73 protein-coding genes, 3 tRNA genes, 3 rRNA genes and 2 pseudogenes are annotated in these 89,059 nt (G+C 47.5%); 39 read left to right on the top strand and 42 right to left on the bottom strand.

Annotated features, from left to right (window positions below; genetic code table 11):
* Positions 1–568 precede the first annotated feature (568 nt).
* The 3 genes from IXB50_RS16665 to IXB50_RS16655 form a co-directional block, all read right to left on the bottom strand.
* Positions 569–1,168, bottom strand: a complete 600-nt coding sequence (locus tag IXB50_RS16665) for a hypothetical protein (protein WP_215610111.1) — start codon at positions 1,166–1,168, stop codon at positions 569–571.
* Between the two features lie 9 nt (positions 1,169–1,177).
* On the bottom strand, positions 1,178–2,110 hold the full coding sequence (era, locus tag IXB50_RS16660) for a GTPase Era (protein ID WP_215610110.1): 933 nt from the start codon (positions 2,108–2,110) through the stop codon (positions 1,178–1,180).
* Positions 2,111–2,194: 84 nt separating this feature from the next.
* Positions 2,195–2,632, bottom strand: coding sequence for a secondary thiamine-phosphate synthase enzyme YjbQ (locus IXB50_RS16655; protein WP_215610109.1), 438 nt, complete (start codon positions 2,630–2,632; stop codon positions 2,195–2,197).
* A 206-nt stretch (positions 2,633–2,838) separates the two neighbouring features.
* Between IXB50_RS16655 and IXB50_RS16650 the strand changes: the two genes are divergently transcribed.
* Positions 2,839–3,903, top strand: a complete 1,065-nt coding sequence (locus tag IXB50_RS16650; protein WP_215610108.1) for a pentapeptide repeat-containing protein — start codon at positions 2,839–2,841, stop codon at positions 3,901–3,903.
* 67 nt (positions 3,904–3,970) lie between these two features.
* Here IXB50_RS16650 and IXB50_RS16645 read toward each other — a convergent pair whose 3' ends face one another.
* From IXB50_RS16645 to gltX, 3 genes are all read right to left on the bottom strand, one after another.
* A complete protein-coding gene (locus IXB50_RS16645; RefSeq protein ID WP_215610107.1) occupies positions 3,971–5,044 on the bottom strand; it encodes a glycosyl transferase in 1,074 nt (357 codons plus the stop codon).
* Positions 5,045–5,240: 196 nt separating this feature from the next.
* A complete protein-coding gene (gene ftsH2, locus IXB50_RS16640; RefSeq protein WP_215610106.1) occupies positions 5,241–7,136 on the bottom strand; it encodes an ATP-dependent zinc metalloprotease FtsH in 1,896 nt (631 codons plus the stop codon).
* A gap of 296 nt (positions 7,137–7,432) precedes the next feature.
* Positions 7,433–8,881: a glutamate--tRNA ligase gene (gltX, locus tag IXB50_RS16635; RefSeq protein ID WP_215610105.1), complete on the bottom strand. Its 1,449-nt coding sequence runs from the start codon at positions 8,879–8,881 to the stop codon at positions 7,433–7,435.
* Between the two features lie 209 nt (positions 8,882–9,090).
* Between gltX and IXB50_RS16630 the strand changes: the two genes are divergently transcribed.
* On the top strand, positions 9,091–9,705 hold the full coding sequence (locus IXB50_RS16630; RefSeq protein ID WP_215610104.1) for a DUF1614 domain-containing protein: 615 nt from the start codon (positions 9,091–9,093) through the stop codon (positions 9,703–9,705).
* A gap of 115 nt (positions 9,706–9,820) precedes the next feature.
* Positions 9,821–10,255: a DUF6918 family protein gene (locus IXB50_RS16625; protein ID WP_215610103.1), complete on the top strand. Its 435-nt coding sequence runs from the start codon at positions 9,821–9,823 to the stop codon at positions 10,253–10,255.
* Positions 10,256–10,446: 191 nt separating this feature from the next.
* Here the strand turns inward: IXB50_RS16625 and IXB50_RS16620 are convergent, their stop codons facing one another.
* Both IXB50_RS16620 and IXB50_RS16615 read right to left on the bottom strand, forming a co-directional pair.
* Positions 10,447–12,474 carry an FAD-dependent oxidoreductase gene (locus IXB50_RS16620; RefSeq protein WP_215610150.1) on the bottom strand — a complete coding sequence of 676 codons (2,028 nt, stop codon included), beginning with the start codon at positions 12,472–12,474 and terminating at the stop codon, positions 10,447–10,449.
* Positions 12,475–12,572: 98 nt separating this feature from the next.
* Positions 12,573–12,959, bottom strand: coding sequence for a RidA family protein (locus tag IXB50_RS16615; protein WP_215610102.1), 387 nt, complete (start codon positions 12,957–12,959; stop codon positions 12,573–12,575).
* 357 nt (positions 12,960–13,316) lie between these two features.
* Here IXB50_RS16615 and IXB50_RS16610 point away from each other — a divergent pair, with 357 nt between their 5' ends.
* The 5 genes from IXB50_RS16610 to IXB50_RS16590 all read left to right on the top strand — a co-directional run bounded on the left by IXB50_RS16610 (position 13,317) and on the right by IXB50_RS16590 (position 17,354).
* Positions 13,317–14,237 carry a hypothetical protein gene (locus tag IXB50_RS16610; RefSeq protein WP_215610101.1) on the top strand — a complete coding sequence of 307 codons (921 nt, stop codon included), beginning with the start codon at positions 13,317–13,319 and terminating at the stop codon, positions 14,235–14,237.
* Between the two features lie 140 nt (positions 14,238–14,377).
* The gene (locus IXB50_RS16605; protein ID WP_215610100.1) at positions 14,378–14,800 is read left to right on the top strand and encodes a hypothetical protein; all 423 of its coding nucleotides are present in this window, start codon (positions 14,378–14,380) and stop codon (positions 14,798–14,800) included.
* Positions 14,766–15,332 (top strand): hypothetical protein, encoded by a 567-nt coding sequence (locus IXB50_RS16600; RefSeq protein ID WP_215610099.1) that lies wholly within the window; start codon positions 14,766–14,768, stop codon positions 15,330–15,332. Before IXB50_RS16605 ends, IXB50_RS16600 begins: the two co-directional genes overlap by 35 nt.
* A 60-nt stretch (positions 15,333–15,392) precedes the next feature.
* Positions 15,393–16,796, top strand: coding sequence for a hypothetical protein (locus IXB50_RS16595; protein WP_215610098.1), 1,404 nt, complete (start codon positions 15,393–15,395; stop codon positions 16,794–16,796).
* A gap of 132 nt (positions 16,797–16,928) precedes the next feature.
* Positions 16,929–17,354 (top strand): Fur family transcriptional regulator, encoded by a 426-nt coding sequence (locus IXB50_RS16590; RefSeq protein ID WP_215610097.1) that lies wholly within the window; start codon positions 16,929–16,931, stop codon positions 17,352–17,354.
* Positions 17,355–17,595: 241 nt separating this feature from the next.
* Here IXB50_RS16590 and dnaN read toward each other — a convergent pair whose 3' ends face one another.
* Both dnaN and dnaA read right to left on the bottom strand, forming a co-directional pair.
* The gene (dnaN, locus tag IXB50_RS16585) at positions 17,596–18,723 is read right to left on the bottom strand and encodes a DNA polymerase III subunit beta (protein WP_215610096.1); all 1,128 of its coding nucleotides are present in this window, start codon (positions 18,721–18,723) and stop codon (positions 17,596–17,598) included.
* A gap of 504 nt (positions 18,724–19,227) precedes the next feature.
* Positions 19,228–20,592 (bottom strand): chromosomal replication initiator protein DnaA, encoded by a 1,365-nt coding sequence (gene dnaA, locus IXB50_RS16580; protein ID WP_326520824.1) that lies wholly within the window; start codon positions 20,590–20,592, stop codon positions 19,228–19,230.
* Positions 20,593–21,502: 910 nt separating this feature from the next.
* On the opposite strand from dnaA, the gene IXB50_RS16575 reads away from it, so the two are divergent.
* Entirely contained in the window at positions 21,503–22,687 is a 1,185-nt protein-coding gene (locus IXB50_RS16575; protein WP_215610095.1) for an HhoA/HhoB/HtrA family serine endopeptidase, read from the top strand.
* 5 nt (positions 22,688–22,692) lie between these two features.
* Positions 22,693–23,217, top strand: a complete 525-nt coding sequence (def, locus tag IXB50_RS16570; protein ID WP_215610094.1) for a peptide deformylase — start codon at positions 22,693–22,695, stop codon at positions 23,215–23,217.
* A 15-nt stretch (positions 23,218–23,232) separates the two neighbouring features.
* Here def and IXB50_RS16565 read toward each other — a convergent pair whose 3' ends face one another.
* Complete coding sequence (locus tag IXB50_RS16565) at positions 23,233–24,936, bottom strand: DEAD/DEAH box helicase (RefSeq protein WP_407658813.1); 1,704 nt, start codon at positions 24,934–24,936, stop codon at positions 23,233–23,235.
* A 339-nt stretch (positions 24,937–25,275) separates the two neighbouring features.
* Between IXB50_RS16565 and IXB50_RS16560 the strand changes: the two genes are divergently transcribed.
* Together IXB50_RS16560 and IXB50_RS16555 are read left to right on the top strand one after the other, a co-directional pair.
* A complete protein-coding gene (locus tag IXB50_RS16560) occupies positions 25,276–27,768 on the top strand; it encodes a glycoside hydrolase family 9 protein (RefSeq protein ID WP_215610092.1) in 2,493 nt (830 codons plus the stop codon).
* 81 nt (positions 27,769–27,849) lie between these two features.
* Entirely contained in the window at positions 27,850–28,287 is a 438-nt protein-coding gene (locus IXB50_RS16555; RefSeq protein WP_215610091.1) for an ABA4-like family protein, read from the top strand.
* Between the two features lie 65 nt (positions 28,288–28,352).
* On the opposite strand, the gene IXB50_RS16550 is transcribed toward IXB50_RS16555, so the two are convergent.
* Positions 28,353–28,940, bottom strand: coding sequence for a DUF6940 family protein (locus IXB50_RS16550; protein WP_215610090.1), 588 nt, complete (start codon positions 28,938–28,940; stop codon positions 28,353–28,355).
* Positions 28,941–29,174: 234 nt separating this feature from the next.
* Between IXB50_RS16550 and IXB50_RS16545 the strand changes: the two genes are divergently transcribed.
* Positions 29,175–29,378 (top strand): hypothetical protein, encoded by a 204-nt coding sequence (locus IXB50_RS16545; RefSeq protein WP_215610089.1) that lies wholly within the window; start codon positions 29,175–29,177, stop codon positions 29,376–29,378.
* 124 nt (positions 29,379–29,502) lie between these two features.
* Here the strand turns inward: IXB50_RS16545 and mutS are convergent, their stop codons facing one another.
* Positions 29,503–32,205, bottom strand: coding sequence for a DNA mismatch repair protein MutS (mutS, locus tag IXB50_RS16540; protein ID WP_215610088.1), 2,703 nt, complete (start codon positions 32,203–32,205; stop codon positions 29,503–29,505).
* Positions 32,206–32,389: 184 nt separating this feature from the next.
* On the opposite strand from mutS, the gene IXB50_RS16535 reads away from it, so the two are divergent.
* The gene (locus IXB50_RS16535; protein ID WP_215610087.1) at positions 32,390–32,935 is read left to right on the top strand and encodes an EF-hand domain-containing protein; all 546 of its coding nucleotides are present in this window, start codon (positions 32,390–32,392) and stop codon (positions 32,933–32,935) included.
* 368 nt (positions 32,936–33,303) lie between these two features.
* Positions 33,304–35,301, top strand: a complete 1,998-nt coding sequence (locus IXB50_RS16530; protein WP_215610086.1) for an alpha/beta hydrolase — start codon at positions 33,304–33,306, stop codon at positions 35,299–35,301.
* A 218-nt stretch (positions 35,302–35,519) separates the two neighbouring features.
* Here the strand turns inward: IXB50_RS16530 and IXB50_RS16525 are convergent, their stop codons facing one another.
* Both IXB50_RS16525 and IXB50_RS16520 read right to left on the bottom strand, forming a co-directional pair.
* The gene (locus tag IXB50_RS16525; protein ID WP_215610085.1) at positions 35,520–36,074 is read right to left on the bottom strand and encodes an FKBP-type peptidyl-prolyl cis-trans isomerase; all 555 of its coding nucleotides are present in this window, start codon (positions 36,072–36,074) and stop codon (positions 35,520–35,522) included.
* Positions 36,075–36,324: 250 nt separating this feature from the next.
* Positions 36,325–36,648: a phasin family protein gene (locus IXB50_RS16520; RefSeq protein WP_215610084.1), complete on the bottom strand. Its 324-nt coding sequence runs from the start codon at positions 36,646–36,648 to the stop codon at positions 36,325–36,327.
* A gap of 154 nt (positions 36,649–36,802) precedes the next feature.
* Between IXB50_RS16520 and IXB50_RS16515 the strand changes: the two genes are divergently transcribed.
* Both IXB50_RS16515 and IXB50_RS16510 read left to right on the top strand, forming a co-directional pair.
* The gene (locus IXB50_RS16515) at positions 36,803–37,222 is read left to right on the top strand and encodes a TIGR03792 family protein (protein ID WP_246564598.1); all 420 of its coding nucleotides are present in this window, start codon (positions 36,803–36,805) and stop codon (positions 37,220–37,222) included.
* 23 nt (positions 37,223–37,245) lie between these two features.
* The gene (locus IXB50_RS16510) at positions 37,246–37,590 is read left to right on the top strand and encodes a zinc ribbon domain-containing protein (protein WP_215610083.1); all 345 of its coding nucleotides are present in this window, start codon (positions 37,246–37,248) and stop codon (positions 37,588–37,590) included.
* Between the two features lie 161 nt (positions 37,591–37,751).
* On the opposite strand, the gene IXB50_RS16505 is transcribed toward IXB50_RS16510, so the two are convergent.
* The 4 genes from IXB50_RS16505 to IXB50_RS16490 form a co-directional block, all read right to left on the bottom strand.
* Positions 37,752–37,825, bottom strand: a tRNA-Asp gene (locus IXB50_RS16505).
* Between the two features lie 172 nt (positions 37,826–37,997).
* Positions 37,998–39,590 (bottom strand): TM0106 family RecB-like putative nuclease, encoded by a 1,593-nt coding sequence (locus IXB50_RS16500; protein ID WP_326520823.1) that lies wholly within the window; start codon positions 39,588–39,590, stop codon positions 37,998–38,000.
* A 180-nt stretch (positions 39,591–39,770) separates the two neighbouring features.
* Complete coding sequence (locus IXB50_RS16495; RefSeq protein WP_407658815.1) at positions 39,771–40,895, bottom strand: geranylgeranyl reductase family protein; 1,125 nt, start codon at positions 40,893–40,895, stop codon at positions 39,771–39,773.
* A 114-nt stretch (positions 40,896–41,009) separates the two neighbouring features.
* Positions 41,010–42,188 (bottom strand): TetR/AcrR family transcriptional regulator, encoded by a 1,179-nt coding sequence (locus IXB50_RS16490; protein WP_215610081.1) that lies wholly within the window; start codon positions 42,186–42,188, stop codon positions 41,010–41,012.
* A gap of 159 nt (positions 42,189–42,347) precedes the next feature.
* Between IXB50_RS16490 and IXB50_RS16485 the strand changes: the two genes are divergently transcribed.
* Entirely contained in the window at positions 42,348–43,220 is an 873-nt protein-coding gene (locus tag IXB50_RS16485; RefSeq protein ID WP_215610080.1) for an acyl-CoA desaturase, read from the top strand.
* A 189-nt stretch (positions 43,221–43,409) separates the two neighbouring features.
* On the top strand, positions 43,410–44,711 hold the full coding sequence (locus IXB50_RS16480; protein WP_215610079.1) for a ribulose bisphosphate carboxylase small subunit: 1,302 nt from the start codon (positions 43,410–43,412) through the stop codon (positions 44,709–44,711).
* Positions 44,712–44,934: 223 nt separating this feature from the next.
* On the opposite strand, the gene IXB50_RS16475 is transcribed toward IXB50_RS16480, so the two are convergent.
* The 3 genes from IXB50_RS16475 to IXB50_RS16465 form a co-directional block, all read right to left on the bottom strand.
* On the bottom strand, positions 44,935–45,237 hold the full coding sequence (locus IXB50_RS16475) for a hypothetical protein (RefSeq protein ID WP_215610078.1): 303 nt from the start codon (positions 45,235–45,237) through the stop codon (positions 44,935–44,937).
* A gap of 177 nt (positions 45,238–45,414) precedes the next feature.
* Positions 45,415–46,203, bottom strand: coding sequence for an exodeoxyribonuclease III (xth, locus tag IXB50_RS16470; RefSeq protein WP_215610077.1), 789 nt, complete (start codon positions 46,201–46,203; stop codon positions 45,415–45,417).
* Positions 46,178–47,206: a cation diffusion facilitator family transporter gene (locus IXB50_RS16465; protein WP_215610076.1), complete on the bottom strand. Its 1,029-nt coding sequence runs from the start codon at positions 47,204–47,206 to the stop codon at positions 46,178–46,180. The genes xth and IXB50_RS16465 overlap by 26 nt, the downstream gene beginning before the upstream one ends.
* A gap of 152 nt (positions 47,207–47,358) precedes the next feature.
* Here IXB50_RS16465 and IXB50_RS16460 point away from each other — a divergent pair, with 152 nt between their 5' ends.
* Positions 47,359–47,631, top strand: a complete 273-nt coding sequence (locus tag IXB50_RS16460) for a Precorrin-3B methylase (protein ID WP_215610075.1) — start codon at positions 47,359–47,361, stop codon at positions 47,629–47,631.
* Positions 47,632–47,710: 79 nt separating this feature from the next.
* On the opposite strand, the gene IXB50_RS16455 is transcribed toward IXB50_RS16460, so the two are convergent.
* From IXB50_RS16455 to IXB50_RS16445, 3 genes are all read right to left on the bottom strand, one after another.
* Positions 47,711–48,415, bottom strand: coding sequence for an amino acid ABC transporter permease (locus IXB50_RS16455; RefSeq protein WP_215610074.1), 705 nt, complete (start codon positions 48,413–48,415; stop codon positions 47,711–47,713).
* A gap of 125 nt (positions 48,416–48,540) precedes the next feature.
* Positions 48,541–49,350, bottom strand: coding sequence for a basic amino acid ABC transporter substrate-binding protein (locus IXB50_RS16450; RefSeq protein WP_215610073.1), 810 nt, complete (start codon positions 49,348–49,350; stop codon positions 48,541–48,543).
* Between the two features lie 143 nt (positions 49,351–49,493).
* Positions 49,494–49,862 carry a TfoX/Sxy family protein gene (locus IXB50_RS16445; protein ID WP_215610072.1) on the bottom strand — a complete coding sequence of 123 codons (369 nt, stop codon included), beginning with the start codon at positions 49,860–49,862 and terminating at the stop codon, positions 49,494–49,496.
* Positions 49,863–50,020: 158 nt separating this feature from the next.
* Here IXB50_RS16445 and IXB50_RS16440 point away from each other — a divergent pair, with 158 nt between their 5' ends.
* Positions 50,021–50,776 carry an amino acid ABC transporter ATP-binding protein gene (locus IXB50_RS16440; protein WP_326520822.1) on the top strand — a complete coding sequence of 252 codons (756 nt, stop codon included), beginning with the start codon at positions 50,021–50,023 and terminating at the stop codon, positions 50,774–50,776.
* Here IXB50_RS16440 and IXB50_RS16435 read toward each other — a convergent pair.
* The 3 genes from IXB50_RS16435 to nadC all read right to left on the bottom strand — a co-directional run bounded on the left by IXB50_RS16435 (position 50,773) and on the right by nadC (position 53,750).
* Positions 50,773–52,245, bottom strand: coding sequence for a polysaccharide deacetylase family protein (locus IXB50_RS16435; protein ID WP_215610071.1), 1,473 nt, complete (start codon positions 52,243–52,245; stop codon positions 50,773–50,775). The genes IXB50_RS16440 and IXB50_RS16435 overlap by 4 nt on opposite strands.
* A 109-nt stretch (positions 52,246–52,354) precedes the next feature.
* A complete protein-coding gene (locus tag IXB50_RS16430; protein WP_326520821.1) occupies positions 52,355–52,735 on the bottom strand; it encodes a hypothetical protein in 381 nt (126 codons plus the stop codon).
* Positions 52,736–52,880: 145 nt separating this feature from the next.
* Positions 52,881–53,750 (bottom strand): carboxylating nicotinate-nucleotide diphosphorylase, encoded by an 870-nt coding sequence (nadC, locus tag IXB50_RS16425; RefSeq protein WP_215610070.1) that lies wholly within the window; start codon positions 53,748–53,750, stop codon positions 52,881–52,883.
* Positions 53,751–54,311: 561 nt separating this feature from the next.
* On the opposite strand from nadC, the gene IXB50_RS16420 reads away from it, so the two are divergent.
* From IXB50_RS16420 to IXB50_RS16395, 6 genes are all read left to right on the top strand, one after another.
* Positions 54,312–55,800: ribosomal RNA gene (locus IXB50_RS16420) — 16S ribosomal RNA — on the top strand.
* Positions 55,801–55,958: 158 nt separating this feature from the next.
* Positions 55,959–56,032 (top strand) — tRNA-Ile (locus IXB50_RS16415).
* A 7-nt stretch (positions 56,033–56,039) separates the two neighbouring features.
* A tRNA-Ala gene (locus IXB50_RS16410) sits at positions 56,040–56,115 on the top strand.
* A 152-nt stretch (positions 56,116–56,267) separates the two neighbouring features.
* Positions 56,268–59,087: ribosomal RNA gene (locus IXB50_RS16405) — 23S ribosomal RNA — on the top strand.
* Between the two features lie 103 nt (positions 59,088–59,190).
* Positions 59,191–59,307 (top strand): 5S ribosomal RNA (rrf, locus tag IXB50_RS16400).
* Together the 16S, 23S and 5S rRNA genes with 2 tRNA genes alongside form the textbook arrangement of a ribosomal RNA operon.
* Before the next feature lie 133 nt (positions 59,308–59,440).
* Positions 59,441–60,064 (top strand): hypothetical protein, encoded by a 624-nt coding sequence (locus IXB50_RS16395; protein ID WP_215610069.1) that lies wholly within the window; start codon positions 59,441–59,443, stop codon positions 60,062–60,064.
* 38 nt (positions 60,065–60,102) lie between these two features.
* Here IXB50_RS16395 and IXB50_RS16390 read toward each other — a convergent pair whose 3' ends face one another.
* The 3 genes from IXB50_RS16390 to IXB50_RS16380 all read right to left on the bottom strand — a co-directional run bounded on the left by IXB50_RS16390 (position 60,103) and on the right by IXB50_RS16380 (position 65,023).
* Positions 60,103–61,524, bottom strand: coding sequence for an isochorismate synthase (locus tag IXB50_RS16390; RefSeq protein WP_215610068.1), 1,422 nt, complete (start codon positions 61,522–61,524; stop codon positions 60,103–60,105).
* Positions 61,525–61,806: 282 nt separating this feature from the next.
* Complete coding sequence (locus tag IXB50_RS16385) at positions 61,807–62,823, bottom strand: AMP-binding protein (RefSeq protein ID WP_215610067.1); 1,017 nt, start codon at positions 62,821–62,823, stop codon at positions 61,807–61,809.
* 484 nt (positions 62,824–63,307) lie between these two features.
* Positions 63,308–65,023 carry a diflavin flavoprotein gene (locus tag IXB50_RS16380; RefSeq protein ID WP_215610066.1) on the bottom strand — a complete coding sequence of 572 codons (1,716 nt, stop codon included), beginning with the start codon at positions 65,021–65,023 and terminating at the stop codon, positions 63,308–63,310.
* A gap of 124 nt (positions 65,024–65,147) precedes the next feature.
* On the opposite strand from IXB50_RS16380, the gene IXB50_RS16375 reads away from it, so the two are divergent.
* Entirely contained in the window at positions 65,148–66,062 is a 915-nt protein-coding gene (locus IXB50_RS16375; protein WP_215610065.1) for an alpha/beta fold hydrolase, read from the top strand.
* On the opposite strand, the gene IXB50_RS16370 is transcribed toward IXB50_RS16375, so the two are convergent.
* From IXB50_RS16370 to IXB50_RS16360, 3 genes are all read right to left on the bottom strand, one after another.
* Positions 66,057–67,130, bottom strand: a complete 1,074-nt coding sequence (locus IXB50_RS16370; RefSeq protein WP_215610064.1) for a serine/threonine-protein kinase — start codon at positions 67,128–67,130, stop codon at positions 66,057–66,059. The two genes, IXB50_RS16375 and IXB50_RS16370, sit on opposite strands and share 6 nt — an antisense overlap.
* Before the next feature lie 199 nt (positions 67,131–67,329).
* On the bottom strand, positions 67,330–68,439 hold the full coding sequence (locus IXB50_RS16365; protein ID WP_215610063.1) for a sensor histidine kinase: 1,110 nt from the start codon (positions 68,437–68,439) through the stop codon (positions 67,330–67,332).
* A 30-nt stretch (positions 68,440–68,469) separates the two neighbouring features.
* The gene (locus IXB50_RS16360; protein WP_215610062.1) at positions 68,470–69,180 is read right to left on the bottom strand and encodes a response regulator transcription factor; all 711 of its coding nucleotides are present in this window, start codon (positions 69,178–69,180) and stop codon (positions 68,470–68,472) included.
* Between the two features lie 361 nt (positions 69,181–69,541).
* Between IXB50_RS16360 and IXB50_RS16355 the strand changes: the two genes are divergently transcribed.
* From IXB50_RS16355 to IXB50_RS16345, 3 genes and pseudogenes are all read left to right on the top strand, one after another.
* Positions 69,542–71,551, top strand: coding sequence for a hypothetical protein (locus IXB50_RS16355; RefSeq protein WP_215610061.1), 2,010 nt, complete (start codon positions 69,542–69,544; stop codon positions 71,549–71,551).
* Positions 71,552–71,628: 77 nt separating this feature from the next.
* Positions 71,629–72,153, top strand: a pseudogene (locus IXB50_RS16350) (Fic family protein); the annotation flags it as partial.
* 179 nt (positions 72,154–72,332) lie between these two features.
* Positions 72,333–72,539, top strand: a complete 207-nt coding sequence (locus tag IXB50_RS16345; protein WP_326520820.1) for a Uma2 family endonuclease — start codon at positions 72,333–72,335, stop codon at positions 72,537–72,539.
* Between the two features lie 71 nt (positions 72,540–72,610).
* Here IXB50_RS16345 and IXB50_RS16340 read toward each other — a convergent pair whose 3' ends face one another.
* Both IXB50_RS16340 and glgX read right to left on the bottom strand, forming a co-directional pair.
* Positions 72,611–72,961, bottom strand: coding sequence for an MGMT family protein (locus IXB50_RS16340; protein ID WP_215610059.1), 351 nt, complete (start codon positions 72,959–72,961; stop codon positions 72,611–72,613).
* A 1-nt stretch (position 72,962) separates the two neighbouring features.
* Positions 72,963–75,161, bottom strand: a complete 2,199-nt coding sequence (gene glgX / locus IXB50_RS16335) for a glycogen debranching protein GlgX (RefSeq protein ID WP_215610058.1) — start codon at positions 75,159–75,161, stop codon at positions 72,963–72,965.
* A 955-nt stretch (positions 75,162–76,116) separates the two neighbouring features.
* Between glgX and pip the strand changes: the two genes are divergently transcribed.
* On the top strand, positions 76,117–77,064 hold the full coding sequence (gene pip, locus IXB50_RS16330; RefSeq protein ID WP_215610057.1) for a prolyl aminopeptidase: 948 nt from the start codon (positions 76,117–76,119) through the stop codon (positions 77,062–77,064).
* Positions 77,065–77,070: 6 nt separating this feature from the next.
* Here pip and IXB50_RS16325 read toward each other — a convergent pair whose 3' ends face one another.
* The gene (locus IXB50_RS16325) at positions 77,071–77,550 is read right to left on the bottom strand and encodes a hypothetical protein (RefSeq protein ID WP_215610056.1); all 480 of its coding nucleotides are present in this window, start codon (positions 77,548–77,550) and stop codon (positions 77,071–77,073) included.
* A gap of 427 nt (positions 77,551–77,977) precedes the next feature.
* Between IXB50_RS16325 and IXB50_RS16320 the strand changes: the two genes are divergently transcribed.
* From IXB50_RS16320 to IXB50_RS16290, 7 genes and pseudogenes are all read left to right on the top strand, one after another.
* On the top strand, positions 77,978–79,108 hold the full coding sequence (locus tag IXB50_RS16320) for a tetratricopeptide repeat protein (protein WP_215610055.1): 1,131 nt from the start codon (positions 77,978–77,980) through the stop codon (positions 79,106–79,108).
* A 397-nt stretch (positions 79,109–79,505) separates the two neighbouring features.
* On the top strand, positions 79,506–79,712 hold the full coding sequence (locus IXB50_RS16315; protein WP_215610054.1) for a hypothetical protein: 207 nt from the start codon (positions 79,506–79,508) through the stop codon (positions 79,710–79,712).
* Positions 79,713–79,809: 97 nt separating this feature from the next.
* Positions 79,810–80,007 (top strand): annotated as a pseudogene (locus tag IXB50_RS16310) (HNH endonuclease); the annotation flags it as partial.
* Positions 80,008–80,147: 140 nt separating this feature from the next.
* Positions 80,148–80,513, top strand: coding sequence for an alr0857 family protein (locus IXB50_RS16305; RefSeq protein WP_215610052.1), 366 nt, complete (start codon positions 80,148–80,150; stop codon positions 80,511–80,513).
* Positions 80,514–80,691: 178 nt separating this feature from the next.
* Positions 80,692–81,201 carry an O-acetyl-ADP-ribose deacetylase gene (locus IXB50_RS16300; protein WP_215610051.1) on the top strand — a complete coding sequence of 170 codons (510 nt, stop codon included), beginning with the start codon at positions 80,692–80,694 and terminating at the stop codon, positions 81,199–81,201.
* Positions 81,202–81,248: 47 nt separating this feature from the next.
* Positions 81,249–81,698 carry an NADAR family protein gene (locus IXB50_RS16295; RefSeq protein WP_215610050.1) on the top strand — a complete coding sequence of 150 codons (450 nt, stop codon included), beginning with the start codon at positions 81,249–81,251 and terminating at the stop codon, positions 81,696–81,698.
* A 141-nt stretch (positions 81,699–81,839) separates the two neighbouring features.
* Positions 81,840–82,490 carry a hypothetical protein gene (locus IXB50_RS16290; RefSeq protein WP_215610049.1) on the top strand — a complete coding sequence of 217 codons (651 nt, stop codon included), beginning with the start codon at positions 81,840–81,842 and terminating at the stop codon, positions 82,488–82,490.
* Between the two features lie 407 nt (positions 82,491–82,897).
* Here the strand turns inward: IXB50_RS16290 and IXB50_RS16285 are convergent, their stop codons facing one another.
* The 5 genes from IXB50_RS16285 to IXB50_RS16265 all read right to left on the bottom strand — a co-directional run bounded on the left by IXB50_RS16285 (position 82,898) and on the right by IXB50_RS16265 (position 88,766).
* A complete protein-coding gene (locus tag IXB50_RS16285) occupies positions 82,898–84,199 on the bottom strand; it encodes a sensor histidine kinase (protein WP_215610048.1) in 1,302 nt (433 codons plus the stop codon).
* Positions 84,186–86,483, bottom strand: a complete 2,298-nt coding sequence (locus tag IXB50_RS16280; protein WP_407658814.1) for a hybrid sensor histidine kinase/response regulator — start codon at positions 86,481–86,483, stop codon at positions 84,186–84,188. Before IXB50_RS16280 ends, IXB50_RS16285 begins: the two co-directional genes overlap by 14 nt.
* A gap of 157 nt (positions 86,484–86,640) precedes the next feature.
* Positions 86,641–87,975, bottom strand: coding sequence for an ISNCY family transposase (locus IXB50_RS16275; RefSeq protein WP_215610046.1), 1,335 nt, complete (start codon positions 87,973–87,975; stop codon positions 86,641–86,643).
* A 5-nt stretch (positions 87,976–87,980) separates the two neighbouring features.
* Positions 87,981–88,508, bottom strand: coding sequence for a hypothetical protein (locus IXB50_RS16270; RefSeq protein ID WP_215610045.1), 528 nt, complete (start codon positions 88,506–88,508; stop codon positions 87,981–87,983).
* 102 nt (positions 88,509–88,610) lie between these two features.
* Positions 88,611–88,766, bottom strand: a complete 156-nt coding sequence (locus IXB50_RS16265) for a hypothetical protein (RefSeq protein WP_215610044.1) — start codon at positions 88,764–88,766, stop codon at positions 88,611–88,613.
* Positions 88,767–89,059 lie beyond the last annotated feature (293 nt).

Genomic DNA, 89,059 nt, shown 5'->3' with positions numbered 1-89,059 from the left:
AATCTCTCAAAGTAGAAGGTATCACACTGACTTCTCTAAGAGAGATGACGGTTTCTCATGAAAATTTAGACACCTACCTTTTTTCTTAGCTTAAAATGCCCGATAAACATCACAAACCCCTACTGAGTTTTCAAGATGTACACATCAGTCTGTGATTCTTCGTAGTATCAGCACTACAACACATCAGCAGATTACAATTCCATTACAGTAGGATTACCCCAGACTGCTGATTGCCCAGTCATCCCTGGTGGAAGCCAGTGCTCACCCAATGCTCCTATCCTTACTCAGCCTCAGCGATTATCTACCCGCCGCCGCAAAGTACTACAACCTTATAAGGAGTGACCTGGCCAGCAATACAATGCATTATCACCCTATCTATCGCTCCGTTGCCGACATGACGCATAACCTATCTGAAGGGAACCCTAGACACTAAGAACCACCTCTCCAGAGCATGAACGCCTCAAAAAACTCATTACTCAACTCATAAAAGCTATGATTAGTTCGCCCAATTAACCCCAAGCCATTAAAGCATTACGGACAAAATTTTCACAGCTAGTCATTGTGATCTCTACGGCTGAGCCATCCACACTAAAATCCCGAGTAACTGACTCAACGGATTCAATAACCGATCTTCCATATCAATCGTCACCACCTGACCTTCCAGCTGCAAAAACCGCCAGAGAATCCCACTACTCACACAGCCATAAACCTGCTTAGATGGCCGCTCCATGGCCTGATTAAACCGCTGGGCCGCAACCATTTCCGCCATGCATTGGCCCATACCCACATTCAGATCAGCCTTCTTAGCTTCCACCACCACAATGACAGGCGCTTCAATTTCAAGCTGTTCTGTCGATTGACTAATAACAAAATCACAGATGCCCGACAACCCCACTTGGGCATCCACCGTAAACTCTTCTCCAGAAAACAAACTCACCTGACGCTGGAGCAGTTTCCGTACCTCCAGTAGAACCGGGGCAATTAACAACTCGGACTTGGCTTTTTCACTTTTCAATAAGGATGCCAGGGGAAAGGCTTCTGCTAAAAAATCAGCCAGGGCCTGGGATGGATCCATTGGCGACAGCTCCGGCAGGAAACGTTGGCCTTCGATGGTTTCGAGGCCAAAGGCTTGTTTGACTTTACCGACGGTGAAATCACTGTACGCCATTGTCCCACCTTACTCTTCGACGCGATAACCCAATTCTGCTAGGTGCGATCGCGATTGTCGCCACCGTTCCTGAACTTTCACAAATACTTCCAAATACACCTTACCAGCAATAAGCTTCTGCATTTGCTCACGGGCTGCCGTATTGATGGCTTTCATCATGGAGCCTTTTTTACCAATTAGAATTCCTTTTTGCGACTTGCGTTCTACATAAACCGTAGCCAGCACATTAGTGATTTTTGGAGTTTCCTCCACTGCCTCTATCACCACAGCCACCGAATGGGGCACCTCTTCACGGGTGTGTAACAATACCTGCTCTCGGATCAGCTCGCCCATGATAAATCGCTCGGGCTGATCAGTCACTAAATCAGGTGGGTAGTAGTAAGGTCCCACCTCTAGCCGCTCAACCAATTGCCCCTTCAGCGAGTCCAGACCGGTCTCAGTCACAGCTGAAAACTTACACAGAGGCCAGCCATTTTCATCGGCTAACGCCTGATAGCTAATATCGATCATCTGCGCCTTGGGCTCAGGTTGTAGATCAGCCTTATTGATACCCAACACAATCGGCACTTCACTGCGCTTGAGGATATCTGCAATAAACAGATCGCCTCTCCCTAAGCCACTAGTACCATCCACCACAAAGAGCGTTACATCTACCGAATTAATCGCAATGCGCGCATTTTTTACCAGCACTTTGCCCAACTCATGATGAGGTTTATGGATACCAGGAGTATCCACAAAGATGACCTGAGCATCGGGAAGCGTCATCACTCCACGTAAACGATTGCGCGTGGTTTGGGCGATCGGTGAGGTAATAGCAATCTTCTGCCCAACCATCACATTCATTAATGTAGACTTGCCCACATTCGGACGTCCCACAATACCCACAAATCCTGAGCGGAAACCTTTTGGTGGTGTTGGGGTTCCCCCCAGATCGATGGTCATTGCTGTTGTATTCCTCACTACTCCCCATTCCCCGTTCCCTATTGTCCGATGGGCCATGCCCACTCTACCTGCATATTACGGTGGCTAAACACCCGTAATATGCACTACCACATCCCGGCGATATCCCCGACTGCGATGTTCCCATATATAAATTCCCTGCCAAGTGCCCAAAGCCAACCAGCCATTCATAATAGGAATCTGCTCGGAGGTATGGGTTAAGGCCGTTCTTATATGCGCAGGCATATCATCAGGGCCTTCGGCACTGTGGCGATAGTAATTACCTTCAGGAACTAGCTTCGCTAAAAACGTTTCCATATCTAAAAGGACATCAGGATCTGCATTTTCCTGAATGACCAGACTCGCTGAAGTATGGCGTAAAAATAGACAACACAGTCCCGTACTGACCCTAGATTCACGCACAGCGTCCTGAACCTCCATCGTAAATCGCTGTAAGGACTTGGCCCGCGTTTGCAGTGTTAGTACGGTTTGATAGTGAACAGAGAGTGAACTGGTAGAAGGCATGATGATGTCATCTAAAGTAGAGATGCATAATGCTTTTCAGCATAGAACAGGACTCTGCCAAGGGATGACAATGTTTGTTGCAATCTCCCTAACTTTTCCCATAGAAACGTTGTGTCAACAGCCCAACAGGGCATCTTGAACCTAGAACATACTATGTGTCTTTTTAGACCTGTATTGGGTCATCTACCACTGACTTTTGCATCTGCATGCTGCCTCCCAGTCCCATCATTGTCATCATGCAAGGCGTAGCTGCATGGAATCATTGGCGTCGCATGAATGCCGCGCCAGAAGATATACCTGAGCTACGAGAAGCGCTTTTGATCCGGGCAGAATTACCCAGAATTAATCTCAGCCATGTGGATAGCTGTATCAGTAACTTCTCGGGTGCCAATTTATTTCAAGCCAACCTGACACAGGCCATTTTCTACACAGCCAACTTGTCCCAGGTCAGACTGGATTGGGCGGAGCTTGAGGGTGTTGACATGCGCGAGGCCAACCTGAGGGAGGCCAGCCTCATTAGAGTCCAAGCCAAAAAAACGAATTTTGCCATGGCTGATTTACACGGTAGTAATCTGCGGGAAGCGATTTTTACTGATAGTAATTTTTGTGAGGCTTCTTTGTCTGGGGTCGATGGTTGCATGGCCCAGATGAATCATTGCAACCTCAGCTACGCAAACTTAGAAAATAGCCTTTTTTATACCGCTGATCTGAAACAGGCTAATTTTAGAAAGGCCAACCTGACATCGGCTGATTTTCGCGAAGCCAATCTTACGCAGGCCATTTTAGAAGATGCGAATGGCTTTCAGTCTAGTTTTGCGAGAGCAATTTTAGATCGAGCTATTCTGATAGGAGCTTTGCTGATCAAGGCCAATTTTACGATGGCTAACTTGAAACTCACAATTCTCAATCACGCAAACCTGAATAATGCCCTGATCAAAAATGCCATTCTCACCGGAGCAAGCCTGGTCAAAGCAACACTGTGTCAGGCACAGCTGCAAAACAGTTCCATGGATAAAACAGACTGTCGCAACACAGTATTTAGCGAAGCCAATCTCGAAAATGTCAATTTTCAAGGCGCTAACTTAAGTGGAGCCAACCTTAGCAAGGCATGCCTACAGGGTGCTTGTCTTGCAGATGCCAATCTCAGTCATGCCAATCTCAGTTACGTTGACCTTAGTCACACTGACCTTTCCGGTGCAGACTTAAGACATGCCATATTGAAGGGCACTAAACTTCCCACGTCCATAGATACCTTGGCAAACGCAGCTTAAACCACGTCCCAGTTGAAACCTGTAGTTTCTCCCACGGTAAAACGACCGTTCTGGACGTGGACAAGGTTTAATTCAAATACTGGCAAATAGCGACTGCGATTGTATCGTTGCCATTGTTGGCCAGTTTCTCATCAGTAGGCGCTTGGAGCGACTGTTCTAAAAACGACCAGTCTCCACTAAAGAAAGCGCGGCTCTCTAAAATTTGGTGGTAAGCATGTCGCTGAATTCCATCTAGGAGTAGTTGTGCTTCGGCAAACCCCTGACGGGGCAGGGTGATGATGCCACGATCGAGACGACAGGTCTCGGCAAAGGTGCTGTAGCCTGGTTTGGAGATAACGCGATCGCACATCACCATCATATCCACAGGTCGCAATGTCCGATCCTCCACCTTCAGTAAATTGGGTAGCTCCGGTGCTTGACGATCAAAGGTAATAAACTGCCAGTCGGGATAGTCATGTAGCGCTTTTACATAGGGAATTTGAGCCAAACCTAAGCCACCAAAGGTTAACAGTACAGTCTTCTCCTCTGGAGCAGTAAGATGATATCGATCCCTGAGGGCATCGGCGGTGAGTTTTGGCGTACCGCCAGTGAGCCCGACATCCGTGATCTGGGAAAACGCATCCATCGGATCATGGAAAGGAAGACGGAACATGCGATCGCAATCCCCAAAACAATCCGCAATCCAATCGGCAATAGCCTCAAACTCTCCCCCCCAGGGCCGATAGATATAATCCCAGCCAAAATTACTCATCATCCAGCATGGAATACCCACCGCTTTTGCTAGCTGGGTCACCAGGGGAGGAATATCACCAAAAATCAGGTCCACCCCTGTAGCTCGAATAAACTCGATTTCCGGTGCGAGAATCTCATCCTGATGGGCACAAATCCACTTGAGTTTCTCCAAAGTAGCAGCCTTATCCATGGTCAGGCTATCGCTCTGGAGCACCCCAATATCAAAACTCACCGGGCGATAGCTAACTCGCTCAGACGGCAAATATGATTGCAACAACCACTGAGGAGCTGTCGTTGCCAAGATAATATGCAAATCAGGATGACGCTGCAGTAGAGTTGCCGCCACTGACGCAGCACGCGTAGCATGACCAAAGCCATGGTTAGTAATCGCTAAATATAGAGTAGGCATAAAAAAATCTCAGGCTTGTCATCAAGTCAAGTAGCGAATACAGACACGCTATCTCACCCCGTACATTACATACTGCACTTGCTGAGAACAAAAAAATGGTGAAGCAGAAAATACTACCTCACCATTTTTAATTCTCAAGATAGTGATCGTTATAACCGATAAAACATATCAGTCAGAACATTACACCTCTGCTTATTTAAAGCACAGGGACAAATCTCTCTTTCTCAGGAACCGTCGTATATTCAGCCACAATCTCACGAAACTCCTCACCATCGAGGGTCTCTTTCTCAATGAGAATATCAACCACACGATCCACAGCTGCACGGTTGTCCTGAACCATCCGCTTAGCATCGACGTAGCACTGCTCAACAATGGCACGAACCTGCTCATCAATCCGCTGAGAAACCGTCTCGGAATACTCCGAACGACCACCCCAACTACCCCCTAGGAAAACTTCCCCTTGAGGATTCTCTAGGGCAAGCGCACCTAACTCAGAGGACATCCCAAAGCGAGTCACCATTTGACGGGCCATGGAGGTTACCTGCTGCAGGTCGTTACCTGCACCGGTAGTCACTTCAGCATCGCCGAAGATGACATCCTCAGCAGCACGACCACCTAGGGCACCGGTAATTCGAGCCAACAACTGCGCGCGAGAGATCAGCATCTGATCTTCACTAGGTGTGAACCACGTTAAACCCTGAGCTTGCCCACGAGGAATCAGAGTCACCTTCTGAACAGGGTCATGGGCTTTGACTAAGGTACCAATCAGAGCATGACCAACTTCGTGGTACGCAATCAGGCGCTTGCTCTTGCCATCCACCAAGGGGGTCCCTTCCATACCAGCGATAACGCGGTCTACCGCATCATCGATTTCCAGCATTGTGATAGCTTCTTTGCGACGACGGGCCGTCAGAATCGCGGCTTCATTCAGCAAGTTAGCGAGGTCAGCACCGGTAAAACCAGGTGTACGGCGTGCGATCGCATCCAAAGAAATCTCATCCGCCAGCTTCTTATTCCGGGCATGGACTTCAAGTACCTCAATACGCCCCTTAACATCAGGCGGATCAACCGATACCTGACGGTCAAAACGACCAGGACGTAACAGAGCAGAGTCCAGGACATCAACCCGGTTAGTTGCTGCAATTACAATGATGCCGCTATTGCCCTCAAAACCATCCATCTCAGTAAGCATCTGGTTAAGAGTCTGCTCACGCTCATCATTACCGCCACCGATACCGGAACCACGGGAACGACCCACTGCATCAATCTCATCAATAAAGATTATGCAAGGCGCATTTTCCTTCGCTTTCTTAAACAAGTCACGCACACGAGACGCACCCACACCCACAAACATCTCTACAAATTCAGAACCAGAGATGCTGAAGAAAGGGACACCAGCTTCACCCGCAATTGCCTTCGCTAAAAGCGTTTTACCCGTTCCAGGAGGACCAACCAGCAGCACACCTTTAGGAATTCGAGCACCGATAGCGGTAAAACGCTCAGGCTTTTTCAGAAAAGTAACCACTTCCTGAAGCTCTTCCTTCGCTTCATCAATACCAGCCACATCATCAAACATGATGCCCGTCTTAGCTTCCATCATGAAACGAGCTTTGGACTTACCAAAGTTCATGGCCTGGCCTGGGCCACCACCTACACCTCCATTGGAGCGACGGAATAAGAAGAAAAGTCCCGCAATCAATAGAAAAGGAAATAGCAAATTTCCTAAAATACCAACCACAGCACCATCATTACGAGGTGGATGGGAATCTAAACTAATGTCTGAATCACGGAGACGCTCAACTAGCTCAGGAGCACTACCGGGAAGATCAACACGCCAGCGCATTACTCGGTCATCTAGCTGTGGATCAACCGCTTCAACAATAGCTGTGCGACCACCATCATAAAGGTCAACCGCCGTCACTCGGCCAGCATCCAAATAACCTAAAAACCGGCCGTAGGTCATACGGGTACTTGCCGTATTATTACGACTCATGTTTGCGGGGTCTCCTCCCATGGAACCCTGCCAAAAGAAAAACCCAATCAAAAGGGCTGGCAATGTCCAAAGCAGAATGACTCTCCAAGAAAGCTTCATATCTCGGTGGCCTCGTTTAAGTAAAAGTCCTAACTACGTCTGCCTGTAGATGGCAAAGCATGTCTTACGTTTATCTTAGCTTTTTAGAATGTTTGTACTAAAACAGGGAATCAACAATTCATCCCATGCCTAGGTCAATCTAGTTCTATTAGCTACATTGTTTACTAAATGTAACGTAATTTCTCAGATAGGAGCAATCCTTTGCCAACCGACATATTCACATGCTGGGGAGCATTGATACATTAGCTCCCCGATCAAATCTGCTAATCATCAGCGTCTCAGGGTGCAATACATCCTTATCGCCCCAGAGATATGGCCCGTTCTAAACGCCCTTGATCAAAACCACGCTGATGCAAAATCAACCAAGAATCCACTAAGTCTGGTCCCTGCATGTCCGCCATCAGCGCGGCCCGCAAAGAACGCATAATTAGACCTTTTTTCACCCCCAGCGACTTGGTTACCTGATTAATCAGACCTTTAGCATCACTCGCTGCAGTGAGGCCCTCATGGGCTTTAAGCGCATCCAACACCGCCTGCATGGCATCAGCCACACCGTCCTTTTTCAGCTGCTCGACTGCTGCTGCTGAAAAGTCCATCGTCGGTGTAAAGAAAAAACGACTTAGCTCTACACAATCCTTCAGACGGGTCAGACTGGGACCAGCCAGAGCAGCTATTTTCAATAACCAATCGCGATCTGTAGCCCCATCAAACTCATATCCTGCTGCTTTGAGATAGGGTGCAATCAGCTCTAGTAGATCCTCTGGCGATTTTGCATGGAGATACTGACTGTTAATCCAGTCCAGCTTATCCCAGTCAAACTTAGCGCCTGCCTTATTGACCCGGTCAAAGCTAAACAATTTAGCCGCTTCGTCCAATGTAAAGAGCTCTTGGGCTTCGGGTGCAGACCAACCTAATAGAGTCATATAGTTGGCCAGCGCTTCTGCCGTAAAGCCCATGGCTTGAAAGTCTGAAATCGACGTTACGCCATCACGCTTAGACAGCTTCGCCCCTTGCTCATTTAAGATCAGCGGCGTGTGAGCAAACTCAGGCACAGGCATTCCCATCGCTTCATACAGCAAAATTTGCTTAGGGGTATTACCCACATGATCTTCACCACGAATCACATGGGTAATCCCCATATCCGCATCATCCACAACCACCACAAAGTTATAAAGTGGCTGGCCAATTTCTGTACTTGATGAGGCTCGAGCGATCACCATATCTCCACCCAGATCGCGACCTTTCCAGTTCACTGGGCCACGCACCATATCATTCCACGTGATCTCTCGGTCATCGTCAATCTTGAATCGGATTACTGCCTGTCGCCCCTCTGCTTCAAAGGCAGCAATTTGTTCAGGCGTTAGATCGCGGTGTTGATTGTTATAACGTGGTGCTTCACTACGGGCCTTCTGCTTTTCCCGCATATCATTCAGTTCCTCAGAGGTCTCATAGGCACGATAAGCCAGACCTTGATCCAATAATGCTTGAATCTTCGGCTGATAAAGCCCCATACGCTGGGTTTGATAGACGGGCTCTTCATCCCAGGTCATGCCTAGCCACTGCAAACCATCCATAATGTTCTGCGTGTATTCGGACTTGGAGCGCTCTAAATCTGTATCTTCCACCCGCAGGATAAATGTGCCCCCCTGGGAGCGAGCAAACAACCAGTTAAAAACGGCAGTTCTGGCTGTACCAATATGAAGATTCCCAGTGGGACTCGGAGCGATCCGAACACGAACAGACATGGTGATTGCGGAAACGAAACAGCTAAGTCTATCAGCGTACTATATGCCCGACAGGACCATCTGAAAGAGATGCCAAAAAATCGCTACCCCTCCCTAATCAAGTACGGCATTTTCTACACCATAGGGTCTGACATGCACGCCACACTAAAGATGTGCCCCAGCCCTCATCAAGACTGCCTGGGAACATCGTTCAGCCAGGGATGAAAATTATGATTGTTTTACCTATAATCCTGTTCTTATTTGCCATGCTCCTGCTGCCGTTGGTAATCACAGGACTGACGATGGATATGGTGACCGTCGCCGTTACCAAGCTAGGCTTTGCCCCTAGTTTGGCGATTCTCTTGCTCGCCGCCATTGTCATTGGTAGTACGATTAACATTCCCTTATACCAAAAGAGCTTACGCCCCGTGGGCATGCTTTGGGACCGCCAGCAAACAATTGTTGCACTCAATGTCGGTGGTGGTCTCATTCCCATAATTCTCGCTATCTATCAGTTCACGCGAGGTAATGTGCTTGCCATTTTAGCGACGACGGCCATCGTTACCCTGGTCAGCTATTGTGCAGCTCAGATTGTGCCTGGGACTGGCATTCGGATGAACGCTATGGTGGCACCGCTCACAGCCGTAGTCTGTGCCTGGCTACTAGGGGGTGTGGCCGCTCCCAGCGTAGCGTTTGCTGGTGGGATTTTGGGCACCTTAATTGGTGCTGATCTGCTGCATCTCAAAGAAATGGAACGCTTGTCCTCCGGTACTTTGAGCATCGGCGGAGCCGGGGTGTTAGATGGCATTGCCCTATGTGGCTTATTTGCGCTATTACTGGCCTGAGCCCTTAAAGATCCCACAAAGTTGTCTGAATCAGCGCAGCAAACTGGAACAATAATAGTGTTGAAAATTCTTTATGAATTGGAACAGTTTATTTTGATCTTATAGGTGATGTCTTATGGGACTAAGCGATAAAATTCAAGACAAGGCCGTCCGCGCCAATATTGCCGCTGACTGTGCCAAACTCATTGATAAACAAGTTGCCGAAAAGAGTGGTCTGGCAGGCATGGCCATGAAAACCGCCTACGGTGTTATCAAAGGTATTGGAGCTAGCTATATTCCTGGCGCTATTGATCGGTTGCTACCTGATGCTTGCCAAGCCCTGGACCCCATGTGGCAAGAAGGGACTGCTACTGGAGACCCCGTTAAGTTTTTAAGTGAAAATAGCGATCGCACCGCCGATAGCATTCTTAGCGTCACCGATGCTCGCATTGAGGGCAGCAACAATGGCGTCGTCAGCGCAACTTATAAAAAGCTGCGTAAATCTGTTAAGAACGACGTCGAGGCAGCTGTTCCAGACCTAGCACAAATCATCAACAGTCACGCCGTTTAAGCAACGTTTTCAGTTCAGAACTTCGGTGTGCCTGGGTGTCCAGGATATCTAAACCAGGATAATCAGGCACACTCAGCCGACTCAAAACTATCTCTTAGCATAAGTTCCAAATCATACCCAACAGTGTATGGATAACTATCTCTCCTGGAAGCAGACATCCATCTCTTAGAACTCCCCCCTCGAAACTAGCATTACCAGACTCGCCAATCTTCCCAATCCAAATTAAAAACAGAGGTATCGGGAAAAGCAGTCGGGTTGCCACCTGCTTGGATACGCTGCTGCAACTCTAACAAACCTGGTTCTGCGCGTGGTAAATCATCGACAAGGGTGTAAGGCAACAGCTGATTCTCTAAAGCGTAATCAATCGTGGCCCCGGCAGCAGTTCCAGCAGACCACTCAAACGAATGGACACGGTAAGCTGCTGACGCTATCGTGCTGGTGGCAATACTCTTCCCCGCTACCAGTAGATTATCGATATTTTGAGGAATCATAGCCCGCAAAGGAATTTGACCAGGATAGCTTTGACCATGGGCTCGCCTTATCCCTGCACGCTCGGTATTGCCGGGCAATTCAGGGGGAGATTGCTCCATGCAAGGATGAAAGTCAATCGCATACTGGGCAATCCCAAGGGAATCTGGAAAAATTGTCGACCGAGTACGACGAGGAATCTCAGTCGCAGGTTGGTCAGTTTCAATCGCTGACGTGGTTTCTAAACCAGCCAGGGCTCGCCGCAGAGACAAATACATGTTGCCAGGCAATTGGGTTTGGTAGTAGTCATCGTTATAGTCAACGCGGGAAATATCAATTTCATTGATCATGAAACCGTCAGGATGACCATAGGCGGGTCGTCCGACAATGCGGCGACCCTCGCGAATATAGGGATGCTTCGATAAACCATGGGCCGTATTCATCGGAGCATCAAATCCCGTCAAAAAGCGATAGCGCAGATCAACATCCTTGATGCCATATCCTAGTTGCGAGTCAGTTAAGCTGGCCAAGAGCCAGTAATAATAGCTAAAAGCGTTTTCTTCTCCCCGCCGCAACGTGTCCACTCGCAAACCGCCTAACCAGCCCCCTGGCTCTAGCTGACCAGAAGCCTCTAGCTGATCATGGGAATAGATCAGATTATCCACAGATGTACCAGGGCGATAATCATTCCCCCAGGTCCAGTTTTGCATGGAGATATCGCCGGGCTTGATATCACTAACACCAAAAATACGACGTTCAGGGCGGTTACCCGGCGCTAAGATGCGCCGATACGTGAATACAAAATCGATGTAGTTCGTATTGTCGCGCTCACGCTCAAAACTAAAGTAGGGAGCGTAGGTGTCATAATACCCAGGTTTCTCCTGAGGTTGGGGAGAGTCCGTCCGCTCCATGGCAAATGTGTAGGTAAAACCCTGGGTGCAATAGGCATCACCTGTCAAGGTCGGAGAAGAAGGATTGAGATACGATTTCGGATCTAATCCTAGCTGGTAGGGCACACCAGCTAGGGCAATCACTTCGCCAGTTTCGGTGGCTTCGACTACATACCAGTCGGCGGGGCCTTCATGGCCACTGGGCTCAAAGCGAATAATGCGTTTATTGAAGCGTTCGGAGTCTGCATAGGTATAAGCATCTGCCAAGGTCGCAGACAGGGGCTCGGTATTGAGGGGTGGGGTACCAGGGACTGGACTGTGTTGGATTGCGATCGCACCATCAATCATCGCACCATCGATCTCCAATTCCTTGACAACGGTGGATGGAAACCACTTAAGCTCTCCATCCCCCTCATGCGCTGCCTCATCTAGCATATCCACCAAAATATCGTGGGCATCAGCGGGCAAGAAGCACACAGCACTCACCCAGCAATCTCCTGGATTCTGGCGACCATAGCGCTCCAATACTCGTTGCCGCAACTGCTTGTACCCAGCAGCATAAAAATCCAACTGACGCTGACGCTTAGCTTCATCCAGAGCGGTAGTCCCCTGGGATGTCAACTGTCCCCCCAACCAATCCGTCATTTCAGTCAAACAAACAGTATGCCCAGCCCGTAAACTCTCATAGGCCGTAGCCACCCCTGCCAGACCACCTCCGACGACCAAAATGTCACAACGCTCAGTCTGATCGAGCCGAATCGGTGCCGCCGCTAAGGGACTAGCCACGATCAGAGAAAGGCCTATCGCCGACAAGAATCGCCGTCCATATTGACAAGCAACCACACTGACAGAAATTTGCATAAATCCTTCCTTAGTCGATGACAATGCGACGTCAAGCGCCATATCCAAGCCACTATAACCATTAGAATTAGTATCTGTGGCAAAGCCAGACAAACATCTCACACGCCACAATAAACAATTAAGTCAATCTCAACATCGCCATACCCTGCCAACGCAGTTATCCCCACTGTCGTTCGACTAGGAAGACGAGTCTGATCAAAATAAGAAGCATAAATTTGATTAACAATCTCGTAATAGCGAAAATCCGTCACAAAGATACGCACCATGACAATATTTTCAAACTTGGTCCCCGCATGGGTTAGAACTCGCTTGAGATTTTCCATCACCTGACGGGTTTGAGCCTCAATATCAAGCTTTAATACTTCTCCAGAATCAGGATCTTCAGGTAGCTGACCGGTCACAAAAAGAAAATCTCCTGCCTTCACGGCATGGGAGTAAGGAGCCACTGGAGGTAAAGCATCGGGCAACGTAATAAATTCAAGCATTGGAGATTAGCCTACCAAAATAACTAGAGTGCTGGTCTATTTGCTCATTGAACAAGCCTTTGACCTATAGTCACACCTTATACAAGCAGACACATGGAACAACAAACAATCATGCATTAACGCATCAATGCCTAAACATCGAGCAGCTAACAAATATCCGATCCAATAAAAAAGCTCCTGTAACCCAGACTGAATAGTTCATTTGGACCAATACTAATAGCAACCCCCAATGCAGGCACAGTCAAGAAATTCACACCTGAAATCAACCTAAAGAGTGATCATTCTGACTACATATATGGTACATTTGTATTAATAATAGATCATACGTTCTATTCGTTCCTCGTCCCTTGCTTCACTATGAACGATTTAGATATGGAACTTCAAACCATTCGGCAAAAGCTACAAACCCTCAAAGCATCACCTCCAGAGCCTCTGGCGGCACCCTGGGGACAGTCGCGGCTAGCCGCCCCCTCCCCCAACTTAGCTCAAGTCACAACGGCCATTAAAACGCTAAGACAACGCTCACACCAAGCACCTGCTCCCAACATGTCTGACTCAAGTTTGCAGCAATTTGATGCTGCCTTGTCTGCCGTTGAGAATCTAGCCCAGCAACAGGAACAGGCTCTACAACGTTTAAAAGCCTTGGGTGACAGCCTGACCCAGCAAATCCAGCCGGGTATCTCCCCTGATATAGATGACATCAAACATTTTTTCGCCCAGCGTCAAACAATTCAGATCCCAACAGTTCAAAGAGATCACAATGGTTGTTTAGATTTGGCTTATCACACAGTCACATTGCATCAAGCTGAACATGCTGCCACCTCCAATGCTGTCACCTTGAGCAACCGGTCTTCGCAGTTATTTCAGCATCCATTGCATCAGTCTCCAGCCCCCGATACTAGCTTTGATGAAAGTATCTATACAGAAGCTGATCCAAGTGGCTTCATGGAGGAGCTCACTCACTTCTGGAAGTTAGCATATCGTTCCATTCAAAGCTGGACCAAGCGTTATGTATCAGCAGGTCATCGCAATCGCGCCTCACAATTCACTCTGCTCGATGGAGCAATTTGGTGTATTGGAGCTGCGATCTCTCGGATTATTCTTCACCAAATTTTTCAAGTGTATCCTCCCCTCTGGACCCCAGTCGCATTAGTCCTCATCGGCGGGATTATTCTCAATCTCTATCGTGCTATTTTCAGTCCTCGCCCCAATCCAATATTGGGGTATCGAACACTAATGATCATCATTGGATTGCTAATAGGTGGACGTTTTGTATAAGTACCTCTGCCTATATTTATCTCAGCTGATATCTAAACTTCTATACTCTTGCCCTATGCTCATGCGTCAGCAAGGAATCAGATAGATTTGCTAGCTTTGTTCATCTCTAACACGCTCATTCTCTTCCTTGAGGTTTTCCCATGGTTTACCCCACCCCTAATCCCCAGCAAGCCCATTCTCAACGCCTTGCCCCGAAACCCTTAGTGGCAGCTAGTCTAGCCATGATTCTAGCCGCTCTACTGATCGATTTTGATCGACTCAAAATATTTTTGACATCTGCTAATACAGTGTCACACCAGGCAAATTGTAATGCCATTGTCAGTGATGAAGCCAAACTCTCTAGGGAACAACTAGCAACATTACTGACTATTCCAGAACGAGATACAAAGTCTCGAGTACGACAAATTGTCAGCGAACCATACTGCCAGCTTCCTACAATCAAAGTTAGATCAGGCGTAAATGCCGAAAGAGAAACGTATCCCCTTGCCTTTGATCCCAGCACCACCCTTGTGATTCTCTACGAAAATAATGAGTATGCAGGCTATCGTTTCAGTTTTGAGTAGGCTTCAGCCCAACCAGTGGACTTTATTGCTGGGGCTAGCATTAAGTAGTTGTCAGTCTCATGCACTCCCCCCTCAACGCGTCATTAATATCCAACAACAATGGGAACTAGAGCCGGGTGATTTAATCGCGGATCAACTCGTTGTAGGCAGTTTGGGTGATATTTCGATTCAGCTCAAGCGTCAACCGCTGCGCGCTCCCTTCACAGGCAAGGTAGAACCTAGTACCATCGACCAATGCATCATCTATTCAACCCCAGAAGTCCCTGCCTATCTCTTCCGGTTCTGTGGCTTACATCAACCCCATTTAGGTCCTGTTCAAGCTGGGCAAAGCATTGGTAGAGGAAGGTATATACAATTCGCTACATTACGACGTCAGCCTGATGGAACATGGATCATTGTTGAGCCCTCTACAGGAATTTTAGAACGCTCTCTTTCGGACCGCCATTACATTGAGAAACCTGAGGCTGAGGAGATAGATCAAACCCAAAACAAATCTCCCCAAAAGACAATAACAGAAACCTCTAGCCCATAGTTTGTCTGCTTTCTTCCTAACTCTCCCCCTACTATTTTCGTATTCGGACTCCGGATTATCATGTTGTGCTTTAAGCTTCACCCCCTTGTTGCCTTCTCTTTACTCCTAACAACTCTATATCAGCATCCTGCTCACGCCCTGGGGGTGAGTTTTGATCTAGGAACCCAATCAACAGCGTCTGTATCTGCACGCGTTTCTGACCAGACTTCCCTGAAAGCTGATACTCCAGAGTCCCATCCCATCAAATCAGCCCTTCCACAATCTCAATCTCAATCTCAATCACTACCTATTCCCCCTCCAGCCAGTCAGCCACCGGTCAGGATGATGCAGTCGCCGAAAGGTTCACCTAACAAGACCATTGCAGCAGCTCGCCTTTTACCACCACCACCCGAAGCATTACCGACGACCCGTGTTCTAAGGCCCAATACACCTAAGCACCATCATCAAGCGATGGGCTTAAACTTTGATCCTGAGCAATCTATACATGTTCCTACCACACCTCAAAAGTCGGTCTCGACATCACAACAGCCAGATCTACCACAATGGCTGTATGAAGGTGGCTCCAACTCCCTAGTAGCTAGAGTAATCGGCAGTGCTGAAGGCACTCGCACCCCCAACGGCCAACCGACTCGCGCATACTATGGCCATACAGACCCAGGCAATGGTGTATGGAATATGGGCACGTTTTCATATCAGCATGGTGCACATTCCCCACAAGAAGCAGACAGAAAACAACTGAAGCGACTAAAAAAACAGGGCAAAACGATGGCCAAACAGGCCAACCAAGCAGGGCTATCTATGACCCTAGACGAAATCTTAAATGGCCTAGACTTAGCCAATCAATCTCCTAAAGCAGCCCTAGAGCGAGGGGGCTATATAGATCGTTTAGCCCAAGCAAGGGAAAAAGTTATAGACAACAGGGAGGCCATCGTCTGGGCTCGCACCTATGCCTATTTAGATCCTGATACTCAACGTTGGAATGCACCTGGGTTAGGCAACACCCTACCGAGTATCAAACAAGATCAAAGTCGACGTCATGAGGCTATTACTCAAGCATTTAGCTCCTACCAAGCTCAACAACAAAAACCAGATGAGCCAATTAAAGATACCTTAAAAGTTCCAGCGATAGCCTTAGTCCCCCCTCCAGTAGACATTGCTGTCAACGCAATAGAAGAAACCACTGAGCCCCAACGAGCAAGATCGTCTCGGACAGAGTCAGCGACATTCAATCAGGCTCCAGACAAGTTAGCCAACAATCCAGGAGAGGAACCTAGTGCTCATGTAGTGTCGATAGATACCAAATTCTCAGCTCAGGCAAAGCCGCTAGAATTTAGCATGACTGAAAATAATTTAGTCACGCAACCAGACAACGAAACAGCCATTACACCAACGATAAATTCAGAATTATCCCCAGCAGCCATATCCTCTCCGGCCTTAGAAAAAAGCTCCCAAACGTCTAGCTAAGTCTGAACTGGATCATGCCCCCATCCAAAACTAACACCTGCCATTTATGGACTGTGGTTTGAGCATAGCAATAGACAACATTAAAAAAAGCAAGCTAGAGTGAGTTTGGTGTCGGCTGGCCATGTATCCATTATGCAAACTCCATCCTCCCAAATTTCATCCTTTTCAGACGCAATTGAGCGCTGCCAATCTCTAGGCATGCGACTCAGTCGTCAACGCCGCTACATACTAGAACTGCTATGGGATGTACAGGATCATTTATCAGCTCGTGAAATTTATGACGAGCTGAATCGGCGCGGGAAAAAAATTGGCCATACATCGGTATATCAAAACCTAGAAGCCTTATTTGAACAGGGTATTATTGAGTGCGTTGAACGTTCAGATGGCAGACTCTACGGCCACCTGAATAGTTCTCATAGCCATGTCAATTGCTTGGACACTCAGAAAATAATTGATATAGATATTGAATTACCTAAAACTATTATCCAAGAAGTAGAGCAACGTACTGGACTTAAAATTACTGATTATCGTATTGATTTCTTTGGTACTACGAACTGAACATAGGCTTACAAATATTAGGGGCACAAGCGTTAGTTTTAGAATTTTCTGTATTACATCCCTCTAGCCGTTCAGCACATCACGGCTAAATAAGACAAATACAGTTCCGAAAACCAGTGCTGCCATCGCTAATTCCATATTTATATCCTCGCTGAGTTTGCTTACGCCTCTATCAGCTTGCCCTGTCTTGCGTTCTAATGCACGTACTTAAATGAACTTTATTTGAATTTTTGGAATTTGCTTAACTGCGAATTTGCACAGGCATAACTAAGTAGGTCATTTTAAGACCACTCATGGGAGTGAGAATGACCGGACTAGTGGCAGAGTTGCACTGTAGCTGAATTTCTGAACTGGGTAAGGCCCGTAGCCCCTCTAACAGATAGCGAACGTTAAAGGCAATATCAAGATCGTCACCGGTCACTTGAGCCGACATTTCCTCACGGCCACTACCGACTTCCTGTGCCTCAACTGAAAGCGCTAGAGTCTGGTCCGCACTATCAATGGACAATTTCACGATGTTGTTGCGCTGATCGGCAAGCACACCAATGCGCTCCAACGCAGCCATGAATTGCTTACGATCGATGGTGAGCTGACGCTCAAACTGTCGAGGAATTAACTGACGATAGTTGGGGTATTGGCCTTCTAAAAGCCGGGTGGTAATACGCTGGTGACCCAACTCAAATACCACCTGAGTAGGGTCGAACCTTAAAGCAACTGGGTCTGTACCTTGATAAGTCTGTAACAGCCGTTCTAGTTCACGCAGAGCTTTTCCTGGGACCGTTACATTAATGGAAAGGTCTACACCAGAATCATCAACACGTTGGACCACGGCCAATCGATGGCCATCTGTAGCTGCAAATTCTAGATTTTCCGGTTCTGCCGCCAAATGGACACCTGTTAAAACTTGCTTAGTTTCATCGGAACTAGTGGCAAATAAAGCCCCTCGCAAGCCTTCCAAAATTGACTCAGCAGAAACGTTCGCAATTTGCCCATCTTCCACCAAAGGCAAATTAGGATAATCGTTAGCTTCCATACCCCTAACTTGATATTCACCTGCCGAGCAAGTGAGCGTGATCACGGGCTCTGTGTCTGATTGACTAAAATCTAAATCTTCGGGTGGCAGTTTAGCAACGATATCCCCCAGCAGCTTGGCTGGAACCGTCAATATGCCTCCAGTTTCAACATGTGCAGAAAAACTGGTTTGAATCCCCAAGGTTTCATCAAAACTCGTGAGCGTGATGCGTTGTGTATCGTCATCGACTTTCACCAGGATATTAGCCAGCACAGGTTTATTGGGCCTGGAAGGAACCGCCCGGCTAACAATGGAAATGTGTGTGTTGAGATCCCCCTGGGAGCACACGAACTTCATGGCTGACATATGGCTATCAAGAATGCTGGCCAATCGTAACACCCAGCAAGGAGGATGGAAAGCCTGGATTTTGAACAATTTTCTTTGTTCTAATCTCTAGATCTATTCCTTATTAGATTTAAATAGTAGTAGTAGTAGGGGCTGTGGAAACTGTGGAAAACATGCTTTTTCCCTTTGATATATGGTTCTCTATTCATTTTTCACTTGTGGAAAAAGTGTGGATATTTAAGGACGTTTTCCACAAGGCTGTTCAGAGGAGCTACTTTTTCCACACTAGGGTTTCTATTCTCCCCAACTATTCCCCAAATTTTCCACAGATAAATAAGAGTTTTCCACAGGGTGATCAATGCGTATTGATCTATCAAACTTAATCTTTGCAGAGGTTTACCGCTCAACCTGCAGACAAAAAATAGTTCTGCAGTACTTGTTTTCCACAGGTAATCAATCTCAATGAATGAAGCAGGCGTACCCCCTTCATTCATTGATTTAATATTGGTTTGATCGTTAATGAGGTCGATTGCTCAGGCTGATGCGATCGCTAAGTTCCCGAATAGTCTGGGCCATATTCAGGTCTTTTTTTATTAGCTGGGCAATTTTGTCACAGCTGTAAAGCACCGTTGTATGGTCTTTTCCACCAAAAACTTCACCAATCTTAGGTAAGCTCAGATCTGTATGTTGCCGCATCAGATACATACCTATTTGACGAGCCTGACTAATTTCACGACGACGAGAGGCACCCTTGAGGTCATCTACAGAGACGCTAAAGACCTCGGAAATGATATCAATCACAGATTTAGGCGACGCATCTACCTTGCCTGCAGGAGTATCGAGAACGGGCTTGAGGTTTTCGATCGTCATGGGTAGCCCTGAGATAGAGGTATAGGCAATTGCCCGAATTAGGGCACCTTCGAGTTCTCGAATATTGGAGGTATAACCTGCAGCAATATATTCGGTAACCTCGCGACTTAGGGTAACGCTTTCGTATTCGGCTTTTTTCTGAAGAATCGCCATTCGAGTCTCAAAATCAGGCGATTGAATATCGGCAATCAGCCCCATGGAAAATCGCGAGCATAGCCTTTCTTGAAGCCTGGGGATTTTATTGGGTGGTCGATCCGATGCCAGGACGATTTGCTTTCCAGCTTCGTGGAGCGTATTGAAGGTATGGAAAAATTCCTCTTGGGTATATTCTTTGCCCTCAATAAATTGAATATCATCCACCAAGATGATGTCTACTTCGCGGTACTGCTCACGAAATCGCTGCATGCTGTCACGACGGATGGCGGTAATCAAATCATTAGTAAATTGCTCTGTGGAGACATAGGCAATGCGAGCATTTGTATCGATGTCTAGCCGGTAGTGACCAATGGACTGCATCAGATGTGTTTTGCCAAGACCGACACCACCACATAGAAATAAAGGGTTAAATTCACGCCCTGGTGATTCAGCGACGGCTAACGAAGCGGCATGTGCCATGCGGTTATTGGCACCGACGACAAATCTTGAAAAAACGGCTTTGGGGTTGAGGTCTGGAGTTGTGGATTTACTACTGCTAGAGCGCTCGGTTGTCTGAGTGGGAGGCCAGGCAACTGCCTCACCTGATCTATTGCCGTTATCGTTGTTTGGTTCACTGACGGTGACAACCACATTGATGTCATGCCCTAAAAGCTCTTTGGCAACATCGGAGATGACCTGAATATAATGCTTCTGAACCCAATTGCGGGCAAAGGGGTTAGGAGTCGAAATGGTTAGGGTGCTTTCGGCCAGGGTTTTTAGCCGTGTTGGTTTAATCCATGTTTCAAATGTGGGACCGCTGAGTTGGTCCTGAAGTTTATCAAGAACTTCGTTCCAAAGACTGTCTACTTTGTCCACAACTAACCTCCGGCTAAAGGTGAGCACTCTCTGCACTAACGGTTATGTTTTCCGTTATCAATCCTTAAACATTTGTCGTAGCGAAAATGACCACCCCAAAAAATCAACATTACCCAAGCGTAGGTAGTGATGATTTGGATGCAGTGTTAACAAAGCTCTAGGGATCGAAGCTGAATAACAATCCAAGATTGAAGAGACGCTAGACGCAACATCCCTTCACCAAAGAATTAGGCGACACTGGTCATTTACTGAGGTTCCATGGCTAAATCTAAAACCCGAATCAGTCTACGGAACAATATTTTGCAGGTTCTTAAGCAACGATTGTGATTGGCTGGCCTACCTACTCTAAGGTGAGATTGTGGCTAGATCAACCTGAATGAAGGATGCACACCAGACTTTAATGTGATGATATTAGCGATTTTTTCCTTGGACACCTAGAGTTTGAAGCAGTGGCCCATACTAGGTTTTGGAACATCTAACAATACGTAAGTATAAGTGCTTAGATCTTGAAAACAATTGAGTTCTAATACACTAACCTGTTGTTGCTCACATATCCAGCAAGCATATCCTAGAAATCTGAGTCATAATTTATAATCTTTTTTAAAGAATGGTTCAGTTAATCCAACCAATCTGATTTTGTGTAACGCATGTATTTAGATATCCAACCTCTAATTCGATGAGCGTTGCCAGGAGGATGAGTCATTGAGTCATTGTCATTGCTCGGTGGTGATGGCTATGCAGCTAACGTATGGTGCTTGTGCGATCTCAAAAAGTGACTCTTCGGAGTCTCCCTGATCTTCTCAAAAACTATAAAATGGGAGCACATGATGTCAGAGTCGCAAGGTTAACTCTGCGGATCCGGAAGTCCCTGGACGTTCTCTAGTCGTCATATACGAGCCCATACATATTCATGTCCAAGCAGATGTCTAAGCTTCGTTCTTCCATACTTCGATTTGCTAAGTCTTTAACGATTTATGGTGTGATTGCAGCCTCCAGTACAACGGCAGCTGTTCTGACGACAGCTAGGCTGATGCCAACAACGGCTCAATCGCCAGCCACGGGATCTGGACGTTTGCTGACGGAAAGTAGCTTTATTGCTTCGGTCGCGGATCAGGTGGGACCGGCAGTGGTGCGGATTGACTCGTCTCGGACAGTAGCACAGCGTCCCGGCCCTTTTAACGATCCATTCTTCCGAGAATTTTTTGGAGACATGTGGGAACAACCATCTACTCGGGTAGAGCGTGGTCAGGGATCTGGCTTTGTGGTAGATGCGGATGGGGTGATTTGGACCAATGCCCATGTGGTAGAGGGGGCAGATAAGGTAACTGTCACTCTCAAGGATGGTCGTGAATTTAGCGGAGAGGTGCTTGGGGAAGATCCCCTGACCGACGTGGCTGTGATCAAAGTACAGGCTCAGGATCTGCCCACAGTGACCCTCGGGAATTCTGAACTCCTGCGACCCGGTGAATGGGCAATCGCTATTGGTAACCCCCTGGGTTTAGATAATACGGTGACGGCAGGTATTGTCAGTGCCACTGGCCGGACGAGTGCTCAAATTAGAGTGCCGGATAAACGAGTGCATTTTATTCAGACGGATGCAGCCATTAATCCTGGCAACTCCGGAGGGCCATTGCTCAATGAACGTGGTGAGGTGATTGGTATCAATACCGCTATCATTGGTGGAGCCCAAGGGTTGGGATTTGCTATTCCGATTAATTCAGCTCAACGTCTAGCACAAGAGTTGATTGACAAGGGACGAGTCGAACACGCTTATCTGGGGATACAGATGCGGACACTGACGGCTGATTTGCGGCAGCAAATTAATCGTGACCCACGGAATGATGTCCGGTTGTCAGCTGATGAAGGCGTGATAATTTTAGGTTTGATGCGTAATTCGCCTGCTGTTCAAGCGGGTTTGAAGGTTGGTGATGTCATTGTTTCTATAAATGGAAATACCATCGAAGATGCTGAGCAGGTCCAGCAGGTTGTTCAGGATCTTGGTGTGGGAGAATCGCTTGAGTTAGAACTTGACCGTGGCGGTCGACAGGTAACGCTGGATGTTGTCACGCAGGCTTTACCTCAGCAGCGTCGCTAGGGTTTATGGGACAAATTCGTTCTGTTATCGAATTAGGAGATGATCGCCTGCGATCGCAGGCTAATCCGATTCAGTTAATTGATGATCCACAGTTGCAGCAGCTAATTGATGATCTATTGAGGACAACTGCTGCCAAAAATGGTGTGGGGATTGCTGCGCCTCAAGTTGCTGAGGGGCTACAGCTGTTTATTGTGGCATCCCATCCCAATCCTCGTTATCCGCAGGCTCCAGTTATGGAGCCTACGGCCATGATCAATCCCCATCTGTTGAGTCACAGTGAGGATCTCGTTTATGGTTGGGAAGGCTGCCTCAGTGTGCCGGGGCAGCGTGGGTTCGTCCCTCGCTATCGTGAGATTGAGGTTACTTACCTGGATCGTCATGGTCAGGAACATCACCAATACCTACAGGATTTTGTGGCCCGAATTTTTCAACACGAATATGACCATCTGCAGGGCATCGTCTTTTTGGACCGGATCCAAGACTCTCAGGACATTTTGACCGAGACCGACTATCAAAGACGATTTGGTTAACCTACCTTAAGCACACTAATTTCGCTTAGGCTTTGTCCTAGGACGATGCTTACTGCCACCCTTTCCTGTCAAATCTCCTTCGACTTTGGCAATTCGCATCGGTTGCCCAGCAATGGATACCTTTTTAAGGATTTTCATCATTTCCTTGGACATGCCCTCTGGTAAATCTACCGTGCTGTGGCTGTCGTAGATATTAATGCGACCAATATAGCGACTTTCTAAACCGCTTTCATTTGCGATCGCGCCCACAATATGGCCGGGTTTTACTCGGTGGCGATGGCCGACTTCGATACGATATCTGCCCATGCCTTGTTCGGGAGGGGAGACTTGGCGATCTCGTCGTTGAGGTCGTTCGCGTCGGTCACCATTCCGTTCAGGCCTGGATCGCTTACGCTCCACGAGCAATAGAGGCTCATCCCCTTGTACAAGCTTGGCTAGAGCAGACGCAATCTCAATGGCAGGTACATTATGCTCCTGCTCATACTGCTCCATCAGATTGCTAAAGAACTCTAGATTCTCCTCTGCCAGGGTGTCAGTGATCTGTTGCTTAAATCGAGCAATACGCTTGTTATTGACCATTTCTGTGGTCGGCATTTCCATCTTGGCGATTTTTTGCTTAGTTGCCCGTTCAATGGCATATAGCAACCGACGCTCTCGGGGAGCCACAAACAAAATTGCCTCACCGTTACGTCCAGCCCGCCCTGTGCGTCCGACTCGGTGTACATAGGTCTCGGTATCGTAGGGCATATCGTAGTTGATCACATGGCTGATGCGTTCCACATCTAAACCCCGAGCTGCAACGTCTGTGGCCACGACGATATCCAACTTACCTGATTTCAGCTGCTCAACCGTTCGTTCTCGTTGTATCTGGGATACATCACCGCTCAAGGGTGCAGTTTCGTAGCCCCGAGCTTCCAATTTTTCCGCCAATTCTACGGTGGCCAATCGTGTGCGTACGAACACAATCATGCCGTCAAACGTTTCCGTTTCCAAAATTCGAGTAAGTGCGTCCAGTTTGTGGTACCCACTAACCATCCAATATCGTTGCCGAATTGTGTCAGCAGTTGAGGTCTTGGACTTGATCAGAACCTCGGTTGGGTTATTTAAGTGTCGCTGGGCAATGCGACGAATTTCCTTCGGTAGCGTTGCTGAGAAGAGAGCCACCTGACGTGAGTCCGGAGTTTTTTCTAGCACCCATTCCACATCGTCAATAAAGCCCATGCGCAGCATTTCATCGGCTTCATCTAAGACTAAGCATTGCAGGGCACTTAGATCTAGGGTGCCGCGTTTCATGTGATCCATCACACGACCGGGGGTACCGACCACTATATGCACTGAGCGTTCTAATTTACGCAATTGAATACTATAACTTTGGCCCCCATAGAGTGGTAGCACATGGAAGCCCTTCATTTGGGATGCATAACTTTGAAATGCTTCAGCAACCTGGATTGCGAGTTCTCTGGTGGGTGTTAATACTAGGGTGTGTGGTAGACGTTGGCTGATGTCTACACGGGATAGTAAAGGCAAAGCAAAGGCTGCTGTTTTACCTGTACCGGTTTGCGCTTGGCCAATAATGTCCACACCCGCTAATACATGGGGAATTGTTTGCGCTTGAATGGGTGTTGGGCTTTCATAGCCCAACACTTCCAAAGCCTTTAACACCGGCTCACTCAATGACAATTCACTAAAGCTTGGAGCCGATTCCATATCCATTGACATCTATATTAAACCTGATACGGGCGCTATTCCAGCGTGACAGATGTTGAGTCAAAAATAAAATCTGACAACAAAATAAGTGATATATTGTGGCCTCTCTGAGGTCTGCCTGACTGGATTGTACGAACAATGTTCCTACTATAAGGTTAATTCGGTTAGTTCATGAATTTGATGAATTTTGCCTGATCACCAGCCCACAATTTCACTTAGTCAGCTCTATACTTAGGACAAGGGCATATGTTGGGGTGCATTACCAAAAAGCAGGGGACGAGATGGTGTAGACATCTCAGCTAATTAATCTTCATATTTCTGTCTTCCATTTTTGGAAAAACCTATAACATCATGCAGACTACCTTCAGAGTTTCCGAGGATTGGGGAAACGGATTGGTGGGGTTCGTCACTGTCGAAAATGGTGACGATAAGGTTCTTACACAGTGGGACCTTACGATTGACACCACATTTGATATAGAGACTATTTGGGGCGTAGACATTGTGCAACGTGAGGGCAATCGCTACACGTTGGCTCCAAAGTCATGGAACGCAAGTTTAGAACCAGGAGATGTGGCTAAGTTTGGCTTTGTTGGGCGTAATGCAACTGCTAAGCGCCATCAACTCGTGGTCATTCCTGACTCTATGGCCTACGGTTCAACCCCTCTGGCTGACTCTCTTGAACAGGTACAGGCTCCTATTGAATCTGTTGATTTTGACGTCGCCGGTCAGTGGGGACATGCCTTTGTTGGTGATCTCAGCTTTACCTATAACGGAATAGCGCCGATTGACAGTTGGGAACTGCAGTTTGAGTCTTCTTTTCCTATACTGCGTGCCTGGCACGGTGAGATTATTAGCCAGAGTGGCAATGTTTATACCATTCGCAACACGCGCTGGAATGGGACGTTGCTGCCTGGTGACACGATTACGATTAGGGTAAAAGCAGCGGGAACATTTGTCGATCCGCCTACAAACTATGTGTTTAATGGTGATTTTGTTGTAAATGTTCCGGGAGAGCCAATCATACTTGACTTACCTCAAGAGCCAGAATTACCGACGATCCCTGAAATTGTTGAGCCTGTGGAGCAGCCAGCTGACGAGTCAGACGCGGATGACTTGCCTGTAGAGCCTCCCGTTGTCGAACCATCTTCCCCCGAGGAACCCATAGCTGAAGAACCAGTTATGGAGGACCCAGCTGTGGAAGAATCTCCTGTAGAAGAACCGGTTGCTGAACAACCTCCTATAGAAGAGCCAGTTGCTGAACAACCTTCTGTGGAAAAACCGGTGGTTGAGCCACCCACTGTTGAGGCACCAGTGATTGAAGAGCCACCTGCAGAAGCACCTGTTGCTGAGCAGCCATCTCCAGGACAGCCAGCGTTGGAACAACCTGTTGTCGAAAAACCGGTCACTGAACAACCGTCTCTAGAGAATCCAGTTGTTGAGCTGAGCCCTGAGAAAAGTGCTCCTGTAGCGTCTGGGACGGAGGGCTCGCTTTATGGCGAAGCGTTGCAGAAGTCCTTACTTTTCTATGAGGCTCAACGTTCTGGAGCCTTGCCTAAGGATAACCGGATTGCCTGGCGTAGTGATTCTGCTCTGAATGATGGTGCTGACGTTGGCGTTGACTTAACAGGCGGCTACTATGATGCTGGCGATCATGTGAAATTTGGGTTGCCTATGGCCTCAAGTCTCACACTCCTAAGCTGGGGAGCAATCGAATACCGTGCAGGGTACCAAACGAGTGGCCAGTACGATGAACTGCAGGCTGCTATTAAGTGGGGCACTGATTATCTCCTTAAGGCTCACATTAGTGATGGTCAGACTACCCAGGCGTTGTATGGTCAAGTGGGTGATCCTAATACAGATCATGCCTATTGGGGACCACCTGAGGATTTGGCAATCGCGCGACCTGCCTACAAGATTGATGTCGAGAATCCGGGGTCTGACTTGGCTGCCGAGACCGCTGCTGCCCTAGCCTCTGCATCCATTGTTTTTCGTGATACTAACCCTGCTTATGCAGATGAGCTGTTAGCAAATGCCAAACAGTTGTATGCGTTTGCAGATACCTACCGAGGTCGGTATTCTGACAGTATTCCTCAAGCTCGGAAGTATTACGATTCTTGGAGTGGCTATACCGATGAGCTGGCTTGGGGTGCAGCATGGCTGTACCAAGCTACAAGAGAGCAGCAATATCTAGAGCAGGCTCAGCAAAATTATCGCAACCTGGGGGTGGACTGGACCCATAATTGGGATGATAAGTCCTATGGTACAGGGGTTTTGCTGGCGCAGATTACGGATGAGCACCTTTATCGAAGTGAGGTTGAGACCTGGCTTAATCATTGGGTGTCAGGTAGTGTAAGTACTACCGAAGGGGGGTTAGCTTGGCTTGATCAATGGGGTTCCCTAAGATATAGCGCTAATACTGCGTTACTGGCAGGTATCTATAGTGATACGGTCAATTCTGCTCAGGGCCAGTACGATGATTTCTCTCGTAGCCAGATTGACTATATTTTGGGAGATAATCCCGCCCAGCGAAGCTATGTTGCCGGTATTGGCAATAATTTTCCTGAGTATATTCACCATCGGGCTGCTTCGGGGACAAATGATATTCATGACACTGCGCCCAATCAATATGTGCTCTATGGAGCCTTAGTGGGAGGGCCAACGTCGTTTAACGACTTTTCCTATATTGATAACCGCAATGATTTTCTGGGTAATGAGGTTGCCCTTGATTTTAATGCTGGTTTTACAGGAGCGATCGCACGGTTGTATAACCAGCATGGAGGCGAGCTCCTGAGTGATGATGCTTTGATAGCTTTGTCTACCATAGGCTTATCTGAAATAGCTTAGGAGCTTGGGCTTCCTCCCTATTCCAAATATCATCGCTTTACAATGACTCATGTATCTCTTGATAAATGAGCGAGTTAGGCGATGATATTTGAGTATATTTTTAACTTTGGGAATCTGTTTGTACTGCCCTTTTGGGTTCTGATGGTGGTATTGCCCAACTGGGAGGTCACTCGCAAAATCATGGCATCGTATATTCCCTTTGTGGTGCTAGCGTTGCTCTACGTTTATTGTTTTGTGGCGAGTCTCGATCCCGAAAAATTAGAAGAATTTGCCAATCCTACTCTAGCGATATTAGCGGATCTCTTTTCTGATGAAAAAGTGATGACCACTGGCTGGGTTCATTTTTTGGTGATGGACCTTTTTGTAGGGCGTTGGATCTATTTGCAGGGGCAAGAGCAACAACTGTTTACTCGTCATTCTCTAGCGTTATGTTTATTTGCTGGCCCCATGGGTCTTTTATCCCATGTGATTACTTTATGGGTGAGTCCTTTGTTGAAGAAATCGGCTGAAGCTGTTTAGGGCAGAAGGGCGGATGCCTGTGATGTGATGTCAGTGGCCTGATTTGTCGAGATGCACTGATATGTCTAAGTCCTTCTATAGGATCGGTAAGCCGAGTGGTGATAATATTTGGGTGAATCATCGAGTCGGACATGCAGCCAGGCCACCCCACCCCCGGCGGTATTCAGCCATACAGGAGTAGCCCCCAGGCGTTGGGCCATGGCATGCCCAACTGCCTGCCAAAATGTATGTTGCTGGGGCTGGGGAGCGTGCTTGGTAAATGCCGCTAGATGACTATAATCATCGGACGCAGTCTGGGGACAAGGAACTACCAGGATGGCGTCGTTGCCAAGATTGGAGAAGGTGACGACAGAGTTCTCTATTTCAAAATGTTGCGCAAATGTTTGGCGATCAGGGGCTCGTGCCAGCCTTGGGCTAGATATCAACACAAACTCAAAGGGACGATCAGCTGTGGTTGCTGTGATCGCTGGTGTTTCCCAGCGGTAGGCGGTCAATGGAGTCTTAGTCAGTAGTCTAATGAAGAAAGTTCGAAAGTTTTTATCTTTTTGCCAATTATGAATCACGGTTGCATAGGACAGCGGCGATGAGTCTTGCGTAATCGAGAATTTAAGACCGTGATTGTTTTGTAGTGCTTCATAGTGTGAGTCCCACATGGTAAAGCTCTATCATCCTACTAATGTCTAATTTTGAGAGACTTTTCCTGGGATGCTCAGAGGTTGCTGTACAGATCAGTATTACTAGCGTTGGTGATTATACTTTGCCCGTTGACTAATATTTCATGCTTTTGGTGAGTAATTTAAGCACATTTACCCGACCAATATCACAATACGCTAGGCATTATGACAGTAAGGCACGTTATTCCCTAAGTTAAACGCGAGAACAGTCATATGGTTGTCAGCAAGAAGCTAGAGAGGTCACCGGAAATCATTTTGAAGCAGGTTGGAGATACGCATAAACTGACGCGCAAAGATCATGTCAGATTGTCATCCTTTCTGCTTTCAATTGTAGATTTGACGCCTAAACAACGTGAACAAGTGCATCATATCTTTGATGAGCTGAGCATGGGAAAGATTCAGCTGGTAGATCAGTAGCGTCTGGGCTAGTAGCAAAGTCGAAATTTTAAAAGGGAGCGGCGACGTGGCAGACAACGTCGCCGCTTTTTGCTAGGTGATATGCGGATGGTAGGGAGCCTCAAGATGTTTCGCTAGCCTACTGCTATCCAAAAATATTCAGCTGTGAGTCAGGATCTTTTTCTGCGGCTTTTGGTGTCTTGGAGGATTTTTTCGGGTGACTCCCTTTACGTAAGCCAACGGCGATTTTGCTGTGTTTTTCAATTTGTCCCATGACTTGTTGGGCTCGTTTGATGACGCTGGGAGGTAAGCCGGCTAGACGACCGGCCTCGATGCCGTAGGAACGATCGGCTCCTCCCGGCTGTACTTGATGCAGAAAAATGATTTGATCGGGCATTTCTTTGACGGTGACCTGGAAGTTAGCCACATTGGCCAGGAGCGAGGCTAGCTCATTAAGTTCGTGATAATGGGTGGCAAATATCGTACGGGCACAAATTTGGCTGGCTAAGTGTTCGGCTACCGCCCAGGCGATGGACAGACCGTCAAATGTGGCAGTCCCACGACCGATTTCATCTAACAGCACTAGTGATTGAGGTGTGGCGTGGTTAAGAATATTAGCGGTTTCATTCATTTCCACCATGAAAGTGGATTGGCCAGTGGCCAGGTCATCGACGGCTCCAACACGAGTAAAGATGCGATCGCACACACCCAATACCGCGCCCTTGGCCGGGACAAAACTCCCCATCTGGGCCATCAGCTGAATCAAACCCACCTGCCGCAGATAGCAGCTTTTCCCACTTGCGTTTGGTCCCGTCAAAATAATCAAATCAGGCGTAGGGTAGGCACTGCCCACCGACTCAATTGACGTTTCCCCATAGCCTAACCCCGTTGAATTCGGCACAAAAAAGCCAGCGGGCAACGATTGCTCCACTACCGGATGTCGACCAGCATCGATGGTTAGAGTACGTCCTTTGACGATTTCGGGTCGACAATAGTCTTGATAAATTGCAATTTCTGCAAGACCACAGAGCACATCTGCCGCCGCTACATTCACGGCAACTCTACGAATGAGTTCTGCATGTTGGCCGACGTCTTCCCGTAAGCCCAGGAAAATTTCGTACTCGATTTGGTTGATTTCGTCCTTCGCATTGAGAATACGAGCTTCTCGCTCTTTGAGTTCGGGGGTAATGTAGCGCTCTTCATTGGTGAGAGTTTGTTTGCGAATATAGTCATCTGGAGCCTGACTACTTTTAGCTCGAGAGATACTGATATAGTAACCAAACGCCTTGTTGAAGCCTACTTTAAGGTTAGAAATACCGGTGCGTTCTCGTTCGGTAACTTCTAGGCTTGCAATCCAGCGTTGATCACTACTGACTTGATCCCGTAGACCGTCCAGGTGGGCGTTAACGCCCTCACGAATAAGGCCGCCGTCGGTGAGATACAGAGGGGGACTATCGACCAGGTGCGATCTCAGCTTTCGCCCCATTTGTTCTAGCTCTGGTGGTACTGTCTGCAGCTTGACTAGGTAGAGTGACTGGGCGTGGGCCATGAGGGCCGCTAGATCTGGTAGCTTTTCAAAGGACTCGGCCATGGCAACGAGGTCGCGACCGTTGGCTGTACCTGAGCCAGCGCGACCGGCTAATCGCTCTAGATCGTAGATTTGCTTAAGGATAAGCTGCAACTGCTGCCGTAGGGTGCCATTGTCCACGAGTTCGCTAATGGTTGTCTGGCGTTCCTGAATTTTTTCAATGCTGAGTAGGGGCTGGAGCAACCAACGTCGCAAGGCTCGACTACCCATGGCGGTGGTGGTTTTATCTAACGCCCACAGTAAAGAGCCATGGAAAACACCATCTCGCACAGTCTGGGTGATTTCCAAATTGCGCCGAGTTTGATTATCAATCACCAGAAATTCGGTGGTGGTGTAAGTGGATAGAGGTAATAAGGGGGCTAAACTCTCTTTTTGGGTGTCTTCAAGATAGTGTAGGAGTCCCCCGGCGGCCCGGATGGCAAGGGGCAAATGTTCACAACCAAAGCCTTCTAAGGAGCGTACGCGATAGCTTTGCAACAGTCGTTGTTTTGCTTCAGTCTGGGTAAAGGCGGTTTGGGATCGAAAGGTATAACAAAACTTGGCTGGCAGACCTTTTGGCAGCTTATCGGAGGTTTCTCCTGGACGTAACAGTGCGCCTAAATCAGGGGCATTGGTGGGCACTAATACCTCAGCAGGCTGCAATCTCATCAATTCCTGGGACAGCTGGTCGATGGTACTACCCTGGGTGGTAAAAAACTCTCCTGTTGATACATCGGCATGGGCTAAACCCCAGTGTTTATCGGCGATGACCAGAGCTGCCAAAAAGTTGTTGCGTTTGGCGGTGAGCATTCCCTCTTCGAGAATCGTGCCTGGAGTGATAACGCGTGTAACTTCTCGTTTGACTAGTCCCTGAGCCTGGGCTGGATCTTCGACTTGATCACATATAGCGATCGCAAATCCTTTTTCTACTAGCAGGGCGCAATAGCGGTCGAGGGCATGGTGGGGGATGCCTGCCAGGGGAACTTTGCCGATGGCTTTACCAGCGTCTTTGCTCGTGAGGACGAGTTCTAGTTCACGGGCGATTGCGATCGCATCCTGAAAAAAGGTTTCAAAAAAGTCCCCCACGCGATACATCAAGAGAGCATAGGGATATGCATCCTTAACCTCGGCGTAGTGGCGCATCATCGGTGTCAGATCATCTCGATGCACCTCGTTGTAGTTGGTGTACCGCACTGTATGCTTAAGCAACCGTTCGGGGATGCCGATGTCTTGTGCGTCAGAGCTTTGCCTGTCGGGGGCAGTGGCCTTAGATGCAGTCATAGGGTGCTTGAACCATAGGGACTTTAAGCCACATCTGATCAGTTTCCCTGAGGAAAAACTGATCAGATGTGGATACAGTTACTTAATTTTATGATGTGTGTCCAAGCGCAATCGCTAAGATATCCAGGAAATCCACAAACGTGGTTTCAGCGTTTAGAATCGTCTGACCTACGTTTGTTTGCTGATGCTCACGGATATTCAGACGCGCAAATTGACCAAGCTATTTCATCTCTACGACACCAACGGTGACGGTGTGCTGGTGCAGCAGGACTTTATTGCCTTGGCCACCCGTCTGGCTGAGTTCCACCAGGAAGGGCAATCCTCGCCGCATCACACCCAGATTTTGACCCATTTGCAGCACGATTGGTTGTGTCTTTGCGCAGCTGCCGATCAAAATTGCGATGCCCGGATCACCTTAGAGGAATGGTTAGCCTATTACACTCAGGTGTTAGATGACATGAAGCAGTATGCCAGCCGAGTCATTGCTCTGGTAACGCTGTTGTTTGATGCGTTTGATCAGGATAATGATGGGCAAATCAGTGAGCAGGAATGGGTGAGTTTGCTAGCAGTGTTTAATGTGCAGCCCATTTACGCGAGGTCAATTTTTATTAATTTGGATGTGAATCAGGATGACTGCCTAAGTCAGGATGAGGTACTGACGCTGATCCATGATTTTTTCTATATTAATGAACCCTCTGCGCCCGCTAACTTTATGTTTGGACCGTATTAGGGACTCAATAAAGTTACAGTTAAGTGCAAGATTTCTCGACGTGTGGAGACGGCTCTGGGCATATTGCCGCAGGACCGTAGTCATCGTGTAGAGTGGTATATCGTCATTTTTATTGTGGTGGAAATTCTGTTGCCGATTTACGAAATTTGGTTTCAGTAAAGTAGTGCACTCTCATCAGGTACTCCTTTACTACTGATAGACGTACGGAAAATATCAAATAGAATTTGTAGTTTAGGGTGATTGCCGTGCCTCAGCAGGGTAACGAGTTTACCTCTCAGCCTAAAGCGGACTTGCAAACATCCATCACCGTTGATAGAGAAGAGGTCTCCAGTCATCTAGGTATCTAGAATTCTTTCAGGGGAAACATCATGGAATCTAAGCCGTTACCAGTGATCCTGCGGAAGTTTGTCTTTCGAGATGCGTTATTACGGGAGCATGAGTCCTACCTAGATCAGGATATTGATGCGGGACAAGACGCTGCTGGAGTCAGGCTAGTCAAAATTGGAACTCCTATACACAAGCCGGTTTCAATTCCTGGTTATTTTGTCATGAGTAGTGCATCTCCGAATATTGAGACTGCTAAAGAAATGCAGGAATCAGAACTGCAAGCGTCAGCGCTCGGTGTGAAGGAAATAGCCAGCTATCTCTACGAGATTTACACCAAACAAGGAGAGGATGATCTCGATCCTGAGCTCATGATTACTGTCCATGGATATAACAGTGGTCGTAGTTCTGTTCGAGATTGGTACAAAAATATTTTCCAGTACATTAATCGACATGACACAGCGATTCCACGTCAGGGTAATCAAGTCTTTATTGGTTATCGTTGGCCGTCAGAAAATATTGAGTTACAGCGTTTGGGCGAAGCTTTGAAAGCGCTGCCTCCATTTCCGCGAGACTTGATGCTCACTGGTTTTGTGGGGGCACTGGTTTTACTGATTTTAGAAATAATGCAGTGGGATAAAGTGTTGATAGGAATTGTGTTGGTTCCTGTTTTGACAATACTGTTAGGATTTTCCACCATTATTGCTACTTTAGTTATTTTGCGGATGGTGGTGTATTTTCGTGATCGCTATCGAGCTCAAAATTTTGGCGTTCTAGATCTAGTTGAATTACTGCGACAAATTGATCGAGAATTGATGAATTTAAAATCTGCTGATATTAAGCGACAAAATCCTGCTGAACAAAATCCTTGTGATCGGGCGGCTGAATTTTGGCAAAAAACTCACCGTAAGGTGAAGCTCTCGTTTCTAGGCCATAGTATGGGGGGCTTTGTCGTTACGAATGTGGTGCGAATTTTGTCGGATGTCTTTGATTCTCGTTCCATTAGTAATCAACCTCCTGCGGATATCGGATCTGTTTTTCGGTTAGAGCGATTGCTCTTAACCTCTCCCGATATTCCTATTTTGACCATTGTCTCTAGCCGAGCGAATTTTCTCTCGTCCTCGTTGCGACGGTTTGCTGAGTCCTATCTATTTAGTAGTGAAGGCGATTTAGCGCTTCGGCTTGCCTCGGCTACTGCCAATTATTTTACGTTTCCCAGTAGTACAGAAGACATGGGTTATCGGTTAGGAAATGTGTCGCTCAAAGCAGGATTTAACAATTCCATGCCCTATGGAATTGTTAACCTCGCCGCGTTAGATGAATACTTTTTTCATGGTTCTTCTTTAGCAGAGTCGATTGCTCGGACCCCAGATAAGGTGATGGATTATTTATTTCTGACCTATGACTGGAGGAAAAAGCATGGCTATAATACGTTGACTAAGCTGTTGCAAGATCGCTTTCAGGTTAGTCAGAAGGCAGCAACCAATAGTTCTCACTCTCAACAGTCTCCTAAGATTACAGTTGCCGATTTATTTACTTACTTTGATTGTACCGACTATAAGGATGTGACATTTTCGGTCAAGGAAGGAGCGACGAGTCAGAAACCCAAGGGCCTATTGACCCGAGCTAAACGTAGAAAAGCATTAAGCTGGTGGGATTATCTTGGGCTCATCATCGATGGTGTATGTGGCAAACGAGATGTGCATGGGGGCTATTTTCAGGGAGACTTTACCCAATCCATGATCTATCGCATCGCATTTCTAGGTTTTACGGGATATCTAAAAACTTTAGATAATGATCCGAATATGGCCTTTGATCCCCATGTGGCATTGAGTAAGTTGCATATGCAATGTCGAGGGTTGGGGATTCAGAGCTTTCTCTCTCCTATTCGTTATCGCGTGAATATTCAAGATGAAGATATGGCCGATAACAAGCAGGAGCTGTTGCAAGTGATTGATCAGGAGTCTATCGACAGTCTACAGTCTGAAAACATGATGGAAGCCCTTCAGCAACAGGGGTTTGAAGTTGTTACTAAGGGATAAGGACATTATCGTGATTTTGATCCCGCTCGTCCGGATGTCCAGCTGTTATATGACGATGCAATGAATCATGTCAAAGTGTAGACGGATGACTGGGAGTATTTCCTATCTCCCTGAACGCGAATAATCTGAACGCGAACAATAAAAGCAGTAACAGCAAAAGGCATGTCCCAGTGAGACATGCCTTTTTTTAAAGTAAAAAGGTTATTAGTGGTAAATCTCTAGCCACCGACGCGGATTAGCTCAACATCAAAGATGAGGGTTGCGTTTGGAGGAATCACACCGCCTGCTCCCCGAGGGCCATAGCCGAGGTCAGGAGGAATGACGAGTTTACGACGTCCACCAACTCGCATAGTGGCAACGCCTTCATCCCAACCCTTGATCACTTGGCCAACACCGATGGTGAAAGAAAAGGGGCGGTTGCGATCGCGACTGCTATCAAACTTCTCACCGTTTTCCAGGGTGCCAGTATAATGCACAGTGACTGCCTGACCTGATGTAGGGAGGGCTCCAGTGCCGACTTCTAGGTCTTCATACATGAGGCCGGAGTCTGTTTTTGTCATGTTATCGGCCATATCAGTAATCGTTTCCTCAGTTGTTTCTTCGGGGTCTAGATCGGACGCTGTCTGAGCCACTAGCGTGGATTTTGCAGTTGCAGTTGTAGTCAAGTCTGTGTTTAGGTTACTGGCGATAGCTTCACTACCCCTAAGCTGTGTGGCCAATGCCACTACACAGCAAATGGTGAAAACCCCCAGACTAATAAAAACTTCTTTCACAGTTGTTTCTCCCAGTGCGATAGCGCAAGCGCTGATGCATCAGCTCGTAACCTGCATCCAAATTGTACGTTACGATTCGTAAAAATCAGACTGGATAGGTGTCAGATTTACATTTGGTTTGAGTAAAACTATGCAAATTATGCCTACATAGATGGTTTTTACAATGTTGATAGATATGTACCAAGTTGATAAATATGCATTTTTCCTGCCAAAAGATCAAATTTTAAAAATACTAACTTCTATAAAAAAATTAGCGCCACTGCTTATTTTCTAGATCCCGTAGCTGGCGTTCCAAGCGATCCAAACGTCCTCGAAGTTCATCCATTTCAGCCTGCCTGGGTACGCCTAAATCCTGCATAATGTTGCGAATTTGACGCTGGAGCTGTTCATCAATAGCAGCTTGGTCAATATTGAACTGTGACATAAAGTCATCGACAAATCCCTTCGCCTGCTCAGGGTTTAGCTTGCCATCCTTCACCCAATCTTCGCTCACCTGCCGCAGCTGTTCTGCCACCAGTGAGGTGGTGCCAATGCCTAACATTAAAAGCTGACGGAATAAATTGGATGAGTCCATAGCTTATCTAGGTGTTGAATTTTGAAACGACTGAACCGAATCTAGGTTGAAACTCTGAGGCTTCGTAGGCAATCGCTGTCGTTCTAGATGTAGATTCGATTTATATAGACTTATTCTGGCAAACTATTGACGTATTCGACGGGCGGTTAACCGTATGGTTCAAAGACTTGGATGGTGGTTAGCAGCTATGTGGATAGTTGCAATTTGGTTAACTCCACCCGTTAATGCATCGGCAACCCTCAACCCTCAACCCCCCATGGTGATTGAATGGCTAAAATTTAAAGTGCCGACTACACAGCGTGATCGTTATCTAACGCTGGATAACGAGATTTGGACGTCGGCGCTTGTTGCGTATCCTGGTTTTCTGGATAAAACTACTTGGCTCGACCCTAACCATGATGATGAAGTGATTTTTGTCATATCCTGGGCTACACGTGAGCAGTGGAAGGCCATTCCTGAGGATGAGCTAGACCAAATCAATCAGCGATTTGATGAGGCGCTTGGGTTTGATTATGAAATGCTTGAATCCAAAGAGTTTGTTGTACCTGCCAGTGCTGCTATGGATGCTCGATAGTTTAGTTGAGATCGCAAACGACTATGCCCAGTTGTCCTCAATGCAATCAATCTATTTCAGCTAATACTATTACCTGCTCCTACTGTGGGCTAGAACTCAAAGCCCATGGACACCCAGGGATTGATCTTCACCGTGCTCAAGGAGACGCCTACCTGTGTGATAGTTGTACCTACCATCAGGACGATAGCTGTACGTTTCCCCAGCGTCCTCAGGCAACCACCTGTACGCTATATCAAGATGTAACCGCAGCCCAGGAAAGGCGGCTTGACGTTTCTGAGATTTACACGATTCCCCGGTGGCGTAAGTATTCTGGCTGGATAGTGTTAGGGGTAATCGTTGCAATCAGTATTGTGCTAGTCGTGATCTGAGACAAAACCTTGTAGGGGCGTAGCATGCTACGCCCCTACAAGGTTTTGAAAAATTAAAACGGGCCTGACGGGATTCGTAGGCTCTGCCGTCGCGCATGCGACTACACGCAATGTCAGCTTTGCTGACAGAAGTTGCGGGTTCGCTATTAAGAATAACTAAACGGGCCTGACGGGATTCGAACCCGCAACTTCCGCCGTGACAGGGCGGTGCTCTAACCAATTGAACTACAGGCCCTTGTGGGCGATCTCTATTCTGCTCAGGAATGGATACTTTGTCAAACAATTAGACTGATTTTTTTAGCAGCAGAACTTACTTAGCTTTCTTCGACTCTTTTCAAAGTGTGTCCCACAGGCGTCTACTTAGCTTTTGCTGCTGCTTCCCAAAGCGTTCACACACAGGGGGCTGATTATCCAGCTTCTGCGTCCTCTTCCCATAGTGGGGCAGCAAAGTTGGCTAGCCAGCGTTTTACCCAGAAAGTAGCGCGGCAATCATCTTCGTTGTATTTCAGAATATCGTTGAGATATTGTTCGTCCTGGCTGGAGAGCCAATTGTCATACCAGCAAATAGATTGAGCTCCATTGGCATTGCTATCACGCCATTCAAAGCCGATCCAGCGGGCAATGTGCTTGAGTGCGTAGCTTTCTATCGGTAGCGTAGCTGCATCAACAATGCGCTTATGGATGTCTACAAACCGGCTGAGCAGCTCATCAATATCAATGATGGTGCCGTAGCGTTCGGCGAGGCGTCTGACGGTTTGAGCCTCGTAGGGGCAAAAATGGTAAATGGGTGAATCCGGATAATGGGCAATGACATGCTGGAATTGATGCCAGGCATTGGCTTCTCCCTCCGGTTCTCGTGCGACCAGGGGAATAAAGGTTTCGGCATTGGTTTGAGTATCGACTACTAAAATGCCGTGGAGATAGACCAAGTCCTTGTCTGGAGCAGCTTCAATGTCGAAATAGAGTTCAATGGGAGCGCTGGGTAGCTCTTCGGGAGATAAAGTAAAGCAATTATTGGCATCGGTTCGTGCGATCGCAGTCCCAGAAAGTTTTGCTTGAGCCTGATGTACGAGCTTTTCCGCTACCTTTAGTTCAAAGCCCGAAGCCTGTGCCAAAGTGGCAGGTTGGTTTCGGGCTAAGGTTTCAACGGTGGTAAGACCCAGTTTTTCTAGATGGCGATAACGATTGAGAGTGACCCCAGGCAGTAAAGACAGATGGTTTTGGCGTTGGGCTATGTCGTAACAGTGATTGAGCCAAACACACATATCACAGCGGCTTCGACTAATAAACACATCCGGTATTTGTTCAGCCGTTAGCACCGTCTCACATTGGTCCAATAGTTCTAGCAACGTAGGCCATTGTTTCTCAAGATCGATCACATAATGTCGTTCTCGTAGTCGTAAATCGGCTTCTAAGGGAATTACCCCCTGCCATGCTGCCAATACATAAGCATGGAAGGCCGCTGTCAGTTGATATTCCTGTTTAGGCTTTTTCCCCAGCTTGATATCTAACGGCACATAGTGCCAGTCTCCGAGCCAAGAGCTGCCCGGTTGCTTAATCCAAAGGTCAGGCTGGCTAACATAGCCAATGGAGCCATCTTCATTCATGGCTGCGACTTTTCCTCGACAGATATGCTCCACACCTTGTTGCATCAGTGCATAGGTTGCTTGAGTCGTGGCTGCTATATCCCCAGCATGCCGACTGGGACGATTAATCGGATGAAACTCAGCCAAGATGGTTTGACGATGTACTGCACTATCGCCCTTGAGCTTGACCAAATAGTCGCTGGGCTCTGCCTGTAGCTCTTCAGCTCCGTAAGTGTCGAGATATGCCCGCCGCTGGCAGCGCAGAAATGTAAAAAGCGTACTATCCTCAATGACCTGCTGAGGAGCTGATTTGTTGGTTGACCATGATGTGGGGGGAGACATCCAATCGAGAGCCGATGCTGGTTCAGAAGAACCAGCATCCTGGTGCGGGAACGTAGGAAACCTAGCAACCACAGCTCAACCGACTCCGTCGGCCAGACACAACCAAAAGTATTGAAATCATTAAGGCAATTATCGCGTGCCCTTAGTAGACGCTTATTGCTGGCGACTAATAAAACGCAGACATTTGCTTATGTATTAACACGGGCTCGGTGAAATCGCAATTATGATACAGGTGTAGAATTTTCTGCCTCTTTATGCGGAGAGCAACCCAGCACTAAGCCGCTTTAAACCCCGCGTCACCACATCCGAATAACGCAGCTTTCCTAAAAATACGTCCCCCATGATCTGGGTGCCTCTCGGATGTTTTACCCCAACGCGATAGCCCACCTTAGGTGCTAGATAAAAGGCTTTAGCCAACCGAGCGGCCCAGCGCATTTCATTTCCCCATTCCTGAATCATGGTTTTGGTATAGTCGGCCAGTGCTACATCATTACCAGCCAAGGCATTATGCACCGCTTCAGATGCCTTCAGGCCACTGAAAATAGAAGGTCGAATTCCTTCAGCGGTAAATGGGTCGACCACACAGGCTGCTTCTCCAGCAAGAACAGCTTGAGTCGTATGGAGAGTTTGATCGCCATCCCATAGAAAAATGGGATGGCCATGCTTTGTTTCCTCATCAACATCTACTCCAAACTGTTTGGAATAATCTGTTAAGGGCTGTACTAAGTCGCGAGACTTTCGCTTTGCTGAGATAAAAGCCCCACTGCCTAGGGAATAACCATCTGCTTTAGGGAAATTCCAAACATAGCCATGCTTAAGCAGACCAAACTCAAAGTGAACCACATGGCCATCGTGGACCGGCAACCGAGGCTCTGTTTCAATGGCTCCAGCCATGACAGTCTTGCGTTGCTTAAATCCAAGCCATCTGGCCATGGGACCTTTGGCACCATCGGCTGCAATCAGATAGCGACCGATCACTGGCTCTGCTGAGGTGCTGATATGCCAGCATCCATCCTTAAACTCAATGCCTGTCGCCTTAGTGCTCTCTTGTAAAACGACCCCTTGCTTTTGGGCCTGCTGCACCATGTAGTGGTCAAATTCATCACGACGCACCATCCAGATGGGTTCGGATAGTTCAGAAATGACTTCGTCTTCCAGGTTGTATGTATAGCGAACCTGAGTGACCTTTTGGGAAATGACTGGCTCGAAATCGTAGTCAAACCATTCAGCTACTTTGGGGCATACGCCACCACCGCAGGGTTTATAGCGGGGTAACTTATTTTTTTCTAATATCAGGACAGAATGGCCATTTTTTGCCAGGTGGTAGGCTGCTGTGGCTCCAGCTGGACCGCCGCCGACTACAACGCAATCATAGATAGATGTCATAAATAAAAACTTGAATTTAGATGGGGTAAGACTAGACCAATGTTACGTGGTGAAGTTTTCCCAGACTAGGGTGAACAGGTAACTACGGATTTGGATCTGCGTTGTTTAAGCTGAAGGTGCTTTTCGGTCTAGTTGAGTGGCGGCTGCGATCGCAGCTTTTTCCCTAGCTCGTTGTGCATAAGGCTCTAGTGCCGCCACACCACAGCCAGTCAAAATGCTCAGATTTTCCAGACTAATGCCCTTCATCAACATTTCTACACACCAGGTTTGCCGAGCTTGGATTGGCTTAGGCAGCTCGCTACCTATTATCAACTCTTGCCACCATACATTCCAGCGCTCTTGCAGTTTTGCTACTGTCATGGGCTCTCCATCCGCGTTGATAAACATAGCACTGGCATCATCCTTGCGACTTTTGAGCCATTTAGTTAGGGGATTGTTGGTATAGGAACCGTAGCGCTTACCTAAAATCCACTGGTTGACAGGTACCTGTCGAGGACTGTTGGGGCCCATCACTTGCAAAATGTGTTGGGATTTATCGCAAATTTGGTGGGAGCGTTCCAATTGTGTGATTTCTTTAGGGAGTAGCCCGGCTCCAAAGAGAAGAAGTGCGATCGCATGATCTTGCAACCCTAGGATGCGTGTTTGTTTCATCAGCTGATGTACCCAACTGGTAGGCAAATCAACGACCAGTGCTGGTGTTGAGGTAGCCGAATTGTTCACAATAGTCGCATCGGTGGGGAGACTCAGTAACTTAGTCAGTGAATCTAAAAAGTGCTCCCGACTTTTCCATAGGGAATAGCCACTAGTTGCTTCGATGATGGTGTAACCCACTAAAACAGCGCCGATTAGATTAGCTAATTCTTCTGCCGGGAGCCGACCGGTCCCCAGCATTTGTTCTAAGTGATTAGCGATGGCCTCCTGAATCTCCCTTAGTCTCATTTCCAAAGCTTGACGGTGCTCTGGAGGATACTGGTCCGCTTCACCAATCAAAGAGCGAACAAAGTTAGGAAATTGCTCCAGTAGCTGTAAATGTTCATCCAGGTATAACCGCAATGCCTCTGATGAATACTCGCCATGGAGTGGTGCATGGGCACCTAATGCGGGTGCCTCTTGCAACATGGTCAGTAGTAGTCCATATTTATTGCCAAAATTTCGAAACAGGGTGGCCTCATTTACCTCAGCCATGTTGGCAATCTGGCGAGTGGTGGTATGGCTAATCCCTTGAGATAAAAAGAGTTCGGCAGCAGCCTGGGTCAGTCGATGACGAGTCGATGTGGGAGACATGGACAGTTTGCAAGTGCTACTTGCAACTTAAGAAAAAGATTGCTAGTCTAAGTTTAATGCAAGTGACGCTTGCAACGTGCTTAGAGTTTCCTCAATCGGCAGCTGTAAGTTACGTCACTCTCAAGTTTTGTCAACATTATCGACTTCCATGAGGACTGTATGACTGCACAGTTAACCCCGCCCCCCCTACGGCCTAACTTCAAACCTGAGCCAAAGCTACAATTAAACCGTCCCCCCATCGATTGGGTGACCCTTGGGTTTTTTGCTGTTTTTCACGGCGTTGCCCTGTTGGCACCCTGGTTTTTCTCATGGTCTGCACTGGGGGTGGCCATTTTGCTGCACTGGTTGTGTGGCGGTGTTGGCATTTGCTTGGGCTTCCATCGGATGATCAGTCATCGCAGTTTTCAAGCCCCTCGCTGGTTAGAATATTCCATCGCCTTTTTAGGCACACTGGCCATGCAAGGCGGCCCCATTTTTTGGGTGAGTGGTCACCGTAAGCATCACGCCTTTACAGAAGATATCCAGGACGATCCCTACTCAGCTAAGCGCGGCTTTTGGTGGAGCCATATGCTTTGGATTATTTATCCCCATCGCGATAACTTTGACAAGACCCGCTACAGCAAGTACGCTCCTGACCTGGTTCGTCAGCCCTTCTACCGCTTTTTGAATAATTATTTCCTATTATTTCAAGTGCCGCTTGCACTATTGCTCTACGCCATCGGTGGCTGGTCCTTTGTTGTTTATGGTGTGTTTGTTCGAGCAGTTTTCTTGTGGCACGCTACCTGGCTTGTTAACTCAGCCACTCACACCTGGGGGTATCGTAACTTTGATGCTAAGGATAATGCCCGTAATCTTTGGTGGGTGTCTCTAGTCACCTATGGCGAAGGTTGGCATAACAATCACCACACATTTCCTCGTGCGGCTCAGACTGGTTGGAAATGGTGGGAAGTCGATGTGACCTGGTACACCATCTTGCTATTTGAGCGCTTGGGTTGGGCTAAGAAGGTAAAACGGATTCCAGCTCGTCGTTAGTATTTGACTCTTGGATTGGAGTCGTGAAGCCTTGAAATTGCTAAAACCTGACCTTGCTAGCAAGGTCAGGTTTTGTGTATTCAGCGTCAGTGTGGGCCAGTCAATGCGTCGCGATCTCAACGATCAATTCCTGTACACTGTTTCCCCTCGGGCTAGATAATGGTTGGGATTAATCCATTCCCATGACCTGTGGCCTATTACATCTCTCCTCGTTTTCTGAACGCATTAGCCGTTCATATTACTAAGAATTTTTTGGATTTGCCCCAGGTAAAAATGCCGTTGATTCTGGGCGTTCATGGACGCAAGGGCGAGGGGAAAACCTTTCAGTGTGAGTTGGTTTATCAACGCATGGGCGTGAATGTAGTCCATGTGTCTGGCGGTGAGTTAGAGAGTCCAGATGCGGGAGACCCGGCGCGGTTAATTCGCTTACGATATCGAGAAGCTGCGGAGCTGTTCAAAATTCGTGGTGAGATGGCGGTACTAATGATCAATGACCTGGATGCGGGGGCCGGTCGCTTTGATGGCATGACTCAGTACACGGTGAATACGCAGCTGGTAAATAACACCCTGATGAACATTGCGGATAATCCGACCAACGTACAGTTGCCAGGGAGCTATGATGAAACGCTGCTGCCGCGTATTCCTATTGTGGTGACGGGAAATGATTTTGCGACGCTTTATGCTCCGCTGGTAAGGGATGGGCGGATGCAGAAGTTTTACTGGGAGCCCGATCGGGATGATCGGTTAGGTATTGTTGGGGGGATTTTCTCGCCTGATGGTTTAGGTCATGGTGATATTGAAATGCTGGTGGATACGTTTGCGAACCAGGCCATTGATTTCTATGGGGCGCTGCGGGCTCAAATCTATGATGAGCAAATTATCGATTTTATCCATCGTGTGGGTGTGGAGAATGTGTCCCGCAATGTGGTGAATACAAAGACTCCCCCCAGGTTCAAAAAGCCTGATTTTCGCATTGACCACTTAATTGAAGTGGGTCAGCGACTGGTGCGAGAACAACGACGCCTGCAGGAAATGGGCTTGGTGCAGGAGTATAATCAGGCGCTAAATCAATCTGGGGCTGCTAAGCGCAGCAGCAATGGTAACTATTATCGTGCTTATCAGCATGGGCCATCGGTACCTTTGCAGCCGGTGACACCGAACAGTAGGTCGGAGACACCGGCGATTGCTAAAAAAGAGCAACCAATGACCCAGCCAAGTATTTCGGCTCCATCTCTGTCTAGTGACATCCAGAAAGAAGTCCGAAACCTTATAGAGCAAGGCTATCGGGTTGGGATGGAATATGTTGATAAGCGTCGCTTTCGGACCAATGCCTGGCAGAGTTGCCCGGTGATGAGTGGTGGTAATGAAGGCCAAGCCTTGGAGACAATTGAGCGGTGTTTAGCGGATCATGATCAGGACTATATACGTCTGATTGGGATTGATCCAAACAACAAGCGGCGAGTGTTAGAGCGGATTATTCATCGACCTTAGGGCATGATCGAGTTGTGATTTTGCCACCGTAAAACTATGCCACTAGAAATTCCGAAAATTTTGCGTAACAGATTCAAACATGGCATTTGAGTGCAATTGGATTAGACCAGGTACAGTAGTCAATTGGCTGGCAGCACGATTCATAGGCCTGTAGATGATTTGGCGCAGGTGTCGTTGGCAGGTGAGAAAGCCTGGTCGGGCGGGAGCAATGTTGCACTGTCACTTAATGCATTAAAGTTTCTGTCTCAGTCAGGGCCTGTTGATTCAGGCTATATCGATTGTCGTCCACCCAGCGCAGAACATTTTTGGCTAGTTGGCTTTTGCGTTTAATTGCTCGAATAGCGCCTGTTAGATCAAGTTGCTGAGCTGTTTCAGGATGCTCTAAATCAAATAAACCGGTATTGACTAAATCAATCCGATTAAATTCGTCTTCCAAGTTCGTAAAAATTCCTAGGAAATGTAGCGCTGTTTCCAGCTCAGGTGGATCGAGAATTGGACAATCTTGGCTGGCTAAAAAAGTATTCACGGATAACTCAAAAACTGCATAGATGCTTAGACCTGACTGCAGAGGGGGCTATGCAGATTTCCTTGAGCAGAATATTTCTCAAGAGGATGGGGCTATATCCTGCTCAAAAGATTATCGTGTAATGTTTGACGTGTCTTCCGGGTGCTTCGTTCCATTGATTACCCGTATGGAATGGACTCAATATTCAACGATGACTGGGGTATGATCGCTAGGTTTTTCGAGCTTACGGGGTTCGATATCGATCCAGCAGCGTGTTGCCTGTTCATATAATTCAGGGGACAGGTAATGGTGGTCAATGCGCCACCCCATATTGCGACGGAAGGAAGCGGCGCGATAATCCCACCAGCTAAAGTGCCCACCTGCATCAGTAAACTTCCGAAACGCATCTGCTAGACCTATAGTCAGAATCTCTGCCAATGTTTCCCGTTCTGTGGGGGAGGACATGATGTGTTTATCCCGCTTTTCATCGGTGTAAATATCTTTATTCTCTAGGGCGATATTAAAGTCACCACAGACGTTGAGCTTGGTGGTTTCCTCTAGAGTTTTACTCAAGTACTGCTTTAGGACAGCTAACCATCGCAGTTTGTATGCGTACTTTTCGCTGCCAATGGAAGATCCATTAGGCACATATAGGTTGAGAATTCTTACCCCATCAAGTACGGCGCTGATGACGCGTTTTTGATCGTCTAGATCTCCGACGGTTTCCTGGTCAAGGATTGCCCCAAACCCCATACGTACTTCTTCTAAAGGAGCCTTGCTGATCAGAGCCACACCGTTATAGGCTTTTTGCCCATAAATATAGACGTGGTAATCCAGTTCCTCAAATGGTGCTTTGGGAAAGTCAGTGTCAACTACTTTGGTCTCTTGGAGACACAGGACATCCACGTCTGGATTGTCCTTTAGCCAGTCAGTGACATGGCCCAAGCGAGTGCGAACAGAGTTAACGTTCCAGGAGGCGACTTGCATTCGGTTCAGTTTTGGCAGGGACAACGCTGTTGGGATCGGTGATACCGGTCTGAATTAGCTCTCGTATTTTAGTATTGGGTAGCGTTGAGAGGGCAACCGATCGGGCAGATCTCATTTGTAGAGTGGCTTCACTAATGTCAAAGTCTTTGCGGAGTGATGTTTGCAGTCGATTTAGTAGCAGGTCGCGACGGTTTGGGTTGCCCATGACACTCAGGTGTGCGGTTAAGTGGAGTTGTCCAGGAGCAATGGTCCAAATGCGTAGCTGCTCAACCTGGGTGACATCGCTAAAGGTGAGGAGATGTTGTTTGATATCTTCGGGGTTGATATTAGTTGGGGTTTGCTCTAGCAAAATACTCAGGCTTTGGCGGATGAGCGACATGGCTCCAGCGAAAATGAGTAGCGAAATAGCAATACTCACCCCACTGTCTGTCCACTGCCATCCAAACCAATGCACAGCTGCCGCTACAAACAGCACACCTAAACAGCTCAGTGCATCTGCCAGGGTATGTAAAAAAGCTCCACGCAGATTTAAATCGTTATCAGTATGGCTATGCAGTAAAACCGCATTGATGCCGTGAATACCCAGACCACCTAACGCGGTTAATGCCATGGGGCGGGTTAAAATTTCGGTGTGTGTTCTCTGGAGCTGAGTAATGGCTTCTTGGCCGATCCATACAGCGATGAGTAGTAGGCCAATGCCATTGATCAGTGCAGCTAAAATTTCTACACGTCGATACCCGAAGGGGGCTTGGGGTGATGTGGGCCAGCGTGCGATCCAGGCGGCTAGAAGGGACATTGCGATCGCAAAGACATCAGCGATCATATGACCTGCATCGGCCAGTAACGATAAACTGTGGCTGTGGTGACTGATCCTGAGCTCCACAGCTGAAAATCCTGCCACCATTATTAGGGCGATGGCCAATACTCTTAGTTTGTCGGGCGACGTATCCGTTGGGCAGTCGCAAGCCCCAAAGCCATGATTATGCATCTGTATATTGGTCACATTGGTTATGCCAAGGCGTGTCTTATGAAAGCGTTTTGTTATCCCGCCAATGTGACACGCAAGCATCCTAATGCATCAGGATGCTTACTATATGAGCTTGCCACGCTCAGCCAATATCGACAATTCTCTCTGTGACAGTCTGTCTAACCGCTATGTCCGATCAGCCACTCCAAGGTGATGCCCTTATCAAAGAAACCTGTCGCCGCATTCGCTTGGCCAAAAAATTATGGGACGCTCACAATAATGCTGCCTGTCGTCGCGAACGGGAACGGGCTTTAAAGTTGTATAACCAACTGACAAAGGTGCAGAAGGAAAAAATTCCACAACAGCTAAGAGTTTGGTTACGCTATCGCAGCGAAAAGTACTTTGGTTCCCATCGGACGCCACCTGGCAGCAAGCATCGGTCTTCAAGACGACGTAAGTGATAGACACTCAAGCAGATACTTGGTGCAGTCTAGGGTGGAAAACCACCAATATTTTGTTGCTGTCTGGTTAATAGTTTATTTAGCTGGCCGGAGTAACCGTTTTCTGTGCTCCTCGCTTGGCTTTTTCAGTTGGATCTGTCCACTTTTCTAACCAAGTAAACCCTTGCGAGAAAAATAAGTTCATTGCAAGGTATATCAAACCAACTGCTGTGTAGATTTCAAAAGCACGAAAATTAGTAGCCACGATCAATTGGCCTCGTCGAAAAAGTTCTTCAAGACCAATTACGGCAACTAGGCTGGTGTCTTTGAGTAATGTTGTAAATTCGTTGCCCAAGGGCGGAATCATCCGACGTAGCGCTTGAGGTAGCACGATATAACGCAAAGTTTGGAGCGAATTGAGACCCATGGATGAAGCGGCTTCCCATTGTCCCCGTTCAATGGATTGAATGCCGCCACGTACAATTTCTGCAATATACGCTGCTGCATTTAGGCTTAATGCTAAAACGCCTGCGGCCCAACGATCAAAGGTAAAGTCTAAGCCCAAGCTTTGGAACAAAGGAGGGAAGCCAAAATAAATCCAAAAGATCTGTACTAGCAAAGGAGTCCCACGAAAAAATTCAATATAGGCTTGGGTGACTAAACGAACTGGTTTGATTTTTGAAAGTCGTGCGGTTCCTAGTAGGGTGCCACCGATAAAACCGAAAAAAATGGCTAGGGCTGTCAGTTGTAGTGTGATGGCAGCACCCTGTAGCAGAGTGGGCAGAGCGTCAAGAATGTATTGCACGGTAGTTAATAGTCCCTTTTCGGAATAGGGCGATGTTAAGCTCTCAGGTTTGAATGCTGATGTGGTCTAAATCAACATTCAAACCTCAAAATTGAGCACCTGATGATGATGACTTCCCCAATAGGTTAAAAAGCAGCTTCGGGTAGTGTGCTGACAGGTGAAGCTCCAAACCACTTTTCATAGATGGTGTTATAGGTGCCGTTTTCTATCAGCTCTGCCAATGCTGTATTCAAGGCTTCTAGATTGGGTGAATCCTTTGGCATTGCTATGCCATAGAACTCTTCGGTGAGGAGTTCACCCACTACTTTGACTCCGTCGATATTGCCGGTTGCGATCGCATCCAATGTAGCCGGTGCATCATTAATGACAGCATCAGCATTGCCATTGGATAGTTCTTGGAGAGCCAATGGTGCTGAGTCAAAAGTGCTGACTTTGGCATCTTTAACAGTGCCAGCCATCTTTGCACCTGTTGTCCCAATCTGTACCGCGATCGTTTTTCCTTCTAGCGTCTCTAGAGATGTTGTTTCACTGTCATCTGCCGCCACAGCGATGGCAAGACCAGCTCGGAAGTAGGGGCGGGAAAAGTCTACGGTTTGAGAACGTTCTTCCGTAATGGTCATGCCACTAATGGCGGCCTCAATCGTGCCAGCCTGTAGTGCAGGAATAAGACCATCGAAGGGTAGGCTTTCAAACTCGACATCGACACCAGCCTGTTCTCCAATAGCCTGCATCAAATCGATGTCAAAACCTTCGAGTTCTCCGCTATCACTCTGGGACTCAAAAGGGGGGAAAGCAGGTTCCGTCCCTACGACCCAGGGGCCAGCAGATATATCACCGTTGGGTGCAGTCGCTTCCTGAGTACCGCCACAGGCAGCTAGTACGAGGGCCGCCCCCAGACTCAAACATATATTTTTTAAGAAGTGAGACCGTTTCATAGTGCTTAATGAAATCCTTAATGTCATGATTCAACTGGCCCTATCCTGGGCGAAAGGACGCTAGGGCCGACGCATCGCCCTGATATCTGACCTTGACGTGTAGTTTAATCTACCAGGAATTAAAAAAGGTGTTGATGGTAGCTTCATGACTGCTTACGTTTCTTTGACTTCTTCGACTTTTTGCTCCTGTGTGCAGCCCCTTGAGCTTTTTCTATCCAACTCAAAAGTGTTTCAGGATCTTCAAGGACGGTTTCTGGTAGCTGATAGTAAGACATTTGGATAGGTTGACCGTGGCGTTCATAGCGAAACGGTCCCATATCAGCCTCAAGATAGTCGGCTCGATTTTCATCACCAACTTTGAAATAGAGAGTTTCATCAGCAATGAGGGCAAACATGACCCCGTCTGCGTAGAGACCATAGCCACCAAACATGGCACGAGCCGTTACGGGTGCCACTTGAGTGAGTTGGTTCACGATCTTATCTTTGAAAGCTATGGCTTCTTGAGATGGCATAGAGCAGTCCTCGATGTTAAGACCTGATGGGCATGGTGATAGTTAATACTTGATGTTATGTGGTGTAGCCAGCCATCACTTAAAAAACAGTTTTATTTATAGCTTCGCTCCAGGGGTATCGTTAGTATGCTTTTCATAGCGTTATCAACGGTGTCCCTGTGACAGAATCTGCGATTTACTTCGCCAATTTACAAAAAAGCTACGGTGACCTATCGGTGCTGCGAGGCATCAACGGACAAATTCAGTGTGGTGAAGTGGTTGCCATTATTGGCTCTTCAGGATGTGGTAAAAGCACGCTCTTGCGTTGTTTTAATCGCTTAGAAACTATCAGCGGTGGTCAGCTGATGGTCAATAACATTGATCTCTCTGTGGCGAATTTGAGTACTAAGTCTCTACAGCAGTTACGCGCCAAAGTAGGGATGGTGTTTCAGCAGTTTAATCTCTATCCCCACATGAGTGTTTTGGAAAATCTTACGCTGTCACCACGTAAGGTTTTGAAACTATCCTCTGTTGAGGCTGAAGAACGGGGACGTTTTTATTTGGCAAAGGTCGGTCTAGCAGAAAAGGAAACTGCCTATCCCGATCAACTTTCGGGTGGTCAAAAGCAGCGAGTGGCTATTGCTCGCTCACTGTGTATGCAGCCTGATATTTTGCTATTTGATGAACCTACTAGTGCTCTGGATCCTGAGCTTGTAGGCGAAGTATTACAAGTTATGCGTACCCTTGCGGAGGATGGCATGACTATGGCTGTCGTTACCCATGAAATGCAGTTTGCAAGAGATGTGGCTAGCCGGGTTATGTTTCTCAATCAAGGTTTGGTCGAAGAGACTGGCGCTCCAAGCGATGTTTTGCGAAACCCTCAAAGTGAGCGCTTACAAACTTTCCTTAGTCGTATGAATGGTTTGACGGTCTAAGCAAATCCTCGTTCAATAAATTCACAGCCTCGCTGATAGAGCGTCCGGGCATAGTCGGTCCATTGTCCTTGCCCCCAATAACGAAAACAGCTGGTTTGTAAAATCAAGTTATAAAGTAATGCCTGCCGATAATTGGCATTCATTACTAGGTGAGGACGCTGAGCTGCAGGTACCTGCTCCGTAGCCTGATGCAAACGAGCACTAAGGCGTTCCATCGGCCCAACGACGTTGTCATATCCATCTATCCAGCTACGTTCATTAGTCCATGACCCGCCGCTAAAAGTGATGTGGTTTTCGCTAAGTGTGGAGATCGCAGAATGTACCTTTTCAGGAGTAATGTCATCACTTTCTAAAGCCTGCCACAGATGGTGTTGGCCGATTGCTTGACAGCTAGGAAAGTCACTTTCAGTAATTCCTGCTGCACCTAGCAGTTCTAGATACTCTGTTCCATTAATGCCAGTAATGTTGCGTTCATGTTGTGATTCATGCCAAGCCCGTTTAAAGGCTCCTGGAAATTCATTCATCATCACACCACCATTCTCTCCATCAGAAATTTGACTGACGAGGGGAGGAATTGACTGATTTCCTATCGTTACCTGATCTAAGGTCTTGGCTTCATAGAAGGGCTGCATCTGACCAATCAGTTTGGTGTCAGATCCCTGAGTTTTGATCAATACCGTAATTGAAATTTCTTCACCATGGCTATTGCGAGCTATCAACCGATGCGGCACATGTGGCTGACGAATACCTTCCCCTGCCAGAGTTTCTATTGTATGCTCCTGCACCATGACCCAACGGTAGCCACTTTCTTTGAGAGCACTGACTAATGTATAAAGGGCATCAGGATGATTGGGCAACTGCATTTCGGGCAGGGAAAACCCTCGGACCCGTTTTAGGGCTTCTAGGCCAAAAATGCTGACAAATTGATGCTGCCATGCCTGAATATGGAGCTTTATATCCGGCAGTGGTGTAGCGGCGGCCACCGCATGCCCCCAAAATGTACCTAGCCATTCTACATAGGGCTGATATCGGGGATCACAGGTAATTCCTTTAAGCTTATCGATAATATCGTTGCGCCCCATTTGCTGTAATCCCCAGAGCAAATTCCCAGAGTAATCCAGCATGATCCGGGGATTGCATCCCTGATCTATCAGTTCAGGAATAAAGTCACCCATACGGGCATAGCAATAGGCAAATGGTCCAGCATTATGATTGTCACCTTCGTAGTGGTGCTCAAACATATACTGCAAATGCCCAATCAGTTGACCTTCTGGTCCTGCTGGGATGGTGGGCTGGTGCATGTGCAGCGCGATCGCAAACCCAGCCGATAGGTCCTGTAGGTCTAAATTGCTGCGCTCCAGAAAGACTGGCTGATCAGACTGACCTATTTCTTGAATAGAAGACTCCCATCCACAGAGTGTAGGGAGGGATTGGTTATACGTAGCCGGGGGAGATATAACAGCGGACATGTTCTAGGGAGTTATTAAAGGTAGATTAACTTTTCTATATCTAGTTTCCCAGTTACGGGCTCTAAAATAAACCATCCTTATAGAAAAGATAATCTGAGGTTAACTCCTCCTATTCATTTACCCTATGTTCAAACGAAATGGCCAACTCATCCTCTAGCCAGTTCAGGATCTGTCGTCGTTCTCCTTGGGTCAGGTAAAGATGACCCGTATGCCGTAATCTCTCATGCACATCTTCGATATCAGATGGTGTCATCAATCCAACGATTGCCCCGATGTTATACAGGGCGTCATCGCGCTCTTCCTGAGTATGACAGCCGTAACGGTATCTCGAGATTTGACGACTGATGTATGTAAAGGCCTGGGGGTCAGTAGCTTCTAATCGTTGCTTGCGTTCATCAGAAATTGGTTCACCAGCTACCATCGAAGCATAGTCGGTGTCCAATATATCCAATTTAATGATCTTGGCTGGTTGCCTAGGGATATGGCTCACAGTGATTACAACCCCATATATTCTCCGTTATGTTTAGATTGTGCACTCCTAACACTGAAACTGTCTGAAGCTTTGTAATTTTGCAATTGTCCGTTTGCAAACGTTTGCGAAATCGATACAATTCGCTAGATTCTTCTCTTATCTTCTAGGATTCTATCCGCATGCTCAGATCTAACCAAGGGGAACGAGTGATAGGAGCACTGCTGGAGATATAGTCGACTCCTGTCAAGGCGATCTCGCGAATAGTTTGCAGAGTTACGTTGCCTGACCCTTCAATTTTGACTCGTGAGCTACTCCGTCGAATCAATTTGACTGCTTCGGCCATGATGAACGGAGCCATATTATCCAGCATGATAATGTCAGCCCCAGAGTCTAAAGCTTCCTGTACCTGTTCCAAATTCTCAGTTTCTACTTCTACAGTCAGTGGATAGGGGATTGTCGACCGTACAGCCTTGATGGCCTCTCGGATCCCACCTGCTGCTGCAATATGATTGTCCTTAATCATTACACCATCATCAAGACCCATTCGATGGTTGCACGCCCCACCCATCCGAACAGCATATTTTTCAAGAGTTCGCAGCCCTGGTGTGGTTTTTCGTGTATCAACTAACTGCGTTGGAAGATCTGCGATTGCATTGACATACTCTCTAGTAGCTGTAGCAATCCCACTGAGATGCATGGCTAAATTCAGGGCGACCCTTTCCCCAGTTAATAATATGGCTAAAGTACCTTGTATCTGCGCAATGGTCGTTCCAGCGGTTACCCATGTACCTTCGGCAATACACGACTTGAACTCCATTTTTTTGTCCGTCTTGTTGGCATCAGACAAGATTTGAAAGACTCGTTCAGCAATAGGCATGCCACATATGACACCAGAACCTTTTGCTAACCAGTACCCCTTGCCAATCGAGTGGCCTGTGTTAGCTAATCCTATAGTTGTCTGATCACTGCGACCAATATCCTCCTGTAACCATTGCTTCAGGTGTTCATTGAGACTGATCCAGTTGATATTCATATTCTGTCCTTATTAGCCTGTCTTATATATAGGTACCTATGTGAGCTCTCTAATCCAAATCTGTCCTTTTATCTAACAAGATATATGTTTAGCGCTTCCCGCTTGACTCACTATGGGTCTACTGAGCCTGATAGCGCATAGGAGTCCATCAGGAATTTATTGATGATATTGGGTGAAAACTTTATTCTAGGGTCCCCCAAAACTTCCGGCTTTATAAAAATAGGGCACTAAAAAACGCCAAACCTCTGAATTTCCGGGAGGTTTGGCGTTTCCAAAAAAAACTTCAAAAAGGGTATTGACCCGAGTCTAGGGAGCCGCTATATTAGTAAAGCGCTTGAGACGGGAGCGGCGAAAAACCGACCCGAATTGGGTGTAGAACCTAGACAGTTAAATAGTTTGAGATTCTAGACGAAATCCTGTTAATTTCTTTAAGTTTGAAATTGGTTAGACTTTATCACGAAGTTTAGTTAATTGTCAAACGACCGGATACTTAGATAACACTGAGTGTCAGGTCAATACTTGACTAATGAGTTTATTAGTTCCCTAGTGGAGCTGAAGACTACCATGGAGAGTTTGATCCTGGCTCAGGATGAACGCTGGCGGCGTGCTTAACACATGCAAGTCGAACGAAGTCTTCGGACTGAGTGGCGGACGGGTGAGTAACGCGTGAGGATCTGCCCTTAGGTGGGGGACAACCATTGGAAACGATGGCTAATACCGCATATGGCGAGAGCTGAAAGCTTAATGTGCCTGAGGATGAGCTCGCGTCTGATTAGCTAGTTGGTGGGGTAAGGGCTTACCAAGGCGACGATCAGTAGCTGTTCTGAGAGGAAGATCAGCCACACTGGGACTGAGACACGGCCCAGACTCCTACGGGAGGCAGCAGTGGGGAATTTTCCGCAATGGGCGCAAGCCTGACGGAGCAACGCCGCGTGAGGGAGGAATGTCTGTGGATTGTAAACCTCTTTTCTCTGGGAAGAAGATCTGACGGTACCAGAGGAATCAGCATCGGCTAACTCCGTGCCAGCAGCCGCGGTAAGACGGAGGATGCAAGCGTTATCCGGAATTATTGGGCGTAAAGCGTCCGTAGGCGGTTACTTAAGTCAGTTGTTAAAGACTGCAGCTCAACTGTGGGAGAGCAACTGAAACTGTGTAACTAGAGTATGGTAGGGGTAGAGGGAATTCCTAGTGTAGCGGTGAAATGCGTAGATATTAGGAAGAACACCAGTGGCGAAGGCGCTCTACTGGGCCAAGACTGACGCTGATGGACGAAAGCTAGGGGAGCGAAAGGGATTAGATACCCCTGTAGTCCTAGCTGTAAACGATGGATACTAGGTGTTGTGCGTATCGACCCGTGCAGTACCGCAGCAAACGCGTTAAGTATCCCGCCTGGGGAGTACGCACGCAAGTGTGAAACTCAAAGGAATTGACGGGGGCCCGCACAAGCGGTGGAGTATGTGGTTTAATTCGATGCAACGCGAAGAACCTTACCAGGACTTGACATCCCCCGAATATCTTAGAAATAGGATAGTGCCTTCGGGAGCGGGGAGACAGGTGGTGCATGGCTGTCGTCAGCTCGTGTCGTGAGATGTTGGGTTAAGTCCCGCAACGAGCGCAACCCACGTCTTTAGTTGCCATCATTCAGTTGGGCACTCTGGAGAGACTGCCGGGGACAACTCGGAGGAAGGTGTGGACGACGTCAAGTCATCATGCCCCTTACGTTCTGGGCTACACACGTACTACAATGCAACGGACAAAGGGCAGCCAACTAGCGATAGTGAGCTAATCCCATAAACCGTTGCTCAGTTCAGATTGCAGGCTGCAACTCGCCTGCATGAAGGAGGAATCGCTAGTAATCGCAGGTCAGCATACTGCGGTGAATACGTTCCCGGGCCTTGTACACACCGCCCGTCACACCATGGAAGTTGGCCATGCCCGAAGTCGTTACCCTAACCGTTCGCGGAGGGGGGTGCCGAAGGCAGGGCTGATGACTGGGGTGAAGTCGTAACAAGGTAGCCGTACCGGAAGGTGTGGCTGGATCACCTCCTTTAAGGGAGACCTACCAATTCTACTCTGAACAATATTAATTAGGAGAGAGTTTGGTCACTCTAGGTCGAACAGGATTTTTGAATCTCAAGCTATTGTTTAGGTTTAATGTTTATTATCTGATTTTAATTTTGATTAGTTAGGATTGGGTAGTAAGGATTGGGGCTATTAGCTCAGGTGGTTAGAGCGCACCCCTGATAAGGGTGAGGTCCCTGGTTCGAGTCCAGGATGGCCCACTGGGATGGGGGTATAGCTCAGTTGGTAGAGCGCCTGCTTTGCAAGCAGGATGTCAGCGGTTCGAGTCCGCTTACCTCCACCAAATTAGATAGATTATGATTTCAGCACCCTGTGTATTGACGAGTGTCAAAGACTTAGGCTGCTGGGTTTATAGCCTAGCGAGAACCTTGACAACTGCATAGATTAGTCGAATAGGTAGTTCGACACAGAGAACCATTAGTAGAAAGACTGAGAGGTCAAGCTACGAAGGGCTCATGGTGGATACCTAGGCACACAGAGGCGATGAAGGACGCGGTTACCGGCGATATGCCACGGGGAGCAGGAAGCATGCATTGATCCGTGGGTTTCCGAATGGGGCAACCCTAGATACGGCCCATTGAATACATAGATGGGTACGAGCTAACGCAGCGAATTGAAACATCTTAGTAGCTGCAGGAAGAGAAAGAAAACTCGATTCCCTTAGTAGCGGCGAGCGAAGCGGGAAGAGCCTAAACCAGTCTTTTTTAGGGCTGGGGTAGTGGGACAGCGAGATGGAATCTGGACGATAGACGAATCACTTGAGAGGTGAACCAAAGAAGGTGAGAGTCCTGTAGTCGACATTGAAGAGATACTAGCTGACTCCCGAGTAGGTCGGGGCACGTGGAATCCCGATTGAATCAGCGAGGACCACCTCGTAAGGCTAAATACTCCTGTGTGACCGATAGCGAATAGTACCGCGAGGGAACGGTGAAAAGAACCCCGGGAGGGGAGTGAAATAGAACATGAAACCATGAGCTTACAAGCAGTTAGAGCACGATTAAACGTGTGATAGCGTGCCTGTTGAAGAATGAGCCGGCGACTTATAGGCACTGGCAGGTTAAGTCGGGAATGACGGAGCCAAAGGGAAACCGAGTCTGATAAGGGCGTTAGTCAGTGTTTATAGACCCGAACCCGGGTGATCTAACCATGTCCAGGTTGAAGCTTAGGTAACACTAAGTGGAGGACCGAACCGACTTCTGTTGAAAAAGGAGCGGATGAGGTGTGGTTAGGGGTGAAATGCCAATCGAACCCGGAGCTAGCTGGATCTCCTCGAAATGTGTTTAGGCGCAGCGGTCATGATTATAGGTGGGGGGTAAAGCACTGTTTCGGTGCGGGCTGCGAGAGCGGTACCAAATCGAGACAAACTCAGAATACCCATTGAATACATGGCCAGTGAGACGGTGGGGGATAAGCTTCATCGTCGAGAGGGAAACAGCCCAGACCACCAGCTAAGGTCCCCAAATCATCTCTAAGTGATAAAGGAGGTGAGAATGCTGAGACAACCAGGAGGTTTGCCTAGAAGCAGCCATCCTTGAAAGAGTGCGTAATAGCTCACTGGTCAAGCGTTCTTGCGCCGAAAATGAACGGGGCTAAGAGATGTACCGAAGCTGTGGACTTAATTAATTAAGTGGTAGAGGAGCGTTCTGTAGTAGTTAGAAGCATTAGCGAGAGCAGGTGTGGACGAAGCAGAAGTGAGAATGTCGGCTTGAGTAGCGAAAATAGATGTGAGAATCATCTACCCCGAAAACCTAAGGATTCCTCCGGAAGGCTCGTCCGCGGAGGGTTAGTCGGGACCTAAGGCGAGGCCGAAAGGCGTAGTCGATGGATATCAGGTTAATATTCCTGAACTCTGATTGTGGAGCATTGCAGGGACGCATGACAACTAGCTACACCCTAATTGGATTGGGAGACTGCCACGGCGGTTGCGTAGTGAACGATAGTGCCTAGAAAAGCTGTGGATGTATTGAAGCGATTGGACCCGTACTGTAAACCGACACAGGTGGGTGGGTTGAGTATACTAAGGGGCGCGAGATAACTCTCTCTAAGGAACTCGGCAAAATGGCCCCGTAACTTCGGGAGAAGGGGTGCCCTCTTAACGGGGGGCCGCAGTGAAGAGATCCAGGCGACTGTTTACCAAAAACACAGGTTTCTGCCAACTCGAAAGAGGAAGTATAGGAGCTGACGCCTGCCCAGTGCCGGAAGGTTAAGGAAGCTGGTCAGTCTTCGGATGAAGCTAGCGACCGAAGCCCCGGTGAACGGCGGCCGTAACTATAACGGTCCTAAGGTAGCGAAATTCCTTGTCGGGTAAGTTCCGACCCGCACGAAAGGCGTAACGATCTGGATGCTGTCTCGGAGAGAGACTCGGCGAAATAGGATTGTCTGTGAAGATACGGACTACCTGCACCTGGACAGAAAGACCCTATGAAGCTTTACTGTAGCTTGGTATTGGGTTCGGGCTTTGATTGCGCAGGATAGGTGGGAGACTTAGAAGTAGACCTTGTGGGGTTTACTGAGTCACTGGTGAGATACCACTCTATCAAGGCTAGGATTCTAACATTGAGCCGTTAACCGGCCAGTGGACAGTATCAGGTGGGCAGTTTGACTGGGGCGGTCGCCTCCTAAAAGGTAACGGAGGCGCGCAAAGGTTCTCTCCGGCTGGTTGGAAATCAGCCTACGAGTGTAAAGGCATAAGAGAGCTTGACTGCGAGAGTGACAACTCAAGCAGGGTGGAAACACGGCCTTAGTGATCCGACGGTACCGAGTGGAAGGGCCGTCGCTCAACGGATAAAAGTTACTCTAGGGATAACAGGCTGATCTCCCCCAAGAGTTCACATCGACGGGGAGGTTTGGCACCTCGATGTCGGCTCGTCGCAACCTGGGGCGGTAGTACGTCCCAAGGGTTGGGCTGTTCGCCCATTAAAGCGGCACGCGAGCTGGGTTCAGAACGTCGTGAGACAGTTCGGTCCATATCCGGTGCAGGCGTAAGAGCATTGAGAGGAGTCTTCCTTAGTACGAGAGGACCGGGAAGAACGCACCTCTGGTGTACCTGTTATCGTGCCAACGGTAAACGCAGGGTAGCCAAGTGCGGAGCGGATAACCGCTGAAAGCATCTAAGTGGGAAGCCCACCTCAAGATGAGTGCTCTCATGGAGTTAATCCAGTAAGGTCACGGGAAGACGACCCGTTGATAGGTTCTAAGTGGAAGTGTGGCAACATACGAAGCTGAGGGATACTAACAGACCGAGGGCTTGTCCTACAGTTTTAGATGGTTTTCCTCGAACTACAGATGAGTATTCGACACTATTAATCTATGCAGTCTTTCAGGGCTCTACTGAGAGAACAGTAAGCTCAATAGCTTTCCTGGTGCCTATGGCGGTGTGGTCCCACTCCGACCCATCCCGAACTCGGTTGTGAAACGCATCTGCGGTGAAGATAGTGAGGGGGTTGCCCCTTGTGAAAATAGCTCGGTGCCAGGGTCCTATTAAGAACAAAAGCGCGTTACCGATATACGGGTAATGCGCTTTTATTTTTGGGTTATCCTGTCTGGAATTTGCGATAGTCATCCTTAACCTTCTAACATTTATAGATATTCAATAAGTGTTGATGGATATGACTGATTCCTGCTTAAAGCAATTGGGAGACTCCTATATAGATTTGTGTACTCAAATTAAACCTGGTGATGTATTGGCGTTTGCTACCTGTGATTTACCAGCGAATGTGGTGAAAATAGCCACTCAGTCGTGCTACGTGCATGTGGCTATTGTTTTGTCGGTTACTACGCAGGCTGAGCATCCAGACCCGATTTTAATTGCTGAATCCCACATTAATATGAGTTTGCCTAGTGAAGGGACTGGTAAAAAACAACTGGGTGTACAGTTTCAACGATTGTCTCAGCGAGTGGTGTCCTGTACTGGATCTGTTTGGTGGGCGGCTTTGAAGAAGCCCTTAAGCAAGGGCGGCCTAGATAAAATGCGCAGCTGGCTGCGTGATGTAGAAGCAAAGGCGGTACCTTACGATTTTCCCCAGGCTGTGGGGGCTGGGGTGGATATTTTAGATAGTGCGGGTTTGAGTAACCAGCCTGATTTTAATGCCTTATTTTGTTCTGAGTTGGTGACTCGTGCCTTGCAAATTGCGGACTGTATTGATGACTCAGTAAATCCGTCTGAGCAGACGCCTGCAGATGTTATGGGGTTTGACTGCTTGCAAGATCCTGTTTTGTTGAGTGGTGACTGATGCCCACAGAGTATTGGTGTTGCGATAGTCTAAGGTGTTCACATCAAGCTTCCTAGTAGCGCTTGTAGTTTGAGCTTCACTTCTGCAAGCTCACGACGAGGATTTGATTGGGCAACAATACCAGCACCTGCAAATAATCTGGCCTGGCGACCATCAATTAGAGCAGAGCGAATACCGACGATAAACTCACTGTTACCATTGGCATCAATCCATCCAATCGGTGATGCGTAGAGTTCACGGTCGAAGGATTCTGTAGCTTTGAGTAGTTGACTAGCTGTGAGCCTTGGCAGTCCAGCGACAGCCGGGGTGGGATGCAACATTTTCACTAAGTCCAATGGTTTAAGACTGTGGGGTAAGGCTGCTTGGATAGGTGTATGTAGGTGTTGAATATTTGCTAGTTGAAGTAACTGTGGAGAATCAGCAAATTCAGGTTTGAGACCTAACTGGATAAGTTGTTCTACAATAAATTCGACAACAACTTGATGTTCATATCGTTCCTTAGGGTTACTCAATAATTGTTTTGCGATCAGCTGATCTGTTTTTGATGTGTTGCCTCGTGGTGCAGAACCCGCTAGGGCATCTGTGGTTAGTCGTTTGCCATCGGCTGTAGCCGTAATGCTTAATAACCTTTCTGGACTGGCTCCCATGAAAACGGGGCCTTGACCATTACTCAATGAAAACACATAGCAGTCGCTGTAGGCTGTGCCGAGGGCTTTGAGGGATGCTGGAATATTAAAATGACTGGCGGACAATACATCAAGGGCATCAGCAAGGACAACTTTATGAAGCGTGGGACTATTTAAGGTAGGGAGCACGCTACTGACCATTTTCTCAAAATTGCCGACGTCTCTAATGACCTTTGGAGTTTTTAGTGCACTAGACAATGATGTGTGATGGTTGGCTGTTTCTGCTGCCGTTTCTAGTGTTTGTAGCCGTCGTCGGATGTCTTCAACAATACGGGTAATGTTTACTGAATCATCAATGAGATAGTTCAGGCTGGCTGTTGTTTGATTATTACTTTGACGAATTTGGAGCTGGGGCACAAATACCTGAGCTGCCTCGAATAAGCTGTCTACAGCAGTCTGGTCAAAAAAGGTAAACCCACATAAGAAGTAAGGTTTGATGATCGGACCACTTTGGTTTGAGGAAAGAATGCGACGTTTCCAGACATCTACAAACTGTTGCATGCGCTCAAACCGATTGGGGCCAGAGGTTTGCTGAGTTATAGTTATGCCTAACCCTAGAAGAGTGTATTGAGCTGTTGAGTAGTAAAAATGTATTGGGTATGTGTCTTCTAAATACTGTAATGCCAGCCACGGTTCAACAGCCCGAATGGGGACTGTTAGGTTAGCTAATTTAGCATGTTGATCATGGGTTGCCTGTCGCTGGCAATCTGACAAGAATCCATAGATTTCTTTACACCTTTTGAATAGGTCAGACTGATATGGTGCGACGGTCATAAAGCCAGCTTAAACAGATAGTTTTAAAGGATGAAATATTTCTACAGGTAACATACTTTTAGGCCGATGAGCTAGCTGTTCTAACTGTATGTAAAGAGTCATGAACTCATGCAGAAAATACTAGCCAAGTGTATTGCTTAATGCTCTATAGCCAGGTCGTAATATTATAGTTATTGCTCAACTAAAAACTATCTCCTAACTCAGCAGTGGTGATAGTTTCAATCTGTCGTCAGCTATAGCAGATTGCTTGCTGTGAACATGGCAAGTATTGCCGATTGGGGGTTACATAGTGGGTGCCTGAATGGAAATATCTGTAAACCGTTGTAAGAATTGTTGTTTAAGATCGAATGGTAATGATGCATCACCGCAGAAGATCTGTTGTAATGCTTTGCATTGTTCTAGTTTAGGGTGTTTTAATAACGCTCTTAATGAGCAAGGGGGTAAGTCAATAACTGACACATTGGTCTGGCTGATACGTTCAACTAGATAATCTATATCTTGGTGACTATTGGGTTGAAGAAGGGCAAGTTGAGCGCCTGATAATAAAGGCCAGAAAATCTGCCAGACTGAGGGAGTCAGTTTAAATGATGTGTTTTGCAATACCCGATCTTGTTTATTTAAAGGGAACGAGGTCTGTCTCCAATACAGCTGACTGCAGACGCTGCTATGGGAAGTCATGGCCCTGTTAGGTTGTTCTGTTGAGCTATGGGTATAACAGATATGGATCAAACTGTTAGCTGTTACGGGAGTCCCTAGGTCAGGGCAGGACTGCATATTTGTCCATTGGTCTCGATCTAAGCAAATGAGATTAGTGTCTTGATGGTGGAGGTAGGACACTAGGTTGTGTTCAAGATGAGTTTGAGTTAGGAGAACCTTTGCCTGAGTATCTTGCAAAACATGCTTTATATACTTAGGCGGATCATTGGGGTCGATGGGTACATAGGCTCCGCCTGCTTTAAGAACTCCCAAGAGCCCTATCACCATATCGAGGGAAGGTTCGACGCAGATCGCTACGGGGTGATTGGGGCCTATGCCAAGGGTTGATAGCTGATAGGCTAATCGGTTGGTCTGTCGATTGAGCTGTTGATAGGTGATCTGAGTATTTTCAAGACTAATGGCAATAGCATGGGGCGTCCGCTGAACCTGTTGTTCAAATAGGTGATGAATGCACTTATCCTTAGGGAATTCAGTCTGGTCAGCATATATCTGTGGGGCAGGCCATGGGCATTTTGGGTCGGCAGCCTGAGATGACTTTAATGAGACTGATGATTTCGGTGTGTTTTTATTAGATAGGCTCATCAAGACAGCATGATGGAAAAACGTCTATAGTGATATGCGGAACACCCACAATCAACTTTCAAGCATAGATACCCAAATAGCTTTAACTCTGGATATCTTTACTGGAGCCTCATCGTGGTTTTAAGGCATTGTTCAAATAATCAAAAAGTCATGCTTCTAGCGCTTTCAGCTAAGAACTGAGCTTGACTAAGATTAGCTATTTAAAGTTGGTTAATGCGAAAGATATGGTTTGCCTTAGTAAGAGGGTTTTAGAACAAGTTGATTCTATTGAGTTAAGGCACTTATGTTACATATGTTTATGTACGTACGGTCAATCGTAAGATGGTGATCCTAAAACAAAATTCATATAGAATCAGGCTCTTTAAATATTTAGTGATGATGATTGTTTTTTAATCAGGGCTGAGAGATTTTTGTATAGAAAAATATTTTAGTAGGAGACTGTTTCCCAATAGGGTCTAATGGGGCAACAGTCTCCTCAAAACGCTTAATAATGATTGCCAGTCTTGCGGTGGTGGACAGCTGTTTTGACATTGCTGTCAAGCACCTGGCCAGTTTCAATAGTTGCATAGATCACCCAGTGATCGCCGCAGTCCATTCTGTTTTTGACGGTGCATTCTAGATAGGCGATCGCATCTTTGAGGATATAAGCGCCGTTGTCAGCTACATCAATATCCACACCTTCAAATCGGTTTTCACCGGGATTAAAGGGCTTGAGAAATTGTTTCATCGCTCCCAGCTGTTTCCCCTCGCCCAGAATATTGAGGACAAACGGATTTTCTGGATAAATCAAGGTTTCGATTGCTCGTTCTTTGGCGACGGCAACCGTGAAGCCAGGAGGACTAAAGGTGGCTTGGGCAACCCATGAGGCCAGCATAGCGCTAGCGACTGAGCTCTGTTTTGCGGTAACCACACAAAGAGAGCCCACTAACCGACCAACTGCCTTTTCCACATCACTAGCGGGGGTGCGGGGAGCTTTAGCCCGTTTGGCTTTTTTCAAGGCTTGGGCAAAGTCGGTTCCTGCTTCTTCACAATATTTGAGGGTAACTTCGTCAGGCTTAAATTTGACGCGAATTGGATCAAAGCCAAAACTATAGCCGCCGTCCCGTAATTTATTTTCGAGCAGATCAATGGCTTCACCACTCCAGCCATAGGAACCAAATACCCCAGCCAGTTTATTTTTGGAAGCAGTAGAAAGGAGTAATCCTAGGGCGGTTTGAATTTGGGTGGGGGCATGGCCACCCAAGGTGGGAGAGCCAATGATAAATCCGGCGCAGTTTTCGGCTGCAGTTTTAATATCGGCCTGGGGTGCTTGTTCGGCGTTGATGGATTCAACGGCAACACCTGCTTTGGTTATACCTCGGGCAATGGCCTGGCCAATGGTGGCGGTATTGCCATAGGCCGATGCGTAGATTAACGCTACAGATAGGGTTTGTTGCTTTTGTTGAGCGCACCATTGCTGGTACTGGTGGGTGAGTTCGTGAATCCCGTAGCTAACGATGGGGCCATGGCCAACGCCGTAGAGATGGGCTGGGAAATCACTCAGTTTTTCGAGGGCGGTGGCGACTTGTTTAGCATTGGGAGCCATGACAGAGTCGAAGTAGTAGCGACGATCCTCCAGGAGGTCTTCCCAGTTCAGATCGTAGGCGTCTTCACTACAAATATGGGTGCTAAAGAATTTATCGGTGTATAGAGTACAGGTGCCAGGATCGTAGGTGGCGAGACCATCAGGCCAGCGGGGGGTAGGCACTGGCATAAATTTCAGTTCGTGGCCTTCACCCAGGTCAAGAACGTCATCGCTACTTTTAATGATATAGAGAGGCTTTTGCAGGGGAAGTTTAGCGTCTTCGATTGCGATCGCACCCGGATTGGAACACACAATGGTCACCTGGGGAGCCTCAGTAACCAAATGTTGTAGAGTTTCCAGGCGGTTGGGGTTGACGTGTCCGAGGATGATGTAATCTAGCTGGTCGAGGGGAATCTGAGCTTTGAGCGCATCTAAAAAGATGGTCGTAAATGACCCTCCCGGTGGGTCAATTAGAGCCACCTGATCGGCTGTGATCAAGTAAGAATTGGCAGTGGTACCTTTTTCCAGGGCGTATTCAATCTCAAAACGTAGTCGATTCCAACTACGAGAACGCAAGGCAAGGGTATCGACCGCAATGGGTAGAACTTGAACGTCTCTTTGTTTGGTCTCGGTCATAGTACGCCTCGCGTTCCCTGGCAAATAGTTCTTAATCTATCTTAAAGGTATCTGCAGGTAGCCTACTATTGGTTCCTTTAATGGCAAGCTGTCTGAAGTTATGTGATTATTATCACCCGTCGAAATGAATCGAACCCAAGTCCGTCCTGAACTGGGCAATCAGCGTTTTTGGTACTGGCGTGGCTGGCGGGTGCGCTACACCTATGTGATGCCTGAGGAGCCGATGGCTCAGCAACGGACGCCGATGCTGCTAATCCATGGGTTTGGGGCCAGTTTGGAGCAGTGGCGATCCAATCTGGGGTATTGGGGACAGCAGCGACCTGTGTATGCTCTGGACATGCTGGGGTTTGGCCATTCTCAAAAGGCCGCGATCTTGCTGGGGGCTGACGTCTGGCAGATGCAGGTCTATGATTTTTGGCAAGCCGTGATTGGTCAACCGGTGATTTTGCTAGGGCATTCTTTAGGAGCCTTAGTGGCCCTTACCGCCACAGCTCGACATCCAGAGATGACAGAGCGACTAGTTTTATTAACGTTACCTCTGGCTCGCCAGGAGTTAGTGGCTGGCTGGCTAGATCGCTTAGCACGGGGTATCGAGGGGATATTTGCCACACCGTTATTGCTACGTCCCTTGTTTACGGTTGTACGTCAGCCGGAGTTTATTCGAAGGGTGCTGACCAGTATCTATCAGAAACCGGAACGAGTAGATGATGACCTGGTGGTGTCGTTTACTCAACCCACCTTGGAGCGGGGCGCAGCCCGAACACTATGCTACCTGGTGAAATCGCGTACTCAACCTGAGTTTAGCGATGCCACTGCCGATCTAATTCGGCAAATATCTATTCCAATTTTGTTACTGTGGGGCACTCAAGATAAGGTTTTACCTACATCATGGGCCGATCAGATTCTGGCTGAAAGTCCACCTGAAAATCCGCAGATAACCTATCAAGCCATTGATGGCGCAGGGCATTGTCTTTATGATGAAGTGCCTGAGACGCTGGATAAGACAATTCGGGATTGGCTAGGAGCTGAAAACTTATAAGGGAAAAGCAGGCCCTGTGCTAGTAGAGCGATTTTTTAGATGCTGACGCTGACGGAGGCGGCGGATGGCAGCGGCTCGACGTTGAATCGGCGATTTATTTTGTTCTAGGTCGATGACGTTGGTCTCGGTGTCTGAGTCTGGTGCTTTGGGTACCCGATTGAGGCAGCGTTCTAAGTTGCTGTAGTGGGCATCCAATTGCAGGGCGCGTTGCACCTCATCAATGCGTTTGAAACGTGCCGATAGATCAGTGGTCAGCATTTTTGCCAGTAACCGTTCAAAGGGTTTGGTAATGTTGACAGAACGCTGCCAATCCAGTTCTTGGGTATCCGGATCGATATCAAACTCCAAAGGAGATTTGCCTGTGAGCAAATATAGACTGGTGACGCCCAGGGCGTAGATATCACTGCTGTAGGTGGGGCGTAGGGCCAGCTGTTCCGGTGGAGCAAATCCCATGGTGCCAACAAAGTGGGTGGTGGGACTAGCTGCATGGTCACCGGGATCGTCATCGTGGTGTAGACACTCACGGACGGCTCCAAAATCTAGCAATACTAGGCGATTGTCATCACGACAGCGAATGATATTGGGGGGTTTGATATCTCGATGGATGACACGGTTGCGATGAATGTAGCGTATTGCTGGCAGAACTTCGGCGAGAAACTGCTTAACAACGGGTTCTTTCTGCGCACCATTTTTGCGCACCTCACGGCTAAGGGTGTCCCCATGGACGTATTCTTGCACGAGGAAAAATTCCCCTTTAAAGGTGAAGTAATCAAGCAGCATTGGTAGTTGAGAATGGCTGCCTAACCGTCCGAGAATCCTGGCTTCGCGGCGAAAACGCTGCTTGGCGCGTTCTAAGGCAATGGGATGGCTGACCTTGGGAAATAGCTGTTTGATCACACATAGTGGGGAACCTGGGAGCATGCGATCGCGAGCCAAATGAGTGACTCCAAAACCGCCACGCCCTAAAATCCTTACCACCTCATAACGTTCGCGAAAAAGCTGACCAGAGTCACACAGCTTTTTGCTAAGACGAGGATCTTGACGATCTGGAGAATTAGATTCGGACATGGGCGAAAGGAAGCGGACGGTGGATAGCCACAGGTCAAGGAAAGCTCAACTTGATGAATTACGCTGCTAGGGATAGGGTCCCATAAATGGTGGCATCAATTGACCGTCCGTAGTGACGGTCAATTATATTAATTATTATGGCCTATGGTCTGGGGCGTTGTAATCCACGAACGTGTCTCTATGTCAAAACTTAGCGGGTTTACGTAGCTTTGGGCAACCAGAACTCAAATGTACTCCCATGATTGATTTGACTGTTAACTTGAATGTGGCCCCCCTGTAATTCTACGAGACGTTTACAAATGGCCAGGCCAATGCCAGTACCGCCAGACGCTCGACTACGGGAGCGATCAGCTCGCCAAAATCTTTCAAATACATGGGGTAAGTCAGTCGTCGCAATGCCAATACCGGTATCCTGTACAGCTAGCCAAATCTGCTGATCTTGATGCCATGCTTTGACAATAATTTTCCCACTGTCTGTGTATTGCAGTGCATTGTTAAGTAAATTCACCAGAATCTGTTCGGTACGGACGGGGTCAGCAGTGACGGCTGGTAGATTTTTGGAAATCTCTACGACAATTTGCGTATTTTCAGCATCAGGCTCAGAGTCGATTTGCTGGTCACGAAACCGTTGGGTAATCTGCTGAATCAAAGGAGGTAATGCCAACGTTTGCTGTTGAATAGGTAGATACCCTGCTTCCAGCTTGGAAAGCTCTTGTAGATCTTCAACTAAGCGTTGTAGACGTTGGGTTTCCCGCAGTAAACGTGCGTAGGTTTCAGGCGTTGCAGGCAGTTTTTCATCCGTCAGAGCTTCGAGGTAGCCACGGACAATTGTCAGCGGTGTACGTAACTCGTGGGATAGATCGCTGATCAGATCCCGTCTCTGTTGCTCTACTTGTTCTAGCTCGCTGGCCATGCGATTAAAGCTATGGCCCAGCTGATGTAATTCTGGAATATCTGATGGTGGTACCCGGACGGCCCAGTCACCAGCGGCAAAACGCTTAGTAATGGTTTCCATCCGAGTGAGGGGCCGAATAATGCGTCGCGATAAAAGATAGCTGATGCCACCGGCGGTACTACCGCCCAAAAGTACTGACCAAATCATGCCTCTGGCCCAGGCATCCGCAAAACTTTCTAAAATTTGCCCCCGCATTTGCTGAATGCGAATCCCTCGTCCTTCCAGACGTTCCAGGGTTACCACAAAGTAGCGGGGGGTAGATAGACGACTCACACCTGCCAGGGCAATGATTGCCACGGCCATGACAACTAGGTGGGATATAAATAATCGAGTCCTGAGGGGGACTTTGGTCATGGGACGGTGAGATGTTTTAAGTACTCAAAATTAAGAACTTTTAGAGTCGTCTTCAAACCGATATCCCACGCCCACAACGGTTTTAATAAATGTAGGTTGGGCCGGATTGGGTTCAACTTTTTTACGGAGTCGGGCAATGTGAGTATCGACCACCCGCTCATCACCAAAAAAATTATCCTCCCAGAGCTTTTCGATTAGCTGTGGGCGATTCCAGACGCGACCAGGGTAGCTCAGAAACGTTGCCAGTAAATCAAACTCTAGGGGTGTCAGGTCGAGGGTCATGGTATCTGAACCATGGTAGATGGCAGAGCGCTGGTCAAGGTCAAGGGAAAAGTGAGCGGTCTGGTAGGTTTGGGGTGATCCGCCAGCGTGGCGAAGACTGCGGCGCAGGAGTGCCCTGACCCGAGCGACTAGCTCACGGGGGCTAAAGGGTTTGACCATATAGTCATCGGCTCCAGTAGAGAGGCCAATGATGCGGTCGAGTTCTTCGCCCTTGGCGGTCAACATCAAAATGTAGGGATCCTTTTGGCCTGGAGCTTGACGGATGCGGGCGCATACTTCCAACCCATCTAAGCCTGGCAGCATCAGGTCCAGGATAATTAGATCTGGTTGAAATATAGGAAAGCGTTCCAGGGCATCAGTCCCGCTGGTACAGATTTCAGTCGTAAAGTTCTCATTTGTGAGATAAAGCTGAATTAGCTCAGCAATGTCAACTTCGTCTTCAACTATTAGGACATTCATCGGTTGGTTGATTTAGCCTGATGGAAATCATCTTGTGACTGGGTAGGTTTGTCTGAGATTAGGCAGCGTCAAACTAAATGGATTTAGGTGAGTACTAGGGTAGCTTGAGCGATGGATTTGGCGATGATGGCATGGGGATTATACAAACAGGTATTGAACAAAGAAAAAAAGGGCTTGCGAAAACGTAAACAATAGGCCACTATTCAATAGCTTTAACCCTCTTTAATCCTTGACAGCTTAAAGGAACTGTGGGGGTAATACGGGCCGCACCCATGATTGCATTACTAAGTCAGTTGTATTCGGGTGGTTTGTTTGGGCAAGGTATCTATGCCCTGCCAGTTATGTTGTGGAGGCGTAGAGTATGAGTCTAGCGTCGGCGTTTACCCTAAGTCGCCTATCGGCTGATCTAACCTACGATTTAAGTAGAGCGCCGGAGGTCCCTGAAGAGATATCGGTACAGTGTGCCATTAGCCGGGGCAAGATGATGGTGCTTTTGGAAAGTCCTAGAGTGGACACAGTACCTGAGAAATATGTGTTTGCCCAGGTGGAAACCTTGATTCGTCATCGCTTAGAGATTGATGGTTTGCCAGTGGAGGCAGAGCATTTGGGAGCGAATGGTGAACCCATTGCTATCAAGGTTTACTTAAAACAAACGATGATGCCGAAACCAAGTGCGGTGCATCGATTTAATTGGCTGTTGCAGGATAGTTCAGGTCCGGTGGTGTTGGATGATGCTGGCCTGAGCGATCAGCTATATGAACCCTTGCTGACGCAACAACCGGAGGTCGCTCCTGAGGGACTGTTTGGAGACTCTGATGATGAAGCTACTGGTGATCTATCAGAGGAAGAGTTTTTATCGGGAGAGAATTTTCTCTCTCAAGAAGAATTGCCGCTGGACGAGGATTTTCAGTCAGTTGACGAGGCAACTCAGGGGACTCAGACAGATGAGCTATTGGATTTGGATGGTCTGTATGAGCAGGCTCCTGTCGATGAGATAGGTGAGCCGGTCTTTGTAGAAGAAGATGACTGGGAAGAAGAAGTCTCGGAGCAACGACCGAGGCTAAGCCTGGGCTTAGTCGCTGCGGGAGTTGGCGTAGCGGCTGTGTTTGGTGCCTTGGGCTATGGCCTAAGTCGACCCTGTGTGATTGGCGGGTGCGATCGCATCCAGCAAGCCCAATCCCTGGGGGATGCAGCCCTGATTTCTCTGCGGGAAGAGCCCACTCCGCAAACTGTGTTAGCCATGAGCGACCAGCTCAACACCGCTGTCAAGACCCTTAAACCGATTCCTCCATGGTCACGGCATCATGCGCAGGCTCAAGATCTATTAGCTAATTATCAAGGGGAGGCGGACCTGCTGAATGCGGTGGCAGCGGCCCAGAAAAATGCCCTGATTGCTGCCAATGAGAGTCAAAATCCTCCCCATCCCATTGCCCGCTGGGAGGGAATTGCAAATCGTTGGCGAGATACCATTGGCCAGCTGGAGGAGATTCCTGCAGGCAGTCCTATTCACGAAGCATTTGTTGCGCCTAAGCTCCGGGAATATCGCAGTAATCTTGCCACCATTGAGGGACGGATTTTAGCAGAGCAGTCGGCAGAGGAAAATCTCAACCAGGCACAGTTGACCGCAGCCTTAGCGAAAGATCAGGCCGAGATTGCTAATACATTGTCCGCTTGGAAAACAGCCCTGACATCTTGGGATAAGGCGGTTAAACAGCTCAAACAGATTCCCAATGGGACGATGCCCTATGGTGAAACCCGGAAGCTGTTGCCTAAGTATGAGAAAGATCTAGCGGAGGTGCGTACTCGCTATCAGCAGGAGCAGGCTGCCGATCAGTTCTACAGCGAAGCTGTACGCTATGCGGCTACGGCTCGTCAGTATGAATCTGATGGGCAGTGGACTCTGGCGATGTTGGGATGGCGGGATGCCATTACTCAAATCAAAGGCGTACCGTCAGGGACGTCTCGCTATGCGGATAGTCAAAATCTGCTTAAAACCTATGAACCTGCTTTGAACAAGGCGCAGGAAAATTTGCGGTTAGCGATCCGATTTGATAAAGCTAAGGAGAACTTTGGGCGAATTTGTAAGCCGACATTTTGTCAGTTTGGTTTAAAGGGTGGTTCGGTGCAGTTTAAGTTGGCTAAGAATTATGATGCGCTGATAGATTTTTCGATTACGGATCCTAATAATCGGTCGAGTAGTGTGCCTGCTTCGGATCAGATGATCAGGGAGGTAAATCAGCTGCTCCAAGAAGTGATCAATATTGGTAAGCGTACGCAATTGCCTATCGAGCTGTATGGTTCGGACGGTGGGTTTATTGCTCGGTTTAGCCCTGAGTTGGAAGGATATGTGAAAACTGTTGTGGTGAAGTAGGGTTGCTCAGTATTGGAGACAAGTTTATTAGACGAGAATCTCTTGATCATTCTTCTATCCTAGTGCCCAGGCTACTTTATGACGGCAATGGTCGGACGGGGCGGATTGTGAATATTCTCTATTTGGTGAAGCAGGGGTTGTTGAAGATTCCGGTACTTTATTTGAGTCGATATATTAACCAGAACAAGATTGAGTATTATCAATTACTTCAGGCAGTGCGTGAGGAACAGGCTTGGGAAGACTGGGTTTTGTTTATATTGACTGGTGTAGAGGAAACATCGCAGCAGACGATTGTTTTGGTGGAAGAGATTAAGCATTTGATGTTGGCGACGAAGCAAAAAATGCGGTCTGAGCTGCCGAGGATTTATAGTCAGGATTTACTGAATAATTTGTTTCGACATCCATATACGAAGATTGAGTTTGTAATGGATGAGTTACAGGTTACGCGACAAACAGCTGCAAAGTATTTGGATACGTTGGTAAGTATTGGGTTATTGCAAAAGCATCGAATTGCTAAGGGCAATTTTTACCTGAATGCAGAACTATATGGCCTGTTGTTGAATGCTAACAGTGTGATTATAGGGAAACCGAATAAATCATAACTTTTGATTATGTATAGTTGCATTTTTATGTATGCATAACGTTGGTTTCGTTAACATGAGGACGATGTCATGTTAAAAAAATGCGATTTCGTTAACATGAACGATAAATTCAACGTCATATCTGAGATGAATAACATGGTTGAAATTAGTTTTTCTTATGTATCTGGTGTGACCATAGAGTGGGGGCAACCTTTCGGCCTTGCCTACTAAACTCGCTGTATGGGGTGCAAGAGTATTGGATTGTTAACTGGCAGCTGCAGACGATGGAAGTTTATCGTCGTAGCGAGGCACAGCTGGAGCTGGTGGGTACCTTACTATCCCAGGACAGCTTGACGTCTCCGATCTTGCCAGGGTTTGCTATGTCTATGGAAAAGGTTTTTGTGTGATCTTGAGTCTGGATGGTGGCGGAGCGAGTGGGGGCGCTTCCCAGGCAGAGCCTGGGGGCTAGAGCAGGGGCCTACTCTTTCTCGCCAAAGTTGATTGCTTCGATCATCTCTGGGGGCGGTTGCCAGCGGTATTTGCTGAGATTAATCTTATTGCCCTCAAATTCGATCCCTTCATCTTCTAGCAAGACTCGCTGTAGATCGTCTGACCCATCACGAAAGACAGAGGTGGAGATTTCTCCCTTAGCATTGATCACTCGCTGCCAGGGGATTTCGTCTTCGGGGGCTACTTTGTGGAGGGCATAGCCTACCACCCGAGGTTTGCCAATCAGACCGGCTAGCTCGGCTACCTGACCGTAGGTGGCCACTTTTCCTGGGGGAATTTGGCGGACAACGGTGTAGATGCGGTCGTAGCTGTTGGGCATATTACCCCCGTTTTGGTAATGGACAGACAGCGGCTCCGTCAGAGCTGGACGTTGTGTCAAAACAGTGGGGGCAAGCCAGCAAGACAAGCGATCTCGCGGCAACAGGAACCTTTTGAGCATGGTCATAGATCGGACCATCGTCTACAAAACCAGTCGGATTTTTAGTATCTAGAATGACTCGCCAGTCTTTGCGCTCTACCGTTGGCGGTAGGGAAAATTCTTGGGGTTCAGGATAGGCATTAAAAAAGACTAGGAAACTGTCGTCGATGATGCGCTGACCTTGGTTGTCAGGGGTAAGAATCTCTTCTCCATTCAGGAAGATGCTGATAGCTTTAGAGCCACCGTCATGCCAATCTTCATCGCTGATGATGGTGCCATCGGGATTGAACCAGCCGATATCAATCACACCAGAGCCGTGGATCTCACGACCCAAAAACCACTGCCGACGGCAGAGGATTGGATGTTGTTTGCGAAACTCGATCAGTCGCTGGGTAAAGGTGAGGAGGTCTTGGTTGCGATAGCGTTGATTCCAGTCAAACCAGGAGAGGTCGTTGTCTTGACAATAGGTGTTGTTATTACCGTGCTGGGTGCGACCCATTTCATCGCCACCCAGGATCATGGGGACGCCCTGGGAGAGAAATAAGGTGGTTAAAAGGTTCCGTTGCTGTTGCGATCGCAACCCTAAAATCTCCTCATTTTCTGTTTCTCCTTCCACACCACAGTTCCAAGACCGGTTATAACTCTCCCCATCCCGATTACCTTCACCATTGGCCTCATTATGTTTATCGTTGTAGCTCACCAGGTCCCGCAAGGTAAAGCCATCGTGGGCGGTAATGAAGTTGATGCTGGCGTGGGGTAGCTTGCCATTAGCCTGGTACAGGTCAGAACTGCCCGTAAAGCGAAACGCAAACTCTCCCAGGCGGCAGTGATGATCTCGCCAAAAATCCCGCATAGTGTCACGATATTTGCCATTCCACTCGGACCATAGCAATGGGAAGTTACCCACCTGGTAACCGCCTTCACCCAGATCCCAGGGTTCGGCAATCAGTTTAGTAGAGGACAGCACCGGATCCTGATGAATGATATTAAAAAAGGCGGCGAGACTATTGACTTCATACAGCTCACGAGCCAGGGCTGAGGCTAGGTCAAACCGAAACCCATCCACATGCATTTCCTGTACCCAATAGCGCAGACTGTCCATAATCAGCTTCAGCACCTGGGGATGGCACACATTGAGGGAATTACCACAGCCGGTAAAGTCCATGTAGTAGCGAGGGGTGCGTTCTACTAGACGATAGTAGGCTTCGTTATCTATGCCCCTGAGCGATAGGGTGGGGCCGAAGTGGTTGCCCTCGCCCGTATGGTTGTACACCACGTCCAAAATGACTTCGATACCCTCCTGGTGGAGCGCCTTAACCATGGACTTAAACTCCTTAACCTGGTCTCCGGTATCACCAGCGGCGCTATACCCGGCAAAGGGAGCAAAGTAGTTAATCGAGTCATAGCCCCAGTAGTTATGCAGTCCTACCGCCACCAGATGGCCAGGGTAGGCATTGTAATGGTGGACGGGCAATAGCTCGACAGCCGTTACTCCCAGAGATTTGAGGTGCTCAATGGCGGCTGGATGGCCTAAGCCTGCATAGGTTCCCTGTAGCTCGGGTGGAATGTTGGGGTGCTTGCGGGTAAACCCCTTGACATGGACTTCGTAGATGATGGTTTCATGCCAGGGAGTTTCAGGATGATGGTCATCTCCCCAGTCAAAGCTACGGTCTACGACGATGCCCTTGGGGACATAGTCCATATCATCCAGGTCTGACTTTTCTAAGTCGCGATCGCTATCGGCAAAGCGATCCATCGGGTGGCCAAAAATGGCAGGACTAAATTTCATGTCCCCGCTAATAGCCAGGGCATACGGATCTAGAAGCAACTTATCGGAGTTAAAGCGCTTGCCTTTCTTCGGTTGGTAAGGACCGTAGGCACGATACCCATAGTGTTGACCTGGCCCAACTCCTGGGACATATCCATGCCATACATGGTTGGTTACCTCTGATAAAGTGAGCCGATGCTCTTTACCCTGTGAATCAAAAAGGCAAAGCTCCATGGCTGTTGCATTTTCTGAGAAAATTGCAAAATTTGTCCCCTGACCGTCCCAGGTGGCTCCCAATGGATGAGAACGACCGGGCCATACTGCTACCGACATGGTGGATTGCGTCAAAACTGTCTTATATAGTAAGCCCCGTATTTTTTTCGCCGTGACGTTAAAACTAGAAGTCTAGAATTGGGGGTAGGACGACTGCTCGATACTGTCCGGTTTCTGCCTAATTTTCTGTCGTGTTTTTGAGGAAATCAACCCAGTTGGGCTGAAGGGTATCCTAGCGAACGCTGTTTTTCGGCTTGAGTTTTAGTCTCAATGCTGGTGAAACAGTTTCTACAGGGGATGGTACCGGTCGTTTGATGACGGTACAGCTATTATTGAGGATGGTCAGGTTCTACCCGATGCGCCTAAAGTTTCCTTGGCCATTGCTGATCTCTTACCTGTGGTGTCGATCAGTATCCCTGGTGAAGGCTGCATTGTTATCACTAATGCTCTACCAGTTGCGCCTTCTATGGTTGCACCTATCGTGATTAACCCGCTTATTTCTGAGTTCGTATCTGAGCCCGACTGAGTGTTGGTCTTGTTGGTCTAGGGAGATTGGATGCTTGTCGTTCCAGCGTCAATCTTAAGGTTGATGGTGGTGTAGACTAACACCCCGCACCCCCCGATCAACAGGTCAAAAAGCAGGGAAACTACCAGGTTTTTCTGCTTTTTTGTGACAAAAATCACACAGTACTTAAAGATTGATCACTCAAATTTTGAGGGAAATCGAGCCACAATAAATGAATTAATTTATACAAGAGTCGTGAAAATCGCTAAGTCAATGCCCAAAACTTGCACTAAGCCGTTGAAGCAACAACCGTTTAACACCTATCGTGATCCCAAAACGGGACGTTGGTATGTGGTAGTGCGAAAGCCAGTGTCTGTTAAGTAAGGCAGGGCTGGAATCCGTTAAATAACCTGAAAATACCTGAAAACCGCTTGATTCGCTGATGAATAGGTATGGTTTGGGTGCGACAATAGCGGGGCAATTGTTGTTAGCTTGCTAGCTAAGCTCTCTATGCGCCAACCTTATCCACCGATTGAGCCTTACATCCAGGGACGTTTGTCTGTTTCTGACCTGCATACTCTACATTTTGAAGAGGTGGGCAATCCCCAGGGTAAACCTGTGGTATTTTTGCACGGTGGGCCGGGGGGCGGTACGGTTCCTTTTTATCGACAGTTTTTTGATCCAGAACGCTGGCGCGTAATCTTATTTGATCAGCGGGGCTGTGGGCAGAGTACACCCCATGCTGATCTGACTGATAACACCACCTGGGACCTGGTGGATGATATTGAGCGGTTGAGATCGCACCTTGATATTAAGCAATGGACTGTATTTGGTGGCAGCTGGGGCAGTACCTTGGCCCTGGCCTATGCTGAGCGTTATCCAGAGCAGTGTGTGGGCTTAATTTTGCGGGGCATTTTTATGCTGCGTCCCAAGGAGATTCGCTGGTTTTATCAGGAGGGAGCCAGCTACATCTTTCCTGATGCTTGGGAGCAGTATTTGTCTCCCATCCCCGAAGAAGAGCGCCATGATCTAGTGACGGCCTATTATCAACGCCTGACCAGTCCAGATCCGGCAATACGGCAGCAGGCCGCTCGTACCTGGGCCATTTGGGAGGCCAGCACCAGCTATCTCATTCAAAATCCTCAAACTATTGAGCGTTTTAGCAATGATGAGTTTGCCGATGCCTTTGCCCGAATTGAGTGTCACTACTTTACCCATGGTGGATTTTTTAGCCCACCGGATCAGCTACTCAAAAATATTGCGACGATTCGGCATATTCCAGCGGTCATTGTGCAGGGGCGCTACGATGTGGTGTGCCCCATGACCTCTGCTTGGGAACTGCATCGTGCCTGGCCTGAAGCAGAGTTGGTGATTGTGCCCAATGCAGGTCATTCTGCGACGGAACCAGGTATTTTAAGTGCTTTGGTGGAGGCTACGGATCGGTTCGTGCAGCTGTAGCAAGACCTATGCTAGTAGTGCTATCGCTATGGCGACCAGGGTGATCACCAGGGTTAAGCTACCGATGCGCTTGATTGCCATGGTGCGTCGATAGTGCTTTAGGGATATGGTTTGTCGCGCGGGGTCCACCCATCGTAGCGGTTTGGGTAAGCGTATATTATTCTGTCTTGGATCAGGGGGATGAATGGTTTGATGTGCCCAAGCATCATTCCCATATAGATAGGGTTTGAGTAATGAATTGAGTTCTCCGTCTAGCCATCCGGCAGATTCTAGCAACTGTCTGGCTCGGAAAATTGTGGTGGGTGTGGCGACCGTAGCTTTACGAACATTGCTGTCCATAGACTGGTGATTTCCGGCGCTTAAGTGGCCAAATATAGCATTTGGGAGCGGGAAAACCAGAATACTATTGATTTCTTCAGGAAGCCATCCGTTAGCTAACAATAGCTCTGCGACATCCAGTTCTGTTTTTAGTGAGAGAACGGCCATAGACTGAGCTATGTAGGTGTTCCTACTGAGGCTAACATGGGCTTATTGGAGGTTCCTATGTTCATCCCGTGTAATTACATAGGTTTCATCAAGGGGCTGCAGGATATGGCGTGACTTCATCTCCATTTCATAGCTCATGCGTCCCTATGCTTATGCCTAAGCAAATTGTCTTAGGACACTAGGTCTAATGGCATAGATGAAATTATTCCAGAAAATAATTTCAACATTGGAAAATCTGTTAGGAAACAAGCAAAATTGGTGTGAAGCATTGGTTAATTGCCATGAACCAAATGGGCTTGTGCAGTAATAGTAAATACTGAGCACACTATTAATTTAGGACCCGAGCTTCCGTTATCACGCTGATTCTGTTTCGCCCTAAGGGTGGTTAGGCTGCGGGGAAACGGGGACAGTAGGGATATTTATATATATGGATATGCAGAGTTGGTATGCACGGCAGCAAGCGCGTTTGGCCTATCGGCGTGGTTGTACGCTGGCAAGGCAAGGCAATCACCAGAGTGCGGTCTCAGTGTTATCTAAGGCCGTGGCTGCTCATCCTGATATTACAGTTGTCTATATTGCCCGTGGCCTGAGTCACCGTGCCTTGGGAGATCTAGATAGTGCTCACCAGGACTTTGTCGCTGCTATTGACTGCGGCCATAATCCGGCAAATGCTTACTTTCAACGCGGATATTTATTCCATGAGCAGGGTCATACAAATGAAGCATTGAGCAATTGGCGACGAGCGATCGCGGCTAATCCTAATCATGCTGATGCGCACTATCAACTTGGGTTGGCCCAGTATGAAACTGGTGATTTCCCGGCGGCGTTAGCCAGTTTTAATCAAGTTTTAGATATTAATCCCAATTGGGCCAAGGCTTACCTCAAGCGAGGGCATGTGCGTCAGAAGCAGGGAGACCTGGACGGAGCAATGGCTGACTGGCAATTGGCAGTGCTTAACGATGCATCCTTGGCTGGGTTAGTGCCAACTGTTGCAAAGCCAGATGGATTAGCTCCCATCAAAGACTTACTACAACAGTCTTTGCACCCGGTTGAAGTCAATGTTAAAAAACGAGGAAAAACTCTAGAAATCTCCCTTAAACGTCAGGTAGGAGAGGGGGTGAGCTACTTTACCCTACCGAATCAGATTCGTGACCTACTGTTGCCATTAGAACTGTCAGAAGTTACTCGGTTTATCTTGATTGGTTATGTTGGCAATGTGCGCGGACCGGAGTGGGAAAAAAGTTATGACCTATATAAAGATCAACCTTGTCCTCCTACCCATTGGCCAACTGCATTAGCGGCACTCGTGACATTTCCCCCGCTGGGACTCACTGCCTTACTCTATGCCAGTCAGGTGCAACGATTTTACCGTCAGGGCCAATACCCTGATGCCTTGAGAGCGTCCAAGACTGTCAGGCGTTTATCGCTGGTGGGTACCGGAGCCATGTGTTTGTTGGCATCGTTACCTCTAGGGTATACAGCGATCGAATCCATCCAAAATGAACCTTCTCCGCCGGTTAGAACAGCACGGGCGATTGATTACGATTTTATTCAGTAGAAATCTTTTTTAGACGGTGTCCGGAATCAATAATTTGCAATGTGTTTATGACTATAGCTCTCCGAGAGAAGTTAGCTCTATAGCTTTTTTATGGTTTTAATGTAGCTAAACCACGTTCCAGTTGAAACCTGTAGTTTCTCCTACGGTAAAACTCCAGTTCTGGACGTGGACAAGGTTTATTTACGTTAAAACCATAAAATTCCTCGAAGAGGGTAGACATTCTTACGCTACACCGTGTAGTATGTTTAGTAATACAGGCAAGGCAACATAGTCGAATTGCTTTGGCAAGTGCTTTTAGCGCTTATTCAGTCTTTTTACCAGAGGTCTAAGTACCGTGAAGTTATCTATAGAAACCATAGTTTCAACAAGATATTTGCAGTCGTTCTGCCATTTACCCATGGCATTGATTGTGCGGTGCCTAGGATTTGGTGTTAATGAGCTGACTATTGATGGCACTTGGACTAAAGCGATTAATGGCCATGATTCAGAACGTTTTGCATTCAATGATTTGTCCGTTGGCTTGATTACGGGCTATGTGAGTCAGCCAGGACCTAACAAATATATACGAAGCGGGAAATGCAGGCGTTTAGCCATGCTGACCTAGATTTAAGACCACATCAGGTTTTTGCCCCCCGCTTCCCATACCCGGAAGCGGGGGGCTTTGTTTTTGGACATTTTTTAGGCATCTAAAGCGCTTAGCCATGACATTACAACCGTACAAATACGTATTGCCCACCTATCGACCTATCGTACTCTTTTCCAAGAACTATCTACCCATGGCGCGAATTAACCTGAAGCGAGCAATTGTGCTTTTAGTCACTGGCCGAGCCGAACCCCTAGACCTGATCGGTAAGACCTGGCGGATGAGAGCGCCCAGTCTTATCCGCCAGGTTCTTGAGCTCAGGCGATGACCCAAAGCACCCATGCGTCCAGTAGTTGCCTTTGCAGAAAAGTTTTGGAAAGAGCAGACAAATTATTAATGTTCTCTGTGCCGCCGTCGGCATGTGACTGACCCAACCATTCATGGAGATTGTCAGCCGTGTTGAAGCTGAATTATACCGATTACGGCCTATTTCTTGAGCAGGTCACTGCATCTTTAGATGTAGTCGCCACTCAACGAGTCATGTTAGCCGTTCACATTGGTGAATCCTTACATCTAGAACCCAGTCAAGCTTCCTTTTTGTTACCTATTGAGTTACCGGGTATTAATCAGCTTGAGTGTTTGCTACGGCAACATGCAGCAGATACTATTGCTCTAACTAGTGTGGACGATGACTTTGTTGAGGTAAGCCTTAAGGGGACTTGGATGGCGAGTAGCGCCAATGCTGAATCTGGTACCTTTATTACTGCCCTTGCACCTGAAAGTGAAATGCTGATCTACGAGCTATGGCAGGTGACTCAATGACAGTCTGCATATTTTAAGTAGTAGTTGTCGGGGACTGCTGATATCAAATCCGAGTCGCCAGTCCCATATGCTGACATGGTGTAATGGTCGTATCCGAGGTTGCCACCCTCTAACTTTGTGTACCCTTTGGGAAGCAAGCTACGAATCCCAATGTCCGCACCAGCGACAGGTTAAAGTCATGAAAACTCAGATTGAAGTTGTTCAAGTTGATATCACTACTTTGAAGGTTGATGTCATTGTCAATGCCGCTAATAGTTCTCTTTTAGGTGGAGGTGGTGTTGATGGAGCAATTCATCGAGCGGCTGGACCGGAACTGGTTCAGGAATGCCGATTACTGGGTGGCTGTGAAACAGGGCAGGCAAAGATTACTAAAGGGTATCAACTGTCTGCTCCGTACGTCATCCATACCGTCGGCCCTGTCTGGAGGGGAGGTTTCAATAATGAAGCCATGATGCTTGAATCATGTTACCAAAATAGTCTAAAGCTAGCGCTTGAAAACAATGTTAAGTCGATTGCTTTTCCTGCGATTAGTTGTGGCATTTATGGTTATCCGATTGATCAGGCGGCTGCGATCGCAATCCAAACGGTCCAAAGTTTTCTTCGACAAAATGACACATTTGAAAAAGTCATCTTTGCTTGTTTTGGAGAGGTGGTTTACCAAACCTATCTAAAAATCCTTGAACCCTAGGAGAGGGGACTCAAATCCCTCTATTCCAAAACAAAATGGAGGTTTTTATGACGATTTATTTTTATAGCAATCGCGAAGAACCTTATGGTTGTTTCTCTAATTTTTCGAGGCATGGTGTATTCTTGGATGATCGATGGTGGCCGACAACAGAACACTATTTCCAGGCTCAAAAATTTATAGAAACCGATCCTGATTGGGCTGACAAGATTGGCAAGGCGAAAGCGCCCAAAGATGCGGCGGTGATGGGGAGAGCTCGAAGCCATCCGCTTCGCTCCGACTGGGAACAAGTCAAGGATGACATTATGCATCGAGCTGTGCTCACCAAGTTTCAAACCCATGCAGATATCCAAGCTATTTTGCTGGGGACTGGGGATAAGCCAATCATTGAAAATGCTCCTGGAGACTACTACTGGGGCTGTGGTAAAGACGGCAGCGGTCTAAACAAATTAGGCCAAATTCTTGAGACTGTGAGAGCAACAATCCGAGCAACAATTTGATAGAACGTAAGGCTATGGAGTCTCTTTCTGCTGGACTGACTAGAATTAGAGTTTGAGACAGTGAAGAATCTATAGGAAATGTAGACAATCTGCTATGGATAATGAAATGATTTAAAAGAAACCTATTTCAGGGGCAATCCTATGGACCGTGAATCCCTACTAAAATTTGCTCGTTATGCGTTCTATACGATTTTAGTAGGTGGCTTGCTTTACGTCCTAATTCCGATGGACCTGCCTACTTTGCAGTCCTCTATTATTAAAACTGAACTGCAACAGCTAACTGTCCTAATTATTGTGGCTCTTTTTTTAGAGCGTGCGCTGGAAGTATATAAGCTTTTTTATTTCTCGCCGGAGAAAGAACGGTTGGCGGCTCAAGTGGAGAAATTTCAGCTGGAACTTGGATCCCTATTGACCAATGCTGATGATAGTGCCAATGACAAACGCATTCAGGCGGCAAAAATCAGTTTATTTAATGCCGAAGAAAGTCTCCGTATTTATAAAAACCATATGCGTCAGAGCCTTCTCAAGGCAGCGATTGTATTTGGGCTGTTGATTGGTTTAGTAGGAGTGCGATCGCTAGAGGGGGCATTTAACTTCCCAGGACCAGAGTCTGTATTGGAGATTTTCCGTCTTTATCTGTTTAGAGTCCTGGATTTGATCCTGACAGCCGGTTTAATTGCAGGCGGGAGTGAAGGGATTCATAACGTTATTAAAAAGATAGGTAACCTTTTTCCTGATGTACAAAAAAAAGTCATTGACTTTGTCCAGGCCATTAAACAGAATCCTGTTTAAGTGTTGATAGCTTTGCTGATCCTCGATAGGATTTTAGTTTGTTTTATGTTGTCTATCAACAACAAGATTTTAGTCGCCACGGGGCTAGGTGGAGATTATACAGAGGTAATTTTGAATTTTTCGTATTTTCGAGGACATTAAATGGATGCTACTGAGATCTTGCACCTGGCGATGAAGTGTGAACCCACCTTGGACTCAAAGTCGCAAGGCTAACTAGATCAAAACCGCTCAAGCGGTTAAAGAATCCCTAAAAGCTCTAAATATAGAGCTGCCCAGCCAATCTTGTCCCTTTAGTGGACAGCCCTCAATTAGCGTTGGGTTTTGAACCCAACGTGGGTGTGAGCTTCACAACCGACCTTAGTGCGAGATCTAAGTGCTACCTATTAGCCTATGTTCTCCAGCTTGTGTCAATCCATTGTTGGTAGATAAATCTGGAAGGTTGTGCCCTGGTCTAACTCAGACTGGACGTTTAAACTGCCGCCATGCTTTTCGACAATCACTTGATGAGCGATCGCAAGTCCTAAACCCGTTCCTTTGCCAACGGATTTAGTGGTAAAGTTTCGCTCAAAGATCTGACTGCAAACGTCTTCAGAAATGCCTTTGCCATTATCAGTAATGGTAATTTCTACAGATTCAGTTTCCTGATGCTGTACTAACCGAGTTCGAACGATAATGCTCTGTGGGTTAGTTTCCAGCGTTGCATAGTCGGTATTCTCAGCGACTTCCTCAAACATATCAATGGCATTTGCCAAAATATTCATAAAGGCCTGGTTGAGTTGGCCAGGAAAACATTTGATGTCAGGCAGTTCACTATAGTCACGAATAACTTGGATAGCTGGACGAGAATCCTTGGCTTTGAGCCGATATTTCAAAATGTGCAGAGTGCTGTCGAGTCCTTCATGAAGGTTGGAGGTCAGTTTGGCTGCTGTATCTGTACGGGAGAAAATGCGTATGCTTTTGCTAACGTCCCGAATCAGGTCGCAGCCCTTGGTCATGGACTCAAAAATTGTATCTATATCTGTCAATAGATAGTCAATATCTAGCTCTCTTCGCTTGCTGCTTAGGACCTCATTAGATGGGGGATAGGTTTGCTCATAGAGTCGAAGATAGGTAAGGAAATCGTCAAAATATTCCTTTAGGACTAAAATATTGCCGTCAACAAAGCCCAGGGGATTATTGATCTCATGGCCAATTCCAGCAACCAAATTGCCGAGGGCAGACATTTTCTCATGTTGAATGAGCTGTAACTGATATCTCTGTAGTTCTGTCAGCGCAGATGATAGAGCTTGGGTTCGTTCGCTCACTTGCTGCTCCAGGGTTTGGGTCATTTGTTGTAGTTGTAGATGAATTTTGACCCGCGCCAACAATTCTGGTTCCTTAAAGGGTTTGCTGATGTAGTCTACTGCTCCTAGTTCAAATCCTTTCAGGGTGCTATCCGTATCCGACCGGGCAGTCAGAAAAATAATTGGGATACGATACAGTTCGGGGTTTTCCTTAATTTTTTTGCACGTTTCGAACCCATTGATCCCTGGCATTTGGATATCCAATAGAATCAAAGCTGGTACACGATTCTGAAGCTGTTTGAGGGCCCGTTCACCGCTGGTTGCGATCGCAACCCTATAGCCCGCAGAGGCCAGGGTTTCCGTCACAACCTTTAAATTGGCAGGGGTATCATCTACCACTAAAATTTCGGCATCAGTTATCTGCATGGACCAATCCTTGCTCTAAATAACCTTGCAATTGGGTTTCCAATGCTTCCACTTGGAACTGCTCTGCCAATTGAGTCATCGATTCACAGAAGGTCGCATAGATTTTATCCTGCTGAAGGAGTTGGTCCAACTGGTCTTGTAATTCCGCAATACGACCGCATTGAGCTAGGTCTAGCAATGTTTCCAGCATTGTCGTGGAGGGTAGCGTGATTTGAACTACCTCGGATGGGCTAGTGTCATCGGTCTGTAGCTCATATTCCCATTCTATCCCCAGGCTATCGGCCAATAACCGGAACAACACCTGAGCATCAACAGGCTTCGGTAAAAAGTAATCTCCGCCTTGATCCAAGGAACGGTTCTGGTCGGCCAGGGACACCGAGGCAGACGATACAATGACCGTTAAGGTCTGTAAGGTGGGGCTAGAGCGGATGTGATGCAACAGCTCAAACCCATTCATTACTGGCATGGCAAGATCTGTAATCATTACATCCGGTTGTACTGTTTCTAGCTTTGCCAATGCGTCTTTACCATTCTCAGCTTCAAGCACCGTAAATCCAAGGGGTTCTAAAAGATTTAGAACAACAGATCGATTTTCCCATCGGTCGTCCACCATGAGAATTTTGAGCTGCCGCTCTGATTTGACACTATGACTAGATGCATCAGTTTGCCTGGTGTAACCATTGATTCGACGATTACCATTGAAACGCTGTTGCTGCCAGTCCTCAGCAATTAGAGTGTCGATGCTAAAGAAAAACTCGCTGCCCTGCCCTGGCTGGCTCTTGACTTCAATGATTCCTCCCATGAGTTGAACGATCCGTTGGCTGATGGCTAATCCTAAACCTGTACCTTCAGATTGTTTCTGGCGATCGCCTACCTGCTCAAATGTGCCAAACAACTTGGTGAGATCCTCTGCAGCGATCCCAATGCCGGTATCAATCACCTCAAATAGCACTCTAGCGTTGGTTGCAGATTGTTCTACCACATCAACTCTTAACGTGACCGATCCTTGATCTGTAAATTTAATCGCGTTGCTGAGGAGATTAATCAGGACTTGTCGTAGTCGTTTTTCGTCAGTTTGGACGCCTTCTGGCAGTCGGGAACTGGGGCGATAGATAAACTCTACACCCTTTTCATCTGCCTTGACTTTGCAGATTTCCACCACGCTTTGCAATAGGGAAGGGAGATGCAGGGCAACGGGAAGTAGTTCTAGTTTTCGGGCTTCAATTTTAGATAAGTCGAGAATATCGTTAATCAGTGTTAGCAGATGAGATCCACATTGATGAATGATATTGACCCCATTCTGTTCTTTGGGTGGTAATGCTGCCGAGCGACTCAAAATTTGGGTATAGCCAAGAATGCCATTGAGGGGAGTGCGCAACTCATGACTCATGTTAGCTAGAAAATCACTTTTAGCCTGATTAGCCTTATCAGCTGTTTCCTTGGCAACTTGGAGCTCATTGGTACGCTTCTTTACTCGCTGCTCCAGGGTTGCATTACTTTTTTCCAGAGCAGTAAACGATTCTCGTAATTGCTGGGCCATTTTGTTAAACGATTCGCCTAAGGCTCTTAATTCCTGAGTGCCTTCTGGCTGAATGGGCTGGGTGAGTTTACCAGTCTTAACGAGTTGGGTTGCCTGGCTCAGTTTGACAATCGGTTTGGAAATCCAACGAGCAGTATAAATGCCTAGAATTATTGCCACCAGAAGGGCCAACCCGCATAGAAGAATTGTGAAACGGGTATTTTTATGAATCTGTTCCATAAAATCGGCTTCAGGAATGGCAATAACAATCAGCCAGTCCAAGCCATAATTGTCCTGCCAAGGACTGGTTTGGACATACGTATTTTTGTTATCAACCTTAAAGACAAATTGACCAGAATCAATCGTTTCAAAACTTCCAAACTGTTCTACTAGAGTCTGGGAGACCTGGTGCACTGTAGAATCATCACTCTTCAGCGCACGCACCTGTTCAATGCCATTATCTGTTTCTTTAAACTCTTGAGCTCCTGAAACCCCTATTAGCAGGCCATTTCTCTCTACAATAAATATTCTGGCATTAGGGCTAACATCTAACGTTTCTAGAAAACTTCCAATTTGATTGAGGAGTAAATCAATGCCCAATACCCCTTGTAAGTTACCCTCGCTATCATAAACTGGGTGACTAGCAGAGACTGCGATGGTGTCTGGATCTTCCCAAGGATATAGATCACTCCAAACAGGTTTGTCCGCCTCTATGGCAGAGGTATACCAGGTATCTTCCAGATGATTATAGTCATCCTCATACAGTTTGGTAATAGGGTCACCCTGATCGTTTAGCTCATATTCGTGATAAGTACCCAGGTGAGATGATTCTGTGATGTCTCAGCAATTCCAAATTCCAATATACGGACAGAAACAGCTATCCCAAAGAGCCTTCTGTTGAGGATGTCAGCCACGATGAGAATCAAGAGGTATTTCTAATGGGACCAGCTGGTTTGGTATCATCGAGCATGAACTCAATCAAGGCCGTCCAACTCTCAAACCAGAGGTATTTGGTCAAGGCGACCATATCTTGAAAAAAGCCTTTTCGGGTGCCTCGAATCTGTCGAATCTGTTGATAGCGCTCGTCCACATATCCCAAGATGGTATGAAACAGGAACGCTAACAGATTTAGGGTCAATAAAAAGGAAGCGAGATGCTGTTTCCCATGGCCAAAATTGTGCTCTAAATGATAGCCCTTGGTTTTGAGGACATTGTGGTTTTCGTTCTCTGTTTTCCAACGACTGCGCGCCGCATCCACCACCGCAATGACCTGCTGCGGGGTGTTGAGGTCGAGTGGGGTGATCCAACTGTTGTGATAGAGTCGCTTGCCGTCTCGTTGTCGAGTGACGGTGACCTCACACCAATTCAGTACAATGTCTGACGGGGTGCCTCCTAACGGGACATCGGTTAAATATCGGTACTGATACTGGACCGTCTCTTTACCCTGAGTTCGGGTTTTCTCGATGGTTTTGACCTGACCCTTGGCCTGATTAAAGTCAATCCAATCGTAGAGCACGGGATGCGACTCCGGTAAACACACGAAGATAAACCTCATCCCCTGAGCGAGGACCGTTTCACACATCGGTAGACGACTGTACAGGTCATCGCCGAGCAAAATCACCTCTGGCTGAGCAAACATCTGTCCATGAGCTGCTATCCAACGCTTGGCAGCGGCCTGTTCGCAATCTTGTTTATCATGACCATCTTGGGGATAAATAAATTCAGGGGGCAACGAAATCACCGATGATTGGCTTGGTGACACCACGACTGGCAAGATGGCTTTATGACTGTAAGTGACCTGACCATTGTGATGCGTCCGGATTGAACAACACGGACAACTCACCTCATGCGAACTGTAGTATTGGGTGCCATCTAGGGCGACTAGTAGATGCTTGCCAAGCACCTCAAACCCACGCAGATATTTCTGCTCCTCTAACTGCTGATAATTTGAGATGAACACACTCGATAGACCACTCGCAGGAAGCGGGTCGAGAATATTACGAATTTGTTCGACACTCGGAATCTTGGTCAGTCCAAATAGACTCTGGGCATTGTCTTGACCATGACGGCTTTGCAACTGTCGTTGGTACTCTAAGAATGACGAGCTTTGCATGAAAAATGCGCTAAACGCTCCCAGGACCGCATCTTGAAGGCTATAACGAGTCGCGTTACTCGGCTGACGACCATCCGTCATCGTTCCGATGCACGAGGTCAGGCCTCCTAGCAAACTATCGAAGCTGAGAACACTTGAGACCATGACGACTATCTTGCCAAGGGCAGGACGCATTTGAATGAGTTGACTGTACCCAATAGTGTCACGCTTTGCACGATTCGATTGCTAGCGCCAGTACACATACACCTGTTCTTAAGTTGGAATTTGGAATTGCTGGTGATGTCTAGAAAAATACCACTGGTCAAACCAGTCCCTACACCAATAAACTCTCCCGACTGACTCCCATAGTTGATATAACCAAAATCTTCAAACGCTTGTAGTTGATCAAAAAATAAATAGCCTAGTTCTTTTAAATTGTCGGCATCTAGAGAACCCCGTTCAATTTGCTTACTAGTCAACTGGATAATTTTTTGAGGAGTGCTCAAATAACTATCCAGGTGCTGATTAACCTGGGCATTTACCTCATCTTGGAGCTGACTAGCGAGGTTATTAATGGCTTTTTGACCATTTCGTAAGGAAAAGTAACCAGTTAAACCGACTGCCCCAACAATTTGTAACAAAAATGGCACAATCAGGATAAATTGGAGAGAAGGTTTCTTGATGGATTGAGTACCCATAGAGATTAGTGCCCAATGGTCTTTAACGGTCGGTCAAACTTAGATTGCTTCACTATGCCATGATGCCTTTGGTCTATAGGTTTAGATTACCCAAAGCTAACTTTAGCTATAGCATGTCAGGTCGGTCAGGATATGCTGCAATGGCTGCACCTCAAACCGAAATGGGGATGTGAAGCCCAAACTTTTAGAGCCAAAGGCTTCTCCATTGCTCCCTTTTAATGGGAGTGAACCATGGTCATTGTCCTTCTGACCTGACATTTTCAGACATTTGATGCCCAGACATTTCCTGTAATGACAGCCGTTTACCCTAGTCCTATGATGGATAGGTGGGCGACTGCTTGGCTACGCCTCACCCCTATCGATTACGGGAGGTTGCCTGGGGAGGACGTGATGAGTTTTAACTTGGACATGATTTAAGCCAATTTTGTCAACTTCTGGACAATTTAGAGAACTTTCGGTAAAAGGATGTCTAGATAGTCGTCCCTGAAATACTAGCTCAGGTAAGAGCTGCAGGGGGTTTCATCCGTTGCAATAGGGTATAGAATTGCCAG

The sequence above is a fragment of the Leptothoe spongobia TAU-MAC 1115 genome, from assembly GCF_018739885.1.
GTDB lineage: Bacteria > Cyanobacteriota > Cyanobacteriia > Phormidesmidales > Phormidesmidaceae > Leptothoe > Leptothoe spongobia.
Note: the sequence above shows the minus strand (reverse complement) of the source record. Positions and strands in the feature narration are given on the sequence as shown.

What these genes read in the sequence shown, in the direction of transcription:
- IXB50_RS16515 (WP_246564598.1), top strand. Translation starts at nt 36,803, where the DNA reads ATGGTTCAAAGACTTGGATGGTGGTTAGCAGCTATGTGGATAGTTGCA.
- IXB50_RS16655 (WP_215610109.1), bottom strand. Translation starts at nt 2,632, where the DNA reads ATGCCTTCTACCAGTTCACTCTCTGTTCACTATCAAACCGTACTAACA.
- def (WP_215610094.1), top strand. Translation starts at nt 22,693, where the DNA reads ATGGGACAAATTCGTTCTGTTATCGAATTAGGAGATGATCGCCTGCGA.
- era (WP_215610110.1), bottom strand. Translation starts at nt 2,110, where the DNA reads ATGACCATCGATCTGGGGGGAACCCCAACACCACCAAAAGGTTTCCGC.
- IXB50_RS16565 (WP_407658813.1), bottom strand. Translation starts at nt 24,936, where the DNA reads ATGTCAATGGATATGGAATCGGCTCCAAGCTTTAGTGAATTGTCATTG.
- IXB50_RS16650 (WP_215610108.1), top strand. Translation starts at nt 2,839, where the DNA reads ATGCTGCCTCCCAGTCCCATCATTGTCATCATGCAAGGCGTAGCTGCA.
- IXB50_RS16355 (WP_215610061.1), top strand. Translation starts at nt 69,542, where the DNA reads ATGAGTCTAGCGTCGGCGTTTACCCTAAGTCGCCTATCGGCTGATCTA.
- IXB50_RS16610 (WP_215610101.1), top strand. Translation starts at nt 13,317, where the DNA reads ATGAACGATTTAGATATGGAACTTCAAACCATTCGGCAAAAGCTACAA.
- IXB50_RS16275 (WP_215610046.1), bottom strand. Translation starts at nt 87,975, where the DNA reads ATGGTCTCAAGTGTTCTCAGCTTCGATAGTTTGCTAGGAGGCCTGACC.
- IXB50_RS16290 (WP_215610049.1), top strand. Translation starts at nt 81,840, where the DNA reads ATGGACCGTGAATCCCTACTAAAATTTGCTCGTTATGCGTTCTATACG.
- IXB50_RS16370 (WP_215610064.1), bottom strand. Translation starts at nt 67,130, where the DNA reads ATGTCCGAATCTAATTCTCCAGATCGTCAAGATCCTCGTCTTAGCAAA.
- IXB50_RS16315 (WP_215610054.1), top strand. Translation starts at nt 79,506, where the DNA reads ATGGCATTGATTGTGCGGTGCCTAGGATTTGGTGTTAATGAGCTGACT.
- IXB50_RS16285 (WP_215610048.1), bottom strand. Translation starts at nt 84,199, where the DNA reads ATGCAGATAACTGATGCCGAAATTTTAGTGGTAGATGATACCCCTGCC.
- IXB50_RS16435 (WP_215610071.1), bottom strand. Translation starts at nt 52,245, where the DNA reads ATGTCCGCTGTTATATCTCCCCCGGCTACGTATAACCAATCCCTCCCT.
- IXB50_RS16385 (WP_215610067.1), bottom strand. Translation starts at nt 62,823, where the DNA reads ATGAGCCTATCTAATAAAAACACACCGAAATCATCAGTCTCATTAAAG.
- IXB50_RS16320 (WP_215610055.1), top strand. Translation starts at nt 77,978, where the DNA reads ATGGATATGCAGAGTTGGTATGCACGGCAGCAAGCGCGTTTGGCCTAT.
- IXB50_RS16265 (WP_215610044.1), bottom strand. Translation starts at nt 88,766, where the DNA reads ATGTCAGGTCAGAAGGACAATGACCATGGTTCACTCCCATTAAAAGGG.
- IXB50_RS16375 (WP_215610065.1), top strand. Translation starts at nt 65,148, where the DNA reads ATGAATCGAACCCAAGTCCGTCCTGAACTGGGCAATCAGCGTTTTTGG.
- IXB50_RS16365 (WP_215610063.1), bottom strand. Translation starts at nt 68,439, where the DNA reads ATGACCAAAGTCCCCCTCAGGACTCGATTATTTATATCCCACCTAGTT.
- IXB50_RS16325 (WP_215610056.1), bottom strand. Translation starts at nt 77,550, where the DNA reads ATGGCCGTTCTCTCACTAAAAACAGAACTGGATGTCGCAGAGCTATTG.
- IXB50_RS16555 (WP_215610091.1), top strand. Translation starts at nt 27,850, where the DNA reads ATGATATTTGAGTATATTTTTAACTTTGGGAATCTGTTTGTACTGCCC.
- gltX (WP_215610105.1), bottom strand. Translation starts at nt 8,881, where the DNA reads ATGTCTGTTCGTGTTCGGATCGCTCCGAGTCCCACTGGGAATCTTCAT.
- IXB50_RS16460 (WP_215610075.1), top strand. Translation starts at nt 47,359, where the DNA reads ATGTCCGATCAGCCACTCCAAGGTGATGCCCTTATCAAAGAAACCTGT.
- dnaN (WP_215610096.1), bottom strand. Translation starts at nt 18,723, where the DNA reads ATGAAGTTCGTGTGCTCCCAGGGGGATCTCAACACACACATTTCCATT.
- IXB50_RS16520 (WP_215610084.1), bottom strand. Translation starts at nt 36,648, where the DNA reads ATGGACTCATCCAATTTATTCCGTCAGCTTTTAATGTTAGGCATTGGC.
- IXB50_RS16620 (WP_215610150.1), bottom strand. Translation starts at nt 12,474, where the DNA reads ATGCAAATTTCTGTCAGTGTGGTTGCTTGTCAATATGGACGGCGATTC.
- IXB50_RS16595 (WP_215610098.1), top strand. Translation starts at nt 15,393, where the DNA reads ATGTTGTGCTTTAAGCTTCACCCCCTTGTTGCCTTCTCTTTACTCCTA.
- ftsH2 (WP_215610106.1), bottom strand. Translation starts at nt 7,136, where the DNA reads ATGAAGCTTTCTTGGAGAGTCATTCTGCTTTGGACATTGCCAGCCCTT.
- IXB50_RS16485 (WP_215610080.1), top strand. Translation starts at nt 42,348, where the DNA reads ATGACTGCACAGTTAACCCCGCCCCCCCTACGGCCTAACTTCAAACCT.
- IXB50_RS16510 (WP_215610083.1), top strand. Translation starts at nt 37,246, where the DNA reads ATGCCCAGTTGTCCTCAATGCAATCAATCTATTTCAGCTAATACTATT.
- IXB50_RS16645 (WP_215610107.1), bottom strand. Translation starts at nt 5,044, where the DNA reads ATGCCTACTCTATATTTAGCGATTACTAACCATGGCTTTGGTCATGCT.
- glgX (WP_215610058.1), bottom strand. Translation starts at nt 75,161, where the DNA reads ATGTCGGTAGCAGTATGGCCCGGTCGTTCTCATCCATTGGGAGCCACC.
- IXB50_RS16300 (WP_215610051.1), top strand. Translation starts at nt 80,692, where the DNA reads ATGAAAACTCAGATTGAAGTTGTTCAAGTTGATATCACTACTTTGAAG.
- IXB50_RS16600 (WP_215610099.1), top strand. Translation starts at nt 14,766, where the DNA reads ATGAGTATGCAGGCTATCGTTTCAGTTTTGAGTAGGCTTCAGCCCAAC.
- IXB50_RS16625 (WP_215610103.1), top strand. Translation starts at nt 9,821, where the DNA reads ATGGGACTAAGCGATAAAATTCAAGACAAGGCCGTCCGCGCCAATATT.
- IXB50_RS16490 (WP_215610081.1), bottom strand. Translation starts at nt 42,188, where the DNA reads ATGTCTCCCACATCGACTCGTCATCGACTGACCCAGGCTGCTGCCGAA.
- pip (WP_215610057.1), top strand. Translation starts at nt 76,117, where the DNA reads ATGCGCCAACCTTATCCACCGATTGAGCCTTACATCCAGGGACGTTTG.
- IXB50_RS16550 (WP_215610090.1), bottom strand. Translation starts at nt 28,940, where the DNA reads ATGTGGGACTCACACTATGAAGCACTACAAAACAATCACGGTCTTAAA.
- IXB50_RS16545 (WP_215610089.1), top strand. Translation starts at nt 29,175, where the DNA reads ATGGTTGTCAGCAAGAAGCTAGAGAGGTCACCGGAAATCATTTTGAAG.
- IXB50_RS16630 (WP_215610104.1), top strand. Translation starts at nt 9,091, where the DNA reads ATGATTGTTTTACCTATAATCCTGTTCTTATTTGCCATGCTCCTGCTG.
- xth (WP_215610077.1), bottom strand. Translation starts at nt 46,203, where the DNA reads ATGCAAGTCGCCTCCTGGAACGTTAACTCTGTTCGCACTCGCTTGGGC.
- IXB50_RS16535 (WP_215610087.1), top strand. Translation starts at nt 32,390, where the DNA reads ATGCTCACGGATATTCAGACGCGCAAATTGACCAAGCTATTTCATCTC.
- IXB50_RS16340 (WP_215610059.1), bottom strand. Translation starts at nt 72,961, where the DNA reads ATGCCCAACAGCTACGACCGCATCTACACCGTTGTCCGCCAAATTCCC.
- nadC (WP_215610070.1), bottom strand. Translation starts at nt 53,750, where the DNA reads ATGAATATCAACTGGATCAGTCTCAATGAACACCTGAAGCAATGGTTA.
- IXB50_RS16270 (WP_215610045.1), bottom strand. Translation starts at nt 88,508, where the DNA reads ATGGGTACTCAATCCATCAAGAAACCTTCTCTCCAATTTATCCTGATT.
- mutS (WP_215610088.1), bottom strand. Translation starts at nt 32,205, where the DNA reads ATGACTGCATCTAAGGCCACTGCCCCCGACAGGCAAAGCTCTGACGCA.
- IXB50_RS16560 (WP_215610092.1), top strand. Translation starts at nt 25,276, where the DNA reads ATGCAGACTACCTTCAGAGTTTCCGAGGATTGGGGAAACGGATTGGTG.
- IXB50_RS16395 (WP_215610069.1), top strand. Translation starts at nt 59,441, where the DNA reads ATGACTGATTCCTGCTTAAAGCAATTGGGAGACTCCTATATAGATTTG.
- IXB50_RS16445 (WP_215610072.1), bottom strand. Translation starts at nt 49,862, where the DNA reads ATGCCATCTCAAGAAGCCATAGCTTTCAAAGATAAGATCGTGAACCAA.
- IXB50_RS16575 (WP_215610095.1), top strand. Translation starts at nt 21,503, where the DNA reads ATGTCCAAGCAGATGTCTAAGCTTCGTTCTTCCATACTTCGATTTGCT.
- IXB50_RS16450 (WP_215610073.1), bottom strand. Translation starts at nt 49,350, where the DNA reads ATGAAACGGTCTCACTTCTTAAAAAATATATGTTTGAGTCTGGGGGCG.
- IXB50_RS16295 (WP_215610050.1), top strand. Translation starts at nt 81,249, where the DNA reads ATGACGATTTATTTTTATAGCAATCGCGAAGAACCTTATGGTTGTTTC.
- IXB50_RS16615 (WP_215610102.1), bottom strand. Translation starts at nt 12,959, where the DNA reads ATGCTTGAATTTATTACGTTGCCCGATGCTTTACCTCCAGTGGCTCCT.
- IXB50_RS16530 (WP_215610086.1), top strand. Translation starts at nt 33,304, where the DNA reads ATGGAATCTAAGCCGTTACCAGTGATCCTGCGGAAGTTTGTCTTTCGA.
- IXB50_RS16380 (WP_215610066.1), bottom strand. Translation starts at nt 65,023, where the DNA reads ATGACCGAGACCAAACAAAGAGACGTTCAAGTTCTACCCATTGCGGTC.
- IXB50_RS16605 (WP_215610100.1), top strand. Translation starts at nt 14,378, where the DNA reads ATGGTTTACCCCACCCCTAATCCCCAGCAAGCCCATTCTCAACGCCTT.
- IXB50_RS16390 (WP_215610068.1), bottom strand. Translation starts at nt 61,524, where the DNA reads ATGACCGTCGCACCATATCAGTCTGACCTATTCAAAAGGTGTAAAGAA.
- IXB50_RS16590 (WP_215610097.1), top strand. Translation starts at nt 16,929, where the DNA reads ATGCAAACTCCATCCTCCCAAATTTCATCCTTTTCAGACGCAATTGAG.
- IXB50_RS16665 (WP_215610111.1), bottom strand. Translation starts at nt 1,168, where the DNA reads ATGGCGTACAGTGATTTCACCGTCGGTAAAGTCAAACAAGCCTTTGGC.
- IXB50_RS16360 (WP_215610062.1), bottom strand. Translation starts at nt 69,180, where the DNA reads ATGAATGTCCTAATAGTTGAAGACGAAGTTGACATTGCTGAGCTAATT.